The sequence below is a fragment of the Dokdonia genika genome (genome assembly GCF_042652845.1).
GTDB lineage: Bacteria > Bacteroidota > Bacteroidia > Flavobacteriales > Flavobacteriaceae > Dokdonia > Dokdonia donghaensis.
This window is the reverse complement of the sequence record NZ_JBHSHB010000012.1, coordinates 230,687-321,038: the sequence shown is the minus strand read 5'-3', so window position 1 is coordinate 321,038 and position 90,352 is coordinate 230,687. Positions and strand designations below refer to the sequence as shown.

The following is a 90,352-nucleotide window of genomic DNA, read 5'->3' as shown; positions in this document are numbered from 1 at the left end:
TTCCCGCAGCTGCGTTGATTTCGTCTATAGCATCTTGCACATTTGTTGCTGCTAATCCAGATGTTGAATTGTCATATGGATTTGCAGAAGCATTTGTGTCGATTACTTGCGTTACTCCTGTTTCATCTGTGTAGGTGTATGTTCCGTCTGCGTTGTCAACGAGTGTTGAGATCGAAGTATCTGCGATGGTTGTTGTTGTTCCGCTTGCGTCTGTAAAAACGTAAGTACCGTCACCGTTGTCTACAAGTGCTACTGTTCCTGCTGCTGCATTAATTTCATCTATAGCGTCTTGCACGTTTGTTGCTACTAGTCCTGAAGTCGTGTTGTCATATGGATTTGCGGAAGCGTTTGTGTCGATTATTTGTGTTGCTCCTGTTTCATCTGTGTAGGTGTATGTTCCGTCTGCATTGTCAACAAGTGTCGAGATAGAAGTATCTGCGATGGTCGTTGTTGTTCCGCTTGCGTCTGTGAAATCATATGTTCCGTCGCCATTATCTACAAGTACTACTGTTCCTGCTGCTGCGTTTATTTCGTCTATAGCGTCTTGCACATTTGTTGCTACGAGTCCTGAAGTCGTGTTGTCATAAGGATTGGCAGAAGCATTTGTGTCGATTACTTGTGTTGCTCCTGTTTCATCTGTGTAGGTGTATGTTCCGTCTGCGTTGTCTACGAGTGTTGATATCGAAGTATCTGCGATAGTCGTTGTTGTTCCGCTTGCGTCTGTGAAATCGTAAGTTCCGTCGCCGTTATCTACGAGTGCTACTGTTCCCGCAGCTGCGTTTATTTCGTTTATGGCATCTTGCACATTTGTTGCTACGAGTCCTGACGTTGTGTTATCATATGGATTTGCAGAAGCGCTTGTGTCTATTACCTGTATTGCTCCTGTTTCATCTGTGTATGTGTATGTTCCGTCTGCATTGTCAACTAGCGTCGAAATCGAAGTGTCTGAGATAGTTGTTGTAGTTCCGCTTGCGTCTGTGAAATCATACGTTCCGTCGCCATTATCTACAAGTGCTACTGTTCCTGCTGCTTCGTTGATTTCGTCTATAGCGTCTTGCACATTTGTTGCTACGAGTCCTGAAGTCGTGTTGTCATAAGGATTTGCAGAAGCATTTGTGTCGATTACTTGCGTTGCTCCTGTTTCATCTGTATAGGTATATGTCCCGTCTGCGTTGTCTACGAGTGTCGAGATAGAAGTGTCTGCGATAGTCGTTGTTGCTCCGCTTGCGTCTGTGAAATCATACGTTCCGTCACCGTTATCTACAAGAGCTACTGTTCCTGCCGCTGCGTTGATTTCGTCTATAGCGTCTTGCACATTTGTCGCAATAAGTCCTGATGTCGTGTTATCATAAGGATTTGCAGAAGCCTGAGTGTTTATAATTTGCGAATTTCCATTTGCATCTGTATAGGTGTATGTTCCATCTCCATTGTCAACTATCATAGAAGCCATCTGGCATAGACTTAGCCAGTTAGATCCATCATATTGATAAAAACAGCTCTCGTCTGTATTAAAAACAAGTCCTCCAGAAAGAGGAGTGATATTGTTCATCTGAGAAGTGCTAACTCTTGTTGCCACAAGGACCTTACTCGTACTTTCAAGTTCGAGTAGCGATGCTGGATCTATAGTATTCGGATTATCACCTACCTTAACCTGGCCAATGGCAGATATAGATAGTATGAGAAAACTTGTAAGGGTGAGTAGTTTTTTCATTTGAGGGAACATAATTTTATTATATTTCATTGTCGCGAAATTTACGCATTTACTTGTACAAATTTTGTTAAAAATATATACGTAGTACATAGCTTATTAGTTCTAATTTAGAATAAAATTTATTTTAGGTTCAAAGTTAAAATAAGGGCATTGTAAATCAGCAACTTTCAGACGAAGCGCAGTTTTGTATCGATGAAATGCGCATTTTAAAAAAATGTTGTATTCAAATGTTTTTTAATTTTTTCCTTGCGTATCGTTTAAAAAGATTTATTTTTGCCTCGCTTTAATATTAAGGTTTGTTAGAAAAGCCTTTTGTTAATTACCTTTTGAAGAACAATCTTCAATAAATGCGGGAGTAGCTCAGTTGGTAGAGCGTCAGCCTTCCAAGCTGAATGTCGCCAGTTCGAACCTGGTCTCCCGCTCAAAGAAAAAGCCCTGTAGATTTACAGGGCTTTTTTTATTTTATTTCGCGAAAGCGTAATCTATAATTCAATTGTAGACAAAGAGTCAATCTCATAAGGCTCTTTATCTTGTTTGAATACTCGAGCTGTATGGTCACCCTGTAATGTGATTTGTTTGCCCTTTACTCGTATCCAGCTTCCTTCTCGTATTCCTAACACTGGGACTGTATTGTAAATGTGGTATTCTTTAATACGTGTCTCTCGGGTTTCACCCATATGCGTAGAGTCTGTATCTGGATCTAGGTAATGCGGGTTTACATTAAAAGGTAAAACTCCCAATGTTTTAAAACTTGGCGGGTAGGCAATAGGCATATCATTTGTAGTTTGCATAGTGAGACCGCAAAGATTACTTCCAGCACTTGTGCCTAGATAGGGGGTTCCGTTTAAGATTAAATCTCTAAGCGTATGCATTACATCTATTTTGTATAGCTGGTTAACTAGAACAAACGTATTTCCTCCGCCAGTAAATATGCCTTGGGCAACCTTTAGGGCTTCTGTTGCGTCTTTATAAGTATGAAGGCCTCTTACAGAGATATTAATTTTTGAGAAAGCTTTTTGAGCAATAGCGGTATAGTCATCGTGAGTGATGCCGCCAGGTCTAGCATACGGTATAAATATAATCTCAGTTACATTATGAAATAACTTTTTGAGTTCTGGAAGGAGATACTCTAAATAAGTGCCCCCGTAAATAGTAGAGGTGCTTGCGGCGATAATATTTTTTGGCATATTAATTCTTTATTCAAAAATACAAACTAGAGCAAGTAAAAGTGAATTAACAAAACATTAAACCTAAAGCGTAAAGAGCTGACCTATTTTTACAACACACATAAAACAGTATACTATCGCGAGACATTACATCTATATAATTCCCATATTGTTATGTATGAGTAGTTTACTCACTGCTCAAAATAGCTTAATGTTAGAAGGTAAAATTCTTAATGATAGTATTGAGGTTGCTTCCATAACAGTTGTAAATATTAATATGCGCGCGGGTACTGTTACTAATCTAGATGGGGTTTTTGAAATACCAGTGAGAGTTAATGACACGCTTAACATAAGTGCTGTGCAGTATGAGAGTAAGCGCATAATAATTACTCCAGTCATATATAAACGTATGAAACTCTCACTTTATCTCATACCTAAACTCAATGAGCTAGATGAAGTGGTCATAAGTAACATTGATCTTACGGGAGATATAACTAAGGATCTCAAGGCAGTGCCACTTAAGAGGTTTATCTCGCCGTCATCTTTAGGTATACCAGAAAATGCAAAACCTACGATGACAGTAGAAGAGCGTAGAGTTTATAGTGCTACTGCAGGAGCTGGTCCACTAGGCTCCCTTATAAACGCCATAAGCGGGCGTACCAAAATGCTAAAAAAGCATTTAAAAATTTCAAAATTTAAGATGATGGTTGAGCAAAATCATCAAACATTTTCTGATAGTACATATATGAAGTCTTTAAATATACCAGAAGACCTTATAGAAGATTTTGTATACTATGTTTTTGAAGATAAAAAAGCCGTACGTTTATCAAATCAAGGCAACACAATGGCTATCTTAGATTTAATGTTACAAAAATCTACCGCATATTTGAAACGTAAGGAGTCTGAGGGCGTCTTACCTAATAAATCTACTAACGATGATTAAGTATATAAACTTCTGTTTGTTTTTTTTAATTTCCACAGTATTATATTCTCAAGATGTAATAATGCTAGAGGGTCAAGTTCTTAATGATACTATAGATAAGGCAAATCTTACCGTGGTAAATATGACATTAAGAACAGGGACGATAACCTCACAAAACGGAAAATTTGTTATTAAGGCGAGGCTTAATGATACCATAAATGTGAGCGCAGTACAATATGAGCCTAGACAGTTTGTGGTAAATAATACGATGTTCAATAGAGGTAAAATCACCTTGTATTTAATACCAAAAATTACAGAGCTTGATCAAGTAACGATAAGTAATATAGATCTCACTGGTGATATAACAAAAGATGTGGGTACTACAGAATATGAGATAAAAATCACACCTACAGATTTAGGTATACCAGAAAACACAGCCCCGCCGCGCACGGTAGAAGAGCGTCGCTATTATACAGCTGTAACCAGTGGGGGAGGCATCCCGCTAGACGGACTCATAAACTCAATCACTGGCAGATTAAAAATGCTCAAAAAACATATTGAAATATCAAGGTTTGAAAAACTAGTGCAAGAAAGTAGGCACAGCTTCTCAGATAGTGTGTATATGAATGAGCTAGCTATAAATAAAGAATCTATAGAAGATTTTGTGTATTATACCTTTGAAGACCCAAAGGCAAAAGAGCTCGTAGATACAGATAACGTCTTGGGACTGCTTGAGTTTATGATGAAAAAGTCAGAAGACTATAGAAAACTTGTACCTCAAGATTAACTACTGGCACATTTATTGAAAATTTTATAGTACGCTTTCGCGAAAGCGTAAACCCATCATCTAAATTCATTATGAGAAAAGTTCTTTTACTATTTATAATCGCTCCATTGCTTATGGGAGCCTCATTACATAAGTATTACCTTAGTGTTACAGATGTAGTGTATGACGAGCAAGAAAAATCCATACAAATGATATCGCGGTTATTTTATGATGATCTTGAAGCAGTGCTGCAAGAGCGTTATGATGAGACCATTGTAGTAGATGCAACCGCAAATCAAGAAAAACTGGACCTTTACCTAAATAAATATCTTCAAAAAAAGCTCATAATAACCGTAAATGGAGAAAAAAGACAGCTCCAGTTTTTAGGCAAGGAGTATGAAGACGATTATGTGGTTTGCTATGTAGAAATCACAGATATAGAGCTAATTAAAACATTTGAGATAGATAATGAGCTACTTATGGATTTGTTTCCAGACCAAAAAAATATGGTGCATACTACTATAGGAAAGAACAAGAAAAGTTTTCTGCTTACTGCGGGAAATGCTAAAGGGTTGTTAAAATTTTAAAAATTATCCCAAAACACTGCTAAGGATGGCTATTTTTAAAGCTAAAACTAATTCAACACACTTATGATTCGTTACTCGTATATGCTGCTCGCAGCATTTTTACTTCTAGGCACAAGCGCTTTTGCTCAAGAAGAACAAACAGAAGAGCGTGCAATGGGGCACGAAAACACAAACAGGTTTAGACAACTCTACAATGAAATGTCTACACCTAACCAGTACAGAACAGCCTCTGGAGCGCCAGGTCACGCTTACTACCAGAATAATGCAGATTACAAAATGCAAATAGAACTTAATGATGATACACACATCATTAATGGGTTTGAAACAATTACGTACACAAATAACTCTCCAGACGATCTTGAGTATCTATGGGTACAACTTGATCAAAACGTAAGAGAGAAAGATTCACCTGCCAAAGAGAAAAACGGTGGAGGAGTTGGAGCTGTATCGCAGCCAGGTTCTTTTGTGGGATCATATATGAAAAGTGAGCCTTTTGATGGAGGTTTTAAAATAGAAGAGGTAAAGTCTAATGGTCGTAGCCTTAACCACACCATAAACTGGACGATGATGCGCATAGATATGCCACAGCCTCTTAAAGCTGGCGAGTCTTACACATTTTCTATAAAGTGGAACTATCTTATACCAGAACACACGGTAGATCGTGCTAGATCTGGTTATGAAACTTATAAAGACGGTAATAAAGGATATATCATTGCACAGTTCTTCCCAAGAATGGCAGTATACAATGATGTAGAAGGATGGCAGAACTACCAGTTCTGGGGTAACGGAGAGTTTGCATTACCTTTTGGAGATTATGAAGTAGATATTACAGTACCAAAAGATCACTTACTTGATGGTACAGGTGAGATTGTAAATCTAAAAGATGTTTACAGTAAAGAAGAAATGAAGAGATGGGAGCAGGCAAAAAAATCTTATGATAAGCCTGTTATCATCCGTACTCAAGCAGAGGCAGAAAAAATGGCCGCTGGAAAAATGAAAGCAACACAAACGTGGAAGCTTAGAGCAAAAAACGTGCGTGACTTTGCATTTACATCATCACGTCGTTATATAATGGATGCACAGGCAGTAAAGTTTCCAGAGCGTGATGTAATGGCTATTTCTATCTACCCACCAGAAGGAAATCCATTATGGGAGGAGTACTCTACAAAAGCAATTGTACAAACACTAGATACCTACTCAAAGTATACTTTTAACTACCCTTACCCAAAGGCTATTTCTGTACACGCAAAGGGTCAAGGTATGGAGTACCCTATGATCTGTTGGAACTATGGTCGTCCTAACGAAGATGGAACGTACAGTGACAGAACAAAATTTGGTATGATCTCAGTAATTATACACGAGGTAGGTCATAACTACTTCCCTATGATTGTAAACAGTGACGAGCGCCAGTGGGGATGGATGGATGAAGGTCTAGATACTTTTATGCAATACCTTACAGAGCAAGAGTTTGGTCAAAACTATCCAGAAGCTATAAAAGGAAATGACGCATACCCATCAAGACGAGGAGCACCTTCTAAAATAGTAGGGTATATGAAAGGAAATCAAGAATATATAGCGCCTATTATGTCTAACCCAGAGAACGCTTTTAACCTAGGTGCAAATGCCTATGGTAAGCCAGCAACTGCTCTTAATATCTTAAGAGAGACTGTAATGGGGCACGATCTTTTTGATCACGCGTTTAAAACATATGCACAACGCTGGATGTTTAAACACCCTACACCAGAAGATTTTTTCCGTACGATGGAAGATGCATCTGCAGTAGATCTTGACTGGTTCTGGAGAGGATGGTTTTATAGTACAGAGGCTGTAGATATAGGTCTTAAAGATGTAAAGCAGTACTATGTGACAGATAAAGTAACAGAGGCTGGAAAGGCATTACTAGCACGTTATGGTATTACAGATCCTAGTCAAATTCAAGCTATTTATGTAGTAGATGAAGATAGCCCAGAATTTACAGAAGATATGAGAGGTAAAGATATGCTTGAAGCATCACCTACCCTTAAAGAATATCTTATGGATAACTTTACTCCAGAAGAGCGCGCAAAGATCAAAACCCCTAAGTTTTTATACAAAGTAGTTTTTGAGAAGCCAGGAGGAATCCCAATGCCTATTATTGTTGAGTATGAATATGCAGATGGATCAAAAAAGAAAGTTACATACCCGGCACAAGTGTGGAGAAAGAATGATGCAGAGGTAAGTAAAGCAATAGCTTCAGATAAGGAAATTGTAAAAATTACAGTAGATCCAGATCTTGAAACAGCAGATATTGATACAGATAACAACAGCTGGCCTAAAGCAAAAAAGCTAGGTAAGTTTGATAAGTTTAAAAACAATGCAAAGGGTAACTAGTAACTAATACCTTTGTCACTATTTATAAAGCCGTTTCTCAATATTGAGAAACGGCTTTTTTATTACATAGACATCTAAAGTATTAATAGTACAAGTGGCTGTAAACCATCTTAGCTTGTTTTAACAGAGCCTTTATATAGCTCTTCTTAATAGGGCTGTGGTTGCTAAGTCTATTGTGTTACTGTATTTGTGGAGCTTTTTACGCTTTCGCGAAAGCGTAATTATAACTATCCAGTAAATAGTTCTTTTTACAGGAGACTAGTCTTTTAAAACTTGTAAGACATTCCAAATTGTGCACCTATATAATATGGTCTAAAGTTACTTAGGTTATTTGCATAAGGATTGAGTTGATATCTAAAAACAGGCTCAACATTAAGACGCCATTTTTCGTTTATATTGTAATGGCCACCTAAACCAAAGTTAAATGCTAGACTCAGCCCGTTGAGATTAGTTTCACGACCTACAAATATGGATTGCCCAGAGGCTGCGGTTGCATATATTTCATTATTACTAAGGATTAATAAGCTCAAACCAGGGTTTACACTAAATGAAACACGTTTATTTATAAACCTATATTGGAAACCTACTGGAACCTCTATGTAAGAAATATTTTGCTCTATAGAGACGATGTCATTTGCATTAAAAAAACTTTGCGCTTCTGGAGAGCTTTCTGTACTACTACCACTATTTAAGTTGGCTAAGTTTATAGCAGAAAGTTCATAGATATTAATATTTCCATCTGTTACAGATACTTGAAAGTTATCTGTTTGATATTTTAATGGAGCATAGCCTATACCTAGTCTAAGGCTACTTTTTTCGCCTAGTGTGTAGTCTACGCGCATACCATATCCTACTGTAGATATAGCATCTCGGGGATTGTTTACTAGTCTATCATCTATAGAAGACCCTTTACTTACAGAACCATAACTTAATACACTGGTGTATGGAGAGATGGCAATCTCATATTCTGTAGCGTTTTTACGATCTTCGGCACGTTCTTCTTCTGTTTTGGGTAGTTTTATTTTTTTCTTTGCTTTTGTGTTTGAAGTGAGCGCTTTTTGTACAGCCTTGTTAATACTATCTGTCTTTTTCTTAATGACAGCCGCCACTTCTATAGCTGCTTGCTCTTTTTGCTGAGCAATCTCGAGTTCTAATGCCTTCTTGACCTCGGCTTTATACTTTGCAAGAGCCTCTTCATTACCTTTGCTAGTGTAAAGAAGCTGAGGGGTGTGACTTTTGTTACTGCGATTACTGTTTGAAGCCACAGTAGCACTATTGTTTTTAAGCGCTTCAATTTCTATTAATGAGTAATTGGTTTTGTTACTAGAACTAATAGTATTAATAGTTGGCCTATTTGTAGCTAACCCTGATAGAATTATTGCTGTCTGTGAGTTGTAAGTGGTGTCTTGTTGTATTGTTTGTACTTTATCTTGCTCACCAGTAGTCGCTGTAGTGTTTTTATCTTCTGTAGATTTTGAAGTTGTGGTTAACGCATCTTCTATATTAACGTTATCAGAGTCTTTAACAGTCTCGCTATTTACTAAGCTTTGTTTCTCTTTTTTCACGACTTGCTCTGGTTGAGCAAACCAAAGCAAGCTTAGTGCTCCTATAATAATAGCACTTCCAAAATAATACCAAAATGGCGCTATACGACGGCCTTTAGTCTGGTCAAGTTCTGCGGCAATATTATCCCATAGTCCAGCATCTGGTGATTGCTCTATACCACCTAGACGCTCTTTAAAGAGTTTGCCTATGTCTTTTCTAGTTCCCATTTACTATGGAATTTTTTTGAGCAGCCGTTAAGGCTATTATTCTTTCTTTTAATATTAGTTTGGCTCTGTGCAAATTAGATTTCGATGTTCCTTGGCTTATATTTAAGGCCATTGCAATCTCTTTATGAGTGTAGTTATCTAGTTGGTACAGGTTAAATACTAGTCTATATCTATCTGGTAATTCTTGCACTAGCTTGAGTAATGTTTGCAAGGGTATAGCCGTATCATCTTGATCTATAGTCGTGTCCTCTTCTTGAACCTGATGATCATCTATAGACTCTAAATATGGTTTTCTCTTATATCTATCTATTGCTTTATTTATAACAATGCGCTTCATCCACCCTTCAAAAGAGCCTGCATTTTTATAAGTATTAATTTTTGTAAATATGGTTACAAATGAGTCTTGAAGATTATCTTGAGCTTCATCTCTGTTTTTACAATACTTCATACTAAGCGCAAAAAGTCTATCCTTGTATACATTGTACAAAGACTGCTGTGCCTTACGGTCACCCTTTTTACATTTTTTTAAAAGCTTCTCTAGCTCCAAGAGATTTGATGTTAAACAGTGAGTATATAAAAAGCTTAAGATCTTTTGGGGTGTAAAAAGAGTTCTTAAGCTTCAAATATATTATTAAGATATTTTCAATTTCATAGCAACTTATTTCTGTTCTTCATAAGAAAGACTAGAAGTTATAAAAAGGTTGCGTGAAAACGTAATTTTTTATCAGTAAGGATTCTTGTAAAGTTAACAATGCTACTTATTTAAAATAAGAAGCGCTCTATGGTAGTGGGGTGATTATGATATAAAATCTTTAATTAACCTCTGTATTAATTATGAAATCTATATTGAGACCACCATTAACAGCTGTATTTGTTGAAGTAAAAACACGACCATCTGTAAGTAATAATTCAAATCTTGTTGTAAAAATATCACCAGCTGCAATGCTAGAAGATGTATTATTTGTGTTACTTAAAAACTGATCTGCAGTAATTGCTAGGTCATAGACAGGAAAGCTGTTTTCGCCGGCAATAAAGTTACTAGCCGCAATAGTCTCGAAGAGAATTTCTTGTTCTACAAGGGCCTCTGTGCTGTCTCCATCCATCTCAGATAGGTCGTAGTAGGTTAGATACACTCTCATCTCTTCTAGAAGTGTCCCACTTTCATCATCCCTATATTCAAGTCTCGCTTCTAGTGAGCCCTGAGCATCTTCTTGAGAGATTGTGTTATTTGTGGTGCTTACTAGTTCTACTACAGCTCCATTTGAAGCGGCATCTGTAATACTGCTCAAGTTAACATTGTCATCATCACAGCTAGCAAATACCATAATTAATACGAGAAAGTAAATAGCTTTAAAATTCATAGTTTTTCGATTTTTTGATTAACCATAGCAATGTACAAATCTGTTTTAAATGAGGCTAGATAAGTAAAGTCAACTATTATCGGGAGTTACTTAATGGTTTAAAAGTGATAGGATAACGCTTTCGCGAAAGCGTAAACTCAACCCTAAAAAAATCAATCTATTTGGAACCCTTTTTTTAAGTCATTTTACAAACGCACTATAACTAGCTGTAGTGCGCTGTCGTAATATTGAAAAAAACTTAAATATGTAGTTAAGTTTTCTAGGCGCACACTACTATGACGTACTGTGCACTTGGATAAGTAGGTATAACTGCTTTAAATCTTACTAAAGTAGTGACTTATCCCAGATAGAATGCTCTGTACTGCATAAGCTGCGAGTATAAGTCCCATAATCTTACTTATGACAGTAATTCCGTAATTACCTATACGTTTTTGTAACCTATTTGCACCTAAAAGTATCAAGCAGGTGAGGCCTATAACTATGAGCACAAGCACGGTAGTGATAAGTTGTTCTTGTATGGAATATAAATGATTGTCTGTGAGTAAAACAACCGCCATTATAGCTCCTGGAGACGCTATAGAGGGTATCGCAATAGGGAAGATAGTAACGTGTTTATAATCTGTGATGCCATTTTTTTCTTGATCTGGCTTGCCATCACCAAAAATCATAGTAAGGGCAAAGAGAAATAAAATCACACCTCCAGAAATCTGAAATGCGTCTAGCGAGACAGACATTCCCTCAAGTATAAGCTGGCCTATAACAATAAAAAAGAGTAATATCATAAACGCCATAACAGAGGCTCTTATGGCAATTTTCTTTTTATATCTTAAGTCAAACTCCTTTGTCGCCTCAAGGTAAACAGGTATTGTCCCTATGGGATCAATAACGGCAAATATGAAAAATATAGATGTTAGTACTTCTGTCATAACAAGTGTTTATACGCCAAACTGGCCTAAGTGATAATCAAGATGTTTGTACTCAAGTTGTCCCCATTGCTCGTTAGTAAAGTGGCCAAACATAGGGTGTGGTTGCCACTCTTGTTGCTCACGTTTGTTATAAAAAGCATCTACCATAGATAGAAGTTTCTCACGCTCAAGGTCTAGATCACGGCTATCTGTGATTTTTGCCTCTGGAGCTGTAGGCAGGTTTTTACGCCAGGGCTTATCATTATATAAAGATTTTTTAAATAACCGCATAATAGGGTTCCACTTTGCTTTTCTTGGTTTGTCACTTAGTGCCACCTTAAAAGGAAATTGACAATGCGTTACCATTTGCCCTACATTCATCTTACCCCAGCGGGCTGTGCTATCTGGTTGTAAGGCTTGTATTCTGGTTTTTGTCTCTTGGTATGTGGTTGGGTCAAAAAGTGATTTCATAGCCGGTTCTTTGCGATTAATTTTCTTATATCAATATTAGACTATTAATGTACAATAATTACGGCTTCCTTTAAAAATGTGAGCAATCTTGATGTTTATGTTTTCTTTAAAATGCAATAAGATATAATATTGTAAAACCCTATATTTAAGGCTTATGCAAGAAAACACTGTAAAAGACACGTCCTCTTATATTTCAATAAAAAACTGGTCTGAAGATGATAGACCCAGAGAGAAATTAATGATTAAAGGTCGCTCTGTCCTTTCAGATGCAGAGCTTATCGCTATACTTATAGGCTCTGGCTCGCGAGAAGAGAGTGCCGTATCCCTTAGTAAACGCATTCTCTCACAAGCCGAAAATAACTTGTCTGAGCTGGGTAAACTTTCGGTAAAGGATTTAATGAAGTTTAAAGGAATAGGCGAGGCAAAGGCAGTCACTATCGCAGCGGCACTAGAGCTGGGTAGAAGACGTAGCGGTGGAGAGACACTTTCGCGAAAGCGTATTACTTCTTCAAAAGATGCGTATACCATCTTACAACCCATTATAGGAGAATTACCGCACGAAGAATTCTGGGTGTTGTTTCTTAATAATTCTAATAAAGTCTTACGCAAGGAGCAAGTAAGTAAAGGAGGTCTTACAGGCACGCTGGTAGATGTGCGTATGGTTATGAAAACGGCCATAGAGCTCAGTGCTGTGGGGATGATACTAGGGCACAATCACCCATCTGGAACGCTCAAACCCTCTCAGGCAGATAAGATGCTTACTACAAAGTTAAAAACCGCTGCTCAAAGCCTAGATATACAAGTATTAGACCATATTATTGTGACCGAAAAGCAGTATTTTAGCTTTGCCGATGATGGTATTCTATAACAGCAGCGCCCCATATGTTACTTGTTTACACGCACAAAATTACGCCTCGTGTCTCTTATGTTTTTAAACATATTTGCACTAGAGTACTGGGGGTGTCTGTAAAATTTACCACAAAGCTAGAAGAGTTTATTGCATACGAAGGAGCAAAACTCTCATACACGTCAAAAAAGCTAGGTAATGAGTTGCACATACGTAGTGTAGATTTACTTTTTGAGCAAGGGATACTAGCCATAGATATTGCTGTGCAAGACTGGGAGGGTGTGCCGTGTTTTTTTCAAATAAAAGACGCTAGTGCACAAATTCCTTATGATATTTTTGCTGCTTCTTTTTATCTCTTAAGTAGGTATGAGGAGTACTTACCACACGTAAAAGATAGTTTAGGTCGCTTTCCGGCAAGTGAGAGTCTAGCGGGTATGCACAATTTTTTAGAGCAGCCTGTGATAGATATATGGATACAACGATTTGCTCGTGTACTTACGACTCAATTCCCAGATTTAATTACAAAAAAAACCGACTATAAGGTTCATATGCTCGTTACGGTTCCTCAGGCATTTAAGTATAAAAAACTTGGTGTACTGCGTGCTGTAGGGGGTTATTTTAGAGATTTTGGAAAATTACGCTTTCGCGAAATTTTAAAACGTTCACAAGTACTTCTCGGAACAAGAAAAGATCCTTACGACAGCTTTGGCTGGCTTGCAAACGTGCAAAAACAAAGTGCTATTCCGTTTCAAATATTTTTTCAAATAGGTGATTACGGGCAGACAGGGAAAAATATAAAACACTCAAAGCGCAGCTTTCAAAGTACCATAAAAATGATAGGTGATTATTGCAGCGTAGGTTTACTACTATCACCACAAGCTGCAACAGATAGGCAAGTGCTTGCAGTAGAGCGCAAACGTCTTCAAGAAATCATACACAGGCCTATGAGAAGTATGCACGTCTCAAACTTTAAACTTAATTTACCATATGTTTACAGAGATGCACTAGACCAAGAGATACAAAGTGACTATACAATGGGCTATGCAAATACTACTGGCTTTAGAGCGGGAACCTCTCTGTCATTCTTGTTTTATGATCTAGACTACGAGATACAAACGCCATTACTTATACATCCTGTATGTATGCAATCTGATAATGTGATTAATTATAAAAATCACACTATAGATTTTGTAAACCTCAAAGCGTTGAGTGATCGTATAAAGAAAGTAAATGGGGTCTTTAGAATTTCGTTTTCAAATCACTCTTTTGATGATATATACAGTAAAAAACTTTTTAGACACCTACTAGCAGATGAGTAAAATTACAGACGTATTTTTTGATCTAGACCACACCCTTTGGGATTTTGATCGCAATAGTGGCCTTGCGTTTATAAAGATTTTTGAAAGAAATAATCTCAGTATTAACTACAACGAGTTTCTTGAGGTGTATAGCCCTATTAATTTCCAGCAATGGAAATGGTACAGAGAAGAGCGCATCACAAAAGCGCAGCTACGTTACGGTAGGTTTAAAAAAACATTTGACAAGATGGGAATCTCCGTCACAGATGATATTATAGATAAATTATCTGATGATTATATAGAATGTCTTCCAGAAAACAATCATCTTTTTGAAGGCACTATAGAACTGCTAGATTACTTATCGCCTAGATACAAGATGCATATTATTACAAACGGTTTTCACGAAGTGCAAACTACAAAAATGCATAAATCTGGACTTGCACCATATTTTGAAACTATGACCTCTAGTGAGTCTGTGGGGGTAAAAAAACCTAATGAAAAGATATTTCACTTTGCAATGGATAAAGCTGGCGTTGCGGCAGATCAAAGTATAATGATAGGAGATACTTATGAGGCAGATATTGTAGGAGCGCTTAAAGTAGGTATGGATGCCATTTGTTTTAATTATCATAAATTAAAGCTTCCACAAGAGATTAAGGTTGTAGATGAAATAACACATCTCAAGAGTTTTCTATAATAGCAATAACACATAGACTACAAGCGTTTGCATTACATAAAGAACCCCACGTATGAAGCCATCGTCAGTAAAACTATTTTTAGGTTGTGTCTTTTCGATATTGCTATATTGTAGCTCTTGTGTAGATGATGTAGATTTTGATCGCCTAGATGAGGTCGTACTTACACCCAGGCTAGATGCAGATTTGTTATTTTTTACTGTAAACTACACTAGTTTGATTAATGAGGAGATTATAAATAATCAAATCATACTGAGAGACACGACCCAGCTTAACTTTCTAGGTGATGAGGTTACTCAAGAAAATCTAGTAGAGGTAGAAATTACATATAGAGCAACAAATAGTTTTAACCAGTCTATTACAAATAGGTCCATTTTTCTGAGTGAGAACGGAGCTATACAATATGAGATAATCTTTCCTGTTTCTGGATCTAATAGTGGAGAGCCAGTTGTAACAGAGTTTACAGAGACTGTAACACAACAAGAGCTGCAAAGTATCCGTAATTCCATACAACTAGCAAATGAAGTTATTATTGATGCCGGGACATTACCTCAAACTGGTGAATTGAACTTACAGAGTAAAGCTATTTATTCTCTAGAATTTTCAGATCTGTAAGATGAAAAATAGATTAGTGCTCTTCTTCCTATTTTGTACGTCTTATGTTTTTTCTCAGAACAGGCCTCAGCTCTATAATGTTGATGCATTACCGCAAAGCCTGTTAAGCAATCCAGGGACGGCAGTAAGTTTTGATAAACACATAGGGGTTCCATTGCTCTCTGGTCTGTCTTTTGAGGCAGGTTCATCTGGAGTAAGTGCTTATGACATCTTTAGAGATGATATTTCTATTAATGAAGCGATTAGTAATGCTCTTTTTGATTTGAGTAGTACAGACTATTTTAATACAAATGTGCAAGTGGAGCTCCTCTCATTTGGGTGGCGTTCTTCAAAATCAGACATATATTATTCTGGTGGAATATATCACGAGATAGATGTATTCTCATATTTTCCTAAAGATCTAGCAACACTTGCATATAACGGTAATGCAGATTATATAGATGTACCTTTTGAGTTTTCTGAGTTGGCTTTTACAGCAGAGGCGCTTTCGGTATACCATTTTGGAATAAATAAAAAAATAAACGATTCCTGGCAACTAGGCGTGAGAGCAAAAATGTATATGAGCGTCGCAAATGTAAATAGTATAAATAATAGAGGAGATTTTACCACAAGAACAACACCTAATGGACCTAATTTTTATACTCACACACTGCGCAATGTTAGTCTCGTAGCAAATACCTCTGGTGTTGCGTCTTTTTATGATGACGAGATAGATACAGACGTTACAGAGCTTGTAAGCAATGCCTTTTTAAGTAAAAACTATGGATTTGGATTAGATATAGGTTTTACTCATTTTATTAATGAGCAATGGTCTATTACAGGAAGTGTTATAGATTTAGGTGTTATAAGTCATAAGGATGATGTGCGCAATTTTACAGCGAGTGGTAACTATGAGACCAGTGGAATAGAGCTTACATTTCCTGCGCTTATTGAGGGTGATGAGTTTACAGACTATTGGCAAGATATAGAAGATGAGTTTAAAGACTCAATAAACTCAAATGATAGCTTGTCAAATAATTACACATCTTGGAGGCCAGTAAAGTTTAATACATCTGTACAATATGCTTTTGGTGAAGATCGTAGTGGTACTTGTAATTGCCGGACTTCTAGTTCAAGAAAATATGTAAATAAGCTAGGGCTTCATTTAAATACTATTAGGAGACCTAGAGGGTTACAAACAGCCATTACTTCTTATTATGATAAAGATTGGACTAGTGGCCTACTTACGAGACTTACCTATACGTATGATAAGCGTTCTGCCACTAATCTAGGGTTCTTAGTAAGTGCTAAAATTAATAAATTTAATCTTTATCTTGCCACAGACAATTTAGTGCAATATACAAATGTTGCAAAAGCCAGAGGAGCAAGTCTACAGCTGGGTATGCAGCTAGTTTTTGATAATAAATTATAATCTAATGAAATACTTTTTTACTTTACTTATTATAGCATTAATGAGTATTAACTTAAACGCACAATCTGTAAATGATTATAAGTATGTTATTGTACCAGAGGAGTTTGATTTTTTAAAGTCACCAGATCAATATCAAGTAAATAGTCTTACAAAGTTTCTGTTTAATAAATATGGTTTTCAAGCATATTTAGAAAAAGATAAAGAAATTCTCAAGAACCCAATTGATCCTTGTGATGCACTGTATGCAGAGGTAAATAGTGAGTCTACTTTTATACAAGCCAAGCTCACGGTAACTTTAAAAGATTGCAATGATCAAGTGATATTTAAAACTTCTGAAGGGAGGAGTAAGAATAAGGATTACAAAAAGGCATACCACGCTGCTTTGCGTGAAGCTTTTTATGATATAGAAGCCCTCAAGTATAGCTATGACCCATCGGCTGGGGTAGAAGAGCGTCAGGTTTCAGAACAAACAAAAAGCGAAGTTGTCGTAAATAATGAAGAAACTGTCTTACAGCCATCTGCGAGTAAAGATGAAGTATTAGATATAGCAGCACCAGAGACGGTTGCTCCGCAATCTGGTCAAGTAAAAACTACTATAACATATACTAGCGAAGATGGGTTTTATAAAGCAAAACAGACGGGTACTTCAATCACATTTTATGATGACGCAAAAAAGATAGGCATTGCAGAGATGGGTAATGAAGAAACATTTGATGTTACTACAACAGACTTTAGTGGGACAGCCTTTTTCTTAGAAGGTAGGCTGGTTGTACAGCGTAAAATAAAAGGTATCGCGGGCGTAGTTGAAATGATATTTACAAAGGAATAATGAAGCAATTTTACACACTACTCATAGGTATACTTTTACTGTCTTGTGGTGATAAGACAGAACAAACTATTTCAAAAGAAACTAGGCCATCAAAAGTCGTAAACACTAAGGACGTAAAGATTTTTGAGCAGATACCTAGCGATTCAAGCGGGATTACTTTTTCAAATACACTTAAAGAAGATGTAGGCTCACTAGCAAATCTATTTGATTTTGATTATTTCTATAATGGCGCTGGCGTGGGTGTGGCAGATATCAATAACGACGGCCTTCAAGATCTCTTTTTTACAGGTAACCAGGTGGCTAATAAATTGTATCTCAACAAGGGTGATTTACAGTTTGAAGATATTTCAGATACTGCAGGGATTAATGCAGGTAAACAATGGGCAAACGGTGTCACATTTGCAGATGTAAATAATGACGGCCTCATAGATATTTATGTGTCACAAGGAGGACCTAAGCAAGCACAAGAGCGTGGCAACCTGTTATATATAAATGAGGGTGATAACCGCTTTCGCGAAAGCGCAAAACAATACAACATTGCAGATACGGGTATAAGTACACAATCTTCTTTTTTTGATTTTGATAAAGATGGAGACCTTGATCTTGTTGTATCAAACGAAAATGAACTCTATGGGCTTGATCCTAAGCGATTTTTTGCCAGTATGGAGATTCGTAAAAATTTAGAAAAAAGTAGTGTCCAGCTTTATGAAAATACGGGAAGTACATTTAAAAATATAACAGAAAAGGCAGGTTTGCTTAGACCCGCCTTTGGTCTAGGCCTTGTGGTGAGTGATATAAATAATGACGGCTGGCTAGACCTTTATATTGCAAATGACTACTATGTGCCAGATGCGATGTACATAAACAATCAAGATGGAACTTTTACTGATAAAATAAAGGAACATACCGGCCAAGTTTCTTTTTATGGAATGGGGGTAGATATAGCAGATATTAATAATGATAAGCTACAAGATATCTTTGTTTTAGATATGGCTGCTAGTGATCATGTACGTTCTAAAACCCTTATGGCTAGTATGAATGAGCAACGCTTTAATATGCTTACAGAAGATCTAGGTTTCCAGCACCAGTATATGTTTAATTCATTGCAGCTCAATCGTGGCAATGGCAGGTTTGATAACGTAGTGCACCAAGCCCATATGGCAAAAACAGATTGGAGCTGGGCAGGACTAATGGCAGATCTGGATAATGATGCAGACCGGGATGTATATGTCACAAATGGATACAGACGTTATGCGCTTGATAACGATATTCAAAATCAAGTACGTGAGACACAGCGAGCCTTTAACGGTGTAGTACCACTAGAGGTGAAGCAAAAATTATATGATGCGATGCCTACTGAGAAGTTGAGCAATATCGCTTTTGTAAATAATGGAGATCTTGAGTTTAAAAATAACTCTTACCAGTGGGGTCTCGCTGTAGCATCATACTCAAATGGGGGTGCGTATGCAGACCTTGACAATGATGGTGACCTAGAGCTTATCACAAATAATATAGACGACACGGCTTTCCTTTTTAAAAACCTATCGGTCGAAAATGAGATAGGAAACTTCATAAAAGTAAAAACCGAAGGTGTCCTCTCAGAAGATTTTGCTAAGGTTACAATCATTACAAAAAATGGAACACAAGTAGCCGAAAATAAAAGAACCAGAGGCTACCTCTCTGCTGTAGAAGATATAGCGCATTTTGGGCTAGGAGATGAAGAAAATATAGATAAAGTTATTGTACAATGGCTCTCTGGAAAACGCAGTGAGTTTATAGATGTAAGAGCAAATCAAATGCTGGTTGTAAAGGAAAGTGAAGCTGCTTTAACAGGACTCCCGGTTATAGAAATGGAGGAGCCTAAGTACGCTTTCGCGAAAGCAAAAACCACCTACGGAATAGATTTTACTCATAAAGAGAATGATTTTAATGATTTTAAAAAAGAAGTTCTGTTACCCTACAAGCAGTCTCAATTGGGGCCTTTTATATCAAAGGGAGATGTAAATAATGATGGTCTTAAAGACTTATATGTAGGTGGTGCCGCTGGACAAGCTGGCGCTATTTATGTGCAGTCTAAAACCGGATTTATTAAATCTTCACAACCTAGTCTTAATACAGATAAGTTATATGAAGATATGGAATCTCTTTTTGTAGATGTAGATCAAGATGGTGATCAAGATCTCATTGTATTAAGTGGAGGAAATGAGTTTGCTTCACAAGATGTATTACTTGAGAATAGATTGTATATAAATGATGGGAGTGGCACCTATAAGAGAGAAGCATTTGGTAGTAATAGTGAGTATCGCTATTCTTTTAGTAAGAGCATAGCAGCTATAGATTATGATCAAGATGGTGATCAAGACATAGTAGTAGGTAATCGTATAGAGCAGGGTAAATTTCCAGTAAGTACAGCCTCTGTAATATACAAAAATGAAGGAGGCGTATTTACAGATGTAACAGAGACTGTAGCGCCAGACCTTTTAGATTTTGGAATTATAAATGATGTACTCACTACAGATTTTGATAATGACGGAAAGGATGATCTATTAATAGTAGGCGAGTGGTCACCCGTAGGGTTACTTAAAAACATAGGAGGCTCGTTTGTTAAGCAAAGCCTTCCAGAACTAGACGAATCTTTAGGCTTATGGTTTGCTGCAGCCGAAACAGATGTTAATGGTGATGGCGTGAAGGATTATGTGATAGGAAACATAGGTAATAATATTAAGTATAAGGCATCAAAGAAAAAACCATTTAAGGTATTTGCAAACGATTTTGATGGCAATGGCACTTTTGATCTTGTGTTAAGTAATGAGTACAATGGCAATTACGTGCCTGCGAGAGGTAAGGAATGTAGCACACAGCAAATGCCCTTCATTTCTGAAAAATTTACAACATATTCAGATTTTGCAAATGCTACCCTCCAAGACATTTATGGAGAAGGTCTTAATAATGCATATGCAAAGGAGGTAAATACATTCTCTTCATTACTTCTTATAGGTAAAAAGGAAGGTGGTTTTACTACGGCTACACTTCCAGCTTTAGCACAAACTGGACCAGGGCTTGCTATAGAAGTGCTGGACATTAATAAAGACGGGTATGAAGACTTAATTATTGCTGGTGCTATTTATGAAACTGAGGTTGAAACGCCTAGATATGATGCTGGAGTAGGAGTTATTTTAATATCAAATAAGAAAGATGGTTATAATGCACTGTCAACTGCAGAGACGCTACTTTTTCTAGATGGTAATGTAAAAGATATCCAAACTATAGCGCACAAAGGCTTGTCAAAAAACATCTTAGTTTCTGCTGTAAATGATGCCGCTATAAGAGTGGTAGATATAGACTAGTAATTGTATTTAGAACCCCACTTGGCTTTTAGGTTTTCTCTTATAGCTTTTTCTCTTGTGTTATCTGTGGGTTCATACAGAGTCGTGCCACTTATTTCTTTTGGTAAAAACTCTTGTTGCACAAAGTTGCCAGGGTAATCGTGTGAGTATTTATAATCATCACCATAACCTATTTCCTTCATAAGTTTAGTAGGAGCATTACGTAAGGGTAGTGGTACAGATAAATCTCCTGTTTGCTTTACAAGTTGTTGGGCCTTTCCTATAGCCATATATGCAGCGTTACTCTTAGGAGAGCTTGCGAGATACGTCACACACTGACTTAAAATAATACGAGCCTCAGGGTATCCTATTGTAGTAACGGCTTGAAAACAGTTGTTAGCAATAACTAGTGCGGTAGGGTTTGCGTTTCCGATGTCTTCTGCTGCGGCAATAATAAGTCTTCTTGCAATAAATTTCACATCCTCTCCGCCTTCTATCATTCTCGCCAGCCAGTATACGGCAGCGTTAGGGTCACTACCGCGTATAGATTTTATAAATGCAGATATGATATCATAGTGTTGTTCTCCTGTTTTATCATAACGCACAATGTTTTGTTGCACTTTTGATAATACCATATCATTTGTAACGACTACATCCTTATCATTTTCTGTAGTGACTATGAGCTCAAAAATATTAAGTAATTTACGAGCATCGCCGCCACTTAGTCTTAATAAAGCTTCTGTTTCTGAGAGGGTAATGTTTTTTTTCTTGAGGATTTCATCGGTATTAATAGCCCTATTGAGTAAGAGGATGAGGTCTTTCTTTTCAAAAGGTTTTAAAATATAAACTTGGCATCTAGATAAGAGTGCAGGTATAACTTCAAAACTCGGGTTTTCTGTAGTTGCCCCAACTAGAGTCACCCATCCACGCTCAACGGCACCTAGTAGAGAGTCTTGTTGAGACTTTGAAAATCGATGTATTTCATCTATAAATAATATGGGGTTTTTCTGAGTAAAGAGGCCGCCACTTTGCTTTGCCTTATCAATTACCTCTCTAATGTCTTTAACGCCGCTGTTTATCGCGCTTAGTGTATAAAAAGGTCTTTTAGACTCTTCTGCGATTATGGTTGCTAGTGTAGTTTTACCTATGCCTGGTGGTCCCCATAGTATAAGTGAGGGTATAATCCCGGCTTTGAGAGCCTGTTGCAATGAGCCATTCTCACCTACTAGGTGATGTTGACTCAAGTAATCTTCTAGTTTTTTAGGGCGTAGGCGTTCTGCAAGCGGTGTATTCATCATACAAAAATAGCTAATTAAAAATGTCTTGTATGACAATCTTTCATCTAGATACACTATGGTCACAAAATTGCTTTCTTGAGGCAAAGCTTGCGCTTATGGATAGTGAATCTTCGTATTTTAAATTCTATAATGGAGTAGTGGGGTATCCGTTGCTTTTTGTGCTCATCATCTGGTTTGTATTTTGGGTCGAGATAAAATTTGGATTAGATTTTACGCAATGGGGCGTACGTCCCAGAACATTTAAGGGATTAAGAGGTGTCCTTTTCTCACCATTCATACATAGTGGTATAAAGCACTTGTGGCACAATACAACACCGCTATTAGTTTTAAGTACCGCCCTTTTCTATTTTTATAGAACAATTTCTTGGAAAGTTCTAGTTTTAATAGTGTTTCTAAGTGGTTTAGGAACTTGGTTAATAGGTCGCACCTCTTATCATATTGGTATGAGCGGCGTTATTTATGGGCTCGTGGCTTTCTTATTTTTTAAAGGTATACTCGCTAAGCACTATAGATTAGTAGCACTTTCACTTGTTGTGGTTTTTTTATATGGGAGTTTAATATGGGGCACGATGCCTACGAGCCAAAATATCTCTTGGGAGGGTCATCTTTCTGGGTTCATAGCTGGTGCTTTGATTGCATTACGCTTTCGCGAAAGCGTACCAAAACCCATTACATATGCTTGGGAGGAACCTGATTATAATGAGGCAGATGATCCTTTTATGAGGCAGTTTGACGAAGATGGAAACTTCTTTGAATTACCCCCTGATCCAAAAATTGACACAGAGGCAGACTCTTATACAATTATTTATCACTTTGTAAGTAACGACGGTGATGATGCGCAAGCTCTGGATGTCCCTCAGAAAGACTTATAAGCGTTGTCTCACCGCTTCATAAAGAAAGGCTCCACAGGCAACCGAAACATTTAAAGAGGCAATAGAGCCCTTAAGAGGGAGTTTTGCTTGATGATCCACAATTTTAAGTACACCTGGTGATACACCGCTATCTTCACGTCCCATTACTATTGCAGTAGGTTCTTTAAAATCTACGTCGTAGAGAGTGTTGTCTGTTTTTTCAGTTGCAGCTACAACTTGAATTCCTGATCCTTGCAGGTAGTAAATAGCATCTTTTATATGATCTACTTTGGCAATAGGCATACTAAATGCTGCACCAGCAGATGTTTTTACAGCAACACCATTGAGGGGAGCGCCTCCTTTTTTTGGTATTATTACACCGTGGGCTCCTGTACACTCTGCAGTACGTATAATTGCACCAAAGTTGCGTACATCTGAGAGTTGATCAAGCAAAATAAATAATGGTGTTTCTCCACTCTCTACCGTTCTATTCACAAGTTCTTCAAAGTCGTGATATTTAACCGGAGATATTGTAGCAACAGCACCTTGGTGGTTGAGTTGTGTAAGCTTATTAAGTTTTTCAATAGGTACAAAAGAGGTTTGTATCCCATTTTTCTTGATAAGTGTATTCAGTTCGCTCAGTAGTGAGTTGTGAAGTCCTTTCTGTAGAAAAACTTTATCTACTTCTTTACCTGCTTCTATCGCTTCTATGATTGCACGCGTTCCGTGTATTTGTAGTGTTTTTTCCATAGTTTAAGTAATTATTAATAGCGATAAAATTAGGAGCGCAAAGTTACAGTTTATTTTGATGTCATTGCTGGCTTTATGTAATAGTTAGTTTTTAAATATAACCTCAATATCTTCAAACTTAATCTCACTAAAAGGTTTTAATGTTTCAGCATTAAAATATTTTATAAGATCTGGCGTGTCAATAGTATCTTCTTTTGCAACAAATTGTGTGTAATCTGCAAAACGTATCCCATTTATTGTTCTATGATTATAATATCTTTTAATTCGGGGAACTTTACTTTCTGTTACAAATTTCTGACTTACATACATAATATCCTTTGTAGTAGGATCTATATAGAGGTAGAATTCATTGATGTCAATATCTCTTACAAATTTGGTTTTTACTTTAATGAACTGGTATTTATTTGTGCCTTTTGTAATAAATCCAACCGAGTCAATTTCCATATCGTTTGATGTGAGTACAAATGGTATTGAATTGCTGTAGGTGAAATTAGATAAATGAGACTTTTTTAAATAATTATCACTATCCACATTCCTTAATGAATCATTTAAGTATTCACTTAAAATGCCATTCTCAAGAATAGATTTTAATTGATCATCCTCTCGATTCGATTCTATTAACGATAGTCCTACTCTGTAGCCATCTCTATCTACTGCGTATTTAAAATTGTTAACTGTGTACGAGATTGTAGAATTATAATATTTTTCACCACCATAGTGTAATACTAGATCGTCTAGGGTAACTCTGGTATCTGGATTTTTACAAGACCATAAACTCAGAGCCATAATTATTAAACAGAAGTATGAGAGAGGTTTTAGGTTATATGTATTGTATGGGTTTAGCACGATTGTGTAAAGTTTAGATATGGATTTAATTTTGTTTAAAAGTAAGGAAGAGATTTAAAAAGAAAAAGCTCCGCAGAGCGGAGCTTTTAATATATAATAATATTCTTAAGAATATAAATCTATTGCTTTGTTAACTGAAGAGTTACTACATAACTACCAGTACCACAACCTGCATCACCGTTGAAATCTTCAAAACTTAGTTCTATAACATCATCATCACCAGGTGTGAATAGTTGAGAATAAGGAGAAGGAGTAACATCACCTTGAGCTTGCTCAATAGTAGTTCCATCACATCCTAAAGTTCCAGCTAATGAAGTTCCAGATACAATAAACTCACCACAATTCATCATTATTGTAAGGCGCTGTCCAAAGTCAAACGCTCCTGGGAAGTAAGTAAAATCAAAACCTCTAACTGCTCCAGTACCTTCTACTGTTACAACTTCAGTTCCCCAAGCTTCTCCAAAAGCACTAGATTGTGTACTTGTTTTCTCAAGTAAGTAATCTCCAACAAAATAATCAGCAGGAACTGGACAAGATACAGTTGCTACATATTGAAAAGGAGAAGAAAAGAAACCACCTGTAATAATACCTCCAGCATTATCTGCAGAAAATACTCTTCCATCAGTAAGGTTTAGTGCTAAACGGATAGTAAAGGTATCTCCACCTGTTAACTGATCTTCAGATGCAATATTAGTAAGCGCTCTTAATTCATCAAAACTATATAATAGTTCTGTTCTTGGTAATCCAAACGGACCATCTACAAAAGCTGAAGCATCAACGTTTTCAATAAAAACTTCGTCTGTTATAGCTCCAGAACTATCAGAATCTGGACCAGGAGTATTGTCAGCGAAAGTAACGTAAACATCTACACTTTGAAGTAAATCCCCTTCGAATGCATCTTGCTCTTCTAAACTCACTGAGAAGTTAGCAACTTCAGCACCTGCTGCTGTAAGCGGCAGGTCATTTTGAAGGTCTAAAGTTCTAAGTACAGCACCACGAGTAACTGACTCTTGTACAAAATCGGTGGTGTTTTGTTCATCGTCCTCACAAGAGGCCATTCCAAAAAGAATGGCTCCAGCGAAGGCAAATTTTAATATATTTTTCATTTTTATATTTTTTTAAATGTTAGTTCGAAGCCGGGAATCCTCCGTTCGGTGAAGATGGTGGGTTCGTGTCCCAGAATACTTGTATATTCTGATCTGGCTTTTGATTAATATTTGGATTTGCAACAATTTCAGAAGATGCATATGGGAATGATCTTGGGAAGTTACCAGGATCAGCCTCTAAGTTTGGTTGAAGCGTAGTTGGGAATCCTTGTCTTCTGTAGAAGTTATAAGATTCAGCAGCTCCACCATAAAGAGTAACCCAGTATTGTTGTGCATAAATATTCCACTTTCCAGTCATATCTGCTGCGTCAAAGTCAGCTACGATATCACTAATAAAGTTTCCAACAACAACATCTGAAGGTTCAGTAGAACCATCATTAGTTGCATCAAGAGCTCCAAATGTTTGAACCTTAGCAATAGACTTTGTTAAACCTGCTTCAATAAAATCAGCAGCTCCGTCAGCATCACCAGCAACAAGTGCCGCTTCTGCTCTCCAGAAGTCTACATAAGAAGCAAGTATGATTGGCTCGATACCAGCTCCACCGCCACCAGCGCCTTGAGAAACACTACCAAATTCTGCTTGGTCATAAAGTCCACCAGAAGGATATACACCTGTTACAGTTCTTAAGAAGTTATCAGGAGGAGTACCGTCATCATCACCGTGATCTCTACCCCAGTAACCGTTTTCTAAGAAACAATACGTAAATCCTGCATAGTGAGGAGGAGGAGTCTCTAAAGAACAAGATAAAGTCTCTCCATTACCTTCTGGAAGACATCCAGCACCTGGAGTACAATCAGATTGACGGTAGAAGTAATATCTAATTCTAGGGTCATTAGTCTCAGACATATAGTTCATTAACCAGTTAGAACGGTATAAGTTACCTCCAGAAGGAGTGTAATCATTAGCATAATCTGGGTGTCTGTTATCTGGGTTTAATAAGTTAGATCCAAATTTGAATTCTAAATCATCTTCAGTAGAACTAATAAAGTTATCATCAGCAACGATAGCATTGAAGGTAGTTAGATCACCAGTTGTAATAGCTGCTTTCATTAGGATAGTGTTAGCTGCTTTTAACCACTTTGAAATATCTTCATCATAAAATAGATCTTCAACCGCAGTATTTACATCACCTTCAGATTCTGTAAGATCATTATTTAAAGCAGTAAGAGTAGCGCTTCCTTCTGAAACTAGATTTTTAGCCGCTTCGTATACAGAAGCTCCATCTTGAACATTTGGACTTGGAAAATCTGTAGGATTAAACGCTTCATCAAAAGGAATATCTCCTATAAAATCTACTAGCCAAAGTAGTGAGTGTCCTAACATTATTTTACCTGTTCCAACTTGGAAACGAAGGTCTAATGATGGATCTGCATTTAAATCTTCTAGAGTTCTTACATCAACAAGCATTCCTGCATATGTACGAGTCCAAGCACCATTTAAAGTACCTCCAGTTAAACCAGCAAAGTAGTTTCTATTTCCAAAATATTGAATTCTGGTTAGTGCTCCACCGTTACCATTGAATGTCTGTGCATTCAATTGGTAGTTCAGTTGAACCGAGTTTAGCAGAAAATTAGGATCTGCCTGGTCTGGTGTTAAGTTGTTAGGATCATTTACTAACTCTAATTCTGTGGTTTCACAAGAATAGAAGAGAGATGAACCAGCTATAACAACAGCCATTATGAACTTAAATGTATTTTTCATAATTCTATTTTTATATATCTTTTAATTAAAATGATGCTTTTACGCTTACTCCATAACGTTTTGAAGAAGGACCGTTGATGTAATCAAATCCACGACCATTTCCAACTCCAACACCTGCTACGTTAGGATCGAAGTTTGCTCCATCTGGAGTGTTATAAGCGTCATACCATAGGTTGAATCCACTAGCTGTAACGCTAAATGAACCAAATGGTGTTTTCTCTAAGAATTTTTTAGGTAAAGAATATCCTAAAGAAACTTCTTGTAATCTAAGAACAGAAGCATCATATACTTGAAGTTCTTTTGGGCCGAAAAGTACGTTGTTGAAGTAGTACTGAGAATTGTTAATTTGTACTTGGTTTTCAGAACCATCAGCTTGAACACCTGGAAGAATATAAGTATTCTCACGGTTTTCAGTTTCTGTAATAAGACCACGTCCTAATAATACTCCAATTGTAGAAGATGCAATATCTCCACCTTTTGTATGGTTTACTTGGAAACCAAGATTGAAGTTTTTGTAAGATAATGAGTTAATCCAGTTTAATACATAATCTGGGTTAGGGTTACCAATAATTGGTGTAATACTACGACCATCATCAAGTATAACGTTATCTTGAACAACATAGTTACCAGCACCATTTACAACAAAGTTACCATCATCATCTCTTAAGATTCTAGTACCAACGATAACACCTAATTGCTCACCTCTAATTGCAGCATTCGCTCCAAGTACTGGGTCAGTAGATCCAGCATAAAGAATCTGGTCATCATCTTGTTCTGTTACAATCTGCTCACTTGTTGTAAAGTTAACTCTAGAGTTCCAGTTGAATCCATCATTTTCGCTTTGGAAGATGTCAACACCTAAATCAACTTCAAATCCGTCACCTTCAACTTTACCAATATTACTCTGTGTAGAAGTAAATCCAGTTGATGGAGGTAATGGTTTAAATACGATTAGATCATCAGTAGATCTGTTAAAGTAAGAGAAATCTAAGCTTACTCTGTTCTTAAGAAAACGAGCATCAAATCCAACTTCAAATTCAGAGATAAGTTCTGGCTTAAGATCAGGATTAGCTTGGAAGTTACTTACACTGTTAGTTGTAGTGTTACCACCACCAGCGTTTTGATCAATGTATTGGTTTGTAAATTGGTTAACAGTATTTACTGTTGGGAAACCACCAGGGAAACCAGCAGAAGTACCAAGACCAGCTCTTACTTTTAAGTAATTAAGTCCATCACCTTTAAGACCATCAAATGCAGTAGTAGGTAAGAAAGATACACTTACAGATGGGTATAACTGTGAGTTGTTCTCTTTTGGTAGGTTAGAAACCCAATCATTACGAGCTGCAAGCGTAAGGAAAAGCATATTGTCATAATCTATATCTGCTTGTCCTAATACACCTACGATGTTTTGGTAAGATGTAAATTGGATTGGAGCTTGCTCTAAGAAGTTAAAGTGTCTCTGTACACCAAAAACAAGTTGTCCTGTACTAGCTACACCTTGTTGATCAAATTCAACAGATCTTGATGTTGCTCCAGTAATGAACGTTAAACCTATTTTCTCAGAAAGATCGTAATCTCCACTTAATGCTAAGTAGTGATCCCAGATTCTGTTGTTGTTATCCCAAGTGTTATATTCACCATTAATATCATCAACAGTTGCACCTAAAACTCCGCCTTTATTTACGTAGCTTACGTTACGCTCATTGTAGAAATCTACACCTGCACGATATTGTAAGTTAAGATTATCACTAATTGCGTATTGTAAAGTAGATGTTCCATATACACGGTTTGTTAACTGTGTGTTTTTTGCATTTTGTACAATCCAGTTAGGGTTGTTAATGTCATTACCTTGACGGTAGTAAACACTTCCTCCTGTTTCAGGAATTGTGAATGGTAAGTTTGCTAAGTCTACGTTACGAGGTGTAAAGAATACATTTGCAAATACTGAGAATCCTAAAGTACCATTACCACGAGATGCAGCTACTGGAGGAGAAGAGAAATCAGTTCTAGAGAAGTTTAATGTTCCTGAGATTGTAAACTTATTAGATAACTGTGCTCTACCACCTACAGAAAGGTTATTTCTACGTAATTGGTTTCCAGGGATAAATCCTTTATCCTCTAAGTGACCGTAGTTTAAGTTGTAGTTTACTTTACCATCTTCAGATGCACCGTTAATGTTTATAGAAGTGTTAGAAACACCACCTGTACGGAAGAACTGAGATACGTTATTATAAGGTCTGTACTCGTAACGTTGATCTGCAAACTCTGTTCTTAAGGTCTCTCCAATATCTGCACCCGTAGTTGAATATGGGTGAGCTACTGTACCGTTTTCGTCTATCTGTCCTGAAGGCTCATTTAAGTAACCTGCAACACCACCTGCTTCAAAAGCTGGACCCCAGTTTGAGAAGAACCATCCGAAAGACTGGTCAAAACCTCCACCAAACTTGTCTTGGTAATCTGGTAATGAAGCGATTTCATTAACAAAGTAAGACTGGTTGATTGTGATTTCAGTTTTCTTAGGTCCGCCAGCTCCACTTTGACCTGACTTTGTAGTAATAACGATAACCCCGTTACGTCCTGCTGTACCATATAGCGTTGCAGCAGCAAGTCCTTTAAGAACGTTTACGCTAGCAATGTTGTTTGGATCAAGATCTAAGAAACGAGAAGAACCGTTGTTTCCATTTAAAAAACTTCCTTGAGAGTTAGTATCACTACTAAAAGGTACACCATCTACAATAAATAATGCCTGGTTACTTCCGTTAATAGAAGTATAACCACGTATTACTACGTTTGTTGCAGATCCAGAAGCACCACTCTGTGATGTAATCTGTACACCAGAAGCTTTTCCTGAAAGTACACGAGCAACGTCACCTTCCGTACGTCCTTCGATTTCTTCAGAAGCAACCTCACTTACTGCATAACCAAGCGCTTTTTTCTCACGCTTAACACCTTGTGCAGTTACAATTACCTCGTCTAAGGCATTGTCTGCAGCAAGAGCTACATTAATTGTTGATTGATTTCCTACTGTAACCTCTTGTGTTGCGAAACCAACAAAACTAAAGACAAGTACATCAGATGGACTCGCTTGAATTGAGTAATTTCCGTCAAAATCGGTTTGAGTTCCCGTAGAAGTACCTTTGATAATGACATTTGCACCAGGCAAAGGACCATTGTCTTCAGTAACAGTTCCGGAAACTGTTGTTTGTGCAAACGAAACTTGCACTACAAACGCTAGCAATAGCGTTAAAATTCCACTAAACTTTGTTTTCATTTTTATAAATTATTTGAATTAGCCAATGCCAAAAATCACAATAAAAAGTTAATTACACAACTAATAGTTCCTAAAATTTAGTTTTTTTTTAACGCTTTGTAAATGGTGTTAATCCCTTTATTTAAAAGCGTACGGCAAGAATTAGATGTAATTTTGTGTTTGAGAAGTCTAATGCGGAATTGTTAAATTTTCCGTTTGCAATATTGATTTGCAGTAGTCCTGCCTTAGTGCGTATTCCCGCTCCTGCTCCTAGGCTTAACAGGTAATTCTTTTCATTTGCAATATTATTTTCAACATACCCACCATCTGTAACTGTGTTGATGTATAGGCTATTACTTAGTTTTAATCTATATTCTGTGTTTATGATGCCAGAGAGATTTGCAAAGATGCTGTTCTCTTCAAAGCCTCTTATAGAAGTAATTCCTCCTAGTCTGAATAGTTCGTTTGTGATGTAATTTTCAGAAAACAAACTGTTAAAAGATCCAGAAATATAGATTGAGTTTTTGTTATTAAAATTAAAAATCCTTTTCATTTTTAATAAAATTTGGGTCTGTGGTGTTTTTGTCATATTCGCAATTCTAGTTCCGTAATTAGTTTGAAAATGAAATTGCGTGGTTATAGGGAAGAAATAGTCGTTGTTTCTTTTGGTATACTGGTATTCCAGGTATACTGTTGTGGTCTTAAAGTCTGCTACGTCCTGTTCTGTTTCTTGAATGGTGAGAAGGTTTTCTGATGTTATGTTATTGTATCCTGTTGAGATTTTGTGATTAGTAGTCGGGTGGTAATATGCCTGAATGTTTATATCTGTAGTTGAGAATGTGCTATCTTTTCTAAAGATGGAGAGTGAGCTTTCTATTCCTAAGGGTGTCTTTAGTATATAGGGTAGTGATGCTTTTATTTTAAGTTGTGATTGATCCTCCCCGTCAGATTTGTAGTTAAGTGATAGTTCTTCACCGTAGTTAAAGTTGTTTATGAGTTGTAGGTCTAGGTAGCCATCTAGTCTTAAAGTATTGTCTTCGTTTGATGCAAAACCAATAAAACCGTCAAATTGATTTTGATCTACTTTTTTAATGTAGTAAAAAACGGTGGTGCTATCTTTTTTAAAAAGAGCTTGAGCTTTTCTAGTTGTACTTATAAAACGTAAACTGCGTAGCTCATCGTTTATGGTATTCAGCTTTTCTTGGTTGTAGGTTTTGTTGAGTACTTTTTTTGTTATGCTGTTTAAAAACGTAGTTGGATAATTTGAATATCCTTTATAAATCACATCGGTTATTTTTCGTTGTTGATTAGATGTTACTTCTAGTCTACCATTTATGATGTTATTGGTTTTTGTGAGTTCTGTTATTTGAAAGCTTGCGAACGGATCACCATTGTTTGCGGCAATTGTTGTTAGTTGCTCTAATAGCGCTTTCGCGAAAGCGGTTTCTATAATTAGAATATCATTATCTATGGTGTAGGCTGTCTCCTTAATATAAGTTTTTAGAATGGGTTGTTTTGAAATGTCAAGAGTTAGTGAATCGTACCTAGTGTTTAGTGAGAATGTTGCCGTGTAGATGTTATTGCTCTGTTGGACTGTTTTTTCAATATCAAAATAGCCTTCTGTAATGAGTTGGTTTGCGATGCTGTCTAACTCGTTATAGAGTAAAGCAGCTTCGGTAAAAGATTTAGTGTGTGGTATTGTATTAAGTAATTTAGTTTCTTCCTTATTCTCTCCTTCTAGTAGTAGGAGTAGTTTTGAACCTGAATTTTGACCACTTAACGTAATGGTGAAGACAAATAGTGTAAGTAATGATATGTGGGTCTTCAAAAAATGGATGGATTTATGGTTGTTTTGGTAACGTGTTTTTCGGTTGCTAAAGTATGTTAGTTTTTTGGTATTCAGAACTTTTTTGAAAAATTAGCAAGCTGCTATTTGATGGCTGAGAAAAATTTCATACTTTTGCCAACCCTTAAAATGGGTATATTAAGTAAATTAACAATTAGGTAGAAAGAAATTATGCCAACAATTTCACAATTAGTACGTAAAGGAAGAACCAAGATTACCAAGAAGAGTAAATCGGCGGCCCTTGAATCGTGCCCACAACGCCGCGGCGTATGTACTCGTGTTTACACGACTACACCTAAGAAACCAAACTCGGCTATGCGTAAAGTTGCGCGTGTTCGTTTAACAAATGGTAAAGAGGTGAATGCATACATCGGAGGAGAAGGTCACAATTTACAAGAGCACTCGATAGTATTGGTAAGAGGTGGAAGGGTAAAAGATTTGCCAGGAGTTAGATATCATATTGTACGTGGAGCCTTAGACACCGCTGGTGTTGCAGGAAGAACGCAATCGAGATCTAAATATGGTGCAAAACGCCCTAAGAAGTAAATCAACAACACTTTAAGAAGAAGTAATGAGAAAAAAACAGGCCAAGAAGAGACCTATTCTTCCAGATCCAAAATTTAACGATCAGTTAGTAACTCGTTTCGTTAATATGATGATGTGGAGTGGTAAGAAGTCTACAGCTTTTAAAGTATTTTATGATGCAATTGACATCGTAGAAGAAAAGAATACAAATGAAGAAAAAACAGCTTTAGAGCTGTGGAAAGATGCTTTATCTAACGTAATGCCTCACGTAGAAGTGCGTAGTCGTCGTGTAGGAGGAGCAACTTATCAGATACCAAACCAAATTCGTCCAGATCGTAAGATCTCTACTGCGATGAAGTGGTTAATTAGCTTTTCTCGTAAGAGAAATGAGAAGTCTATGGCTGCAAAGCTAGCTGCAGAGATTATGGCTGCGGCAAAAGAAGAAGGTGCTGCTGTTAAAAAGCGTGTTGATACACACAAAATGGCAGAAGCAAATAAAGCATTCTCACACTTTAGATTCTAAGAAATGGCAAGAGATTTAAAATTTACTAGAAATATTGGTATTGCGGCTCACATTGATGCTGGAAAAACCACTACTACAGAGCGTATACTTTATTATACGGGTGTAAGTCATAAAATCGGTGAGGTTCACGATGGTGCTGCAACGATGGACTGGATGGAGCAAGAGCAGGAGCGTGGTATTACAATTACCTCTGCTGCAACTACTTGTACTTGGAAGTTCCCAATGGAGAACGCTAAGCCTCTTCCAGAAACTAAAGACTATCACTTTAATATTATTGATACTCCTGGTCACGTTGATTTTACGGTAGAAGTTAACCGTTCTTTACGTGTTCTTGATGGATTAGTATTTCTTTTTAGTGCTGTAGATGGTGTTGAGCCTCAGTCAGAAACTAACTGGAGACTTGCAGATAATTATAAAGTGCCTAGAATAGGTTTTGTAAACAAGATGGACCGTCAAGGTTCTAACTTCCTTGCTGTTTGTCAGCAGGTTAAGGATATGTTGAAGTCAAACGCTGTGCCTATCGTTTTAAACATAGGTGACGAGGGTGACTTTAAAGGTATTGTTGATCTTGTGAAGAACCGTGCAATTGTATGGCACGATGAAACTCAGGGGTCTACGTTTGACGTTATTGACATTCCTGAAGATATGAAAGAGGAAGCTCGTAAGTATCGAGCTATGCTTATTGAGGAGGTTGCAACATATGATGAAAACCTTCTTGAGAAATTTATGGAAGATGAAGATTCTATTACAGAAGAGGAGGTTCACGCTGCACTTCGTGCTGCTGTAATGGATATGGCGATTATCCCTATGATATGTGGATCTGCCTTTAAGAATAAAGGAGTTCAATTCCTTCTTGACGCAGTATGTCGTTACCTTCCTTCTCCTACAGATAAAGATGGTATCGTTGGGATTAACCCAGATACAGAAAAAGAAGAGTTACGTAAGCCAGACGTAAAAGAGCCATTTGCTGCTCTAGCGTTTAAAATTGCAACAGATCCTTTTGTAGGTCGTCTTGCATTCTTCCGTGCTTACTCGGGTCGTCTAGATGCTGGATCATATATCTTAAATAACCGTTCAGGTAAAAAAGAGCGTATATCACGTATATATCAAATGCACTCTAATAAGCAAAATGCTATCGATTTTATCGAGGCTGGAGATATTGGAGCAGCAGTAGGATTTAAAGATATTAAGACTGGAGATACAATGTCCGATGAAAAGAACCCAATTGTTCTTGAATCTATGGACTTCCCAGATCCAGTAATTGGTATCGCTGTTGAGCCAAAAACTAAGGCAGATGTTGATAAGTTAGGTATGGCTTTAGCAAAACTTGCTGAAGAAGATCCAACGTTCCAAGTAAAAACAGATGAGGCATCAGGACAGACTATTATATCTGGAATGGGTGAGCTTCACTTAGATATTATTGTAGATCGTCTTAAGCGTGAGTTTAAGGTGGAAGTTTCTCAGGGTCAGCCACAGGTTGAGTACAAGGAGGCTATTACTCAAAAAGCACAGCACAGAGAGACTTATAAAAAGCAATCTGGTGGACGTGGTAAATTCGCAGATATCGTATTTACACTTGAACCAGCAGAAGAAGGCGCTGAAGGATTACAGTTTGAATCTACTATTAAAGGAGGTAACGTACCAAAAGAATTTGTTCCTTCTGTAGAAAAAGGATTCAAAATGGCAATGGTAAATGGACCTCTTGCAGGTTATGAGGTTGATGCTATGAAAGTAACATTAACAGATGGATCTTACCACGATGTAGATTCTGATCAACTTTCTTTCGAACTTGCTGCAAAGCTTGGATTTAAGAACGCTGCAAAAGCTGCAAAAGCTGTTATAATGGAGCCTATTATGAAGCTTGAAGTTATTACTCCAGAAGAAAATATGGGTGATATCGTAGGTGACCTTAACCGTCGTCGTGGTCAAGTATCTGATATGGGAGACCGTGCAGGTGCAAAGACAGTAAAAGCTACGGTGCCACTTTCTGAGATGTTTGGATATGTAACAACGTTACGTACGCTTTCATCTGGTCGTGCGACTTCAACTATGGAATTCTCGCACTATGCAGAAACTCCTTCTAATATTGCAGAAGAAGTAATCGCTGCCTCAAAAGGTACAAACGAATAATTACTAAGGAAATGAGTCAAAAAATTAGAATAAAACTAAAATCTTACGATCACAACTTAGTAGATAAGAGTGCTGAGAAAATCGTAAAGACTGTGAAGACGACAGGTGCTGTAGTAACTGGACCTATTCCGCTTCCAACACATAAAAAAATCTTTACTGTATTACGTTCTCCACACGTAAACAAGAAATCTCGTGAGCAGTTTGAGCTTAGCTCTTACAAGCGTTTACTTGATATCTATTCTTCTTCATCAAAGACTATTGATGCTTTAATGAAGTTAGAATTACCATCTGGAGTAGAGGTAGAGATTAAGGTGTGATAGGAGTTTACGCTTTCGCGAAAGCGTAAATAATAACCGCACTAACTTGTCCTGAGCTGCGCGCGAGGGAAAAACGGAAAACACACATTCAAGGTCGAACGTGTTCGGCCTTGTTTTTTGAATTGAATTTTAATAATTAATATTTATAAATATGTCTGGGTTAATCGGAAAGAAAGTAGGTATGACTAGCATCTTTGACGAGAACGGGAAGAACATTCCTTGTACAGTTATTGAAGCAGGTCCCTGCGTTATCACCCAAGTCAGAACCAAAGAAACTGACGGGTATGAAGCCCTTCAACTTGGTTTCGATGACGTTAAAAAGGCAAACAAAGCTGCTACTGGCCACGCCAAAAAAGCAGGAACTGTTGCTAAACGTAAAGTTGTCGAGTTTCAAGGATTTGAAGGAGAGTTTAAATTGGGAGATGCAATTACTGTAGATCATTTTGCTGAAGGAGAGTTTGTTGATGTATCGGGAACTTCAAAAGGTAAAGGATTTCAAGGGGTTGTAAAGCGTCACGGTTTTGCCGGTGTAGGTCAAGCGACTCACGGTCAACATAACCGTCTTAGGGCTCCTGGTTCTATTGGAGCAGCATCTTACCCTGCACGTGTATTCAAAGGAATGCGTATGGCAGGACGTATGGGTGGTGACAAAATAAAAGTTCAAAATCTTAAAGTATTGAAAGTAGTAGCTGAGAAGAACCTACTTGTAGTGAAAGGATGTGTTCCTGGTCACAAAAATGCTTATGTAATCATTCAGAAGTAATGAAGGTAGCAGTTGTAGATATAAAAGGAAAAGAAACAGGGAGAAAGGCAGACCTTTCTGATGCTGTTTTTGGAATTGAACCAAACAAGCACGCTGTTTACTTAGACGTTAAGCAATTTCTTGCAAACCAACGTCAAGGTACGCACAAGGCTAAAGAAAGAGCAGAGATCGCAGGATCTACTCGTAAGATCAAAAAACAAAAAGGAACAGGTACAGCTCGTGCGGGTAGTATCAAGTCTGGTGTTTTTAAAGGTGGAGGACGTATGTTCGGACCAAGACCGAGAAATTACTCTTTCAAATTAAATAAAGGATTAAAGAGACTTGCACGTCGTTCTGCACTTACAATGAAGGCTAACGATAACGCAATCACTGTAATAGAAGACTTCAATTTTGACGCTCCAAAAACAAAAGATTTTGTGAACGTTTTGAAAGCCTTAGGCTTAGAAAATAAAAAGTCACTAATAGTGTTGGGAGAGTCAAATAATAATGTATATTTGTCGTCGCGCAATTTAAAGGCCTCAAAAGTCGTAAAAAGCTCAGAATTAAGCACTTACGGTATTATGAATGCAAACAATGTTGTATTCTTAGAGGGTTCTTTAGAAGGTGTTGAGGCAAACTTAGCAAAATAAGACACGATGAGTATTTTAATAAAACCTGTTATTACAGAAAAAGCGACAAAAGATAGTGAGGAAATGAATCGCTATACTTTTGAAGTTAGTATGAGAACAAATAAGGTTGAAATTAAGAAAGCGGTAGAAGCTGCTTATGGTGTTTCAGTTGAAAAAGTTCGCACAATGAATGTCCGCCCGGATCGCAAGTCTCGTTATACGAAGTCTGGTGTTCTTTCTGGTAAAACAAATGCTATTAAGAAAGCAATTGTACAGCTGGCGGAAGGTGATACAATAGATTTTTATAACAACATTTAAGACAACAAAATGTCAGTAAGAAAATTAAAACCTATCACTCCTGGGCAGCGATTTAGAGTTGTAAATGGTTTCGACCAGATTACAACTGATAAGCCGGAAAAAAGCCTTTTGGCTCCGAAAAAACGCTCAGGTGGTAGAAACAATACGGGTAAAATGACAATCCGCCAAGTAGGTGGAGGTCACAAGAAGCGTTACCGTATTATCGATTTCAAACGTAACAAAGAAGGAGTTCCTGCAACTGTTGCGTCTATCCAGTATGATCCAAATAGAACTGCGTTTATTGCACTTCTTAATTATCAAGATGGAGAAAAGAGGTATATCATTGCTCAAAACGGTCTTCAGGTAGGTCAGAACTTAGTTTCTGGGTCTAATGTAGCGCCAGAGATTGGTAATGCGATGCCACTTTCAGATATTCCATTAGGTACTATAATCTCTTGTATAGAGTTACGTCCAGGTCAGGGAGCTGTTATGGCTCGTTCGGCTGGAGCATTTGCTCAGTTAATGGCTCGTGATGGTAAATTTGCAACTGTAAAGTTACCTTCAGGTGAGACAAGATTGATTCTTGCAACGTGTATGGCTACAATAGGAGCTGTGTCTAACAGTGATCATCAGTTACTTGTATCTGGTAAGGCTGGTAGAAGCCGTTGGTTAGGTCGTCGTCCACGTGTACGTCCAGTAGTGATGAACCCTGTTGATCACCCTATGGGTGGTGGTGAAGGTAAGTCTTCTGGAGGTCACCCTAGAAACCGTAATGGTGTACCTGCTAAAGGTTTCAGAACGCGTTCTAAGACGAAGTCGAGTAATAAGTATATTGTAGAACGTAGAAAGAAATAATAAGATATGGCACGTTCATTAAAAAAAGGACCTTACGTTCACTATAAGTTAGAAAAGAAAGTTGCTGCAAACGTAGAAGGCAATAAAAAGACTGTCATAAAGACTTGGTCTAGAGCTTCTATGATTACTCCAGATTTTGTGGGGCAAACTATTGCAGTACATAATGGTCGCCAGTTTGTACCAGTATATGTTACTGAGAATATGGTAGGTCATAAGCTAGGAGAATTTTCACCTACGCGTTCTTACAGAGGACACGGAGCTGATAAGAAAAATAAAGGTAAAAGATAACAGGAGATGGGAGTTCGTAAAAAAGAAGCGGCAAATCGTCGCAAAGAGGCTAACAAGTCTATCGCTTTCGCGAAATTGAATAACTGCCCTACCTCTCCACGTAAAATGCGTCTTGTAGCAGATATGGTACGAGGAACGCAAGTGGAAAGAGCACTTCAGTTATTGAAATTTAGTAATAAAGAAGCATCACGTAAAGTTGAGAAATTAGTTCTTTCTGCAGTTGCAAACTGGGAAGCAAAGAATGAAGACTCAAGTATCGAAGATGCAAATCTTTTTATTAAAGAGATCAAGGTTGATTCTGGAACAATGTTAAAAAGACTACGTCCAGCACCACAAGGTCGCGCGCACCGAATAAGAAAACGTTCTAACCACGTAACAGTGGTTCTTGGAGCAAAAGATAACACACAAAGCAATTAATTAGATGGGACAGAAGACAAATCCAATCGGAAATCGCCTTGGAATAATCAGAGGATGGGAATCTAACTGGTACGGAGGTAATGACTACGGTGATAAACTTGCCGAAGACGATAAGATTAGACGTTATATTCACGCTCGTTTAAGTAAAGCTAGTGTGTCAAGAGTTATCATTGAGCGTACGCTTAAACTTGTAACCGTTACTATTACTACTGCAAGACCTGGTATCATTATCGGGAAAGGTGGTCAGGAAGTAGACAAGTTAAAAGAAGAGCTTAAGAAACTCACAGGTAAAGAAGTACAAATTAATATCCACGAAATCAAACGTCCAGAGCTAGATGCATTTCTAGTAGGTCAGAGTGTTGCTCGTCAGATAGAAGGAAGAATTTCTTTCCGTCGTGCAATAAAGATGGCAATTGCGGCTGCAATGCGTATGAATGCGGAGGGTATTAAGATCCAGATTTCTGGACGTCTGAACGGTGCAGAGATGGCACGTACAGAGTCTTATAAAGATGGACGTATTCCTTTATCAACTTTTAGAGCCGACATAGATTATGCTTTAGTTGAAGCTCACACTACTTACGGTAGACTGGGTGTTAAAGTATGGATTATGAAAGGTGAAGTATATGGCAAGAGAGAGCTTTCTCCTTTAGTTGGACTTCAAAACAGTAAGTCTAAAGGTGGCGGAGGTCGTAAGGATAACCGAGGACCACGTCGTAGAAAGTAATTTTTTAAAAAGACAGTAAAAAATGTTACAGCCTAGAAAAACAAAATTCCGCAAGCAGCAGAAGGGTCGTATGAAAGGACTAGCACAAAGAGGGCACACGCTTTCTAATGGCCAGTTCGGTATAAAATCATTAGACTCAGCTTTTGTAACTGCGAGACAAATAGAAGCAGCTCGTATTGCAGCAACACGTTATATGAAAAGGGAAGGAACTCTTTGGATTAAGATCTTCCCGGACAAGCCTATTACAAAGAAACCTCTAGAGGTACGTATGGGTAAAGGTAAAGGTGCTGTAGAATATTGGGCAGCAGTTGTAAAACCAGGACGCATTATGTTCGAATTAGGAGGTATTCCTGAGCCAGTTGCAAAAGAGGCATTACGTCTTGCGGCTCAGAAATTACCAGTGAGAACTAAGTATGTCGTAGCTAGAGATTTTTCAGCTGAATAAATTTGAGTACTATGAAACAATCAGAGGTAAAAGGATTATCTACAGCAGAATTGCAAGAAGAGCTTGGTAAAGCAAAGAGATCTTATATGGATCTTAAGATGGCTCACGCTATCTCTCCACTTGACAATCCTATTCAATTGCGTTCTATGAGACGTACAGTCGCTAGAATTGCAACTGAATTAACTAAAAGAGAACAATAACGCTGCTTAAGATGGAAAAAAGAAATTTAAGAAAAGAGCGTGTTGGTGTAGTAACTAGTAACAAGATGCAAAAATCTATCGTTGTTGCCGAAGTTAAAAAAGTAAAGCACCCTATGTATGGTAAGTTCGTTTTAAAAACGAAGAAGTATGTAGCACACGACGAAACAAACGACTGCAACGAAGGAGATACGGTTAGGATAATGGAAACACGTCCTATGAGTAAATCTAAGACTTGGAGACTAGTAGAAATCATTGAAAGAGCGAAGTAATGTTACAGCAAGAATCAAGATTAAAAGTAGCAGACAATACAGGAGCAAAAGAAGTTTTGACTATCCGTGTATTAGGAGGTACTAAGAGAAGATATGCTTCTGTAGGAGACAAGATTGTTGTATCTGTAAAGGATGCAACACCTAATGGCCAGGTTAAAAAAGGTGCCGTGTCTACAGCAGTAGTTGTGCGTACTAAGAAAGAAGTGCGTCGTCCAGATGGATCTTATATCCGTTTTGATGATAATGCTTGTGTTCTTTTAAATGCTCAAGGTGAGATGCGCGGTACTCGTGTATTTGGACCAGTAGCAAGAGAGCTTCGTGACAAACAGTTTATGAAGATTGTATCATTAGCACCAGAGGTGCTTTAATACAGAGAAGAAGATGACAAAGCTTAAAATAAAAACGGGAGATACTGTAAAGGTTATTGCTGGAGATCATAAAGGATCTGAAGGTAAAGTCGTAAAAGTATTTATCGAGAAGAATAAAGCAATCGTTGAGGGTGTTAATATGGTGAAGAAGCACGAAAAGCCTAGCGCCGCAAATCCTCAAGGTGGAATAAAAGAAAAAGAAGCGCCACTTCAAATATCTAACCTTTCCCTTTTAGATAAGGATGGTAAAACTACGAGAGTAGGTTACCGTATGGAAGATGGTAAGAAGGTACGCTTTGCAAAGTCTAACAACGAAATATTATAGTGATGGGATACGTACCAAGACTAAAACAAGAGTTTAATGACCGCGTGACGCCAGCCCTTCAAGAAGAGTTTGGATATAAGAACGTTATGCAGGTACCTCGTCTTAATAAGATTGTAGTATCTCGTGGTGTTGGAGCTGCGGTTGCAGATAAGAAGTTAGTTGAAAATGCTGTAGAAGAGCTTACTCTTATTACAGGGCAAAGAGCTATCTCGACAATGTCTAAAAAGGACGTTGCAACATTTAAATTACGTAAAGGAATGCCTATTGGTGCAAAAGTTACTTTACGTGGAGAGCGTATGTATGAGTTTTTAGATAGACTTGTAACATCTGCATTACCACGTGTACGTGACTTTAACGGTATCAATGCAACAGGATTTGATGGACGTGGTAACTATAGTATGGGTATCACTGAGCAAATCATTTTTCCAGAGATCAACATTGACAGAATTAAGAAAATAGATGGTATGAACATCACTTTCCAAACATCTGCTCAAACTGATAAGGAAGCAAAATCGTTGCTTAAAGAACTAGGTTTACCTTTTAAAAAGAACTAAGATATGGCTAAAGAATCAATGAAAGCCCGTGAGGTAAAGCGTGCTAAAACTGTTGCAAAATATGCTGAAAAACGTAAAGCTTTAAAAGAAGCTGGAGATTACGAAGGATTGCAAAAGCTACCTAAGAACGCTTCACCTATACGTCAGCACAATCGTTGCAAACTTACAGGTCGTCCTAAAGGTTATATGCGTCAGTTCGGTATATCACGTGTGATGTTCCGTCAGATGGCTAACCAAGGGTTGATACCAGGTGTTAAGAAAGCAAGCTGGTAGATTAAAGAGTATAAATTGGTAGAAGGTTCTTTTTATGCTTTCGCGAAAGCGGAAATAGAGAAAACCACTACCGTAACTATAATTAAATGAATACAGATACTATTGCAGATTTTCTGACACGTGTGCGTAATGCATCGGCAGCAAATCACAGAGTGGTCGAGATTCCAGCATCAAACCTTAAGAAGGCGATGACTAAAATCTTATTTGACCAAGGTTACATCCTTAGCTACAAATTTGTAGAAGGTAAAGCGCAGGATACGATCAAGATTGCCTTGAAGTATGATCGCATTACTAAAGAAGCAGTTATTAAGGATATCCAAAGAATCAGTAAGCCTGGTTTACGTAAATATTCTTCATCTAGTGAGATACCTCGTATCTTAAACGGTTTAGGTATTGCTATTGTCTCTACTTCTAAAGGAGTTATGACAGGTAAGCAAGCGCAACAACATAATGTTGGAGGAGAGGTACTTTGTTACGTTTACTAATCAGATAAAAAGACAAAGACATGTCAAGAATAGGTAAAAGTCCAATTACAGTGCCAGAAGGAGTTACAGTAACTCTTGCTGATAACATTGTAACAGTAAAAGGAAAATTAGGCGAGCTTACGCAAGAGTACTCTGGTATTGAGATCAAAATCGAGGAGGGAGTAATTACTCTTGAGCGCGCATCAGATAAAAAAGACCTACGTGCAAAGCACGGTCTTTATAGAGCTCTTATCGCAAATATGATAGAAGGAGTTTCTAAAGGTTTTGAAAAGCAACTTGAGTTAGTAGGAGTAGGATACAGAGCAAGTAATCAGGGTAATAAACTTGATCTTGCTGTAGGTTTCTCTCACAACATCGTTTTAGATGTAGCTCCAGAAGTAAAAGTTGAGACAATCTCAGAAAAAGGTAAGAACCCTATAGTGAAGTTAACTTCACACGACAAGCAACTAGTAGGGGCTGTCGCTGCAAAGATTCGTGGTTTCCGTAAGCCTGAGCCTTACAAAGGAAAAGGAATCAAGTTTGTAGGAGAGGTAATAAGAAGAAAAGCAGGTAAATCTGCATAATACATAGAGAAATGGCATTATCAAAAAGTGAAAAAAGAAATAGAATTCACCTTAGAATTCGTAAGACTATTTCTGGATCTGCGGAGAGACCAAGACTCTGTGTATTTAGAAGTAATAAAGAGATTTATGCACAGTTAATAGACGACCTTAACGGGAAGACTATTACAGCTGCATCGTCACGTGATAAGGATATCGCTGCTGCGAAGACTAACAAATCTGAAACTGCAAAACTTGTAGGTAAGGCAATCGCCGAAAAAGCTACAAAATCTGGAGTTGAGGCTGTAGTATTTGATAGAGGAGGTTACCTTTACCACGGAAGAATTAAACAACTAGCAGAGGGCGCAAGAGAAGGCGGTCTTAAATTCTAATAAAGTTATGTATCAAGATTATAAAAACGTAGAGTTAGTAAAGCCAAGTGGCTTAGACTTAAAAGATCGTCTAGTAGGCGTTCAGCGTGTTACTAAGGTAACTAAAGGAGGTAGAGCTTTTGGATTTTCTGCTATAGTTGTAGTAGGTGATGAGAATGGTGTTGTAGGACACGGATTAGGAAAGTCAAAAGAAGTAGCATCTGCAATTGCAAAGGCTATGGAAGATGCTAAGAAAAACCTAGTGCGTATACCGCTAAACAAAGCAACTATCCCTCACGAACAGAAAGGTAAATTTGGAGGAGCTCGTGTATTACTTTTACCAGCAGCAGCCGGTACAGGGGTAATCGCAGGTGGTGCAATACGTGCCGTACTTGAATCTGTAGGTATACACGATGTACTTTCTAAGAATCAAGGATCTTCAAACCCACACAACGTAGTAAAAGCAACTTTTGATGCTTTATTACAATTAAGAAGTGCAGAGACAGTTGCAAAGCAACGTGGAATCTCACTTGATAAAGTGTTTAAAGGATAAATCAAGGAACAATGGCAAAAATCAAAGTAACAAAGGTGAAGAGCGCGATTAATCGCCCACAGAACCAGAAGAGAATTTTAGAATCTCTTGGATTGAGAAAAATAGGCCAGGTAAAGGTGCACGAAAACACACCTAACATCCTTGGTATGGTAAATAAAGTAAGTCACTTAGTTTCTGTAGAAGAAGCTTAATATAAATAACAGATGGAGTTAAATAACTTAAGACCTGCAAAAGGCGCTGTTAAGAAAAACGACGGTCGTAAAGGACGTGGCCAGGCAACTGGAAACGGTGGAACAGCTGGTCGTGGACACAAAGGACAGAAGTCACGTTCTGGGTATAGTAAGAAAATCGGTTTTGAAGGAGGTCAAATGCCACTTCAGCGTCGTGTACCTAAGTTTGGATTTACAAACATAAACCGTAAGGAGTATGCTGGTGTAAATCTTGACACGTTACAAGAATATGTAGACGCGGGTCGTCTTACAGAAGAGGTTTCTATAGATACACTTATTGAAGCTGGTCTTGTAGGTAAAAACGATTTAGTAAAGATTTTAGGTAGAGGTGAGCTTAAAGCTAAAATCAAAGTAACTGCTCATAAATTTACTGCAACTGCAAAAGCTGCTGTTGAGGCTGCTGGTGGTGAAGCTGTAACTTTATAATCGATATAAGAGGATGAAATTTATAGATACAATAAAGAATATCTGGAAGATTGATGAGCTTAGGAATAGAATAATTCTTACGCTTACGCTTCTCCTCGTATATCGTTTTGGTGCACAAGTTGTACTTCCAGGTATAGATGCGTCACAATTGGGAGGTCTTCAAGCTTCTACAGACCAAGGGCTTTTAGGGCTTTTGGCTGCGTTTACAGGAGGTGCCTTTTCTAACGCATCTGTATTTGCATTAGGTATTATGCCTTACATTTCTGCTTCGATTGTAGTACAGTTAATGGGTATTGCAATACCTTATTTACAAAAACTACAGAAGGAGGGAGAAAGTGGTCGTCGTAAGATTAATCAGATTACGCGTTGGTTAACTATCGCTATCTGTTTATTACAGGCACCAGGGTACCTAGCTGCATTACCTGCGCTAGGAGTACCTTCAACTGCTTTTGTAATGGGTCTTACACCTACATTCTACATTTCTTCAGTACTTATCCTTGTAACAGGATGTATATTTGCGATGTGGTTAGGTGAAAAGATTACAGATAAGGGAATAGGAAACGGTATATCATTACTTATTATGGTAGGTATTATCGCAACTATGCCTATATCATTTGTACAGGAGTGGGTTGCCCGTGTTACTGAATCTAATGGTGGATTAATAATGATCCTTATTGAATTAGTAATTTGGTTTGTGATTATTCTTCTTTGTATCCTATTGGTTATGGCAGTGCGTCAAGTTCCTGTATCATATGCAAGAAGAACTGCCACTGGTGAGTATGAAAAGAACGCGTTTGGAGCTAGAAATTTTTTACCTCTTAAATTAAATGCTTCTGGAGTAATGCCAATAATTTTTGCACAGGCTATTATGTTTGTACCGGGTCTTATTGGAGAAGCGAGTTTCCTCGCTGACACATCGGTAGGTACTTGGTTACAGACTAATTTTGGAAATAATATATTTGGGTTTTGGTATAATTTAGTTTTTGGACTTTTGATTATTATCTTTACATATTTTTATACTGCGATTACAGTTCCTACCAATAAAATGGCAGAGGATCTTAAGCGTAGTGGAGGTTTCATTGCAGGAATTCGTCCTGGATCTGAAACAGCAGAGTATTTAGATAGGATTATGTCTCAGATTACATTGCCTGGATCTATATTTTTAGCACTTATCGCTATATTTCCTGCTATCGCGGTTAATATATTAGGTATGCAACAGGGATGGGCTTTATTTTATGGAGGAACTTCCCTACTCATTATGGTGGGTGTGGCAATAGATACTATGCAACAAGTGAATTCTTACCTACTTAATAAGCACTATGATGGTCTTATGAAGTCTGGTAAAAACCGTAAAGCAGTAGCATAATGGCAAAACAAGCAGCAATAGAACAAGATGGGTCTATAATAGAAGCATTATCAAATGCAATGTTTCGTGTAGAACTAGAAAATGGTCACGTTGTGACAGCGCATATCTCAGGTAAGATGCGTATGCACTATATTAAATTATTACCTGGGGATAAAGTAAAATTAGAAATGAGTCCTTACGATTTGTCAAAGGCTCGTATAACGTACCGCTACTAAGCGGAAAAAAGCTGGATATGAAAGTAAGAGCATCCATTAAGAAAAGAAGTGCCGATTGCAAGATCGTTCGTCGCAAAGGCAGATTATACGTAATAAACAAAAAGAACCCTAGGTTTAAACAAAGACAAGGTTAATAGTTATGGCTAGAATTGCAGGGATAGATATCCCAAAACAAAAGAGAGGTGTAATTGCATTAACGTACATCTTTGGAATAGGAAAAAGTAGAGCACAAGAAATACTTGCTACTGCAAATGTATCAGAAGATAAGAAAGTATCTGATTGGGATGATGACGAGATAGGTCGTATTCGTGATGCTGTTGGTACATTTACTATCGAAGGGGAACTTCGTTCTGAAGTATCTTTGAACATTAAACGTCTGATGGACATCGGTTGTTACCGTGGTATTCGTCACCGTGTAGGTCTTCCATTAAGAGGACAACGTACAAAGAATAACTCACGTACGAGAAAAGGAAAGCGTAAAACAGTTGCAAACAAGAAGAAAGCAACTAAATAATAAGGCATAATGGCAAAGCAAACTGCAAAAAAACGTAAAGTTGTTGTAGAATCAGTAGGAGAGGCGCACGTAACAGCTTCTTTTAACAACATCATCATATCGTTAACAAACAAAAAAGGAGATGTAATCTCTTGGTCATCAGCTGGTAAAATGGGCTTCAGAGGTTCTAAAAAGAACACTCCTTATGCTGCTCAAACTGCTGCAGAAGATTGTGCAAAGGTTGCTCACGAGGCAGGCCTTCGTAAAGTAAAAGTTTATGTAAAAGGACCAGGTAACGGGCGTGAGTCTGCTATACGTGCTGTACATAATAGTGGAATTGAAGTGACAGAAATCATTGATATCACTCCAATGCCACACAACGGGTGTCGTCCTCCAAAGAGACGTCGCGTTTAATAAATAATTATTTAATTAATATCTCGAGGGAGAACGGTTTGCAAAGGATTGACCTTAATTTCTAACCACCCTCAAAACACACATTTAAAATGGCAAGATATACTGGTCCCAAAACAAAGATCGCACGTAAATTTAGCGAGGCAATCTTCGGAGAAGACAAATCTTTTGAAAAAAGAAATTACCCTCCAGGGCAACACGGAAACAACAGACGTAGAGGAAAAAAATCTGAATACGCTGTACAACTAGCTGAGAAGCAAAAAGCAAAGTATACTTACGGTATACTTGAGCGTCAGTTTAGAAATATGTATGACAGAGCAAACCGTGCTCCTGGAATTACAGGTGAAGTTCTTTTACAATTATGTGAGTGTCGTCTAGACAACGTTGTTTATAGAATGGGAATGTCTCCTTCTAGAAGCGGTGCACGTCAGTTAGTAGGACACCGTCATATTACTGTAAATGGAAACATTGTAAATATCCCTTCTTATCAAGTAAAAGCTGGTGATGTTATTGCTGTACGCGAAAAGTCTAAATCTTTAGAAGTAATTTCTAACTCACTTTCTAATGCAAGTCACGTTTTTGAGTGGATCACTTGGAACAACGATAAGAAAGAGGGAACATTTGTGGCAGTACCACAACGTCTTCAGATACCTGAAAACATCAACACACAGTTCATCGTCGAGCTGTACTCTAAGTAATAACCACTAAAGCTAGAAAACCGATATGGCAATATTAAATTTCCAGAAGCCCGATAAAGTCATTATGATTGACTCTACTGATTTTGAAGGTAAATTTGAGTTTAGACCTTTAGAACCAGGTTATGGTTTAACAGTAGGAAACGCTTTACGTCGTGTATTATTATCTTCATTAGAAGGTTTTGCAATTACATCTGTACGTATAGAAGGTGTAGACCACGAGTTTTCAACATTGGCTGGAGTAGTAGAAGATGTTACAGAAATTATACTTAACCTCAAACAAGTACGTTTCAAACGTCAGATAGAGGAGATAGATAATGAGACTGTAACTATATCTTTATCAGGTGTTGATCAATTAACAGCTGGAGATTTCCAAAAGTTTATTTCAGGATTCCAAGTGCTTAACCCAGATATGGTTATAGCAAATATGGATAAGAAAGTGAACCTTAATATGGAAATCACTATAGAGAAAGGACGTGGGTACGTTCCTGCAGAGGAGAATAAGAAATCTAATGCTCCATTAGGAACTATATTTACAGATTCTATTTATACACCTATCCGTAATGTAAAATACAGTATAGAAAATTACCGTGTTGAGCAAAAGACTGATTACGAAAAATTAGTTTTTGAGATAATTACAGATGGTTCAATCCACCCTAAAGAAGCACTTACTGAAGCTGCAAAAACACTTATCCACCACTTTATGTTATTCTCTGATGAGCGTATCACTCTAGAGGCAGATGAGATTGCACAAACTGAGACTTATGATGAGGAATCTCTTCATATGCGTCAGTTACTTAAAACAAAGCTTATCGATATGGATTTATCTGTACGTGCGCTTAATTGTTTAAAGGCTGCAGAGGTAGAAACTTTAGGAGATCTTGTTTCTTATAACAAGAATGATTTGATGAAGTTTAGAAACTTTGGTAAAAAATCACTTACTGAGCTTGAAGAGTTAGTAAATGTAAAAGGACTAAGTTTCGGAATGGATCTAGCCAAATATAAATTAGATAAAGACTAGGTAGCTGTACTTTAAGTAGAACAGCGCTTTCGCGAAAGCGGAAAAATAATTATTACAATGAGACACGGAAAGAAATTTAATCACTTAGGGAGAAAGACTGCACATAGAAAATCTATGCTTGCAAATATGGCTTGCTCTTTAATTGAACATAAAAGAATAAACACTACAGTTGCAAAGGCAAAAGCACTTAAGCAATTTGTAGAGCCTATGATCACTAAATCAAAATCTGATACGACTCACAACCGTCGTATTGTATTTGCAAAACTTCGTCAGAAGGATGCAGTTACAGAATTATTTAGAGATGTTGCGGCAAAGGTAGGTGATCGTCCAGGAGGTTATACTCGCATCATCAAGTTGGGTAACCGTCTTGGAGATAACGCAGATATGGCAATGATCGAACTTGTAGATTACAATGAGATTTACAACGCTGGTAAACCTGCCAAAAAGAAATCTACTCGTCGTGGAGGTAAGAAAGCTGAAGCTGCTCCTGCAGTTACAGAAACTGCTTCTAATGAGGAAGAATAGAACGGTAAACCTTATGAAAATAGGTTAATTAGTATCGGGATTTACTGCAAGGTAAATCCCTTTTTTTATTTTTGGCGGTATAATTAAATGTTTGGCAAAGTGTTTGCCTATTAGTTACTGAAATTAAAATATTAGAAAATGAAAAAAATAGCTATAGTAGTAATGTGTGTTTTAGCAACATCACTTTATGCACAAAAGGATGCAGTAGATGCAAATAACAATGTACTTGGAGCACTTGCCTCTTTCGGTCCAGATGGAGCTGGCGTAGGAGGTTCTAGTATAGTCTTTAATCCAGCAAGGCGTATAGACGGTACTGTTCACGTTTTTGAAACGTGGCGTAATACGGCTATTATCCAAACTACGGGAGGTATGACGCTGCGTTTGCGTGATAATATTAATCTCAATGCCAGACGTAATGTTTTTGAATCTAAGATAGGAACAGACTCAGTATTTACTTTTGATTTTACAAACATTGAGAAAATGGTTGTAAATAATAAGACGTATAAAAACATCTTTTCTCCAGTAGAGGGAGGTTACCGTCTAGTAGAGGTTGTAGCGGAAACTGATGATTTTGCTATATATAAAGATTATAAAATCGATATTAAGGAAGGAAGCCCCAACCCGATGCTTGCTCAACAAAATGACAAGTACCTTATGAAAGACTCTTACTATGTGAAGAAGGGTAGAAGTTTTAAAAAGTTTAAATTAAAAAAATCTAGCTTTCTAAAACTTGCAGGTAGTAAAGCCGATATGCTTGAGGCCTATGCAGATAAAAATGATCTCAATTTTAGAGATGAGAAAGACCTTGAAAAGATCGCCAGTTACTATGGGAGTTTATAATATTATTTATGGGAGCTATTTGGCTCCCATTTTTTTGTTTAGATATGGGATAAAGTCCTTTTCTGAAAACCTTTTTTTAACCTATTTTTGTAAAGTTTATAAAATAAATTCTTAATGAAATATCAATCTAGAAGACCTGCCTTACTTTTATTATCAGATGGGACTATATTTCACGGTAAAGCCGTTGGAGATAAAGAAGCAACTTCATATGGAGAAGTTTGTTTTAATACCGGTATGACGGGATATCAAGAGATCTTTACAGATCCTTCATATTTTGGGCAATTAATGGTAACTGCAAATGCTCACATAGGTAACTACGGAGCTACAGATGTTGAGACAGAGTCTGATAAAGTAAAAATATCAGGTCTTATATGTAGAAACTTTAGTTATAATTATTCTCGCAAAGATGCTCAGGAGTCTCTAGAGCAGTTTTTAGATAAGAGTGATTTGTTTGCTATTTCTGATGTTGATACTAGAGCCCTAGTAGCACACATACGTGATAATGGATCTATGAATGCTTTAATTACTACAGATGTAGAAAATATAGAAGCGCTTAAGGCAAAGCTAGCCGAAGTTCCCGATATGAAAGGACTTGAACTAGCATCAAAAGTGTCTACAAAGGAGCCATACTACTTTGGAGAAGAAGATGCGGAGGTTAAAATTGCAGTCCTTGATATTGGAATTAAGCGCAACATCTTACGTAACCTTGCAAAGCGTGGAGCTTATGTAAAGGTTTTTCCTTATGATACAACATACCAAGAAATGAAATCTTGGAATCCAGATGGATATTTTCTATCAAATGGCCCTGGTGATCCAGAACCGCTCGTAAATGCCATTCAGGTCGCAAAGGATATCATTGCAGATGATGAGCCTCTTTTCGGGATATGTCTCGGCCATCAAGTAATTGCCCTTGCAAATGGGATTTCAACATATAAAATGCATAATGGGCATCGCGGTATTAACCACCCTATTAAGAATTTGATTACAGGTAAAGGAGAGATAACCTCTCAAAATCACGGTTTCTCTATTAATAGGGAAGAGACAGAAGCACATCCAGAGGTAGAGATAACACACGTTCACCTTAATGATCATAGTGTTGCTGGGATTAAAATGAAGAATAAGAATTGTTTCTCAGTACAATATCATCCAGAAGCAAGCCCAGGACCTAATGACGCTACCTATCTATTTGATCAGTTTATAGAAAATATAAAAAGCGTAACAGCATAAAAATTTAATCCCTTCCATTATGGCAGGGATTTTTTTTATAACGCTTACGCGAAAACGTTATCGCGACAATAACCTATCAATTTATAGAAATTAAGGTCAAAATCGTATTTTTACGTAACTAACAAAACAACTAAGAAAATGAGCATTATCATAGAAATTCACGCAAGACAAATATTTGATTCAAGAGGTAACCCTACAGTAGAGGTAGATGTATTTACAGAACTGGGCGCTATGGGTAGAGCAGCAGTACCTTCTGGAGCATCTACAGGTGAGCACGAAGCTGTTGAGTTGCGTGATGGTGGTACAGATTTTATGGGTAAAGGTGTTAAGAAAGCGGTAGAAAATGTAAACACCCTTATCGCTCCAGAACTCTTAGGTGTTTCAGTTTTTGAACAAAATGCCATAGATGAGTTAATGATTGAACTAGATGGCACTCCTAACAAGTCGAAATTAGGAGCAAACGCTATATTAGGAGTTTCATTAGCCTGCGCAAAAGCCGCAGCAGCCGAGCTTAATATGCCATTATATAGATATATAGGTGGAGTTAGTGCAAACACACTTCCAGTACCTATGATGAATATTATAAATGGAGGTTCTCATAGTGATGCACCTATTGCCTTTCAAGAGTTTATGGTAATGCCTGTAAAAGCAGAGAGCTTTAGTCACGCCTTACAGATGGGTACAGAAATATTTCATAATCTTAAAAAAGTATTGCACGACAGAAATTTAAGTACAGCTGTAGGAGATGAGGGAGGATTTGCGCCTGCACTTGACGGTACAGAAGATGCACTTGATAGTGTAAAACTTGCTGTAGAAAAAGCTGGTTATTCTTGGGGTGATGAGATAATGATTGCCTTAGACTGTGCTGCTGCAGAGTTTTATGTAGATGGTAAATATAACTATGCAAAATTTGAAGGAGAAGGAGGTAAAATACGCACTAGTGAGGAGCAAGCAGATTATCTAGCAGAACTAGCAGATAAGTATCCTATTATCTCAATAGAAGATGGTATGGATGAAAATGACTGGGAAGGCTGGAAATACTTAACCGATAAGGTGGGTGATAAAGTGCAGCTTGTAGGAGATGATTTATTTGTTACTAACGTAGAGAGACTCTCTCGAGGTATTAATGAAGGTATTGCAAACTCAATTCTTATTAAGGTAAATCAAATAGGGACTCTTACAGAAACTATTGCAGCCGTAAATATGGCTCACAATGCTGGATATACATCAGTAATGTCGCATAGGTCTGGTGAAACCGAAGATAATACTATTGCAGATCTCGCAGTAGCACTTAATACGGGACAGATCAAAACTGGTTCGGCTTCTAGGTCAGACCGTATGGCAAAGTATAATCAACTTATTCGTATAGAAGAAATGCTTGCAGATACTGCTTACTTTCCGGCAATGAATGCTTTTAAAATTAAATAGAAGTAAAACTATATTTTTTGAAACCCTCTCTCTGAGAGGGTTTTTTTTATGAGACTATTTTTATTTTTGAGTCTGGTTTACTGGCATATAGGAGTCAGTTTAAGTAAAAAATAAAAATTTTATTATTTTTTACAAGTAGAATGTTAATAAAATACAAGTTTTTTAAAAAAGAAAGAATAAACTTACACAAAAATACTTGTGCATCGATAAAAAGAACGTAAATTGCCGACGTAAAGATGAGGTAACCGCTATAAGGTTATCTTTAGACTTTCATTAGGTAGTTAAAATTCAAGAAGTAACACCTTAATAGTTTGCCCACAATTGTTGATACCACGTTAGTGAATAAACAGGTATATAATTTTTTAAGTTGGGTAAAGAGCGGGCAGTGAGGCCCTTTTGCTGCACGCTCGCTCTTTTTAAAAAACTGTATCTAAGCATTAAATCTTTATTTTAAATTTGAGGGTTTAGCTATGATTTGAGAGAGTTATCGCACAGTACTATCTTAAGATAATTATACATCTCCATCTATTTATTTACGCGGTAAGTAATAGAAAGGTCAAAAGACCGATATTTTTACATTTTATTAACCATCTAGCGGCGTATTATGTTAAATAAAACGACTTCTTTTTTGTAATTTAGCCTTCCAAAATAAACTAAGTAAAAATAAATTTTTTCAGGCATAGATGGCAGATAAAGCAACTTTAACAATAGACGGAAAGAGCTACGAGTTTCCTATCATTACAGGGACAGAGCAAGAGCAGGCAATAGATATTAAAGCACTTAGAGGTGCTACTGGAGGTATAACGACTATTGACCCAGGTTATAAAAATACAGGGTCTTGCCAGAGTGCTATTACTTTCCTTGATGGAGAAAAAGGTATTCTTAGATATAGAGGATACTCAATAGAAGAACTTGCCGAAAAAGCAGACTTTCTTGAAACTGCATATCTTTTAATTTTTGGAGAATTACCTACAAAGGAGCAACTTGCAAAATTTGATGCAGATATTAAGTCTGAGTCTCACGTAGATGAGGATATGAAGAAAATCTTAGATGGTTTTCCTAAGTCTGCTCACCCTATGGGAGTATTAAGTGCTCTTACATCTGCACTTATTGCATTTAATCCTTCTACAGTAAATGTAGATTCTGAAGAAGAAATGTATAACGCAATCGTAAAGCTGCTAGCAAAGTTTCCTGTGCTAGCTGCCTGGGCAATGCGTAAAAAGAAAAGTCAACCGTTAGATTACGGAGATAACTCACTAGGGTATGTAGAGAACTTCCATAAAATGATGTTCTCAAAGCCTAATGAAGCTTATACCGTAGATAAAGAGATAATCGCTGCTATAGATAAGTTATTAATTTTACACGCAGACCACGAGCAAAACTGTTCTACATCTACAGTGCGTATTGTAGGATCATCTCACGCTGGTCTATTTGCTTCTATCTCTGCAGGTATCTCGGCATTATGGGGTCCTTTACACGGTGGAGCAAACCAAGCAGTTATAGAAATGCTTGAGGCAATAAAGAATGATGGTGGTGACACTAAAAAATATATGGCAAAGGCAAAGGATAAGCAAGATCCTTTCCGTCTTATGGGCTTTGGACACAGAGTTTATAAAAACTTCGATCCACGTGCAAAAATCATAAAAGTAGCTGCAGACGAGGTTCTTGGTCAACTAGGTATACAAGATCCAGTTCTTGATATTGCAAAAGGTCTTGAAAAAGAAGCGCTAGAAGATCCATATTTTGTAGATCGTAAATTATATCCTAATGTAGATTTTTACTCAGGTATTATTTACAGAGCTCTAGACATTCCAGTAGAGATGTTTACGGTTATGTTTGCATTAGGTCGTCTTCCAGGATGGATCGCACAATGGAGAGAAATGCGTCTTAACAAAGAACCTATAGGTCGTCCACGTCAGGTTTATACTGGTGAGAACTTAAGAGCTTTTAAAGAAGTTTCTGAGAGATAAAAACTCAGTAGTACATAAAAAAAGAGCAAGCGTTTAGCTTGCTCTTTTTTTATGCCTTAAAAGCAATAACGTACCTATTTAAAAAATTGTAAATTCACTTTCGTGAAAGATACCAAGCACCCATCACCAGTTATCGTAGAGCAACCTGAACTTATCCTTGTAGGTTTACAGGCTACAATGTCTCTAGCTCATAATACTACAATGCAGTTATGGCAAGCCTTTGGACCGCTAAGGAGGACTATTCTTAATAAGTCTAATAGAGGGAGTTATAGTGTGCAATGCTATGCAGATGATTTTATGACTACTCCATTTACACCAGAAACTAAGTTTGTAAAATGGGCCGCAGTAGCTGTAACAACCGAAAATGACATTCCAAATCAATTAGAAGTATTAAAAATCCCAAAAGGTAAATGGGTAGTTTTTCCATACAAAGGAACCACACGTGATTTTGGAGCATTTGCTCAATATATCTACAGTCAGTGGTTACCAAATTCTGGGTATCAATTAGATGATAGACCACATTATGAATTTATGCCAGAGGACTACCTAGGCCCAAATAATCCACAATCTCAAGAAGAAGTGTGGATACCTATTAAGTAAGCTTTCGCGAAAGCGTAAAAATCACGATGCACTGCGTATATGATAAATTTCATATAGATTGGCATTCTTTTTTTAGCAAAACTGAGTTATCTTTACCTTATGCTTAAACTAAACGTAAAGAACGAAACTTCAAGGCTTAGAGCCGTAATCTTAGGTACTGCCGAAAGTAATGGACCTACTCCAAAACTTGAGGAAGCCTATGATCCAAAATCTGCGCTACATTTAAGAGAAGGAACGTATCCTCTAGAGAAAGATATGGTTCCAGAGATGGAAGCCGTGGCAGCAGTCTTTAAAAAGTACGATGTAGAGGTTTACAGACCGCAAATTATAGAGAACCTAAATCAGATCTTTACACGTGATATAGGATTTGTTATAGATGATAAATTCTTTAAATCTAATATATTACCAGACAGAGAAGAAGAGATAGAAGCCATTGAGCACGTGATAAGACAAGTGCCGTCTACACACGTTTTTAGATTACCAGAAGAGGCGCACATTGAGGGAGGAGATGTGATGCTGGCAGATGATCATATTTTTATAGGTACATATAGAGGTGATGATTATCCAGATTATATCATTGCGCGTACTAATATGCTTGCGGTAGGTATGATACAAGATTTGTTTCCTCGCAAGAAGGTAATGTCTTTTGACCTTAGAAAGTCTAATACAGATCCTTATAATAATGCCTTACATTTAGATTGCTGTTTTCAGCCAGTGGGGAATGGTAAAGCTATACTTCATAAAAATGGTTTTTTACAAGAAAAGGAATACGAGTGGCTGGTAAACTTTTACGGGAAAGAAAATATCTTTGAAATCACCTCTCAGGAGATGTTTAATATGAATTCTAATATCTTTAGTATTTCTCCAGAGGTAGTAATTTCTGAACGCAATTTTACCAGATTAAACACTTGGCTACGCGATCAAGATATCACTGTAGAAGAGGTTCCTTATGCAGAGATAGCAAAGCAAGAAGGCTTGCTGCGCTGCAGTACATTGCCACTTATAAGAGACTAGAAAAGTATTTAATTCGCTAAAAAGAGGAAGCTAATCTTTTTTCTAGAATATGAATATATTCAGTGGTTTTGTTAGATTTATTAGTTCTCTTGTTGTCAGCCTTGAATCTTTGGTAATCAGTCGATATCACATTGTATTGACCATACTTGCTCATAATGTCCCCTATTTGATCTAATGACATTAAACCTTCATTATTGTAGCTTAAAAAAATATTTTTAAATTTGGCATTCGCAATTAATTCTTCAAATTCTTTAAGCACAGTTCTCTTACTACAGTATTTTGACCTATTGTATTCTCTTAAACCTGTCTTTCCCTTTGGCTCAAACTTGTCAAATTTGGATATTGTATTAAGAAGGTGATAGTTAGAACCGTATTGTCTGGTATTGTAAGGAGGATCTAAGTATAGTATGTCACCACTGATTTTTTTAATTAAAACATTACTATCAGAATTGTAAGCCTTGTGTTTTCCGCTGGTAATTTCAAAAAAGGCAGGACTAATAACAATATCTTTTTTAGCTGATTTTTTTAGCTTCTTAAGATATGCTCCATATACTGAAGCTGTGTTAGCAACTTTATCCATACTTTCAATTAAGCTTGCTAGCAAAAAAATATACGTCTTTTCAGTAATTTCCTTATTTAGATGCCAAAGTTCAATTTGTTGGCGTATAGCATCCAACATTTGTCCATTATGATCGGAAAAGTAAAGCCTTTCTCCGTGTCCTCCCGCACAGTAGTTGTTATATATAAATCCTGTTGTAATTGGTTCGAGATTATTTAAAAAATCAAAATATTCAGTATAGTTTGGAATTGACGAATTATTCTCGACGTAGTTTTTATTTAATATATATGCATAGTACTCAATATCGTTTGAAATAACCTTTTTTACATCATTTTTAAATAACCTACCTACTGTTCCAGTACCAGCGAATAAGTCACAAAATACCGTATCCGTTGTGTTATAATCTACTGTTTTTTTAATAGTTTCTTTTATGAATTGAGACAGCTTTAATTTTGATCCTATATAATTCATTCTTAATTGTTCATCAGTTTTTTTGAAACATACTCAGCAGCCTCCTTGCTAATCAATTCTATACTTTTCAATCTGTATTTCACCGGGTCAAATTGGTAGCAACCTTTACAACCTAGTTCCTCTGTATATTTTTTTGTTCCTTCATAGAAATCATATGGATTTCCTTTAATGTTTTTTGCACTCCATCTTAAATTTGTTTCAGCACATTTCTTACAAATTTGTCTTTTTGCGTCATTTGCAGCTTTGGTAAGTGGCTGAAAATCTTCTATTTTTTGTGTTTGTAAATTTGATACACGAGCGTCATTTTTTCTTCCATCTTTATGATCAATCTCAATGATAGTATTCTCTGAGTTTCCAGAAATACCTAACATAACGCATTTTTTATCCTTGTAATGCGTTTTAATATCTTGTCTAATATTCTGGTTGAAGCTGATAGTATTATTTATGCCAGTTGTTCTAATTGCATCAATGGAGTTGCCAGGAGAAAGATTTTTATTAAACTCTATTAAATAGTTCTTCGCAAGTTTTGAGCTCTTTCGGCACCAGCTCCCTCCATTACCTAGTTTAAGTGCTGCATATGTATTCTTAAATTCTGACGTATAAACCCATCTGCTAACACCTTTTTCATTAGGTTGTGCTAATTCTAAAAATAATTCTGTTTTTGTCATACATTAATATTTAAGTAGTTTTAACTTTGGCAGCTAGCTCTTTTGCTCTCGATACTACCTCTGTAATATCTCCATTAAGATCATCATAGGTTACTACAACCCCCATACGTCTGTATGGACGAGAAGTAGGTTTTCCAAAAAGTCTGAAATCGCTTTTTGGCGCAGTAGCCAAGGTATTAATGCCAGTAAAACCTGGATTTTCTGAGTGAGCCGTAGCTAGTATAACTGCACTCGCACCTATACGTTCTTGAGTAATTTCTTTTATAGGAAGTCCTAAAACAGCTCTTAAGTGTAGCTCAAACTCATTATAATTTTGCGTGTTTGCAAGCGTTACCATACCTGTATCGTGTGGGCGTGGAGAAAGCTCAGAAAAGTAAACGCCATCATTTCCTATAAAAAATTCTACGCCCCAGATACCAGCACCGCCTAGCGCTGCAGTAACTTGAGCCGCCATATCTTGAGCGGTTTTAAGATGATCTTCTTGCATTGCGGCGGGTTGCCAGCTTTCTTGATAATCGCCACGTTCTTGACGGTGACCTATAGGAGGACAAAACAAAGTGTTGCCGTCGTGTTGTGTAAGCGTGAGTAGGGTGATCTCATAATTAAAGTTTACAAAAGCCTCTACAATAACCTCTGCAACATCACCTCGAGAGCCTTCTTGAGAGTAGTCCCACGCTCGTTGTATGTCGTCTGGTGTTTTAATGGTAGACTGTCCTTTTCCGCTAGAAGACATTAGTGGTTTCACCACGCAAGGAATGCCTACTTCTTTAACCGCTTTTTGGAGCTCTTGAGCAGAGGTTGCATAGCGATAATTTGCAGTTTTTAAGCCAAGGTCTTTTGCAGCAAGATCGCGTATAGATTTGCGATTCATTGTAAAATTTGCTGCTTTTGCACTAGGTATTACAGTGATTCCTTGTTTTTCATAATCATATAATCGCTCTGTTCTTATAGCTTCTATTTCTGGTACTATATAGTCTGGGCTATGTTTTGCTACAAGCGCATCTAGTGCCTTCCCATCTAGCATATTAATTACTTCGCGACCATCTGCTACTTGCATAGCAGGGGCATTATCATAACTATCTACAGCAATTACGGTCTGACCTAGACGTTGTGCAGCTATTACAAATTCCTTTCCTAGTTCTCCTGAGCCTAGTAATACTATTTTTTTATTCATAATGTTTTGCTTTCGCACTTCGGCAAGCTTAGTATAAACTTCACTTGCGTGAAAACGGTATTATTTACTTTCTTCTATCCAACCATTAATTTTTTCCTCAAGTAGCGCAAGAGGAATACATCCTGTCTCGAGTACTTCTTTGTGAAAATCTCGTATGTCAAATTTATCACCAAGCTCCTGAGTTGCTTTTTCTCTAAGTTCTCTAATCTTAAGTTGGCCTATTTTATAAGAAAGCGCTTGTCCCGGATTTGCCATATAGCGCTCAATTTCTGATGTAATACCTGCTTCACTTTCGGCTTCATTTTCTAGACAATATGCGATTGCTTTCTCACGGCTCCATCCTTTGGTGTGGATTCCTGTATCTACTACAAGCCTAACTGCTCGGTGCATTTCGGCTCCTAGTGTTCCAAAATATTGGTATGGGTCTATATAAAGTCCCAATTCTTTACCAAGCGACTCTGTGTATAGTGCCCAGCCCTCGCCGTAAGCACTGTACCATAAAGTTTTTCTAAACTGTGGTAGTGTCTCACTTTCTTGCGTAAGTGACACTTGGAAGTGGTGACCTGGTATAGCCTCGTGTAAAAATAAAGACTCGTCTGAATATACATTATAGGTAGTTGCGTCTGGTATAGGTGTGTAGAAAATACCTGGTCGAGTACCATCTAGCGATCCTGGGTTATACTCTGCACTTGCAGATTTTTCACGGAAAGCTTCTGTCTGTCTTACTTCAAAAGCTGTTTTAGGCTGTAGGCTAAAGAGCTGGTCTACCTGCGGCTTTATAGTCTCGTGCATTGCATTAAAGTTTGCAATAATCTCTTCTGGAGTACTGTACGGCATTAGCTTTTTGTTAGTACGTACATCGTCAAAAAATGCTTTAAGATCTCCTTTAAAACCTACTTGCTCCTTTACTTTTTCCATCTCCTTGCGTATACGGGCTACCTCACTTAGTCCAAGCTGGTGTATCTCGTCTGCGCTCATTGTGGTAGTGGTATATAATTTTATGGCATAGTCATAATACTCACTTCCTTGTGGTAAATCACTATAACCAGAGCTATCGCGCCCAGCCGCTAAGTATTCATTTTGTAAGAAGTCACGCATCTTTGCATAAGCAGGGATTACTTTACCTTCTATCATATTTTTATAATCTGTGCGTATGATATTCTGGTCTTCTTCGGTTATTCCATCAGGAAAATTTGCGACAGGCTTATAAAAAAGGTGATTCTCTATGGTAGGCTCTGTCATAGCATCCATTTGCGGGATGATTTTCTTAATAAGTGATTTAGGAAGTACATACCCTTCAGTCATTCCCTTACGCATATTTGTTTCTGAGCTGTTGAGCCACACTAGGTACTCATCTACGCGCTGCTGCCAGTTGCGGTAATCTTTTACAGTGTTAAAAGGTTGTGCACTCGCTCCACTTGCAAGCTGGCCAAACATAAGATGTGGTGACCACATCTGGTCAATAGGCGTGAGGTCTTTTTTAAACTCCATACCCTCTAGATTGATAGCAATATCCCAGAGCAATACTTCCTTACTCATCTTCTCTGTGTCTGTAAGATCACTGTCGTTAAACTGCTGTATAGAGTCGCGGTAAGAAGTATAATAAGTTCTTACTGCATCCTTATGAGATTGAGATAATGCATCTGGAAATTTATCATTATACCTATTATCACCAGACATTGTCGCATTAAGCGGGTTAAGCTTTAGGCCGTCTTCATAATAGTTATCTAGCACATTGTTAAATGCCAGAGATGTATCTCCTGTGCTAGTTGTTTCTGTGGTAGTTGTTTCTGTGGTAGCGTCGTTTTTACAAGCTATAAGGCTTAGAGCCATCATTCCTGCAAGTAGCGTTTTTTTCATAAGTCGAGTCGTATTAATTCTCACAGTATTTTACTACTGATCGTGGTTTTTGTGGGTTTTTACGCTTTCGCGAAAGCGAGATTACTCATTTTAAAAATTACTCTACTAAGATACCTATAAGTACATAAATTATGAGGTAATAACTTGCTTGTTACATTTGGTGTGTATGTGATTTTTGTTGCATCTTTAAGGAAGTCAGGTTCTTAAAGCTGTAAATTATGATTCATCTATTGACAAAGAAATTGAACAACACCTCTAGAAAGTGTTTATTAACGCTATGTTTAATTGCTGCTTGTGCTAGTTCTATGTATGCGTGTTCTATTTTGTATTATGTAGATAAAGAAACGGGTACTATTTATGCCGTAAATAATGAAGACTTCTGGCTTGATACCGATGCTTATATACAGATAGAAAAAGCGACTTCAAAAAAGCTAGCAAGATTATGGTATGGCTGGGATAATTTTGCTCAGGGAGGTATAAATAGCGCAGGATTATTTTTTGACGTAGCGGTAACGCCAGAACAAAAAATGCCAGAAGGGTATGGCTGGGCAAAAGGTAATATAGGAGATGACTTACTGGCAAACGCAAGTACAGTAGAGGAAGCGCTTGCCTGGATAGAGGAGCAAAAACTCGCCGTGCACCAGAGTCATTTTTTAATAGGTGATGCCACCGGTAATGCAGTTATTGTAGAGTGGATAGACGGCAAGAAACATATCATACCTATGGAGGGCAACACCCTAGTAGCCACAAATTTTTTGATAAATGCTCCAGAAGAAGGTGGCTTTCCTTGCCACCGATATCAATCTATAAACTCACGCGTAGATGAGCTAGAACGCAGTGGAGAAGACATCACCTTAAAATCTGTGGGGCAAACGATGGCTGGAGCAGTGCAACCAGCTGTAGACTGGGGTGAGGGTAAAATGGGAGGGACGCTCTACACTACCTTTTTTGAAATTACAGCGATGCAAATGGTTATGGTGCCAAAACTAGATGGAAGTAAAATGATGCGTATAGATCTCAAAAAAGAATTTGCACTTAATAAAAAACGAAAAATCGATATGGATTAACTTCGTTATAAATGAAAAACCCGCTAAGAGATTAGCGGGTTTTGTTTTGCTTTCGCGAAAGCGTAATATATAAGGTCTATGAAACAGCAGCTTTAATCTGCTTCATTGCGTCTTTAATGTTGTCTACACTCGCTGCATAAGATATACGTATACAATCTGGGTTTCCAAATGCTTCACCAGTAACCGTTGCAACATTTGCCGCCTCAAGAAGGTAAAGAGAAAAATCTGTTGCGTTTTCAATTTTTTGACCTCCTAGCGTTTTTCCAAAATAGTGTGAGATATTTGGAAATACGTAAAACGCACCTTCTGGCTCGTTACATTTAAAGCCTTCAATATCATTAAGTAAGTCCAGTATTAGCGTACGACGACTTTTAAACTCATCAATCATATACTGTACTTTGCTTACTGGAGCTTCAAGAGCCGTAATTACTGCACGTTGTGCAATACAGTTTGTACCACTAGTAATCTGTCCTTGCATCTTGTTACAAGCGCGTGCAATATATTCTGGGCCTCCTATGTAACCTACACGCCATCCCGTCATTGCAAATGCTTTTGAAACACCATTTACAGTTACCGTACGGTCATACATATCTGGAAACTGCGCCATACTTGCGTGATCTCCCACATAATTAATGTGCTCATAAATCTCGTCACTTACTACTATAATTTGAGGGTGCTTTGCAAGTACATCTGCCAGAGCGCGTAGCTCTTCTTTACTGTATATTGATCCAGATGGATTACAAGGAGAGCTATACCAAAGCATCTTTGTCTTAGGCGTGATAGCTGCTTCTAGCTGCTCTGGTGTCATTTTAAAATCTGTATCTATTGAGGTTTTTACCTCTACTGGTACACCTTCGGCTATTTTTACAATGTCTGAGTAACTCACCCAGTAAGGGCAAGGTAGTATCACCTCGTCACCTGGGTCAAGACATACAAGAGCAATATTTGCAAGTGACTGCTTTGCACCTGTAGAAACCACAATTTGTGGGAGGGTGTAATCTAGATTATTATCTCTCTTAAATTTTGTGATAATCGCCTCTTTTAACTCTACATAACCATCTACCGGTGTGTATGAATTGTAATTATCATTTACTGCTTGAATTGCAGCATCTTTAATAAAGTCTGGAGTATTAAAATCTGGTTCTCCTAGACTAAGACCTATGATGTCTTTTCCTTCTGCTCTTAATTCGCGAGCCTTTGCAGCCATTGCAAGAGTTGCAGAGGTTGCCATATTTGTAACGCGGGTAGATAAATTCTTCATACGAGGCGCATTCTTTATTTAGTTGATAAAAGATTTAGTGCAAGGTAACTAAAAACGCCAAATCCTTATGGGATTTGGCGTTTGATATTTTCTTAAAAATTTAACCACTTCTATGCAGAAATCGCAGGTTTCATACCCATCTCACGTAAGTGACTAAAGTGAGCGATAAGTGCCTTTCTAGTAGTTTTATACTCGTGGTAAGGTAAATTAAACTCTTGTGCTGTCTCCTTTACAATTTTACTAATCTTAGTATAGTGTACGTGGCTTATGTGGGGGAAGATGTGGTGCTCCACCTGGTGGTTTAATCCTCCAGAAAACCAGTTCATCACCTTATTTTTAGTTGAGAAGTTTACAGTAGTAAATAGCTGGTGTATTGCCCAAGTATTTTTCATAGTTCCTGTCTCATCTGGTAGCGGCATATGTGCATCTTCTACCATATGCGCAAGCTGGAAAATAATACTCAAAATAAGACCTGCCGTATAGTGCATAATAAAGAAGCCTATTAAAATTTTCCACCAAGCAAGATCAATAAATACAAGAGGTATAACAATCCACATCGCGATGTATATCGCTTTTGTAATAAGTAGTGTGCTCCACTGCTTTACAGGGCTCTGTAGTTTTCCGTAAGATAATTTACGTTTCATATAACGTTTCATCTGGAAGAAATCTGTAGTAAGTGCCCAGTTAAAGGTAAGTAGACCATATAAAAACACCGAGTAGTAATGCTGGAACTTATGTGCCCAGTGCCATTTTCCGTGTTTTGAAAATCGTAACACGCGACCAGCTTCCATATCTTCATCGTGACCGTGTATGTTAGTATACGTGTGGTGAAGCACGTTGTGTTGTACTTGCCAGTTATAAACATTACCAGCGAGTATATAAATACTGCTTCCCATTAATTTGTTTACCCATTTTTTACTAGAAAATGAACCGTGATTACCATCGTGCATCACATTCATCCCTATACCAGCCATACCCACACCCATAACAACGGTAAGGACAATCTGAAGCCAGGTAGGCATATCTAGCGTTAAAAATAAAAAGTAAGGAACTAAGTAAATGGCAAACATAATGATTGCCTTAAGGTACAATTTCCAGTTACCTGTGCGTTTTATATTATTCTCTTTAAAGTAGTTGTTTACACGTTTATTTAAAGTTCTGAAAAACTTTGCAGAGTCCGTGCGAGAAAATTTTATAGTAGTCTCCATAATGTAATAATTACTCTCATAGCGCTACAATAACTGTTTTATTGTAGTGTTGTTGAGGTTTTTGATTCCGCTTTCGCGAAAAAAAATAATCTTCTTTTAATAGCTTGGTAAAAGTAATGCATAATATAGGCTACATCTATGAACCTGCGTTAAAATAATAGCGGGTATTATGGTACTTTTACACCGTTAATATACTAAATAATGGATATCATATTAAAATATTTTCCAGATCTAACAGATACTCAGATTGAGCAGTTCTCAAAACTGAAAGATTTATATCAAGATTGGAATCTCAAAATCAATGTAGTAAGTCGTAAAGATATAGATGAGATTTACCTACGTCACGTACTGCATTCACTAGGTATAGCAAAAGTTCAAACCTTTAATCCTGGTGCCAGTATAATGGATGTAGGTACGGGAGGAGGCTTTCCTGGAGTACCACTTGCCATACTACACCCAGAAGTAAATTTTCACCTTGTAGATAGTATAGGTAAAAAGATAAAAGTAGTAAATGAGGTGGTAGAGGGTCTAGGTATCACAAATGTAAAAACTACAAACGACCGAGTAGAAAATGTACCTGGTCAGTATGATTTTATTGTGTCTAGAGCGGTAGCCCAAATGGAAACATTTGTAAGATGGGTGCGCGGGCACATTGCAAAAAAATCTAACCACGAACTCAAAAACGGAATTTTATACCTAAAAGGAGGAGACCTCACAGAAGAACTTAAAAAGTATACCACCACTACTATTTATGATCTTCCCACATTCTTTGAAGAAGATTTCTTTGAAACAAAAAAGGTAGTTCACTTACCTATGAAGTATAAAGGATAAGCTAGAAAACAAACCTTTATGTACAAATCCAAATTTCTAATTACACTATGTGAGAAGAAATTTGGATTTTTTTTTGCCTTGAGGCAACCTTTTTTAAAAACGATGCGTCTTTATAAATAGAAACCCAAACATCAAGTATGAAAGTCATACAATTTAATAACGAGCGACAACTCATAAAAAAAGCCATTAAAGGCAATAGAGGTGCACAGCGCAAACTCTATGATGAGCACTCGCCTAAAATGCTGAGCATCTGTCGTTGTTATATAAAAGATGTACATCAAGCCGAAGAAGCTATGTGCAACGGTTTCTTAAAAGTATTTACAAAGCTAGACACCTACGGAGGTAACGGGAGTTTTGAAGGGTGGATACGCAAGATTATGGTGCGAGAAAGCATCTCATACCTAAGAGCAATAAAGAAGCTATATTTCTCAGATGATGGTGTGGTAGAAAATAATGATGCTATAAATAACATACAGACAGATCTTGAAGTGGCACATATACAATCACTCATAGACGACCTGCCAGAAGGATATCGAGTCGTATTTGTAATGTATGCAATAGAGGGGTATAAGCATAGAGAAATAGCAAAAGCACTTGGAATTAGTGAGAGCACTTCAAAAAGCCAATTGTTTAAAGCGAGAAAGCAGTTACAAGCAGCGGTAAAAAAAGAATTAATAAATAACGGTACAGATGAACTTAGAGGATAATTTTAAAGATAAGCTAGAGAGACGCCGTCTCGAGCCTACCGCATCTGCCTGGGATCGTATAGAGGGCAAGCTAGATGCTAGTCAGGGCAAGAAAAAAAGTAAAATAGTTTTATGGATGGGTATCGCGGCAAGCTTTATTGCAGGCGTGTTTATCACAGCACTTATTTACAACACGAGTGTGGTAGATGAACAAACACCTTATGTAGAAAATCCACCAGAAGATGTGATAGATGAGATTGCACCAGAACAATCAATTGATATGCCTAGTGAAATCTTACTAACAGATGCAACAACAAATAATGTAGAAGTACAAAAATCTGTTACGTCACCCCAAAACAATACTGCTACAAAGAAGAAAAGAACAAATCCTACTAAAAGTAAGTATCTCCCATACAGCAATGCTAATACTATAAACTCACAAGTAGAAGAAGCTGTAGCCACTTCTATTATGAAAGAGGCAGCGATAAAATCTACTATAAATGCTGTTGTAGATGTAAATCCTGATGAAGTAAAAACAAGCGAAGAGTTGCTAGATGATGAGGTAGAAAACCTACTCAAAGCTGCCCAGCAAAATATTAATAAACAACCAGTGTATCTACAGCCAGAACGAGTGGTAGACGCAAACGAATTACTGCTAGATGTAGAGGCGGAGGTGGATCCAGACTCCTTTAAAGACAGAATGTTCCGCACGCTCAAAAAAGAGTTTAATAGAGCCGTAGAGGCAGTTGCAAATAAAGATAATTAAGAAAATTCATCAATAACGCGCTATCATCGAGCGCACAAAACACAAACTATTATGAACACAATTTTTAAAATTGCCCTAGCGGCAACAGTGGTAATCTTTGCCCAAAACGTAAAAGCGCAAGAAGCGCAACAAGAGGTCTCTCAAAAAATTGTAGACCAAGTATCAACCCTAGAAACTCGAAAAGAGAACGTAAAAGAAAACTGGAAAAGCAATCTCAAACAGAGAATACAGTTTATAAATGCTCAAAGAGAAAAACAAAACATTAGTGCCACCCAGGCAGAACAACAAAAAAAGGATGCCGCACAAGAAGTTGCTCTCAATATAGAAAACGAACTAGCTATTATAGATAATCAAATCGCACTGGTAAAAAGAACCGGACGCATAGAACCTTCAAAACCTACCTCTGTAGAAATAGGTTTTGGTAGTGCAGATGAGAATGGCAATAGAGTATTAGGCATCGCTGTAAATACAAATAAGCCAAAAAAAGTCACCTATGACAGACGTACCTATAGCGAGCTTGTATTTGCCTTTGGTCTCAACAACGGTATTGTAGAAAATGGAGCCGACTTTGGCGATGAGTTCTCCATAGGTAAATCGCGCTTTTTTGAACTAGGTTATGCCTGGAAAACGAGAGTGTTTCAAAACTCTGGCGCGCTTCACCTCAAGTATGGAGTGTCATTGCAAACTAACAAGCTGTTTACAAAACAAAATGAGCGACTCGTAGTCACAGATGGTGTCGCTGCTTATGAGGAGTTCCCACAAGAGTTAGACAAGTCCCAGTTACGTTTCTCAAACCTAGTGGTGCCTGTGCACCTAGAATTTGGCGGGTGGAAAAAGGAGCAAGAAGAAGACTATGTGCGCTACAGGCTGTCTGGTAAATTTAGAATGGGTATAGGAGGTTATGTAGGTGTGCGACTTGGGACACAACAAAAATTGAAGTATAAAATAAATGGAGACCGCATCAAGACAAAAGAGAAGCAAGACTTTGGTGGTGATAACTTTGTGTATGGGGTGAGTAGCTACATAAGACTATCGCAAGACCTTAGCCTGTACGGTAAGTATGACTTGAGCACCGCTTTCAGCACAAGTGACTTAGGTGATGTAAATAATGTCTCTCTAGGCTTACGTTGGGACTGGTAACACATAATGTTTAGCTAGTATTCCGTTTTTGTAAAAGTGTTTTATAACGCTTTCGCGAAAGCGGAATTAAGAAAGAAGGCAGCTCAGATATGTAAAATGTCTGGGCTATTTCTATTTATATGTGATTCTATTTTATAGAAACGCTCTTGTGTATTATATTGAAAACTGTTGTAATTTGAAGTACTTTTGCAGGCTGCCAAAAGTTATTGTAACATAATCACGCCAATCTAGATTTGATATCAAAAGAAACCATAGACAAAGTTTTTGAAACCGCCCGTGTAGAGGAGGTGATAGGTGATTTTGTAAATCTTAAAAAATCTGGATCTAATTTTAAAGGCCTCTCTCCATTTTCTGACGAGCGTACGCCTAGTTTTATGGTGAGTCCTGTGAAGCAAATTTGGAAAGATTTTTCTACTGGTAAAGGAGGCTCGGCGGTTTCATTTTTGATGGAACACGAGCATTTTAGCTATCCAGAAGCGATAAAATACCTAGCCAAAAAATACAACATTGAGGTAGAAGAAACAGAGCGCACAGACGAGCAAAAGGAAGCTGCAAATGAGCGTGAGAGTATGTATCTCGTGAGTGAGTATGCTCGTGATTACTTCCATAAAACGATGCTCAACTCTGAGCAGGGTAAGGCTATAGGTCTTTCATATTTTAAAGAACGCGGTTTTACTGCAGCGACTATTGAAAAATTTCAGCTAGGGTATAATCCAGATCAATGGGATGCTTTTACGAGTGAGGCAATACGTCAGGGTTACAAACTAGATTACTTAGAAAAAACCGGACTCTCTATAGTTAAGGAGGAGAAGCAATTTGACCGTTTTAAAGGGCGTGTGATGTTTCCTATACACTCTATGAGTGGTCGTGTGCTAGGTTTTGGAGGTAGAATATTAGATAGTAGTAAGAAAGCAGCAAAGTATCTCAACTCTCCGGAGAGTGATATTTACCATAAGAGTAAAGTGCTGTATGGTATTTACTATGCAAAACAAGCTATTGCAAAGGAGGATAACTGTTACCTAGTAGAAGGGTATACAGATGTGATACAGATGTTTCAGTCGGGTATTGAGAATGTAGTCTCATCTTCTGGAACGGCACTTACTCCAGAGCAAATACGATTAATAAATAGACTTACTAAAAATATAACGGTTCTTTTTGATGGTGATGCTGCGGGACAGCGCGCAGCACTACGAGGGATTGATTTAATTCTCGAGCAGGGAATGAATGTGAAGGTTTGCTCTTTTCCTGAGGGGGAAGATCCAGACTCATTTTCGCGAAAGCATAGTAAAGAAGAAATCGTCGCCTTTTTTGATGAAAATGCAAAAGACTTTATACAGTACAAAGCAAACCTGCTTGTAGAAGAAGCGGCTGGTGATCCTGTAAAAAAGGCAGATACTGTACGTGATATGGTAGAGAGTATTTCTAAAATACCTGATGCCATAAAGCAAGAAATTTATGTGCAAGAGTGTGCGCGTATAATGGAGGTCTCTGAGACTGTGTTGTATAATACGCTTGCTCAAATACTTAAGAAAGATAAAAAGGAGGCAGCAAAACAAAATAGAGCTAATCAATCTCAACCGCCACCAGAGTATATGTCTGTGGTGCCAGACGAGATGCCTAATGCTGTTGAGAAAGTTAATGTGTTATATGAGCTTGAGCGCAAGCTTATAGAGTCATTGCTTTTATATGGTCAGGTAGAAGAAGATTTTGAAGATCTTGTTCTCAAAGAAAATGAAGATGGCTCACTAGGCCTAGTGCCAGAGGTTCATAAACTTAGGGTTTTTGAAAAAATCTATTTAGACCTTCAAGATGATGAGGTAGAATTTACAAATGACCTTTTTAAGGTCTTGTATGTGAGAATAGTGGAGCAAATGAATCTAAATGATAATTTTCAAATTCAAAACTTTATCAATGAGCTCGCTCCAGAAGAAGCAAGCGAGATTTCTAACATCATTCTTAATGATGAGAAGTATGAGCTACACCGCTGGGATACACGTGAGGTGTACGTGCGTAAAAAAGACACCTCAATAGCTCAGTTTGTATCAGAAACTGTGCTTAGTTTACGTAAATACCTTATCACCCAGAAGATAAAAGAGCTTATGGATAAGACACAAGGAAGCTCTAATAATCAGGAGATTATTAAAGACATTCTTGATTACCAATCGCTCAATACCTTACTAGGTAATAAACTGGGACGAGTGCTGTCGGTCTAGATATGACTACTCTGCAATAAACGTGCGTGCTTTATGAGCTCTGCCACATTTTGTGCTTCTAGTTTTTTGAGTAATCGCATCTTATAAGTACTTACAGTTTTCTCGTTAATATCTAGGTCTGCAGCAATTTCTTTATTGCGCTTACCATTAGATAAGAGGTTGAGAACTTCTATCTCTCTACTTGAGAGTTTTTTATACTTATATGCTAAACCTTGCGTAGCGTTACCGTCATTTACAAGTCGCTGGCTTAAAGCCTCATTAAGGTATATACCACCTTTTTGAACTTGTGTAATGGCGTTTATAATACGCTCTACATCTGCTGTTTTTGCGACATATCCAGAGGCTCCATATTTGATAGCGCTTAGAGCGTACATCTCCTCGGGATGACAGCTTAAAACGAGTATCTTAATATGGGGAAACTCTCTTTTAATGGCTTTTAAAGCAGTTATACTGTTTAGGTTTGGGATATCGATTTCAAGAATGAGGATATCCACCTCGGTTGTGGTCAAGGTGTTCAGGAGGTTATTTCCGTCTTTTACATAGCCTATGATGTCATATTGACCTTCGGCTTGCAGAATAGAGGAAATACCCTTTCGTGTGATCGGGTGATGATCTGCTATTAGTACTTTGTTCATTAGTTATTGTTTAACAAATAATGAAACAAGAAATTGAGGGGTTTACTTGTTTGTTTGCAGCACTAATGTAAGCTTAATTGATAATTTTATTAACTTTTTTGTTAAAAAATTCGCTAAAATGCTATTTATTTAAGATTAACGGGTATTTCACAGACTGGTATTGGGTTCATTTTGTGAAGATTTGCAGTATTCAATTTTTTATAAAGCTTGAACACTCTGTGTTGTTCATCTGTCCAATTGTCAGAAGTGCTGTTATCTTCATCTTGTGTCATAGCCCATTCTAATTGATCATATGTAGCTCCTATTTGGTCTTCGTCTGTGCGGTCATCTCCCCATAATCCATCTGTAGGAGCGGCTTTTTGTATACTCTCTGGCACACCTACTTGTGCAGCACAGGCATACACTTCAGATTTCATTAAATCTGCAATAGGGCTCAAGTCTACACCTCCATCACCATACTTAGTATAAAAACCTACGCCAAAGTCTTCTACCTTGTTACCTGTACCAGCGACAAGGTATTTGTGTAACCCTGCAAAGTAATACAAAGTACTCATACGCAATCTAGCTCTCGTATTTGCTAGGCTTAGATTAAGTTGTTCGCTCATCTCTGCTACGGGTACAGCCTTTTTCATTTGCTCAAAGGTGTCGGTAAGGTTAACCTCCACGTCAGTAACATTTGCAAATCGTTCTTTAAGTTGCTTTATATGCTCTTTTGCGCGGGTAACTTGGCGCTCATCTTGATGTATAGGCATCTCTACGCAAAGTACTCTCAGTCCAGTTTTTGCACATAATGTTGAGGTAAGTGCACTATCTATACCACCACTTATACCCACTACAAAACCATTCATTCTTGCATTTGTTGCATATTCTTTTAGCCAGTTTACAATGTGGTCTACTACTTTTTCAGTTTGCATTTGCGATTATTTTAGAGTGTATAAAATTGGTACTTTTACCTTTGTAAACGCTATACAATACAACTTTTTGTATTACCTGCGTTATGAATTATAAAGATACAAACTCTATGAATAAAATGCTTGTGCTTTTAGTAATGCTAGGTCTAGTAACTGGCTGCGCTGAAATTTCAAAAGAAGAGGCTGCTATAGAAGCTATTGAGTTAGATATGGAGGTGCGACGCTTTGACCAGTTATTTGCAAAGTCTACAATTGATGGGCTAGATAATTTAAAAGGGGAGTTTCCTTATTTGTTCTCAAAAAAGTATCCAGATGAGTACTGGGCGCAGCGCTTTAAAGATACCATCCAGCTAGAAATTAATGAAGAGCTGGCAAAAGCATATCCAGATTTTAGTCAGGAAGAGGAGGGGTTAGAAAATCTATTTCGTCATATAGTTTATTACTTTCCAGAGACTACTGTGCCTAAGGTGGTAACGCTAGCTTCTGAGGTAGATTATAGAAATAAAGTTGTTCTGGCAGATAGTCTTCTTCTTATAGGTCTAGATACCTACCTAGGTACAGACCACCATTTTTATATAGGGATACCTAAATTTCAAAGTAAAAACTTCAGAAAAGAGCAAATAGCAGTAGATGTCGCCGCAGCATTTGCAAATCAAAAAGTAAGTAAGCCACGTACCCAAGATTTTCTTTCAGAAATGATTTATGAGGGTAAGAAACTGTATCTAATGAAAACCTTATTAGGAGAAACACCGCTTCAAGAGGTCTTTGGGTATACAGAAAGTGAGCTCACTTTTGCACAAGAAAACGAGATAAATATCTGGGAGTTCTTTATTAAAAACGAACTGCTTTATGACACAGATAAAAAATTGCTTAGTCGTTTTATAGATCCCGCTCCTTTCTCAAAGTTTTATCTATCCTTTGATAATGAAACGCCTGGGCGCATAGGGAGATTTATAGGTTATGAGATTGTTGCGTCATATATGTCTAAAAATGATATATCTCTTAAAGGGCTATTGAATCAAGATGCAACAACTATCTTTGCAAACGCAAAATATAAACCCTAAGAAATGGCAAAAAACATAAAATCTGATATAAAAATTTCTATTGAGCTTGATGAAAATCGTGTGCCAGAAAAAATGGCGTGGACAGCTCGTGATGGAGGAGTGGCAAATGAGGAGGCAAAAGCGATGCTACTCTCTCTGTGGGATCCTAACCAGAAAGAAACTGTACGTATAGATTTATGGACCAAGGATATGCCAGTAGATGAGATGCAGCAGTTTTTTCATCAAGTGCTTGTAGGGATGACAGACTCTTTTAAACGTGCTACAAATGATGAGAAAATGGCAGATACGATGAAAGATTTTACAGATTACTTTGCAGAGCACCTTAACTTAAAGGAGAAGTAAAAGATATGAGTTTGCTATTTATATACAATGCAAACTCTGGCGCCATAAATGGTATTCTAGATACGGCTCATAAGCTGGTGAGTCCAGAAACTTACCAGTGTGAGCTTTGTGATCTTACCCACGGAGCTTTTACAGAAAAAAAAGAGTGGTTACGCTTTCGCGAAAGCGTAAAAACCCCAATGCAGTTTTTGCATAAAGATGAGTTCTTAAAGCGCTACAAGTCTAAGTGGTTGCCGCAATATGATTTTCCTGTGGTGCTAGCTGCTATAGATAGCGGTCTGGAGGTAGCTATCTCAAAAGAGCGACTTACTGAGTTGAAAACGCCCGAAGCTTTAATTGAAGAAGTGCAAGAGGTGTTGCGTCTTTTTAATTTTTGAGATTGCTGTTTATCTCCTCAATGTAATTTAAAATTTCATCTTGCCCGGTACCATCGCTTGAGCTACTCACAAAGTAGTTAGGAAACTCCCACCATACACCCTCAAGCATAATGCGTTTGTACTCTTCTATATTGCGTTCTAGGGCTTGTGGTCGCAGCTTGTCTGCCTTAGTAAATATGATAGAAAAAGGGATTTCCTTCTCACCCATATACTCCATAAACTCCATATCTATTTTTTGAGGCTCGTGGCGGCAATCTACCAGCACAAATGCAGAGATCATTTGCTCGCGTTGCTCAAAATAGTCGGTGATAAATTTTTGAAAATACTTCTTATCTTTTTTTGATACTCGAGCATAACCATAACCAGGTAAATCTACTAGGTGCCAGTTTTCGTTTATTAAAAAGTGATTAATAAGCTGCGTTTTTCCTGGTCTTCCAGAGGTTTTGGCAAGACTCTTACGGTTAGTAAGCATATTTATAAGTGAAGACTTACCTACATTAGAGCGGCCTATAAAGGCATATTCTGGTATGCGCGTGTTAGGGCATTTTGATACCTCAGAATTACTTACTACAAATGTGGCAGACTTTATTTTCATAATGCAAAAGTAACAATGTAATCCCTCATTAAAGAATTACAATACAATAAAGTGCAAAGCGATTACAGTGTGGAGGTAATTGCAAATAGCTGAGAGGATAAATTTAAACGGTTTAGACTGTAGAGTAGGTTATTAAAAGCCTCTTTCTTTGAGCCACTTAAGTAGTATGTCATTAAACTCGTTAGGTTTTTCCATCATTGCTGCGTGACCACACTCATCTATCCAAAAAAGATCTGAGTCTGGAAGGAGTTTATTAAAATCCTCTGCAACTTCTGGTGGAGTCACACCATCTTGCTTACCCCAGATGATACACGTAGGTGTTTTCATCTCTGGAAGATCTTGCGCCATATTGTGTCGTATCGCACTTTTTGCAATCGCAAGTGTTTTGAGAAGCTTGTTACGGTCATTTACGGTATCATAAACTTCATCTACAATCTCTTTTGTAGCACACTCTGGGTTATAAAAAACACCTTGAGCCTTCTGCTTGATGTACTCATAGTCGCCACGCTTAGGGTAGCTCTCACCCATTGCGCTTTCATAAAGACCAGAGCTTCCTGTGATAACCAGTGCTTTTACGGTCTCTGGAGCCATCTTTGTATGATAAAGGCCCACGTGACCTCCCATAGAATTTCCTAATAATATTACTTCTTTATACCCTTTCATTTTTATAAAATCGTTCAGGTATGAAGCAAAAGATTTTACTCCAGTCTTAAGAAGTGGCATTGTATAAACTGGTAGCTCAGGAATGACCACCTTATACCCATTTTCCGAAAAATGAGAAGTCACCGCATCAAAGTTGCTTAAGCCACCCATTAACCCGTGTAAGATAATAATTGGTGTGCCTTCGCCTTTCTCTAGATAGGTGAAATCTCCTTCAGTAATTAAGTCGTGTGTCATAAATGTGGTTAGTCTTCAATCCAAGCAAATATAGCTATTTCGGTTTTGATTGGTTACCATTTTTTGACTTTGCTTCATAGGGTTTATATCCTGTTATATAGTGTTCATTATGAGAGTTTTTAGTGCGCTTTCGCGAAAGCGTGCCTCAACATATCTAAGATTTTTTTTAGTAAAAGACCTCAATTTAAAGTAATGAACCATTGTTAACAAGTATAGGGTGGTGGTACAACTTATCAACAAAGTGGTAGAATGTGGTAAAAAGTGGTAATATTTGCCCTATATTTGAGTTAATAGATAAAAACTAACCCATCTCGAGTGATTAATCTCATTGGAACATACGAATGTAAAATAGACGCCAAAGGCCGCCTTATGCTGCCTCAAGCGTTTAAAAAGCAGCTGGCACCCATCCTTCAAGATGGTTTTGTGCTTAAGCGTGCTGTGTTTCAAAAGTGTCTTGAGTTGTACCCTATTGCAGAGTGGAATGTGCTAAGCGCAAAAGTGAATAAGCTTAATCGTTTTAATAAAAAGAACGATGAGTTTATACGTCGTTTTAATGCAGGTGTAAAGCCTGTAGAGGTAGATGGTACTGGGAGAATTCTTGTGTCTAAGGATTTGGGAAGTTTTGCAAAGCTTGAGAAGTCTATCGTGGTAAATGCCGCGTTCAATATTCTTGAGATTTGGGATAAAGATTTATATGAAAAAGCCATTGACGAGGCGGCAGTAGACTTTGCAGATCTAGCCGAGGAGGTAATGGGAGATAGCGATATACCAGATGGATTATCATAACCCAGTTTTATTAAAAGAGACCGTAGATGGTCTTGACATAAAGCCAGATGGTGTTTATGTAGATGTCACATTTGGCGGTGGAGGTCACTCTAGAGATATTTTGAGCAGGCTAGGTGAGAATGGTAAGTTGTATGGTTTTGATCAAGATCCAGATGCAGCGCAAAATGTGCCAGATGATAGCAGATTTGTGCTCATACCAGAAAACTTTAGGTTCATAAAGCGCTTCTTGCGTTATCACGGTCATAAAAAGGTAGATGGTATTCTGGGTGATTTTGGTGTGAGTTCGCATCAGTTTGATGTTGCAGAGCGAGGTTTTTCTACGCGTTTTGAAAGTGATCTTGATATGCGTATGAACCAGAAGGATGATCTCTCTGCTTATAACGTAGTTAATGATTATGCAGAGGAGGATCTAAGGCAAGTGTTCTGGCAGTATGGAGAGTTGCGCAATGCACCTAAGCTTGCTAGTGCAATTGTTGTGGCAAGAGGTAATGCACCTATAAAAACAAGCGAGCAACTTAAAAAAGTGCTTGCGGCCTTTTTACCAAAACATAGAGAGCATAAAATACTCGCACAGATTTATCAAGCCATACGTATTGAGGTAAATCAAGAGATAGAGGTTCTTAAGGAGTTTTTGCTCCAGACAGAGCAGCTGCTTGAGCCGGGTGGGAGAATAAGTCTTATAAGTTATCACTCTCTTGAAGATAGACTGGTAAAGCGTTACATACGTAATGGTCTTTTTGAAGGAGAGCCAGAAAAAGATATGTACGGCAATTTTGAAGTGCCGTTTAAAAAAGTAGGCCGATTAATTGTTCCTACCAAAGAAGAAATAAAGAGTAATAACAGAGCTCGTAGTGCAAAGCTTAGAATAGCTGCAAAAGTATAGTGTGTTTATGAGTAAAGTAAATGACATACTTAAGGGTAAGTTTCTTGTAGATGAAGATGCTTTTAAGAACTGGAGAATGATCATTTTTTTATCTGTGCTAGCGCTTATTATGATTGCTAGTTCGCATAGGGCAGATGAGAAGGTACACGAGATAGCAGATCTTAAAGATGAGGTTGCAGAGTTGCGCAGTGAGGCTGTAGACTCTAGAGTAAATCTCTGGAAATTAAAAACAAGTAGTAGTGTCGCAAAGGCGCTTGAGGCAAGAGGGGTAAAACCATCTAATGTACCTCCAAAAAAAATTAAAGTAAAAATAGAAGAAAGAGATTAAAAGTGGCTACATCAGAAAAGAACATATTAAACCGCCTTTATTTCGTCGCTGGATGTATGTTTCTTCTAGCGCTTATTATTGCATATAAACTTGTGGCGATACAGGTATTTCAAGGTGCGGCATATCGAGAGCTTGCTGTTACTAGTACCGAGAAGATGGTTACCATACCAGCTACGCGTGGTAATCTTTATGCAGAGGATGGTAGTCTACTTGCTACGTCTCAAATTAAGTACGATATACGCTGGGATGCACTCGCACCGTCTAAGGATAACTTTAATGAAAACATTGTAGCGCTTTCTAAAGGACTCTCTGAGGTGCTTGGTAAGCCTCAGTCATATTATGAAAATAGACTGCGCAAAGCTCGTAGTACAAAAAACCGCTATTTATTTATTGCCCGTAAGCTAGGTTATGCAGATTATGTAAAAATCAAGTCGTTGCCGTTGTTTAACAAAGGCCAGTTTAGAGGAGGGATCATTGTAGAAGAGCATACAGAGCGTGAGCATCCATTAGAAAAAATGGCAGAGCGCACAGTAGGATACGAGCGTCAAGATGATAGTGGGTATTATACGCGCGTAGGCCTAGAAGGAGCTTATGGTTATTATCTAAGAGGTAAAGAAGGACGCCGTCTTAAGCAAAAGATTGCAAAAGGTGAGTGGAAACCTTTAGGGATAGGTAATGTCGTAGAGCCTCGCGATGGTTATGATGTAATATCTACCATAGATGTAAATATTCAAGATGTTGCACACAATGCCTTGCTTACGAGTCTCGAAAAATACCAAGCAGATCACGGTTGTGTGGTAGTTATGGAAACTAAGACTGGCGAGATTAAAGCCATCTCAAATTTAGGACGTACTAAAGAAGGAAAATATTACGAGCGTCTCAATTATGCGGTAGGTGAGGCACACGAGCCTGGGTCTACTTTTAAATTGATGTCTATGGTGGCTGCGCTAGAAGACAAGGTGATTGACTCAAGTACGGTGTTTGATACAGAAAATGGACGAGTAAAATTTTATGATCGTACAGCTATAGATTCTAAGCGTGGTGGTTATGGTAAAATCACTGCTGCAAAAGCGTTTGAATTGAGTAGTAATACCGCTTTCGCGAAAATGATAAACGATAACTATGCCTCAGATCCAGAAAAGTTTGTAAAACGACTTTTTAATATGGGTCTCAACGATCAGTTAGGTCTAGAGATAAAAGGAGAAGGAAAACCTAATTTTCCGTATCCAGGAGATAAAAACTGGTATGGAACTACGCTGCCTTGGATGGCCTTTGGTTATGGCGTAGAGCTTACTCCATTACAAACACTCACATTTTATAATGCTATTGCAAATGATGGTGAGATGGTAAAACCTCGTTTTATCAAAGAGGTAAAGGAGTGGGATCAAACTATAGAGACTTTTGATAAAGAGGTCATAAACTCACGTATCGCATCTCAAGAAACAATTAACGTTGTTAAGGAGATGATGAAGAAAACAGTAGAGCGTGGTACAGCAAGAAATATCTACAGCAAGGAATTCTCTATGGCTGGCAAGACGGGTACTTGTCAAACAGAATACTGGATAGAAGCGGGCAGATACATATCCTCTTTTGCAGGATACTTTCCTGCAGATGAGCCTAAGTACTCGTGCATTGTAGTAGTTAATAAGCCTAAAAAATCTTTAGGATTTTATGGTAATGTCGTTGCTGCTCCAGTTTTTAAAGAAATTGCTCAAAAAATCTACTCAGACACTCCAGTGATAGATGAGATAGCATTGCCAGCAGATAATGCTTCTAGCATTACAAATGATTTTCAGAAGTATTATGCAAACGTAAATAAGAGTCATAAGACTATTCCAAATGTAAAAGGTATGCCAGGTATGGATGCTGTGGCATTGCTAGAAAACTTAGGATTGAAAGTAAATTTTCGCGGAAGCGGAAAAGTAAAAAGCCAGTCTATTAAGGCTGGTGATAAAATAGAAAAGAATAAAACCATTACGCTGCAATTATCGTGATTTTACTTAAAGACATATTATATAGAGTAACCTTGGAGTCTGTCGTGGGTAATACGGCTATTGCTATCACAGATGTGCATTTTGACTCGCGTAAAGCATCTCTTAATGATGTGTTTGTGGCGATACGTGGTACGCAGAGTGACGGCCACGACTATATAGAAAAAGCGGTGGCGCAAGGAGCACTAGCTATTATTTGTGAGGAGATGCCGGAGCAAATTGTAAATGGTATCACTTATGTGAAAGTAGAAGACACCTCTAGTGCGCTCGCTACAATAGCAAGTAATTACTACGGAAACCCATCTGCAAATCTGAAGCTTATAGGGATTACAGGTACTAATGGTAAGACTACTATCGCCAGCCTGTTATATCAACTTTTTAAGAAGGCTGGATATAAAACTGGGTTATTATCTACTGTGAAGATTATGGTAGATGCAACAGAGCATAAGGCAACGCATACTACACCAGATAGTCTTACTATTAATAAGTATCTCGCAGAGATGAGTGCTGCTGGGGTTGAGTATTGTTTTATGGAGGTGAGCTCTCACGGTATTCACCAAAAGCGTACAGAAGGTTTACATTTTGAAGGAGGGATTTTTACGAATTTATCTCACGACCATCTGGACTACCACGAGACATTTGCAGAGTACAGAGATGTTAAGAAAAAGTTTTTTGACGAGTTGCCTAAAACGGCTTTTGCGCTTGTAAATAACGATGATAAAAATGGACCTGTTATGGTTCAGAATACAAAAGCAAAAAGAGTAACCTACGCTTTAAAATCATATGCAGATTATAGAGCGCAAATCCTAGAAAATCAATTATCGGGATTATTGCTCAAGGTGCAAGATCAAGAAGTTTGGGTAAAGCTTATTGGTTCTTTTAACGCATATAACCTCTTAGCCATTTTTGCAACAGCAGAACTTTTGGGACTAGATCAAATGGAAGCATTACAGCTTTTAAGTGAGCTAGAGAGTGTGTCTGGACGTTTTCAATATTTTATTTCTGAAGGTAATGTGACTGCAATAGTAGATTATGCACATACGCCAGATGCCCTTAAAAATGTGCTAGAAACCATAAATGACATTCGTACTAAAAATGAAGAGCTTATTACGGTTATAGGAGCTGGAGGTGATCGTGATACTACAAAGCGGCCTAAAATGGGCAACATCGCTAGCGCACTCAGTACAAAGGCTATTATCACAAGTGATAACCCGAGGTCAGAAAATCCAGAGGCTATTATTGAGCAAATAGAAGCAGGGGTAGAGCCTATACATTACAAAAGAATTCTGTCTATTACTGATAGAAAACAAGCTATCAAAACTGCTTGCCAACTGGCAAATGCCGGAGACATAATATTAATAGCAGGTAAAGGTCACGAGACCTATCAAGAGATAAATGGAGAGCGTTTTGATTTTGATGATTATAAAATAGTACAAGAAACTCTTAAACAACTTAACAAGTAATGCTGTATCATCTTTTTCAATGGTTAGACGAAGCTTATAACTTGCCAGGTGCAGGCTTGTTTCAGTTCAGTACGTTTAGAGCTGCGCTTGCTGTGTTGCTTTCATTAATACTATCTACGGTATATGGAGAGCGTGTGATTAAGTTTTTGCAACGCAAGCAGATGGGTGAGCAAATACGAGATCTAGGTCTAGAAGGGCAAGCAGAAAAAGCAGGAACACCTACTATGGGAGGACTCATAATTATAGGTGCTACGCTAATACCTGTACTACTTCTAGGTGACTTGCAAAATATTTATATCATTCTTTTAATAGTAACCACTGTGTGGATGGGAATCATAGGTTTCTTAGATGACTATAAAAAGAAAATGCAAAAAAATAAAGACGGTCTAGCTGGTAAGTATAAAGTTATTGGCCAGGTAGGGCTGGGTATCATTGTAGGGGCAACAATGTTCTTTCATAGTGACATTACCATACGTGAAGAAATCAAGCAAACAGCAGGAACAGAGCAGGTAGAAATCACTACACTTAGAGGTAATGATAAGTTTGACGTAGCACATAAGAGTCTCAAGACTACTATTCCTTTTGTAAAGTATAACGAGATAGATTACAGCACGATACTTACTAGTATCAATGAAGACTGGAAAGACTATGCGTGGATCATATTTATCCCTATCGTAATTTTTATAATTACAGCTGTTTCAAACGGAGCAAATCTTACAGATGGTATAGATGGTCTCGCGGCGGGCACGAGCGCTATTATAGTACTTACGCTAGGCATATTTGCCTTTATATCTGGTAACATCATCTTTAGTGATTATCTCAATGTGATGTATATCCCAGGTACGGGAGAGATGCTCATTTTTATAGCAGCCTTTGTGGGTTCTCTCATTGGTTTCTTATGGTATAACGCTTACCCAGCACAAGTGTTTATGGGAGATACTGGTAGTCTCACTATAGGTGGTATTATAGCTGTACTTGCTATTGCTACTAGAAAAGAATGGCTCATTCCTATTTTATGCGGGATTTTCTTAATGGAGAATCTTTCGGTGGTATTACAGGTGGGGTATTTTAAATACACAAAGAAGAAATTTGGTGAAGGTAGACGCATCTTCTTGATGTCACCATTACACCATCATTATCAAAAGAAAGGTATTCACGAGAGTAAGATAGTTTCTCGTTTTTGGATTGTGGGGATATTGCTTGCGGTACTTTCTATCATAACATTAAAAATTAGATAAACACGCTTTCGCGAAAGCGAAGTCAACACTAAACCTGCCAAAGTTAGAGGGTATAAAAAATGAAGAAACGATTAGTCATATTAGGAGCTGGAGAGTCTGGCGTAGGTACTGCCATTTTAGGCAAGGCCAAAGGCTATGACGTGTTCTTATCTGATTTTGGAAAGATAAAGAATCACTACAAAGAGATACTCATTGCTGAGGATTTTGCTTGGGAAGAAGAAGGGCATACAGAAGCACTTATTCTCAATGCAGATGTAGTGATGAAGAGTCCTGGAATACCAGATAAAGCACCTATTGTGCAAAAGCTGATAGAAAAAGGAGTCTCTGTAATATCTGAGATAGAATTTGCTTCTCAATATACAGATGCCACAATTGTGGGGATTACCGGAAGCAATGGGAAAACCACAACCACGATGCTTACTGGGTTTATTCTGGAACAAGCAGGTGTTAATCTAGGTGTTGCGGGAAACATAGGAGACAGCTATGCAAAGATGGTGGCGCAAAAGGAGATTGATACCTATGTGCTTGAAATAAGCAGTTTCCAGTTAGACGGAATTGCAGATTTTGCACCTCATATCGCAGTGGTGCTCAATGTAACACCAGATCACTTAGATAGATACGATTATAAGTTTGAAAATTACATCGCATCAAAATTTAGAATAGCGATGAACCAAAAAGAAACAGATTATCTCATCTATGATGCAGATGATCCCGTGAGTGTAGACTGGCTTAATAAACACCCGGTGCGCTCAAAACTATTGCCCTTTTCACTCACACAAGAATTTGAAAATGGGGCTTTTATAAAAGACAATAACCTAGTAGTACAAATAGATAATAACACCTTTACAATGACCACAAACAATCTCGCTCTTAAAGGGCAACACAACAAGAAAAACGCAATGGCTGCCTCTACGGTAGCAAATTTATTAAACATCCGTAAGGCAACGATACGTGAGAGTTTAGAAGGTTTTCAAGGGGTAGAGCATAGGTTAGAGCAGGTGCTTAAGATTAACAACGTGCAGTATATAAATGACAGTAAGGCGACTAATGTAAACGCTACATTTTATGCACTAGATAGTATGAACGACCCTACGGTATGGATAGTAGGTGGAGTAGATAAGGGTAATGATTATCGTGACTTATACCCCCTTATTAATGAGAAGGTAAAAGCAATTATCTGTCTAGGTGTAGATAATCAAAAACTTATGAGTCATTTTGAAAATATGGTGGATATTATTGTGGAAACACCATCTATGACAGAGGCTGTAAAGATAGCTTACAAGGTGGCAGAGCGTGGTGATAATGTATTACTTTCTCCAGCGTGTGCAAGCTTTGATTTATTTGAAAACTATGAGGATAGAGGTCGCCAGTTTAAGGCTGCCGTACGTAACCTTTAATTCTGATTATACAACCGGCTGCAAGCTGCGATCCCCCGTGAGTAGCCGGTGTTTCAGAGTTTATTTAAAAAAAGAAAAATTACGCTTTCGCGAAAGCGCAACAAAAACGATTAATAGTAAGTGAGTACTAGTTTTAAAGACATATTTGCAGGTTTACAAGGCGACAAAGCTATATGGGCAATTGTTGCACTACTGGCATTGTTTTCATTTTTGCCGGTATATAGTGCTGCGAGTAACCTTGCTTATATAAAGGGCGACGGTAATACGGTACGTTTCTTAATTAAGCACGGGATGCACTTAGTACTTGGTTTTGCAATGCTATATGGCGTACATAAAATACCACATCATTATTTTAAAGGGCTCTCATTTATAGCATTGCCCTTTGTGATTATACTACTTATAGTAACGCTAGCCCAGGGTACCACAATGGGAGGTGCAAATGCAAGTAGATGGATTAAGATACCTATACTGGGTGTTGGTTTTCAGACATCAACCTTTGCAGGCGTTGTGCTTATGGTCTATGTAGCGCGTTATCTAGCAAAAATTAAGGATAAAGCAGTGACTTTTAAAGAAACGCTTGTTCCTCTATGGTTGCCTGTGGCGGTAGTTCTGGGACTTATATTGCCAGCCAATTTTTCGACTACGGCAATCATTGCTGCTATGATGGTTGCACTGGTGTTTTTAGGTGGGTACCCGCTTAAGTATTTGGGTATTGTAATAGCAACAGGTATTGTGGCGCTGTTATTTTTTGTGCTTATGGCAAAAGCTTTTCCAGGGATGTTCCCAAACAGGGTAGACACTTGGATAAGCCGTGTAGAAAACTTTGCAAATGATGAGGTAGATGCAGATGCAGATTACCAAATTGAAAAAGCAAAAATCGCAATTGCCTCAGGTGGTTTATTAGGTCAAGGTCCTGGTAAAAGTGTACAGAAAAACTTCTTGCCACAGTCATCTTCAGATTTTATATACGCCATCATTGTAGAAGAGTTTGGTCTTGCTGGAGCAGGTTTTCTATTGTTCTTATATATGCTATTGTTATTTAGAATAACAGTGATAGCCCATAAAGCCGAAACTATTTTTGCAAAGCTGGTGGTAGTGGGAGTAGGGTTGCCTATAGTTTTTCAAGCCCTTATTAATATGGCAGTTGCTGTAGAGTTGTTTCCTGTAACTGGGCAAACATTACCACTAGTGAGCAGTGGAGGTACATCTATATGGATGACCTGTCTCGCTGTAGGAATTGTGTTAAGTGTAAGTGCAAAGCGCAAACCTACGCCGGTAAAAGAAGAGAGTGAGTTAAACCCATTAGATGTTTTAAGTGAAGCCTTATAAAGTCATAGTATCTGGAGGAGGAACAGGTGGCCACATCTATCCTGCTATAGCCATCGCAAACGAGATAAAGCGCCGTCATCCTGACGCGCAATTTCTCTTTGTAGGTGCGAGCGACCGTATGGAGATGGATAAGGTGCCACAAGCAGGTTTTGATATAGAGGGATTATGGATAGCAGGTATACAGCGCAAGCTCACGGTAGATAATCTTATGTTTCCATTTAAACTCATAAGTAGTTTGTGGAAATCTCGTAAGATTATTAAAAAGTTTCAACCAGACGTGGTCATAGGTACGGGTGGTTTTGCTAGTGGTCCTTTACTTAAAATGGCAACTGTAGTTGGCGTACCAGCATTGATACAAGAGCAAAACAGCTATGCCGGTATCACAAATAAACTATTAGGAAAACACGTAAGTAAAGTATGTGTAGCATATGATGAGATGCATCGATTTTTTCCTAAGGAAAAGATTGTAAAAACAGGAAATCCAGTGCGCTCAGATTTACTTGATATATCAGGTAAAAGCGAGCAAGCATTGGTAAAATATGAGTTAGATGCGAGTAAAAAAGTGGTACTTGTGATAGGAGGCAGTCTTGGTGCAAAAGCAGTTAATGAGCTTATGTATGAGAAACTACCCTTCCTTAAAGAGCAAGGGGCACAGGTTTTATGGCAAACAGGTAAATTATATTATGACACCTATAAGCATCTAGATAGTGAAGATGTTAAAGTGATGGCATACATAGACCAGATGGATATGGCTTATGCTGCTGCAGATATTATTGTATCTCGCGCTGGAGCAAGCTCTGTATCTGAGTTATGTATCGTGGGGAAGGCAACTATATTTATCCCGTCGCCTAATGTAGCAGAAGATCACCAAACCAAAAACGCAAAGGCCATAGAGAAAGAAGGTGGTGCTATACTCATTGCTCAAAAAGACCTTGACAAGAAGTTTGAACTTATGTTTAAGGCGTTAATAGATGATGAGCCGTCTAGACTTGCTTTGGGCAATAAAATAAATGCGCTCGCTTTACCTAATGCGACTAGTGATATAGTAGATGAGGTAGAAAAATTATTAAAAGATAAAAAGTAGAAACTTTACAGCATACTGTGAAGAGTAATATATGAAAGCACTTAATGACATACAGAACTTTTACTTTATCGGCATAGGCGGTATAGGGATGAGTGGGCTTGCTTTTTATTTTCAAAGTGAAGGTAAAAATGTAGCAGGTTATGATAAGACGCCTTCAGATGTAACCACAAAGTTGCAAGAGGCAGGCGTTGCTGTTCATTTTCAAGATAAGGGAGATGCAATAGATGAGACCTTTGCAGATAAGGAAAACACGCTCGTTATTTATACACCTGCAGTGCCAAATACAATGGGAGAGTTAGTACGCTTTCGCGAAAGCGGGCATACCCTCAAAAAACGCGCAGAAGTGTTAGGGCTTATTGCAAACCAGTCGTTCTCGCTTGCCGTTGCTGGCACCCACGGAAAAACAACTACCTCAAGTATATTAGGTCACTTACTCGCTGCTACGGGAGCACCAGTAACAGCTTTTGTAGGAGGAATAACAAATAACTACAACGGTAACCTTATTCAGAATGGAAACGATATTACTGTTGTAGAAGCAGATGAGTTTGATAGGTCATTCTTACAGCTCACTCCAGATATATTGTGCATCACCTCTATGGATGCAGATCATCTCGATATTTATGAAGACGAGGCAGATCTTGTGGCGACTTTTCAAGAGTTTGGATCTCTTGTAGCTCCAGAAAAGAGATTTATAAGAAATGGTTTGCCACTTGCAGGTAATACGGTGGGTATAGAAGATGATGCAACATACTCGGCACAAAATGTGCGCATTGTAGACGGTGCTTATCATTTTGATTTTAAGTATCCAGAAGGTGTGCTTAAAGATTTGAAATTTACATTACCAGGAAGACACAATCTATTTAATGCTACCACGGCACTTAGTATGGCGGTGGCTAACGGTACTCCAGTAGCAAAGTTGCCAGAAGCGTTAGCTAGTTATGCGGGTGTAAATCGCAGGTTTACCTATCGTTATCAGTCTCAGTATAAGGTGCTCATAGATGATTATGCACATCACCCTACAGAGATTGCGGCGGTGTATCAAAGTATAAAAGAAATGTATCCGGGCGAGGAAGTGCTGGCTATTTTTCAGCCACATTTGTTTAGTAGAACAAAGGATTTTATGGCAGATTTTGCCACAGAGTTATCTCGTTTTGATGAGGTAGTACTACTAGATATTTACCCAGCCAGAGAGTTACCTATAGAAGGTATTACAAGTCAAGCATTATTAGATAAAATGACGCTTTCAAATAAAGAAATTGTCACAAAAAATCGCTTGCCTGAGATTGTGACAGCTTCAAATAAGAAAATTATAGTAATGATGGGCGCCGGAGATATAGGTGTAGAAATATTAAAAGTTACAAAAATATTGTAGAGTGAAAATTAATTGGTTTTACATAAAGATGCTGTTTTTACTGGGGTTCACAGTGTTTCTGTTTGGGTTTTCTGTACAGAGAAACGATGCTCGTCTTGTAGAAGAAATTACCATCTCTTTTGATGATGAAAGTGCACCTTTTGTCACTCGTGAGACCGTTAATAAATTGTTGATAGTAAGTGGAAAAAAGGTTACGGAAACGCCTAAAGAAAATTTAGCTTTGAGTATAATGGAAAATCGCGTCAAGGCGCATCCAATTATCAAGAATGCAGATGTTTATGTATCGATGAGTGGTGAGGTAGGAGTTGCAATAGAGCAACGGAAGCCTATTGCACGACTTAACGGTGCTACGTCATTTTATATAGACGAGGGTGGTGAGGTGATGCCACTGTCAGAAAATCACGCTGCACACGTCCCTCTCGTAACTGGAGTGACAGATAAGAATATAGACGAAGTATTTGAACTGGTAGATTTTATCAATAAAGATACATTTCTCTCAAAGCACATCATAGGCATATCACGCACCACTAGTGGTGAGTATATGCTCAAAGCAAGAAAACTAGGGTATACAATTGCGCTAGGTAAAGTAGAGCAACTTAATAAACGTTTCAGTAATTATAAAGCGTTTTATCAAAAGGCACAAAAAGATAAAAGCTTAGGTAATTATAAAACAATAGTGCTCAAGTATGACGGGCAAGTAGTTTGTGAGAAAAAGTAATAGAGGGTGTGATAAGAACGCTTTCGCGAAAGCGTAAACCTTCAAAATTAGAAGTATGGAAAATCAAAATATCGCAGTAGGACTGGACATAGGGACCACGAAGATCGTGGCAATGATAGGGCGGTACAATGAGTACAACAAGGTAGAAATTCTAGGTATAGGTAAGTCTAAAAGTCTTGGTGTGCATCGTGGTGTAGTTAATAATATTACCCAGACCATACAGTCTGTACAACAAGCAGTACAAGAGGCCGAAGATGTATCAGGGATTAAAATAAAAGATGTTGTAGTAGGGATAGCTGGACAGCACATACGCTCATTACAACATAGCGATTACATCACTAGAAATAACTCTGAAGAGGTAATAGATGCGCAAGATATAGAAGCATTATGTGATCAAGTACATAAACTAGTAATGCTACCTGGTGAAGAGATTATACACGTGTTACCGCAAGAGTATAAGGTAGATGGGCAGAGTGAGATTAAAGAGCCTATAGGGATGTATGGTGGTCGTGTGGAAGCAAATTTTCACGTAGTTGTAGGTCAAGTAGCATCTATAAGAAATATAGGGCGTTGTGTTAAGAGCGCTGGACTTAATTTAGATCGTATTACCCTAGAGCCGCTAGCCTCTGCAAACGCAGTGCTAAGTCAAGAAGAAAAAGAGGCCGGAGTTGCGCTTATAGATATAGGTGGTGGTACAACAGATCTTGCGATTTTTAAAGACGGGATAATCAGGCATACGGCCGTAATACCCTTTGGCGGTAACATCATCACAGATGATATTAAAGAAGGTTGTTCAATTATTGAGAAACAAGCAGAGCTGCTTAAAATAAAATTTGGATCTGCGTGGCCAGGTGAAAATAAAGATAACGAGATTGTTTCTATACCAGGGTTAAGAGGACGTGAGCCTAAAGAAATCACGCTCAAAAACCTTTCAAAAATCATACACGCACGTGTGGTTGAGATTGTTGAGCAGGTATATCTTGAGATAAAAAATTACGGTCACGAGGAGCAGAAGAAAAAACTTATAGCAGGTATAGTGCTCACAGGTGGAGGAAGCCAGCTTAAGCATTTAAAACAGCTAGTAGAATATATCACAGGTATGGATACTCGTATAGGATATCCTAATGAGCACCTAGCTGGCGATAGTGATGCAGAGACCACAAGCCCGCTTTATGCGACAGCAGTAGGCCTTGTGATGAATAGTCTAGAACACGGGCTATACAACTCACACCTTGATGCAGAAGAAGAGGTTATAGCAAAAGAAGAAGAGGTATTTACAGATACCATAAATGAAGTACAAGAAACAGACATAGAAGCAAGGCAAACTAAGCCACAAGCGCCTAAGCGCAGCATCTTTGATAGATGGGCAGATAAGTTTAAAGATTTTCTTGATAATGCAGAGTAGTGCAATAGCGTTACACTTTTAAACAAATAAGAATAAAAATCAAATCGGCGTATGGGCGTCGATCTAGTAGAATACAACGGGGCAAAAAATAAATTATATGAGTACGACACAATTTAATAACATCACATTTGATTTACCTAAAAACCAAAGCAATGTCATAAAAGTGATAGGTGTAGGTGGAGGAGGTAGCAATGCTATTAACCATATGTTCCAGCAGGGCATAAAAGGTGTAGATTTTGTAATCTGTAACACAGATGCACAGGCACTTGAGAATAGTACAGTGCCTATTAAGATACAACTAGGTGTAGGTCTTACAGAAGGTCTTGGTGCAGGAGCAAATCCAGAAGTGGGTGAGCAAGCTGCTATAGAGAGTGAGATGGATATTAAACAGATGTTAGGTACTAATACAAAGATGATCTTTATTACTGCCGGAATGGGTGGTGGTACAGGTACTGGTGCCGCTCCTGTAATTGCAAAGATGGCTCGTGAGCTTGATATCCTAGTCGTAGGGATAGTCACGATTCCTTTCCAGTTTGAAGGAAAAATGCGTAACGAACAAGCCCAGAAAGGAGTAGATAGACTACGTGCTCAGGTAGACTCACTCATTGTAATAAATAATAATAAGCTACGTGAGGTTTATGG

The 90,352-nt window shown here is 37.8% G+C and carries 96 protein-coding genes and 1 tRNA gene (1 of these 97 only partly in view); 73 read left to right on the top strand and 24 right to left on the bottom strand.

Annotated features, from left to right (window positions below; translation table 11 throughout):
- Positions 1 to 1,741 (bottom strand): beta strand repeat-containing protein (locus ACFO5T_RS08400; protein WP_380033545.1); only part of this gene is annotated, 1,741 nt, incomplete at its 3' end.
- Between the two features lie 319 nt (positions 1,742 to 2,060).
- On the opposite strand from ACFO5T_RS08400, the gene ACFO5T_RS08395 reads away from it, so the two are divergent.
- A tRNA-Gly gene (locus tag ACFO5T_RS08395) sits at positions 2,061 to 2,133 on the top strand.
- A 60-nt stretch (positions 2,134 to 2,193) separates the two neighbouring features.
- Here the strand turns inward: ACFO5T_RS08395 and pepE are convergent.
- Positions 2,194 to 2,898, bottom strand: a complete 705-nt coding sequence (gene pepE, locus ACFO5T_RS08390) for a dipeptidase PepE (RefSeq protein WP_380033543.1) — start codon at positions 2,896 to 2,898, stop codon at positions 2,194 to 2,196.
- A gap of 157 nt (positions 2,899 to 3,055) precedes the next feature.
- Here pepE and ACFO5T_RS08385 point away from each other — a divergent pair, with 157 nt between their 5' ends.
- The 4 genes from ACFO5T_RS08385 to ACFO5T_RS08370 all read left to right on the top strand — a co-directional run bounded on the left by ACFO5T_RS08385 (position 3,056) and on the right by ACFO5T_RS08370 (position 7,522).
- Positions 3,056 to 3,820, top strand: a complete 765-nt coding sequence (locus tag ACFO5T_RS08385; RefSeq protein ID WP_380033541.1) for a carboxypeptidase-like regulatory domain-containing protein — start codon at positions 3,056 to 3,058, stop codon at positions 3,818 to 3,820.
- Positions 3,813 to 4,586 carry a hypothetical protein gene (locus ACFO5T_RS08380; protein WP_038599534.1) on the top strand — a complete coding sequence of 258 codons (774 nt, stop codon included), beginning with the start codon at positions 3,813 to 3,815 and terminating at the stop codon, positions 4,584 to 4,586. The genes ACFO5T_RS08385 and ACFO5T_RS08380 overlap by 8 nt, the downstream gene beginning before the upstream one ends.
- Positions 4,587 to 4,657: 71 nt before the next feature.
- On the top strand, positions 4,658 to 5,152 hold the full coding sequence (locus tag ACFO5T_RS08375; RefSeq protein ID WP_038599537.1) for a DUF6702 family protein: 495 nt from the start codon (positions 4,658 to 4,660) through the stop codon (positions 5,150 to 5,152).
- 63 nt (positions 5,153 to 5,215) lie between these two features.
- Positions 5,216 to 7,522 (top strand): M1 family metallopeptidase, encoded by a 2,307-nt coding sequence (locus ACFO5T_RS08370; RefSeq protein ID WP_375252657.1) that lies wholly within the window; start codon positions 5,216 to 5,218, stop codon positions 7,520 to 7,522.
- 266 nt (positions 7,523 to 7,788) lie between these two features.
- Here the strand turns inward: ACFO5T_RS08370 and ACFO5T_RS08365 are convergent, their stop codons facing one another.
- The 5 genes from ACFO5T_RS08365 to ACFO5T_RS08345 all read right to left on the bottom strand — a co-directional run bounded on the left by ACFO5T_RS08365 (position 7,789) and on the right by ACFO5T_RS08345 (position 12,031).
- Complete coding sequence (locus tag ACFO5T_RS08365; RefSeq protein ID WP_380033538.1) at positions 7,789 to 9,294, bottom strand: hypothetical protein; 1,506 nt, start codon at positions 9,292 to 9,294, stop codon at positions 7,789 to 7,791.
- Positions 9,284 to 9,841 (bottom strand): RNA polymerase sigma factor, encoded by a 558-nt coding sequence (locus ACFO5T_RS08360; protein WP_038599546.1) that lies wholly within the window; start codon positions 9,839 to 9,841, stop codon positions 9,284 to 9,286. The genes ACFO5T_RS08365 and ACFO5T_RS08360 overlap by 11 nt, the downstream gene beginning before the upstream one ends.
- A gap of 265 nt (positions 9,842 to 10,106) precedes the next feature.
- Entirely contained in the window at positions 10,107 to 10,655 is a 549-nt protein-coding gene (locus ACFO5T_RS08355) for a hypothetical protein (protein WP_380033535.1), read from the bottom strand.
- A gap of 314 nt (positions 10,656 to 10,969) precedes the next feature.
- The gene (locus ACFO5T_RS08350) at positions 10,970 to 11,581 is read right to left on the bottom strand and encodes a MarC family protein (protein WP_380033533.1); all 612 of its coding nucleotides are present in this window, start codon (positions 11,579 to 11,581) and stop codon (positions 10,970 to 10,972) included.
- 9 nt (positions 11,582 to 11,590) lie between these two features.
- Positions 11,591 to 12,031, bottom strand: coding sequence for a DUF1569 domain-containing protein (locus tag ACFO5T_RS08345; RefSeq protein WP_380033531.1), 441 nt, complete (start codon positions 12,029 to 12,031; stop codon positions 11,591 to 11,593).
- A 154-nt stretch (positions 12,032 to 12,185) separates the two neighbouring features.
- Between ACFO5T_RS08345 and radC the strand changes: the two genes are divergently transcribed.
- Genes radC through ACFO5T_RS08310 form a run of 7 tightly spaced genes read left to right on the top strand, consistent with a single transcriptional unit; the run spans position 12,186 to position 21,073 of the window.
- Complete coding sequence (gene radC, locus ACFO5T_RS08340) at positions 12,186 to 12,899, top strand: RadC family protein (RefSeq protein ID WP_038599557.1); 714 nt, start codon at positions 12,186 to 12,188, stop codon at positions 12,897 to 12,899.
- Between the two features lie 14 nt (positions 12,900 to 12,913).
- Complete coding sequence (locus tag ACFO5T_RS08335; RefSeq protein ID WP_380033528.1) at positions 12,914 to 14,197, top strand: polysaccharide deacetylase family protein; 1,284 nt, start codon at positions 12,914 to 12,916, stop codon at positions 14,195 to 14,197.
- Complete coding sequence (locus ACFO5T_RS08330) at positions 14,190 to 14,873, top strand: YjjG family noncanonical pyrimidine nucleotidase (RefSeq protein ID WP_375252651.1); 684 nt, start codon at positions 14,190 to 14,192, stop codon at positions 14,871 to 14,873. Before ACFO5T_RS08335 ends, ACFO5T_RS08330 begins: the two co-directional genes overlap by 8 nt.
- 52 nt (positions 14,874 to 14,925) lie before the next feature.
- Positions 14,926 to 15,486: a hypothetical protein gene (locus ACFO5T_RS08325; protein ID WP_380033525.1), complete on the top strand. Its 561-nt coding sequence runs from the start codon at positions 14,926 to 14,928 to the stop codon at positions 15,484 to 15,486.
- A 1-nt stretch (position 15,487) separates the two neighbouring features.
- The gene (locus ACFO5T_RS08320; protein ID WP_380033523.1) at positions 15,488 to 16,897 is read left to right on the top strand and encodes a DUF5723 family protein; all 1,410 of its coding nucleotides are present in this window, start codon (positions 15,488 to 15,490) and stop codon (positions 16,895 to 16,897) included.
- A gap of 4 nt (positions 16,898 to 16,901) precedes the next feature.
- On the top strand, positions 16,902 to 17,726 hold the full coding sequence (locus ACFO5T_RS08315; protein WP_380033521.1) for a hypothetical protein: 825 nt from the start codon (positions 16,902 to 16,904) through the stop codon (positions 17,724 to 17,726).
- Positions 17,726 to 21,073 (top strand): VCBS repeat-containing protein, encoded by a 3,348-nt coding sequence (locus ACFO5T_RS08310; protein WP_380033519.1) that lies wholly within the window; start codon positions 17,726 to 17,728, stop codon positions 21,071 to 21,073. Before ACFO5T_RS08315 ends, ACFO5T_RS08310 begins: the two co-directional genes overlap by 1 nt.
- Here ACFO5T_RS08310 and ACFO5T_RS08305 read toward each other — a convergent pair.
- Positions 21,070 to 22,347 (bottom strand): replication-associated recombination protein A, encoded by a 1,278-nt coding sequence (locus ACFO5T_RS08305; RefSeq protein WP_380033555.1) that lies wholly within the window; start codon positions 22,345 to 22,347, stop codon positions 21,070 to 21,072. The two genes, ACFO5T_RS08310 and ACFO5T_RS08305, sit on opposite strands and share 4 nt — an antisense overlap.
- Positions 22,348 to 22,445: 98 nt before the next feature.
- Between ACFO5T_RS08305 and ACFO5T_RS08300 the strand changes: the two genes are divergently transcribed.
- Entirely contained in the window at positions 22,446 to 23,222 is a 777-nt protein-coding gene (locus ACFO5T_RS08300) for a rhomboid family intramembrane serine protease (RefSeq protein WP_380033553.1), read from the top strand.
- On the opposite strand, the gene rlmB is transcribed toward ACFO5T_RS08300, so the two are convergent.
- The 6 genes from rlmB to ACFO5T_RS08270 all read right to left on the bottom strand — a co-directional run bounded on the left by rlmB (position 23,217) and on the right by ACFO5T_RS08270 (position 32,683).
- Entirely contained in the window at positions 23,217 to 23,951 is a 735-nt protein-coding gene (gene rlmB / locus ACFO5T_RS08295) for a 23S rRNA (guanosine(2251)-2'-O)-methyltransferase RlmB (protein WP_035327527.1), read from the bottom strand. The genes ACFO5T_RS08300 and rlmB overlap by 6 nt on opposite strands.
- An 84-nt stretch (positions 23,952 to 24,035) precedes the next feature.
- Positions 24,036 to 24,737, bottom strand: a complete 702-nt coding sequence (locus tag ACFO5T_RS08290) for a hypothetical protein (protein ID WP_380033516.1) — start codon at positions 24,735 to 24,737, stop codon at positions 24,036 to 24,038.
- Positions 24,738 to 24,916: 179 nt separating this feature from the next.
- Complete coding sequence (locus ACFO5T_RS08285) at positions 24,917 to 25,903, bottom strand: hypothetical protein (RefSeq protein ID WP_380033514.1); 987 nt, start codon at positions 25,901 to 25,903, stop codon at positions 24,917 to 24,919.
- A gap of 19 nt (positions 25,904 to 25,922) precedes the next feature.
- Complete coding sequence (locus ACFO5T_RS08280) at positions 25,923 to 27,605, bottom strand: SusD/RagB family nutrient-binding outer membrane lipoprotein (RefSeq protein WP_380033512.1); 1,683 nt, start codon at positions 27,603 to 27,605, stop codon at positions 25,923 to 25,925.
- A 25-nt stretch (positions 27,606 to 27,630) separates the two neighbouring features.
- On the bottom strand, positions 27,631 to 30,876 hold the full coding sequence (locus tag ACFO5T_RS08275) for a SusC/RagA family TonB-linked outer membrane protein (protein WP_380033510.1): 3,246 nt from the start codon (positions 30,874 to 30,876) through the stop codon (positions 27,631 to 27,633).
- A gap of 121 nt (positions 30,877 to 30,997) precedes the next feature.
- Positions 30,998 to 32,683: a BamA/TamA family outer membrane protein gene (locus ACFO5T_RS08270; protein ID WP_380033508.1), complete on the bottom strand. Its 1,686-nt coding sequence runs from the start codon at positions 32,681 to 32,683 to the stop codon at positions 30,998 to 31,000.
- Between the two features lie 189 nt (positions 32,684 to 32,872).
- Here ACFO5T_RS08270 and rpsL point away from each other — a divergent pair, with 189 nt between their 5' ends.
- From rpsL to ACFO5T_RS08080, 38 genes are all read left to right on the top strand, one after another.
- Positions 32,873 to 33,247, top strand: coding sequence for a 30S ribosomal protein S12 (gene rpsL / locus ACFO5T_RS08265; RefSeq protein WP_013751318.1), 375 nt, complete (start codon positions 32,873 to 32,875; stop codon positions 33,245 to 33,247).
- A 25-nt stretch (positions 33,248 to 33,272) separates the two neighbouring features.
- Positions 33,273 to 33,749, top strand: a complete 477-nt coding sequence (gene rpsG, locus ACFO5T_RS08260) for a 30S ribosomal protein S7 (protein WP_035327538.1) — start codon at positions 33,273 to 33,275, stop codon at positions 33,747 to 33,749.
- Positions 33,750 to 33,752: 3 nt separating this feature from the next.
- Complete coding sequence (gene fusA / locus ACFO5T_RS08255; RefSeq protein ID WP_035327540.1) at positions 33,753 to 35,879, top strand: elongation factor G; 2,127 nt, start codon at positions 33,753 to 33,755, stop codon at positions 35,877 to 35,879.
- 11 nt (positions 35,880 to 35,890) lie between these two features.
- A complete protein-coding gene (rpsJ, locus tag ACFO5T_RS08250; RefSeq protein WP_013073266.1) occupies positions 35,891 to 36,196 on the top strand; it encodes a 30S ribosomal protein S10 in 306 nt (101 codons plus the stop codon).
- A 151-nt stretch (positions 36,197 to 36,347) separates the two neighbouring features.
- The gene (gene rplC, locus ACFO5T_RS08245) at positions 36,348 to 36,959 is read left to right on the top strand and encodes a 50S ribosomal protein L3 (protein ID WP_035327543.1); all 612 of its coding nucleotides are present in this window, start codon (positions 36,348 to 36,350) and stop codon (positions 36,957 to 36,959) included.
- Entirely contained in the window at positions 36,959 to 37,588 is a 630-nt protein-coding gene (gene rplD / locus ACFO5T_RS08240) for a 50S ribosomal protein L4 (protein WP_035327545.1), read from the top strand. The genes rplC and rplD overlap by 1 nt, the downstream gene beginning before the upstream one ends.
- Before the next feature lie 6 nt (positions 37,589 to 37,594).
- The gene (rplW, locus tag ACFO5T_RS08235; RefSeq protein ID WP_035327547.1) at positions 37,595 to 37,885 is read left to right on the top strand and encodes a 50S ribosomal protein L23; all 291 of its coding nucleotides are present in this window, start codon (positions 37,595 to 37,597) and stop codon (positions 37,883 to 37,885) included.
- A gap of 9 nt (positions 37,886 to 37,894) precedes the next feature.
- Positions 37,895 to 38,719: a 50S ribosomal protein L2 gene (gene rplB / locus ACFO5T_RS08230; protein WP_035327549.1), complete on the top strand. Its 825-nt coding sequence runs from the start codon at positions 37,895 to 37,897 to the stop codon at positions 38,717 to 38,719.
- 6 nt (positions 38,720 to 38,725) lie between these two features.
- Positions 38,726 to 39,007: a 30S ribosomal protein S19 gene (gene rpsS / locus ACFO5T_RS08225; RefSeq protein ID WP_035327551.1), complete on the top strand. Its 282-nt coding sequence runs from the start codon at positions 38,726 to 38,728 to the stop codon at positions 39,005 to 39,007.
- A gap of 6 nt (positions 39,008 to 39,013) precedes the next feature.
- On the top strand, positions 39,014 to 39,424 hold the full coding sequence (gene rplV / locus ACFO5T_RS08220; RefSeq protein WP_380033503.1) for a 50S ribosomal protein L22: 411 nt from the start codon (positions 39,014 to 39,016) through the stop codon (positions 39,422 to 39,424).
- A gap of 4 nt (positions 39,425 to 39,428) precedes the next feature.
- A complete protein-coding gene (gene rpsC / locus ACFO5T_RS08215) occupies positions 39,429 to 40,148 on the top strand; it encodes a 30S ribosomal protein S3 (protein WP_035327555.1) in 720 nt (239 codons plus the stop codon).
- A 22-nt stretch (positions 40,149 to 40,170) separates the two neighbouring features.
- Complete coding sequence (rplP, locus tag ACFO5T_RS08210; protein WP_035327557.1) at positions 40,171 to 40,593, top strand: 50S ribosomal protein L16; 423 nt, start codon at positions 40,171 to 40,173, stop codon at positions 40,591 to 40,593.
- 11 nt (positions 40,594 to 40,604) lie between these two features.
- A complete protein-coding gene (rpmC, locus tag ACFO5T_RS08205; protein WP_035327559.1) occupies positions 40,605 to 40,793 on the top strand; it encodes a 50S ribosomal protein L29 in 189 nt (62 codons plus the stop codon).
- Positions 40,794 to 40,804: 11 nt separating this feature from the next.
- On the top strand, positions 40,805 to 41,062 hold the full coding sequence (rpsQ, locus tag ACFO5T_RS08200) for a 30S ribosomal protein S17 (RefSeq protein WP_013751331.1): 258 nt from the start codon (positions 40,805 to 40,807) through the stop codon (positions 41,060 to 41,062).
- Positions 41,062 to 41,430: a 50S ribosomal protein L14 gene (rplN, locus tag ACFO5T_RS08195; RefSeq protein WP_089373242.1), complete on the top strand. Its 369-nt coding sequence runs from the start codon at positions 41,062 to 41,064 to the stop codon at positions 41,428 to 41,430. Before rpsQ ends, rplN begins: the two co-directional genes overlap by 1 nt.
- A 13-nt stretch (positions 41,431 to 41,443) precedes the next feature.
- A complete protein-coding gene (gene rplX, locus ACFO5T_RS08190) occupies positions 41,444 to 41,755 on the top strand; it encodes a 50S ribosomal protein L24 (protein ID WP_035327563.1) in 312 nt (103 codons plus the stop codon).
- 2 nt (positions 41,756 to 41,757) lie between these two features.
- Positions 41,758 to 42,309, top strand: a complete 552-nt coding sequence (rplE, locus tag ACFO5T_RS08185; protein WP_035327564.1) for a 50S ribosomal protein L5 — start codon at positions 41,758 to 41,760, stop codon at positions 42,307 to 42,309.
- A 3-nt stretch (positions 42,310 to 42,312) separates the two neighbouring features.
- On the top strand, positions 42,313 to 42,582 hold the full coding sequence (rpsN, locus tag ACFO5T_RS08180) for a 30S ribosomal protein S14 (protein ID WP_035327565.1): 270 nt from the start codon (positions 42,313 to 42,315) through the stop codon (positions 42,580 to 42,582).
- Positions 42,583 to 42,668: 86 nt separating this feature from the next.
- Positions 42,669 to 43,067, top strand: a complete 399-nt coding sequence (rpsH, locus tag ACFO5T_RS08175) for a 30S ribosomal protein S8 (protein ID WP_038599609.1) — start codon at positions 42,669 to 42,671, stop codon at positions 43,065 to 43,067.
- A gap of 20 nt (positions 43,068 to 43,087) precedes the next feature.
- Positions 43,088 to 43,630, top strand: coding sequence for a 50S ribosomal protein L6 (gene rplF, locus ACFO5T_RS08170; protein WP_380033498.1), 543 nt, complete (start codon positions 43,088 to 43,090; stop codon positions 43,628 to 43,630).
- An 11-nt stretch (positions 43,631 to 43,641) separates the two neighbouring features.
- On the top strand, positions 43,642 to 43,998 hold the full coding sequence (rplR, locus tag ACFO5T_RS08165) for a 50S ribosomal protein L18 (protein ID WP_375252340.1): 357 nt from the start codon (positions 43,642 to 43,644) through the stop codon (positions 43,996 to 43,998).
- A gap of 7 nt (positions 43,999 to 44,005) precedes the next feature.
- A complete protein-coding gene (gene rpsE, locus ACFO5T_RS08160; protein ID WP_035327573.1) occupies positions 44,006 to 44,530 on the top strand; it encodes a 30S ribosomal protein S5 in 525 nt (174 codons plus the stop codon).
- Positions 44,531 to 44,541: 11 nt separating this feature from the next.
- Positions 44,542 to 44,721 carry a 50S ribosomal protein L30 gene (rpmD, locus tag ACFO5T_RS08155; RefSeq protein ID WP_380033495.1) on the top strand — a complete coding sequence of 60 codons (180 nt, stop codon included), beginning with the start codon at positions 44,542 to 44,544 and terminating at the stop codon, positions 44,719 to 44,721.
- Between the two features lie 12 nt (positions 44,722 to 44,733).
- Positions 44,734 to 45,186 carry a 50S ribosomal protein L15 gene (gene rplO / locus ACFO5T_RS08150; RefSeq protein WP_038599618.1) on the top strand — a complete coding sequence of 151 codons (453 nt, stop codon included), beginning with the start codon at positions 44,734 to 44,736 and terminating at the stop codon, positions 45,184 to 45,186.
- A gap of 13 nt (positions 45,187 to 45,199) precedes the next feature.
- Positions 45,200 to 46,552, top strand: coding sequence for a preprotein translocase subunit SecY (secY, locus tag ACFO5T_RS08145; protein ID WP_380033492.1), 1,353 nt, complete (start codon positions 45,200 to 45,202; stop codon positions 46,550 to 46,552).
- The gene (gene infA / locus ACFO5T_RS08140) at positions 46,552 to 46,767 is read left to right on the top strand and encodes a translation initiation factor IF-1 (protein ID WP_013751343.1); all 216 of its coding nucleotides are present in this window, start codon (positions 46,552 to 46,554) and stop codon (positions 46,765 to 46,767) included. Before secY ends, infA begins: the two co-directional genes overlap by 1 nt.
- A gap of 17 nt (positions 46,768 to 46,784) precedes the next feature.
- A complete protein-coding gene (gene ykgO / locus ACFO5T_RS08135; protein WP_010519235.1) occupies positions 46,785 to 46,901 on the top strand; it encodes a type B 50S ribosomal protein L36 in 117 nt (38 codons plus the stop codon).
- 5 nt (positions 46,902 to 46,906) lie between these two features.
- Complete coding sequence (rpsM, locus tag ACFO5T_RS08130) at positions 46,907 to 47,281, top strand: 30S ribosomal protein S13 (RefSeq protein WP_038599622.1); 375 nt, start codon at positions 46,907 to 46,909, stop codon at positions 47,279 to 47,281.
- 9 nt (positions 47,282 to 47,290) lie between these two features.
- Positions 47,291 to 47,674 carry a 30S ribosomal protein S11 gene (rpsK, locus tag ACFO5T_RS08125; RefSeq protein WP_035327583.1) on the top strand — a complete coding sequence of 128 codons (384 nt, stop codon included), beginning with the start codon at positions 47,291 to 47,293 and terminating at the stop codon, positions 47,672 to 47,674.
- Between the two features lie 89 nt (positions 47,675 to 47,763).
- Positions 47,764 to 48,369 (top strand): 30S ribosomal protein S4, encoded by a 606-nt coding sequence (gene rpsD, locus ACFO5T_RS08120; RefSeq protein ID WP_038599625.1) that lies wholly within the window; start codon positions 47,764 to 47,766, stop codon positions 48,367 to 48,369.
- Positions 48,370 to 48,394: 25 nt separating this feature from the next.
- Entirely contained in the window at positions 48,395 to 49,387 is a 993-nt protein-coding gene (locus tag ACFO5T_RS08115; RefSeq protein ID WP_013751347.1) for a DNA-directed RNA polymerase subunit alpha, read from the top strand.
- 57 nt (positions 49,388 to 49,444) lie between these two features.
- The gene (gene rplQ, locus ACFO5T_RS08110) at positions 49,445 to 49,912 is read left to right on the top strand and encodes a 50S ribosomal protein L17 (protein WP_038599628.1); all 468 of its coding nucleotides are present in this window, start codon (positions 49,445 to 49,447) and stop codon (positions 49,910 to 49,912) included.
- A 138-nt stretch (positions 49,913 to 50,050) separates the two neighbouring features.
- Positions 50,051 to 50,752 carry a hypothetical protein gene (locus ACFO5T_RS08105; RefSeq protein WP_375252341.1) on the top strand — a complete coding sequence of 234 codons (702 nt, stop codon included), beginning with the start codon at positions 50,051 to 50,053 and terminating at the stop codon, positions 50,750 to 50,752.
- A gap of 114 nt (positions 50,753 to 50,866) precedes the next feature.
- Positions 50,867 to 51,979 carry a glutamine-hydrolyzing carbamoyl-phosphate synthase small subunit gene (carA, locus tag ACFO5T_RS08100; protein WP_380033488.1) on the top strand — a complete coding sequence of 371 codons (1,113 nt, stop codon included), beginning with the start codon at positions 50,867 to 50,869 and terminating at the stop codon, positions 51,977 to 51,979.
- 138 nt (positions 51,980 to 52,117) lie between these two features.
- A complete protein-coding gene (gene eno, locus ACFO5T_RS08095) occupies positions 52,118 to 53,407 on the top strand; it encodes a phosphopyruvate hydratase (RefSeq protein WP_035327593.1) in 1,290 nt (429 codons plus the stop codon).
- A gap of 683 nt (positions 53,408 to 54,090) precedes the next feature.
- Positions 54,091 to 55,377, top strand: a complete 1,287-nt coding sequence (locus tag ACFO5T_RS08090) for a citrate synthase (protein WP_298351821.1) — start codon at positions 54,091 to 54,093, stop codon at positions 55,375 to 55,377.
- Between the two features lie 102 nt (positions 55,378 to 55,479).
- Positions 55,480 to 55,977 carry a GyrI-like domain-containing protein gene (locus tag ACFO5T_RS08085; RefSeq protein WP_380033485.1) on the top strand — a complete coding sequence of 166 codons (498 nt, stop codon included), beginning with the start codon at positions 55,480 to 55,482 and terminating at the stop codon, positions 55,975 to 55,977.
- 99 nt (positions 55,978 to 56,076) lie between these two features.
- Complete coding sequence (locus ACFO5T_RS08080; RefSeq protein WP_035327597.1) at positions 56,077 to 56,991, top strand: dimethylarginine dimethylaminohydrolase family protein; 915 nt, start codon at positions 56,077 to 56,079, stop codon at positions 56,989 to 56,991.
- Positions 56,992 to 57,007: 16 nt separating this feature from the next.
- Here the strand turns inward: ACFO5T_RS08080 and ACFO5T_RS08075 are convergent, their stop codons facing one another.
- The 4 genes from ACFO5T_RS08075 to ACFO5T_RS08060 are packed head-to-tail and all read right to left on the bottom strand — an operon-like array spanning position 57,008 to position 61,723.
- Positions 57,008 to 58,021: a DNA adenine methylase gene (locus tag ACFO5T_RS08075; RefSeq protein ID WP_035327599.1), complete on the bottom strand. Its 1,014-nt coding sequence runs from the start codon at positions 58,019 to 58,021 to the stop codon at positions 57,008 to 57,010.
- A gap of 2 nt (positions 58,022 to 58,023) precedes the next feature.
- Positions 58,024 to 58,689 carry a restriction endonuclease NlaIII gene (locus tag ACFO5T_RS08070; protein WP_035327601.1) on the bottom strand — a complete coding sequence of 222 codons (666 nt, stop codon included), beginning with the start codon at positions 58,687 to 58,689 and terminating at the stop codon, positions 58,024 to 58,026.
- Positions 58,690 to 58,699: 10 nt separating this feature from the next.
- Positions 58,700 to 59,863 carry a formate-dependent phosphoribosylglycinamide formyltransferase gene (gene purT, locus ACFO5T_RS08065; RefSeq protein WP_035327603.1) on the bottom strand — a complete coding sequence of 388 codons (1,164 nt, stop codon included), beginning with the start codon at positions 59,861 to 59,863 and terminating at the stop codon, positions 58,700 to 58,702.
- A gap of 60 nt (positions 59,864 to 59,923) precedes the next feature.
- Complete coding sequence (locus ACFO5T_RS08060; protein ID WP_380033480.1) at positions 59,924 to 61,723, bottom strand: DUF885 domain-containing protein; 1,800 nt, start codon at positions 61,721 to 61,723, stop codon at positions 59,924 to 59,926.
- 218 nt (positions 61,724 to 61,941) lie between these two features.
- On the opposite strand from ACFO5T_RS08060, the gene ACFO5T_RS08055 reads away from it, so the two are divergent.
- Positions 61,942 to 62,790, top strand: coding sequence for a carcinine hydrolase/isopenicillin-N N-acyltransferase family protein (locus tag ACFO5T_RS08055; protein WP_380033478.1), 849 nt, complete (start codon positions 61,942 to 61,944; stop codon positions 62,788 to 62,790).
- A 76-nt stretch (positions 62,791 to 62,866) separates the two neighbouring features.
- On the opposite strand, the gene ACFO5T_RS08050 is transcribed toward ACFO5T_RS08055, so the two are convergent.
- The gene (locus tag ACFO5T_RS08050) at positions 62,867 to 64,051 is read right to left on the bottom strand and encodes a pyridoxal phosphate-dependent aminotransferase (protein ID WP_035327609.1); all 1,185 of its coding nucleotides are present in this window, start codon (positions 64,049 to 64,051) and stop codon (positions 62,867 to 62,869) included.
- Between the two features lie 110 nt (positions 64,052 to 64,161).
- Positions 64,162 to 65,259: a fatty acid desaturase family protein gene (locus ACFO5T_RS08045; RefSeq protein ID WP_380033476.1), complete on the bottom strand. Its 1,098-nt coding sequence runs from the start codon at positions 65,257 to 65,259 to the stop codon at positions 64,162 to 64,164.
- Positions 65,260 to 65,460: 201 nt separating this feature from the next.
- Here ACFO5T_RS08045 and rsmG point away from each other — a divergent pair, with 201 nt between their 5' ends.
- The 5 genes from rsmG to dnaG all read left to right on the top strand — a co-directional run bounded on the left by rsmG (position 65,461) and on the right by dnaG (position 70,895).
- Positions 65,461 to 66,090, top strand: a complete 630-nt coding sequence (rsmG, locus tag ACFO5T_RS08040; RefSeq protein WP_038599649.1) for a 16S rRNA (guanine(527)-N(7))-methyltransferase RsmG — start codon at positions 65,461 to 65,463, stop codon at positions 66,088 to 66,090.
- 137 nt (positions 66,091 to 66,227) lie between these two features.
- Complete coding sequence (locus tag ACFO5T_RS08035; RefSeq protein WP_380033473.1) at positions 66,228 to 66,797, top strand: RNA polymerase sigma factor; 570 nt, start codon at positions 66,228 to 66,230, stop codon at positions 66,795 to 66,797.
- Positions 66,781 to 67,542 carry a hypothetical protein gene (locus ACFO5T_RS08030; RefSeq protein ID WP_380033471.1) on the top strand — a complete coding sequence of 254 codons (762 nt, stop codon included), beginning with the start codon at positions 66,781 to 66,783 and terminating at the stop codon, positions 67,540 to 67,542. The genes ACFO5T_RS08035 and ACFO5T_RS08030 overlap by 17 nt, the downstream gene beginning before the upstream one ends.
- A 51-nt stretch (positions 67,543 to 67,593) precedes the next feature.
- Positions 67,594 to 68,682 (top strand): hypothetical protein, encoded by a 1,089-nt coding sequence (locus ACFO5T_RS08025; RefSeq protein ID WP_380033469.1) that lies wholly within the window; start codon positions 67,594 to 67,596, stop codon positions 68,680 to 68,682.
- Positions 68,683 to 68,915: 233 nt separating this feature from the next.
- Positions 68,916 to 70,895, top strand: coding sequence for a DNA primase (dnaG, locus tag ACFO5T_RS08020; protein ID WP_380033467.1), 1,980 nt, complete (start codon positions 68,916 to 68,918; stop codon positions 70,893 to 70,895).
- Here dnaG and ACFO5T_RS08015 read toward each other — a convergent pair.
- Together ACFO5T_RS08015 and nadE are read right to left on the bottom strand one after the other, a co-directional pair.
- Entirely contained in the window at positions 70,892 to 71,530 is a 639-nt protein-coding gene (locus ACFO5T_RS08015; protein WP_038599666.1) for a response regulator, read from the bottom strand. The genes dnaG and ACFO5T_RS08015 overlap by 4 nt on opposite strands.
- Before the next feature lie 125 nt (positions 71,531 to 71,655).
- On the bottom strand, positions 71,656 to 72,444 hold the full coding sequence (gene nadE, locus ACFO5T_RS08010; protein ID WP_038599668.1) for an NAD(+) synthase: 789 nt from the start codon (positions 72,442 to 72,444) through the stop codon (positions 71,656 to 71,658).
- Between the two features lie 83 nt (positions 72,445 to 72,527).
- Here nadE and gldB point away from each other — a divergent pair, with 83 nt between their 5' ends.
- Genes gldB through ACFO5T_RS07995 form a run of 3 tightly spaced genes read left to right on the top strand, consistent with a single transcriptional unit; the run spans position 72,528 to position 74,224 of the window.
- Positions 72,528 to 73,505, top strand: a complete 978-nt coding sequence (gldB, locus tag ACFO5T_RS08005; RefSeq protein WP_380033464.1) for a gliding motility lipoprotein GldB — start codon at positions 72,528 to 72,530, stop codon at positions 73,503 to 73,505.
- A 3-nt stretch (positions 73,506 to 73,508) separates the two neighbouring features.
- Positions 73,509 to 73,847, top strand: a complete 339-nt coding sequence (gene gldC, locus ACFO5T_RS08000; protein ID WP_035327624.1) for a gliding motility protein GldC — start codon at positions 73,509 to 73,511, stop codon at positions 73,845 to 73,847.
- A gap of 5 nt (positions 73,848 to 73,852) precedes the next feature.
- Entirely contained in the window at positions 73,853 to 74,224 is a 372-nt protein-coding gene (locus ACFO5T_RS07995) for a GTPase (RefSeq protein ID WP_380033462.1), read from the top strand.
- Here ACFO5T_RS07995 and yihA read toward each other — a convergent pair.
- Both yihA and ACFO5T_RS07985 read right to left on the bottom strand, forming a co-directional pair.
- A complete protein-coding gene (gene yihA, locus ACFO5T_RS07990; RefSeq protein WP_038599672.1) occupies positions 74,214 to 74,819 on the bottom strand; it encodes a ribosome biogenesis GTP-binding protein YihA/YsxC in 606 nt (201 codons plus the stop codon). The genes ACFO5T_RS07995 and yihA overlap by 11 nt on opposite strands.
- A gap of 132 nt (positions 74,820 to 74,951) precedes the next feature.
- Positions 74,952 to 75,716 (bottom strand): alpha/beta fold hydrolase, encoded by a 765-nt coding sequence (locus ACFO5T_RS07985; RefSeq protein WP_380033459.1) that lies wholly within the window; start codon positions 75,714 to 75,716, stop codon positions 74,952 to 74,954.
- Between the two features lie 315 nt (positions 75,717 to 76,031).
- On the opposite strand from ACFO5T_RS07985, the gene mraZ reads away from it, so the two are divergent.
- The 13 genes from mraZ to ftsZ all read left to right on the top strand — a co-directional run.
- A complete protein-coding gene (gene mraZ, locus ACFO5T_RS07980; RefSeq protein ID WP_038601257.1) occupies positions 76,032 to 76,502 on the top strand; it encodes a division/cell wall cluster transcriptional repressor MraZ in 471 nt (156 codons plus the stop codon).
- Positions 76,489 to 77,385, top strand: coding sequence for a 16S rRNA (cytosine(1402)-N(4))-methyltransferase RsmH (rsmH, locus tag ACFO5T_RS07975; protein WP_380033457.1), 897 nt, complete (start codon positions 76,489 to 76,491; stop codon positions 77,383 to 77,385). Before mraZ ends, rsmH begins: the two co-directional genes overlap by 14 nt.
- A gap of 7 nt (positions 77,386 to 77,392) precedes the next feature.
- Positions 77,393 to 77,713 (top strand): FtsL-like putative cell division protein, encoded by a 321-nt coding sequence (locus ACFO5T_RS07970; protein ID WP_038599681.1) that lies wholly within the window; start codon positions 77,393 to 77,395, stop codon positions 77,711 to 77,713.
- 2 nt (positions 77,714 to 77,715) lie between these two features.
- Entirely contained in the window at positions 77,716 to 79,707 is a 1,992-nt protein-coding gene (locus tag ACFO5T_RS07965; protein WP_380033454.1) for a penicillin-binding protein, read from the top strand.
- The gene (locus ACFO5T_RS07960) at positions 79,704 to 81,167 is read left to right on the top strand and encodes a UDP-N-acetylmuramoyl-L-alanyl-D-glutamate--2,6-diaminopimelate ligase (RefSeq protein WP_380033452.1); all 1,464 of its coding nucleotides are present in this window, start codon (positions 79,704 to 79,706) and stop codon (positions 81,165 to 81,167) included. The genes ACFO5T_RS07965 and ACFO5T_RS07960 overlap by 4 nt, the downstream gene beginning before the upstream one ends.
- Positions 81,167 to 82,405 (top strand): phospho-N-acetylmuramoyl-pentapeptide-transferase, encoded by a 1,239-nt coding sequence (gene mraY / locus ACFO5T_RS07955; protein WP_380033450.1) that lies wholly within the window; start codon positions 81,167 to 81,169, stop codon positions 82,403 to 82,405. Before ACFO5T_RS07960 ends, mraY begins: the two co-directional genes overlap by 1 nt.
- A 59-nt stretch (positions 82,406 to 82,464) precedes the next feature.
- Positions 82,465 to 83,802: a UDP-N-acetylmuramoyl-L-alanine--D-glutamate ligase gene (murD, locus tag ACFO5T_RS07950; protein ID WP_380033448.1), complete on the top strand. Its 1,338-nt coding sequence runs from the start codon at positions 82,465 to 82,467 to the stop codon at positions 83,800 to 83,802.
- 120 nt (positions 83,803 to 83,922) lie between these two features.
- Positions 83,923 to 85,131 (top strand): FtsW/RodA/SpoVE family cell cycle protein, encoded by a 1,209-nt coding sequence (locus ACFO5T_RS07945; protein WP_380033446.1) that lies wholly within the window; start codon positions 83,923 to 83,925, stop codon positions 85,129 to 85,131.
- On the top strand, positions 85,118 to 86,215 hold the full coding sequence (murG, locus tag ACFO5T_RS07940) for an undecaprenyldiphospho-muramoylpentapeptide beta-N-acetylglucosaminyltransferase (protein WP_380033444.1): 1,098 nt from the start codon (positions 85,118 to 85,120) through the stop codon (positions 86,213 to 86,215). Before ACFO5T_RS07945 ends, murG begins: the two co-directional genes overlap by 14 nt.
- Before the next feature lie 31 nt (positions 86,216 to 86,246).
- On the top strand, positions 86,247 to 87,587 hold the full coding sequence (murC, locus tag ACFO5T_RS07935; protein WP_380033442.1) for a UDP-N-acetylmuramate--L-alanine ligase: 1,341 nt from the start codon (positions 86,247 to 86,249) through the stop codon (positions 87,585 to 87,587).
- A 1-nt stretch (position 87,588) separates the two neighbouring features.
- The gene (locus ACFO5T_RS07930; RefSeq protein WP_380033440.1) at positions 87,589 to 88,305 is read left to right on the top strand and encodes a cell division protein FtsQ/DivIB; all 717 of its coding nucleotides are present in this window, start codon (positions 87,589 to 87,591) and stop codon (positions 88,303 to 88,305) included.
- Between the two features lie 55 nt (positions 88,306 to 88,360).
- On the top strand, positions 88,361 to 89,710 hold the full coding sequence (gene ftsA / locus ACFO5T_RS07925; RefSeq protein WP_035327646.1) for a cell division protein FtsA: 1,350 nt from the start codon (positions 88,361 to 88,363) through the stop codon (positions 89,708 to 89,710).
- Between the two features lie 97 nt (positions 89,711 to 89,807).
- A protein-coding gene (gene ftsZ, locus ACFO5T_RS07920; RefSeq protein WP_380033437.1) for a cell division protein FtsZ crosses the window boundary here: on the top strand, positions 89,808 to 90,352 show its 5' portion. 1,471 nt of this gene lie beyond the right edge of the window; the window shows 545 of its 2,016 coding nt (coding positions 1-545); the start codon lies at positions 89,808 to 89,810; its stop codon lies beyond the right edge, outside the window.

Excerpts from the sequence above, each read along its gene's own strand:
- ACFO5T_RS08035 (WP_380033473.1), top strand. The coding sequence starts at position 66,228 with ATGAAAGTCATACAATTTAATAACGAGCGACAACTCATAAAAAAAGCC.
- rplN (WP_089373242.1), top strand. The coding sequence starts at position 41,062 with ATGTTACAGCAAGAATCAAGATTAAAAGTAGCAGACAATACAGGAGCA.
- ftsA (WP_035327646.1), top strand. The coding sequence starts at position 88,361 with ATGGAAAATCAAAATATCGCAGTAGGACTGGACATAGGGACCACGAAG.
- ACFO5T_RS08345 (WP_380033531.1), bottom strand. The coding sequence starts at position 12,031 with ATGAAATCACTTTTTGACCCAACCACATACCAAGAGACAAAAACCAGA.
- rpsQ (WP_013751331.1), top strand. The coding sequence starts at position 40,805 with ATGGAAAAAAGAAATTTAAGAAAAGAGCGTGTTGGTGTAGTAACTAGT.
- rpsS (WP_035327551.1), top strand. The coding sequence starts at position 38,726 with ATGGCACGTTCATTAAAAAAAGGACCTTACGTTCACTATAAGTTAGAA.
- rplQ (WP_038599628.1), top strand. The coding sequence starts at position 49,445 with ATGAGACACGGAAAGAAATTTAATCACTTAGGGAGAAAGACTGCACAT.
- ykgO (WP_010519235.1), top strand. The coding sequence starts at position 46,785 with ATGAAAGTAAGAGCATCCATTAAGAAAAGAAGTGCCGATTGCAAGATC.
- rplF (WP_380033498.1), top strand. The coding sequence starts at position 43,088 with ATGTCAAGAATAGGTAAAAGTCCAATTACAGTGCCAGAAGGAGTTACA.
- ACFO5T_RS08325 (WP_380033525.1), top strand. The coding sequence starts at position 14,926 with ATGAAGCCATCGTCAGTAAAACTATTTTTAGGTTGTGTCTTTTCGATA.
- ACFO5T_RS07985 (WP_380033459.1), bottom strand. The coding sequence starts at position 75,716 with ATGACACACGACTTAATTACTGAAGGAGATTTCACCTATCTAGAGAAA.
- ACFO5T_RS08330 (WP_375252651.1), top strand. The coding sequence starts at position 14,190 with ATGAGTAAAATTACAGACGTATTTTTTGATCTAGACCACACCCTTTGG.
- ACFO5T_RS08105 (WP_375252341.1), top strand. The coding sequence starts at position 50,051 with ATGAAAAAAATAGCTATAGTAGTAATGTGTGTTTTAGCAACATCACTT.
- ACFO5T_RS08365 (WP_380033538.1), bottom strand. The coding sequence starts at position 9,294 with ATGGGAACTAGAAAAGACATAGGCAAACTCTTTAAAGAGCGTCTAGGT.
- rplD (WP_035327545.1), top strand. The coding sequence starts at position 36,959 with ATGAAGGTAGCAGTTGTAGATATAAAAGGAAAAGAAACAGGGAGAAAG.
- rpmD (WP_380033495.1), top strand. The coding sequence starts at position 44,542 with ATGGCAAAAATCAAAGTAACAAAGGTGAAGAGCGCGATTAATCGCCCA.
- rplB (WP_035327549.1), top strand. The coding sequence starts at position 37,895 with ATGTCAGTAAGAAAATTAAAACCTATCACTCCTGGGCAGCGATTTAGA.
- ACFO5T_RS08075 (WP_035327599.1), bottom strand. The coding sequence starts at position 58,021 with ATGAATTATATAGGATCAAAATTAAAGCTGTCTCAATTCATAAAAGAA.
- rplC (WP_035327543.1), top strand. The coding sequence starts at position 36,348 with ATGTCTGGGTTAATCGGAAAGAAAGTAGGTATGACTAGCATCTTTGAC.
- rlmB (WP_035327527.1), bottom strand. The coding sequence starts at position 23,951 with ATGGAAAAAACACTACAAATACACGGAACGCGTGCAATCATAGAAGCG.
- rpsM (WP_038599622.1), top strand. The coding sequence starts at position 46,907 with ATGGCTAGAATTGCAGGGATAGATATCCCAAAACAAAAGAGAGGTGTA.
- rpsH (WP_038599609.1), top strand. The coding sequence starts at position 42,669 with ATGAATACAGATACTATTGCAGATTTTCTGACACGTGTGCGTAATGCA.
- purT (WP_035327603.1), bottom strand. The coding sequence starts at position 59,863 with ATGAATAAAAAAATAGTATTACTAGGCTCAGGAGAACTAGGAAAGGAA.
- ACFO5T_RS08080 (WP_035327597.1), top strand. The coding sequence starts at position 56,077 with ATGCTTAAACTAAACGTAAAGAACGAAACTTCAAGGCTTAGAGCCGTA.
- gldC (WP_035327624.1), top strand. The coding sequence starts at position 73,509 with ATGGCAAAAAACATAAAATCTGATATAAAAATTTCTATTGAGCTTGAT.
- ACFO5T_RS08300 (WP_380033553.1), top strand. The coding sequence starts at position 22,446 with ATGGATAGTGAATCTTCGTATTTTAAATTCTATAATGGAGTAGTGGGG.
- rsmH (WP_380033457.1), top strand. The coding sequence starts at position 76,489 with ATGGATTATCATAACCCAGTTTTATTAAAAGAGACCGTAGATGGTCTT.
- ACFO5T_RS08030 (WP_380033471.1), top strand. The coding sequence starts at position 66,781 with ATGAACTTAGAGGATAATTTTAAAGATAAGCTAGAGAGACGCCGTCTC.
- ACFO5T_RS08355 (WP_380033535.1), bottom strand. The coding sequence starts at position 10,655 with ATGAATTTTAAAGCTATTTACTTTCTCGTATTAATTATGGTATTTGCT.
- ACFO5T_RS08350 (WP_380033533.1), bottom strand. The coding sequence starts at position 11,581 with ATGACAGAAGTACTAACATCTATATTTTTCATATTTGCCGTTATTGAT.
- ACFO5T_RS08115 (WP_013751347.1), top strand. The coding sequence starts at position 48,395 with ATGGCAATATTAAATTTCCAGAAGCCCGATAAAGTCATTATGATTGAC.
- ACFO5T_RS08380 (WP_038599534.1), top strand. The coding sequence starts at position 3,813 with ATGATTAAGTATATAAACTTCTGTTTGTTTTTTTTAATTTCCACAGTA.
- ACFO5T_RS08025 (WP_380033469.1), top strand. The coding sequence starts at position 67,594 with ATGAACACAATTTTTAAAATTGCCCTAGCGGCAACAGTGGTAATCTTT.
- ACFO5T_RS08055 (WP_380033478.1), top strand. The coding sequence starts at position 61,942 with ATGATTCATCTATTGACAAAGAAATTGAACAACACCTCTAGAAAGTGT.
- gldB (WP_380033464.1), top strand. The coding sequence starts at position 72,528 with ATGAATTATAAAGATACAAACTCTATGAATAAAATGCTTGTGCTTTTA.
- ACFO5T_RS08275 (WP_380033510.1), bottom strand. The coding sequence starts at position 30,876 with ATGAAAACAAAGTTTAGTGGAATTTTAACGCTATTGCTAGCGTTTGTA.
- rplE (WP_035327564.1), top strand. The coding sequence starts at position 41,758 with ATGGGATACGTACCAAGACTAAAACAAGAGTTTAATGACCGCGTGACG.
- murC (WP_380033442.1), top strand. The coding sequence starts at position 86,247 with ATGAAAGCACTTAATGACATACAGAACTTTTACTTTATCGGCATAGGC.
- ACFO5T_RS07970 (WP_038599681.1), top strand. The coding sequence starts at position 77,393 with ATGAGTAAAGTAAATGACATACTTAAGGGTAAGTTTCTTGTAGATGAA.
- rpsE (WP_035327573.1), top strand. The coding sequence starts at position 44,006 with ATGTATCAAGATTATAAAAACGTAGAGTTAGTAAAGCCAAGTGGCTTA.
- ACFO5T_RS08385 (WP_380033541.1), top strand. The coding sequence starts at position 3,056 with ATGAGTAGTTTACTCACTGCTCAAAATAGCTTAATGTTAGAAGGTAAA.
- infA (WP_013751343.1), top strand. The coding sequence starts at position 46,552 with ATGGCAAAACAAGCAGCAATAGAACAAGATGGGTCTATAATAGAAGCA.
- ACFO5T_RS08375 (WP_038599537.1), top strand. The coding sequence starts at position 4,658 with ATGAGAAAAGTTCTTTTACTATTTATAATCGCTCCATTGCTTATGGGA.
- rpsN (WP_035327565.1), top strand. The coding sequence starts at position 42,313 with ATGGCTAAAGAATCAATGAAAGCCCGTGAGGTAAAGCGTGCTAAAACT.
- ACFO5T_RS08335 (WP_380033528.1), top strand. The coding sequence starts at position 12,914 with ATGTTACTTGTTTACACGCACAAAATTACGCCTCGTGTCTCTTATGTT.
- ACFO5T_RS08050 (WP_035327609.1), bottom strand. The coding sequence starts at position 64,051 with ATGAAGAATTTATCTACCCGCGTTACAAATATGGCAACCTCTGCAACT.
- radC (WP_038599557.1), top strand. The coding sequence starts at position 12,186 with ATGCAAGAAAACACTGTAAAAGACACGTCCTCTTATATTTCAATAAAA.
- ACFO5T_RS08090 (WP_298351821.1), top strand. The coding sequence starts at position 54,091 with ATGGCAGATAAAGCAACTTTAACAATAGACGGAAAGAGCTACGAGTTT.
- fusA (WP_035327540.1), top strand. The coding sequence starts at position 33,753 with ATGGCAAGAGATTTAAAATTTACTAGAAATATTGGTATTGCGGCTCAC.
- ACFO5T_RS08320 (WP_380033523.1), top strand. The coding sequence starts at position 15,488 with ATGAAAAATAGATTAGTGCTCTTCTTCCTATTTTGTACGTCTTATGTT.
- rpsG (WP_035327538.1), top strand. The coding sequence starts at position 33,273 with ATGAGAAAAAAACAGGCCAAGAAGAGACCTATTCTTCCAGATCCAAAA.
- rplO (WP_038599618.1), top strand. The coding sequence starts at position 44,734 with ATGGAGTTAAATAACTTAAGACCTGCAAAAGGCGCTGTTAAGAAAAAC.
- rplV (WP_380033503.1), top strand. The coding sequence starts at position 39,014 with ATGGGAGTTCGTAAAAAAGAAGCGGCAAATCGTCGCAAAGAGGCTAAC.
- eno (WP_035327593.1), top strand. The coding sequence starts at position 52,118 with ATGAGCATTATCATAGAAATTCACGCAAGACAAATATTTGATTCAAGA.
- murD (WP_380033448.1), top strand. The coding sequence starts at position 82,465 with ATGAAGAAACGATTAGTCATATTAGGAGCTGGAGAGTCTGGCGTAGGT.
- yihA (WP_038599672.1), bottom strand. The coding sequence starts at position 74,819 with ATGAAAATAAAGTCTGCCACATTTGTAGTAAGTAATTCTGAGGTATCA.
- ACFO5T_RS08015 (WP_038599666.1), bottom strand. The coding sequence starts at position 71,530 with ATGAACAAAGTACTAATAGCAGATCATCACCCGATCACACGAAAGGGT.
- ACFO5T_RS08315 (WP_380033521.1), top strand. The coding sequence starts at position 16,902 with ATGAAATACTTTTTTACTTTACTTATTATAGCATTAATGAGTATTAAC.
- ACFO5T_RS08290 (WP_380033516.1), bottom strand. The coding sequence starts at position 24,737 with ATGGCTCTGAGTTTATGGTCTTGTAAAAATCCAGATACCAGAGTTACC.
- mraY (WP_380033450.1), top strand. The coding sequence starts at position 81,167 with ATGCTGTATCATCTTTTTCAATGGTTAGACGAAGCTTATAACTTGCCA.
- carA (WP_380033488.1), top strand. The coding sequence starts at position 50,867 with ATGAAATATCAATCTAGAAGACCTGCCTTACTTTTATTATCAGATGGG.
- ACFO5T_RS08045 (WP_380033476.1), bottom strand. The coding sequence starts at position 65,259 with ATGGAGACTACTATAAAATTTTCTCGCACGGACTCTGCAAAGTTTTTC.
- rsmG (WP_038599649.1), top strand. The coding sequence starts at position 65,461 with ATGGATATCATATTAAAATATTTTCCAGATCTAACAGATACTCAGATT.
- secY (WP_380033492.1), top strand. The coding sequence starts at position 45,200 with ATGAAATTTATAGATACAATAAAGAATATCTGGAAGATTGATGAGCTT.
- ACFO5T_RS08280 (WP_380033512.1), bottom strand. The coding sequence starts at position 27,605 with ATGAAAAATACATTTAAGTTCATAATGGCTGTTGTTATAGCTGGTTCA.
- ACFO5T_RS08370 (WP_375252657.1), top strand. The coding sequence starts at position 5,216 with ATGATTCGTTACTCGTATATGCTGCTCGCAGCATTTTTACTTCTAGGC.
- rplP (WP_035327557.1), top strand. The coding sequence starts at position 40,171 with ATGTTACAGCCTAGAAAAACAAAATTCCGCAAGCAGCAGAAGGGTCGT.
- ACFO5T_RS08060 (WP_380033480.1), bottom strand. The coding sequence starts at position 61,723 with ATGAAAAAAACGCTACTTGCAGGAATGATGGCTCTAAGCCTTATAGCT.
- ACFO5T_RS08310 (WP_380033519.1), top strand. The coding sequence starts at position 17,726 with ATGAAGCAATTTTACACACTACTCATAGGTATACTTTTACTGTCTTGT.
- rplR (WP_375252340.1), top strand. The coding sequence starts at position 43,642 with ATGGCATTATCAAAAAGTGAAAAAAGAAATAGAATTCACCTTAGAATT.
- ACFO5T_RS08305 (WP_380033555.1), bottom strand. The coding sequence starts at position 22,347 with ATGAATACACCGCTTGCAGAACGCCTACGCCCTAAAAAACTAGAAGAT.
- rpsD (WP_038599625.1), top strand. The coding sequence starts at position 47,764 with ATGGCAAGATATACTGGTCCCAAAACAAAGATCGCACGTAAATTTAGC.
- nadE (WP_038599668.1), bottom strand. The coding sequence starts at position 72,444 with ATGCAAACTGAAAAAGTAGTAGACCACATTGTAAACTGGCTAAAAGAA.
- rplW (WP_035327547.1), top strand. The coding sequence starts at position 37,595 with ATGAGTATTTTAATAAAACCTGTTATTACAGAAAAAGCGACAAAAGAT.
- rpsK (WP_035327583.1), top strand. The coding sequence starts at position 47,291 with ATGGCAAAGCAAACTGCAAAAAAACGTAAAGTTGTTGTAGAATCAGTA.
- ACFO5T_RS08285 (WP_380033514.1), bottom strand. The coding sequence starts at position 25,903 with ATGAAAAATATATTAAAATTTGCCTTCGCTGGAGCCATTCTTTTTGGA.
- rpsC (WP_035327555.1), top strand. The coding sequence starts at position 39,429 with ATGGGACAGAAGACAAATCCAATCGGAAATCGCCTTGGAATAATCAGA.
- rplX (WP_035327563.1), top strand. The coding sequence starts at position 41,444 with ATGACAAAGCTTAAAATAAAAACGGGAGATACTGTAAAGGTTATTGCT.
- rpsJ (WP_013073266.1), top strand. The coding sequence starts at position 35,891 with ATGAGTCAAAAAATTAGAATAAAACTAAAATCTTACGATCACAACTTA.
- rpmC (WP_035327559.1), top strand. The coding sequence starts at position 40,605 with ATGAAACAATCAGAGGTAAAAGGATTATCTACAGCAGAATTGCAAGAA.
- rpsL (WP_013751318.1), top strand. The coding sequence starts at position 32,873 with ATGCCAACAATTTCACAATTAGTACGTAAAGGAAGAACCAAGATTACC.
- ACFO5T_RS07995 (WP_380033462.1), top strand. The coding sequence starts at position 73,853 with ATGAGTTTGCTATTTATATACAATGCAAACTCTGGCGCCATAAATGGT.
- ACFO5T_RS08070 (WP_035327601.1), bottom strand. The coding sequence starts at position 58,689 with ATGACAAAAACAGAATTATTTTTAGAATTAGCACAACCTAATGAAAAA.
- pepE (WP_380033543.1), bottom strand. The coding sequence starts at position 2,898 with ATGCCAAAAAATATTATCGCCGCAAGCACCTCTACTATTTACGGGGGC.